This window comes from Pradoshia sp. D12 (assembly GCF_008935075.1).
Classification (GTDB): Bacteria; Bacillota; Bacilli; order Bacillales; family Pradoshiaceae; genus Pradoshia.
Map to the genome: position 1 here is coordinate 625,858 of NZ_CP044545.1, position 115,343 is coordinate 741,200.

The 115,343-nt window shown below is 37.8% G+C and carries 87 protein-coding genes, 16 tRNA genes, 3 rRNA genes, 2 pseudogenes and 1 riboswitch (2 of these 109 only partly in view); of the genes and pseudogenes, 77 read left to right on the top strand and 31 right to left on the bottom strand.

From position 1 onward, the window contains the following. Together F7984_RS03075 and F7984_RS03080 are read left to right on the top strand one after the other, a co-directional pair. A protein-coding gene (locus F7984_RS03075; RefSeq protein WP_066107906.1) for a nucleoside tri-diphosphate phosphatase crosses the window boundary here: on the top strand, window positions 1-476 show its 3' portion. Its footprint begins 55 nt before the window's first position; 476 of the gene's 531 nt are visible here — the last part of the coding sequence; the start codon falls outside the window, past its left edge; its stop codon occupies window positions 474-476. A gap of 56 nt (window positions 477-532) precedes the next feature. Beyond that, window positions 533-2,281, top strand: coding sequence for an ABC transporter ATP-binding protein (locus tag F7984_RS03080; RefSeq protein WP_140462198.1), 1,749 nt, complete (start codon window positions 533-535; stop codon window positions 2,279-2,281). Window positions 2,282-2,611: 330 nt separating this feature from the next. Here the strand turns inward: F7984_RS03080 and F7984_RS03085 are convergent, their stop codons facing one another. The 3 genes from F7984_RS03085 to F7984_RS03095 form a co-directional block, all read right to left on the bottom strand. Further along, the gene (locus F7984_RS03085) at window positions 2,612-3,694 is read right to left on the bottom strand and encodes an FUSC family protein (protein ID WP_139892660.1); all 1,083 of its coding nucleotides are present in this window, start codon (window positions 3,692-3,694) and stop codon (window positions 2,612-2,614) included. Between the two features lie 539 nt (window positions 3,695-4,233). Next, window positions 4,234-8,712 carry a glutamate synthase-related protein gene (locus F7984_RS03090; protein ID WP_140462199.1) on the bottom strand — a complete coding sequence of 1,493 codons (4,479 nt, stop codon included), beginning with the start codon at window positions 8,710-8,712 and terminating at the stop codon, window positions 4,234-4,236. 326 nt (window positions 8,713-9,038) lie between these two features. Next, a complete protein-coding gene (locus F7984_RS03095) occupies window positions 9,039-10,331 on the bottom strand; it encodes a glutamate-1-semialdehyde 2,1-aminomutase (RefSeq protein WP_140462200.1) in 1,293 nt (430 codons plus the stop codon). A gap of 164 nt (window positions 10,332-10,495) precedes the next feature. On the opposite strand from F7984_RS03095, the gene F7984_RS03100 reads away from it, so the two are divergent. From F7984_RS03100 to perR, 6 genes are all read left to right on the top strand, one after another. Beyond that, the gene (locus F7984_RS03100; protein ID WP_140462201.1) at window positions 10,496-10,918 is read left to right on the top strand and encodes a potassium channel family protein; all 423 of its coding nucleotides are present in this window, start codon (window positions 10,496-10,498) and stop codon (window positions 10,916-10,918) included. 61 nt (window positions 10,919-10,979) lie between these two features. Beyond that, window positions 10,980-11,450, top strand: a complete 471-nt coding sequence (gene bcp / locus F7984_RS03105; RefSeq protein WP_140462202.1) for a thioredoxin-dependent thiol peroxidase — start codon at window positions 10,980-10,982, stop codon at window positions 11,448-11,450. A gap of 119 nt (window positions 11,451-11,569) precedes the next feature. Next, the gene (locus F7984_RS03110; RefSeq protein ID WP_140462203.1) at window positions 11,570-12,679 is read left to right on the top strand and encodes an aminopeptidase; all 1,110 of its coding nucleotides are present in this window, start codon (window positions 11,570-11,572) and stop codon (window positions 12,677-12,679) included. A 456-nt stretch (window positions 12,680-13,135) separates the two neighbouring features. Further along, window positions 13,136-14,092, top strand: coding sequence for a D-2-hydroxyacid dehydrogenase (locus F7984_RS03115; RefSeq protein WP_066107885.1), 957 nt, complete (start codon window positions 13,136-13,138; stop codon window positions 14,090-14,092). A gap of 1 nt (window position 14,093) precedes the next feature. Further along, window positions 14,094-14,645, top strand: coding sequence for a cob(I)yrinic acid a,c-diamide adenosyltransferase (locus tag F7984_RS03120; RefSeq protein WP_066107883.1), 552 nt, complete (start codon window positions 14,094-14,096; stop codon window positions 14,643-14,645). Window positions 14,646-14,774: 129 nt separating this feature from the next. Next, complete coding sequence (gene perR / locus F7984_RS03125) at window positions 14,775-15,218, top strand: peroxide-responsive transcriptional repressor PerR (RefSeq protein ID WP_066107879.1); 444 nt, start codon at window positions 14,775-14,777, stop codon at window positions 15,216-15,218. A gap of 57 nt (window positions 15,219-15,275) precedes the next feature. On the opposite strand, the gene F7984_RS03130 is transcribed toward perR, so the two are convergent. Further along, window positions 15,276-15,632, bottom strand: a complete 357-nt coding sequence (locus F7984_RS03130) for a YgzB family protein (RefSeq protein ID WP_066107876.1) — start codon at window positions 15,630-15,632, stop codon at window positions 15,276-15,278. A 141-nt stretch (window positions 15,633-15,773) separates the two neighbouring features. On the opposite strand from F7984_RS03130, the gene F7984_RS03135 reads away from it, so the two are divergent. The 34 genes from F7984_RS03135 to F7984_RS03300 all read left to right on the top strand — a co-directional run bounded on the left by F7984_RS03135 (window position 15,774) and on the right by F7984_RS03300 (window position 41,518). Beyond that, complete coding sequence (locus tag F7984_RS03135; RefSeq protein ID WP_066107873.1) at window positions 15,774-16,655, top strand: nucleotidyltransferase-like protein; 882 nt, start codon at window positions 15,774-15,776, stop codon at window positions 16,653-16,655. 346 nt (window positions 16,656-17,001) lie between these two features. Further along, window positions 17,002-18,554, top strand: a 16S ribosomal RNA gene (locus F7984_RS03140). A gap of 145 nt (window positions 18,555-18,699) precedes the next feature. Then, window positions 18,700-21,632 (top strand): 23S ribosomal RNA (locus F7984_RS03145). A 132-nt stretch (window positions 21,633-21,764) separates the two neighbouring features. Continuing rightward, a 5S ribosomal RNA gene (rrf, locus tag F7984_RS03150) occupies window positions 21,765-21,881 on the top strand. Together the 16S, 23S and 5S rRNA genes with 15 tRNA genes alongside form the textbook arrangement of a ribosomal RNA operon. An 11-nt stretch (window positions 21,882-21,892) precedes the next feature. Then, window positions 21,893-21,967: transfer RNA gene (locus F7984_RS03155), tRNA-Asn, on the top strand. A gap of 5 nt (window positions 21,968-21,972) precedes the next feature. After that, window positions 21,973-22,064, top strand: a tRNA-Ser gene (locus tag F7984_RS03160). A gap of 18 nt (window positions 22,065-22,082) precedes the next feature. Further along, window positions 22,083-22,157, top strand: a tRNA-Glu gene (locus tag F7984_RS03165). 8 nt (window positions 22,158-22,165) lie between these two features. Continuing rightward, window positions 22,166-22,241: transfer RNA gene (locus tag F7984_RS03170), tRNA-Val, on the top strand. Window positions 22,242-22,268: 27 nt separating this feature from the next. Next, window positions 22,269-22,342: transfer RNA gene (locus F7984_RS03175), tRNA-Met, on the top strand. A 5-nt stretch (window positions 22,343-22,347) separates the two neighbouring features. Further along, window positions 22,348-22,424, top strand: a tRNA-Asp gene (locus F7984_RS03180). A 16-nt stretch (window positions 22,425-22,440) separates the two neighbouring features. Beyond that, a tRNA-Phe gene (locus F7984_RS03185) sits at window positions 22,441-22,516 on the top strand. Between the two features lie 45 nt (window positions 22,517-22,561). Next, window positions 22,562-22,634 (top strand) — tRNA-Thr (locus tag F7984_RS03190). An 11-nt stretch (window positions 22,635-22,645) separates the two neighbouring features. Continuing rightward, a tRNA-Tyr gene (locus tag F7984_RS03195) sits at window positions 22,646-22,729 on the top strand. A gap of 8 nt (window positions 22,730-22,737) precedes the next feature. Further along, window positions 22,738-22,811: transfer RNA gene (locus tag F7984_RS03200), tRNA-Trp, on the top strand. A 9-nt stretch (window positions 22,812-22,820) separates the two neighbouring features. After that, a tRNA-His gene (locus F7984_RS03205) sits at window positions 22,821-22,896 on the top strand. 52 nt (window positions 22,897-22,948) lie between these two features. Continuing rightward, window positions 22,949-23,023, top strand: a tRNA-Gln gene (locus F7984_RS03210). Window positions 23,024-23,030: 7 nt separating this feature from the next. Further along, window positions 23,031-23,105 (top strand) — tRNA-Gly (locus tag F7984_RS03215). Between the two features lie 8 nt (window positions 23,106-23,113). Then, window positions 23,114-23,187 (top strand) — tRNA-Cys (locus F7984_RS03220). A gap of 7 nt (window positions 23,188-23,194) precedes the next feature. Further along, window positions 23,195-23,276 (top strand) — tRNA-Leu (locus F7984_RS03225). A gap of 383 nt (window positions 23,277-23,659) precedes the next feature. Beyond that, on the top strand, window positions 23,660-24,934 hold the full coding sequence (gene codB, locus F7984_RS03230) for a cytosine permease (RefSeq protein WP_140462301.1): 1,275 nt from the start codon (window positions 23,660-23,662) through the stop codon (window positions 24,932-24,934). Continuing rightward, window positions 24,918-26,183: a cytosine deaminase gene (gene codA, locus F7984_RS03235; RefSeq protein ID WP_140462302.1), complete on the top strand. Its 1,266-nt coding sequence runs from the start codon at window positions 24,918-24,920 to the stop codon at window positions 26,181-26,183. The genes codB and codA overlap by 17 nt, the downstream gene beginning before the upstream one ends. Window positions 26,184-27,286: 1,103 nt before the next feature. Continuing rightward, window positions 27,287-28,630, top strand: coding sequence for an ABC transporter substrate-binding protein (locus F7984_RS03240; protein ID WP_140462303.1), 1,344 nt, complete (start codon window positions 27,287-27,289; stop codon window positions 28,628-28,630). 92 nt (window positions 28,631-28,722) lie between these two features. After that, window positions 28,723-29,664: a carbohydrate ABC transporter permease gene (locus F7984_RS03245; protein WP_225983650.1), complete on the top strand. Its 942-nt coding sequence runs from the start codon at window positions 28,723-28,725 to the stop codon at window positions 29,662-29,664. After that, window positions 29,664-30,506: a carbohydrate ABC transporter permease gene (locus F7984_RS03250; RefSeq protein ID WP_066102847.1), complete on the top strand. Its 843-nt coding sequence runs from the start codon at window positions 29,664-29,666 to the stop codon at window positions 30,504-30,506. Before F7984_RS03245 ends, F7984_RS03250 begins: the two co-directional genes overlap by 1 nt. 27 nt (window positions 30,507-30,533) lie before the next feature. Next, window positions 30,534-31,193, top strand: a complete 660-nt coding sequence (locus F7984_RS03255; protein ID WP_066102844.1) for a DUF624 domain-containing protein — start codon at window positions 30,534-30,536, stop codon at window positions 31,191-31,193. Between the two features lie 245 nt (window positions 31,194-31,438). Continuing rightward, a complete protein-coding gene (locus F7984_RS03260; RefSeq protein WP_066102841.1) occupies window positions 31,439-31,696 on the top strand; it encodes a hypothetical protein in 258 nt (85 codons plus the stop codon). A 59-nt stretch (window positions 31,697-31,755) separates the two neighbouring features. Then, complete coding sequence (locus tag F7984_RS03265; RefSeq protein WP_066102838.1) at window positions 31,756-33,267, top strand: arabinosylfuranosidase ArfA; 1,512 nt, start codon at window positions 31,756-31,758, stop codon at window positions 33,265-33,267. Between the two features lie 329 nt (window positions 33,268-33,596). After that, on the top strand, window positions 33,597-34,928 hold the full coding sequence (gene xylA, locus F7984_RS03270) for a xylose isomerase (RefSeq protein WP_066102834.1): 1,332 nt from the start codon (window positions 33,597-33,599) through the stop codon (window positions 34,926-34,928). Window positions 34,929-34,994: 66 nt separating this feature from the next. Continuing rightward, window positions 34,995-36,494, top strand: a complete 1,500-nt coding sequence (xylB, locus tag F7984_RS03275) for a xylulokinase (RefSeq protein ID WP_066102831.1) — start codon at window positions 34,995-34,997, stop codon at window positions 36,492-36,494. 300 nt (window positions 36,495-36,794) lie between these two features. Beyond that, on the top strand, window positions 36,795-38,417 hold the full coding sequence (gene aspD / locus F7984_RS03280) for an aspartate 4-decarboxylase (RefSeq protein WP_140462304.1): 1,623 nt from the start codon (window positions 36,795-36,797) through the stop codon (window positions 38,415-38,417). 292 nt (window positions 38,418-38,709) lie between these two features. Then, entirely contained in the window at window positions 38,710-39,402 is a 693-nt protein-coding gene (locus F7984_RS03285; RefSeq protein ID WP_066102823.1) for a DUF969 domain-containing protein, read from the top strand. Continuing rightward, window positions 39,402-40,331: a DUF979 domain-containing protein gene (locus F7984_RS03290; protein WP_066102819.1), complete on the top strand. Its 930-nt coding sequence runs from the start codon at window positions 39,402-39,404 to the stop codon at window positions 40,329-40,331. Before F7984_RS03285 ends, F7984_RS03290 begins: the two co-directional genes overlap by 1 nt. Before the next feature lie 30 nt (window positions 40,332-40,361). Continuing rightward, window positions 40,362-41,003: a pyroglutamyl-peptidase I gene (gene pcp / locus F7984_RS03295; RefSeq protein WP_066102816.1), complete on the top strand. Its 642-nt coding sequence runs from the start codon at window positions 40,362-40,364 to the stop codon at window positions 41,001-41,003. Then, the gene (locus tag F7984_RS03300; protein ID WP_077247998.1) at window positions 41,003-41,518 is read left to right on the top strand and encodes a gamma-glutamylcyclotransferase family protein; all 516 of its coding nucleotides are present in this window, start codon (window positions 41,003-41,005) and stop codon (window positions 41,516-41,518) included. Before pcp ends, F7984_RS03300 begins: the two co-directional genes overlap by 1 nt. Window positions 41,519-41,657: 139 nt before the next feature. Here the strand turns inward: F7984_RS03300 and F7984_RS03305 are convergent, their stop codons facing one another. The 6 genes from F7984_RS03305 to F7984_RS18885 form a co-directional block, all read right to left on the bottom strand. Next, the gene (locus F7984_RS03305; protein ID WP_140462305.1) at window positions 41,658-42,344 is read right to left on the bottom strand and encodes a YoaK family protein; all 687 of its coding nucleotides are present in this window, start codon (window positions 42,342-42,344) and stop codon (window positions 41,658-41,660) included. A 316-nt stretch (window positions 42,345-42,660) separates the two neighbouring features. Further along, entirely contained in the window at window positions 42,661-44,139 is a 1,479-nt protein-coding gene (locus F7984_RS03310) for an amino acid permease (RefSeq protein WP_140462306.1), read from the bottom strand. A gap of 211 nt (window positions 44,140-44,350) precedes the next feature. Beyond that, complete coding sequence (locus tag F7984_RS03315; RefSeq protein ID WP_066102807.1) at window positions 44,351-45,028, bottom strand: ABC transporter ATP-binding protein; 678 nt, start codon at window positions 45,026-45,028, stop codon at window positions 44,351-44,353. Between the two features lie 4 nt (window positions 45,029-45,032). After that, complete coding sequence (locus tag F7984_RS03320) at window positions 45,033-46,100, bottom strand: ABC transporter permease (RefSeq protein ID WP_140462307.1); 1,068 nt, start codon at window positions 46,098-46,100, stop codon at window positions 45,033-45,035. 153 nt (window positions 46,101-46,253) lie between these two features. After that, window positions 46,254-47,147, bottom strand: a complete 894-nt coding sequence (locus F7984_RS03325) for a MerR family transcriptional regulator (RefSeq protein ID WP_140462308.1) — start codon at window positions 47,145-47,147, stop codon at window positions 46,254-46,256. A 417-nt stretch (window positions 47,148-47,564) separates the two neighbouring features. Beyond that, the gene (locus tag F7984_RS18885) at window positions 47,565-47,711 is read right to left on the bottom strand and encodes a hypothetical protein (RefSeq protein WP_175354247.1); all 147 of its coding nucleotides are present in this window, start codon (window positions 47,709-47,711) and stop codon (window positions 47,565-47,567) included. A gap of 268 nt (window positions 47,712-47,979) precedes the next feature. Here F7984_RS18885 and F7984_RS03330 point away from each other — a divergent pair, with 268 nt between their 5' ends. The 6 genes from F7984_RS03330 (at window position 47,980) to F7984_RS03355 (ending at window position 54,699) form a co-directional block, all read left to right on the top strand. Next, the gene (locus F7984_RS03330; RefSeq protein WP_140462309.1) at window positions 47,980-49,155 is read left to right on the top strand and encodes an ABC transporter substrate-binding protein; all 1,176 of its coding nucleotides are present in this window, start codon (window positions 47,980-47,982) and stop codon (window positions 49,153-49,155) included. Window positions 49,156-49,226: 71 nt separating this feature from the next. Next, window positions 49,227-50,105, top strand: a complete 879-nt coding sequence (locus F7984_RS03335; RefSeq protein ID WP_066102795.1) for a branched-chain amino acid ABC transporter permease — start codon at window positions 49,227-49,229, stop codon at window positions 50,103-50,105. 13 nt (window positions 50,106-50,118) lie between these two features. Beyond that, on the top strand, window positions 50,119-51,087 hold the full coding sequence (locus F7984_RS03340) for a branched-chain amino acid ABC transporter permease (RefSeq protein ID WP_066102793.1): 969 nt from the start codon (window positions 50,119-50,121) through the stop codon (window positions 51,085-51,087). Continuing rightward, the gene (locus tag F7984_RS03345; RefSeq protein WP_066102791.1) at window positions 51,062-51,841 is read left to right on the top strand and encodes an ABC transporter ATP-binding protein; all 780 of its coding nucleotides are present in this window, start codon (window positions 51,062-51,064) and stop codon (window positions 51,839-51,841) included. Before F7984_RS03340 ends, F7984_RS03345 begins: the two co-directional genes overlap by 26 nt. Continuing rightward, window positions 51,841-52,548: an ABC transporter ATP-binding protein gene (locus F7984_RS03350; protein WP_066102789.1), complete on the top strand. Its 708-nt coding sequence runs from the start codon at window positions 51,841-51,843 to the stop codon at window positions 52,546-52,548. Before F7984_RS03345 ends, F7984_RS03350 begins: the two co-directional genes overlap by 1 nt. A gap of 243 nt (window positions 52,549-52,791) precedes the next feature. Next, window positions 52,792-52,972: riboswitch (Lysine riboswitch) on the top strand. A 146-nt stretch (window positions 52,973-53,118) separates the two neighbouring features. Continuing rightward, window positions 53,119-54,699, top strand: coding sequence for a Na+/H+ antiporter NhaC family protein (locus tag F7984_RS03355; RefSeq protein ID WP_140462310.1), 1,581 nt, complete (start codon window positions 53,119-53,121; stop codon window positions 54,697-54,699). Window positions 54,700-55,191: 492 nt separating this feature from the next. Here the strand turns inward: F7984_RS03355 and F7984_RS03360 are convergent, their stop codons facing one another. Next, entirely contained in the window at window positions 55,192-55,455 is a 264-nt protein-coding gene (locus F7984_RS03360; RefSeq protein WP_066102780.1) for a hypothetical protein, read from the bottom strand. A 218-nt stretch (window positions 55,456-55,673) separates the two neighbouring features. On the opposite strand from F7984_RS03360, the gene F7984_RS03365 reads away from it, so the two are divergent. Continuing rightward, a complete protein-coding gene (locus F7984_RS03365) occupies window positions 55,674-56,459 on the top strand; it encodes a glycosyltransferase family 2 protein (RefSeq protein ID WP_151675507.1) in 786 nt (261 codons plus the stop codon). Window positions 56,460-56,580: 121 nt separating this feature from the next. Next, window positions 56,581-56,651, top strand: a tRNA-Gly gene (locus F7984_RS03370). 57 nt (window positions 56,652-56,708) lie between these two features. Here F7984_RS03370 and F7984_RS03375 read toward each other — a convergent pair. Next, window positions 56,709-57,398 (bottom strand): B3/B4 domain-containing protein, encoded by a 690-nt coding sequence (locus F7984_RS03375; protein WP_140462311.1) that lies wholly within the window; start codon window positions 57,396-57,398, stop codon window positions 56,709-56,711. Between the two features lie 82 nt (window positions 57,399-57,480). Here F7984_RS03375 and queG point away from each other — a divergent pair, with 82 nt between their 5' ends. From queG to yhbH, 7 genes are all read left to right on the top strand, one after another. After that, window positions 57,481-58,620 (top strand): tRNA epoxyqueuosine(34) reductase QueG, encoded by a 1,140-nt coding sequence (queG, locus tag F7984_RS03380; protein WP_066102774.1) that lies wholly within the window; start codon window positions 57,481-57,483, stop codon window positions 58,618-58,620. Window positions 58,621-58,691: 71 nt separating this feature from the next. After that, complete coding sequence (locus tag F7984_RS03385) at window positions 58,692-59,558, top strand: amidase domain-containing protein (protein ID WP_066102773.1); 867 nt, start codon at window positions 58,692-58,694, stop codon at window positions 59,556-59,558. Between the two features lie 72 nt (window positions 59,559-59,630). Further along, window positions 59,631-60,107 carry a tRNA (uridine(34)/cytosine(34)/5-carboxymethylaminomethyluridine(34)-2'-O)-methyltransferase TrmL gene (trmL, locus tag F7984_RS03390; protein ID WP_066102772.1) on the top strand — a complete coding sequence of 159 codons (477 nt, stop codon included), beginning with the start codon at window positions 59,631-59,633 and terminating at the stop codon, window positions 60,105-60,107. A gap of 107 nt (window positions 60,108-60,214) precedes the next feature. Then, window positions 60,215-60,952: an oxygen-insensitive NADPH nitroreductase gene (nfsA, locus tag F7984_RS03395; RefSeq protein ID WP_140462312.1), complete on the top strand. Its 738-nt coding sequence runs from the start codon at window positions 60,215-60,217 to the stop codon at window positions 60,950-60,952. 827 nt (window positions 60,953-61,779) lie between these two features. Next, window positions 61,780-63,675, top strand: coding sequence for a PrkA family serine protein kinase (locus tag F7984_RS03400; RefSeq protein ID WP_066102762.1), 1,896 nt, complete (start codon window positions 61,780-61,782; stop codon window positions 63,673-63,675). A 310-nt stretch (window positions 63,676-63,985) separates the two neighbouring features. Beyond that, window positions 63,986-64,180 (top strand): hypothetical protein, encoded by a 195-nt coding sequence (locus F7984_RS03405; RefSeq protein WP_066102759.1) that lies wholly within the window; start codon window positions 63,986-63,988, stop codon window positions 64,178-64,180. Window positions 64,181-64,701: 521 nt separating this feature from the next. Beyond that, window positions 64,702-65,865, top strand: coding sequence for a sporulation protein YhbH (yhbH, locus tag F7984_RS03410; protein ID WP_066102758.1), 1,164 nt, complete (start codon window positions 64,702-64,704; stop codon window positions 65,863-65,865). Between the two features lie 82 nt (window positions 65,866-65,947). Here the strand turns inward: yhbH and F7984_RS03415 are convergent, their stop codons facing one another. Genes F7984_RS03415 through efeO form a run of 3 tightly spaced genes read right to left on the bottom strand, consistent with a single transcriptional unit; the run spans window position 65,948 to window position 69,794 of the window. Next, on the bottom strand, window positions 65,948-67,675 hold the full coding sequence (locus F7984_RS03415) for an FTR1 family iron permease (protein WP_140462313.1): 1,728 nt from the start codon (window positions 67,673-67,675) through the stop codon (window positions 65,948-65,950). Beyond that, the gene (gene efeB, locus F7984_RS03420) at window positions 67,650-68,882 is read right to left on the bottom strand and encodes an iron uptake transporter deferrochelatase/peroxidase subunit (RefSeq protein WP_066102869.1); all 1,233 of its coding nucleotides are present in this window, start codon (window positions 68,880-68,882) and stop codon (window positions 67,650-67,652) included. Before efeB ends, F7984_RS03415 begins: the two co-directional genes overlap by 26 nt. Window positions 68,883-68,909: 27 nt before the next feature. Next, window positions 68,910-69,794, bottom strand: coding sequence for an iron uptake system protein EfeO (gene efeO, locus F7984_RS03425; protein WP_175354246.1), 885 nt, complete (start codon window positions 69,792-69,794; stop codon window positions 68,910-68,912). A gap of 573 nt (window positions 69,795-70,367) precedes the next feature. On the opposite strand from efeO, the gene F7984_RS03430 reads away from it, so the two are divergent. Continuing rightward, window positions 70,368-75,146 carry a S8 family peptidase gene (locus F7984_RS03430; protein ID WP_140462314.1) on the top strand — a complete coding sequence of 1,593 codons (4,779 nt, stop codon included), beginning with the start codon at window positions 70,368-70,370 and terminating at the stop codon, window positions 75,144-75,146. Window positions 75,147-75,336: 190 nt separating this feature from the next. On the opposite strand, the gene F7984_RS03435 is transcribed toward F7984_RS03430, so the two are convergent. After that, window positions 75,337-76,716, bottom strand: coding sequence for a peptide MFS transporter (locus F7984_RS03435; RefSeq protein ID WP_077247996.1), 1,380 nt, complete (start codon window positions 76,714-76,716; stop codon window positions 75,337-75,339). Window positions 76,717-77,133: 417 nt separating this feature from the next. Here F7984_RS03435 and arcA point away from each other — a divergent pair, with 417 nt between their 5' ends. After that, complete coding sequence (gene arcA, locus F7984_RS03440; protein WP_066102748.1) at window positions 77,134-78,366, top strand: arginine deiminase; 1,233 nt, start codon at window positions 77,134-77,136, stop codon at window positions 78,364-78,366. Between the two features lie 57 nt (window positions 78,367-78,423). On the opposite strand, the gene ald is transcribed toward arcA, so the two are convergent. The 5 genes from ald to F7984_RS03465 form a co-directional block, all read right to left on the bottom strand. After that, window positions 78,424-79,563, bottom strand: a complete 1,140-nt coding sequence (ald, locus tag F7984_RS03445; protein WP_066102745.1) for an alanine dehydrogenase — start codon at window positions 79,561-79,563, stop codon at window positions 78,424-78,426. A 149-nt stretch (window positions 79,564-79,712) separates the two neighbouring features. Further along, a complete protein-coding gene (locus tag F7984_RS03450) occupies window positions 79,713-80,948 on the bottom strand; it encodes a PucR family transcriptional regulator (RefSeq protein ID WP_140462315.1) in 1,236 nt (411 codons plus the stop codon). Between the two features lie 149 nt (window positions 80,949-81,097). Further along, on the bottom strand, window positions 81,098-82,096 hold the full coding sequence (locus tag F7984_RS03455) for an inorganic phosphate transporter (protein ID WP_066102739.1): 999 nt from the start codon (window positions 82,094-82,096) through the stop codon (window positions 81,098-81,100). Window positions 82,097-82,116: 20 nt separating this feature from the next. Beyond that, window positions 82,117-82,737 carry a DUF47 domain-containing protein gene (locus F7984_RS03460; protein ID WP_066102736.1) on the bottom strand — a complete coding sequence of 207 codons (621 nt, stop codon included), beginning with the start codon at window positions 82,735-82,737 and terminating at the stop codon, window positions 82,117-82,119. 473 nt (window positions 82,738-83,210) lie between these two features. Next, a complete protein-coding gene (locus F7984_RS03465; protein ID WP_066102731.1) occupies window positions 83,211-85,193 on the bottom strand; it encodes a lipoteichoic acid synthase in 1,983 nt (660 codons plus the stop codon). A gap of 1,157 nt (window positions 85,194-86,350) precedes the next feature. Here F7984_RS03465 and F7984_RS03470 point away from each other — a divergent pair. Beyond that, window positions 86,351-86,605 carry a GlsB/YeaQ/YmgE family stress response membrane protein gene (locus F7984_RS03470; protein WP_066102728.1) on the top strand — a complete coding sequence of 85 codons (255 nt, stop codon included), beginning with the start codon at window positions 86,351-86,353 and terminating at the stop codon, window positions 86,603-86,605. Window positions 86,606-86,714: 109 nt separating this feature from the next. On the opposite strand, the gene F7984_RS03475 is transcribed toward F7984_RS03470, so the two are convergent. Next, window positions 86,715-87,599: an RluA family pseudouridine synthase gene (locus tag F7984_RS03475; RefSeq protein ID WP_066102726.1), complete on the bottom strand. Its 885-nt coding sequence runs from the start codon at window positions 87,597-87,599 to the stop codon at window positions 86,715-86,717. 107 nt (window positions 87,600-87,706) lie between these two features. Between F7984_RS03475 and F7984_RS03480 the strand changes: the two genes are divergently transcribed. Beyond that, entirely contained in the window at window positions 87,707-88,099 is a 393-nt protein-coding gene (locus F7984_RS03480) for a DUF5365 family protein (protein ID WP_066102723.1), read from the top strand. A gap of 32 nt (window positions 88,100-88,131) precedes the next feature. Here F7984_RS03480 and F7984_RS03485 read toward each other — a convergent pair whose 3' ends face one another. Both F7984_RS03485 and F7984_RS03490 read right to left on the bottom strand, forming a co-directional pair. Beyond that, on the bottom strand, window positions 88,132-88,596 hold the full coding sequence (locus F7984_RS03485) for a thioredoxin family protein (protein WP_066102720.1): 465 nt from the start codon (window positions 88,594-88,596) through the stop codon (window positions 88,132-88,134). Further along, window positions 88,593-89,030: a disulfide oxidoreductase gene (locus F7984_RS03490; protein WP_066102716.1), complete on the bottom strand. Its 438-nt coding sequence runs from the start codon at window positions 89,028-89,030 to the stop codon at window positions 88,593-88,595. The genes F7984_RS03485 and F7984_RS03490 overlap by 4 nt, the downstream gene beginning before the upstream one ends. Before the next feature lie 186 nt (window positions 89,031-89,216). On the opposite strand from F7984_RS03490, the gene F7984_RS03495 reads away from it, so the two are divergent. From F7984_RS03495 to F7984_RS03505, 3 genes are all read left to right on the top strand, one after another. Next, window positions 89,217-90,905 carry a glycoside hydrolase family 13 protein gene (locus tag F7984_RS03495; protein ID WP_140462316.1) on the top strand — a complete coding sequence of 563 codons (1,689 nt, stop codon included), beginning with the start codon at window positions 89,217-89,219 and terminating at the stop codon, window positions 90,903-90,905. Between the two features lie 164 nt (window positions 90,906-91,069). Then, window positions 91,070-92,614, top strand: a complete 1,545-nt coding sequence (locus F7984_RS03500; RefSeq protein WP_140462317.1) for a bifunctional GNAT family N-acetyltransferase/carbon-nitrogen hydrolase family protein — start codon at window positions 91,070-91,072, stop codon at window positions 92,612-92,614. A gap of 105 nt (window positions 92,615-92,719) precedes the next feature. Beyond that, window positions 92,720-94,447 (top strand): phospho-sugar mutase, encoded by a 1,728-nt coding sequence (locus F7984_RS03505; protein ID WP_140462318.1) that lies wholly within the window; start codon window positions 92,720-92,722, stop codon window positions 94,445-94,447. Window positions 94,448-94,558: 111 nt separating this feature from the next. Here the strand turns inward: F7984_RS03505 and F7984_RS03510 are convergent, their stop codons facing one another. Further along, the gene (locus tag F7984_RS03510) at window positions 94,559-94,810 is read right to left on the bottom strand and encodes a YhdB family protein (RefSeq protein ID WP_066102706.1); all 252 of its coding nucleotides are present in this window, start codon (window positions 94,808-94,810) and stop codon (window positions 94,559-94,561) included. Between the two features lie 398 nt (window positions 94,811-95,208). On the opposite strand from F7984_RS03510, the gene F7984_RS03515 reads away from it, so the two are divergent. Next, entirely contained in the window at window positions 95,209-96,621 is a 1,413-nt protein-coding gene (locus F7984_RS03515) for a SpoVR family protein (RefSeq protein ID WP_140462319.1), read from the top strand. Window positions 96,622-96,769: 148 nt separating this feature from the next. Here the strand turns inward: F7984_RS03515 and F7984_RS03520 are convergent, their stop codons facing one another. Continuing rightward, the gene (locus tag F7984_RS03520) at window positions 96,770-97,633 is read right to left on the bottom strand and encodes a bacteriochlorophyll 4-vinyl reductase (protein WP_140462320.1); all 864 of its coding nucleotides are present in this window, start codon (window positions 97,631-97,633) and stop codon (window positions 96,770-96,772) included. Between the two features lie 356 nt (window positions 97,634-97,989). On the opposite strand from F7984_RS03520, the gene F7984_RS03525 reads away from it, so the two are divergent. After that, window positions 97,990-98,271 carry a hypothetical protein gene (locus F7984_RS03525; protein ID WP_140462321.1) on the top strand — a complete coding sequence of 94 codons (282 nt, stop codon included), beginning with the start codon at window positions 97,990-97,992 and terminating at the stop codon, window positions 98,269-98,271. Between the two features lie 26 nt (window positions 98,272-98,297). After that, window positions 98,298-98,507 (top strand): hypothetical protein, encoded by a 210-nt coding sequence (locus F7984_RS03530; protein ID WP_140462322.1) that lies wholly within the window; start codon window positions 98,298-98,300, stop codon window positions 98,505-98,507. Window positions 98,508-98,896: 389 nt separating this feature from the next. Here F7984_RS03530 and F7984_RS03535 read toward each other — a convergent pair whose 3' ends face one another. Continuing rightward, complete coding sequence (locus tag F7984_RS03535; protein ID WP_140462323.1) at window positions 98,897-99,622, bottom strand: CBS domain-containing protein; 726 nt, start codon at window positions 99,620-99,622, stop codon at window positions 98,897-98,899. A 584-nt stretch (window positions 99,623-100,206) separates the two neighbouring features. Here F7984_RS03535 and F7984_RS03540 point away from each other — a divergent pair. From F7984_RS03540 to F7984_RS03550, 3 genes and pseudogenes are all read left to right on the top strand, one after another. Further along, on the top strand, window positions 100,207-101,409 hold the full coding sequence (locus F7984_RS03540; RefSeq protein WP_151675508.1) for an IS110 family RNA-guided transposase: 1,203 nt from the start codon (window positions 100,207-100,209) through the stop codon (window positions 101,407-101,409). 843 nt (window positions 101,410-102,252) lie between these two features. Continuing rightward, the gene (locus F7984_RS03545; RefSeq protein WP_151675509.1) at window positions 102,253-103,479 is read left to right on the top strand and encodes a hypothetical protein; all 1,227 of its coding nucleotides are present in this window, start codon (window positions 102,253-102,255) and stop codon (window positions 103,477-103,479) included. A gap of 529 nt (window positions 103,480-104,008) precedes the next feature. Beyond that, window positions 104,009-104,644, top strand: a pseudogene (locus tag F7984_RS03550) (SpoVR family protein); the annotation flags it as partial. A 790-nt stretch (window positions 104,645-105,434) separates the two neighbouring features. Here F7984_RS03550 and F7984_RS03555 read toward each other — a convergent pair. Beyond that, complete coding sequence (locus F7984_RS03555) at window positions 105,435-105,665, bottom strand: hypothetical protein (protein ID WP_066102700.1); 231 nt, start codon at window positions 105,663-105,665, stop codon at window positions 105,435-105,437. A 372-nt stretch (window positions 105,666-106,037) separates the two neighbouring features. Here F7984_RS03555 and corA point away from each other — a divergent pair, with 372 nt between their 5' ends. From corA to F7984_RS03575, 4 genes are all read left to right on the top strand, one after another. Beyond that, entirely contained in the window at window positions 106,038-106,979 is a 942-nt protein-coding gene (gene corA / locus F7984_RS03560; protein WP_066102697.1) for a magnesium/cobalt transporter CorA, read from the top strand. A 227-nt stretch (window positions 106,980-107,206) separates the two neighbouring features. Beyond that, a complete protein-coding gene (locus F7984_RS19670) occupies window positions 107,207-107,602 on the top strand; it encodes a DUF3021 family protein (RefSeq protein WP_151675510.1) in 396 nt (131 codons plus the stop codon). A 146-nt stretch (window positions 107,603-107,748) separates the two neighbouring features. Beyond that, window positions 107,749-108,183, top strand: coding sequence for an SMI1/KNR4 family protein (locus tag F7984_RS03570; RefSeq protein ID WP_148631155.1), 435 nt, complete (start codon window positions 107,749-107,751; stop codon window positions 108,181-108,183). Between the two features lie 530 nt (window positions 108,184-108,713). Then, entirely contained in the window at window positions 108,714-109,451 is a 738-nt protein-coding gene (locus F7984_RS03575; RefSeq protein WP_151675546.1) for an AAA family ATPase, read from the top strand. Window positions 109,452-109,732: 281 nt separating this feature from the next. Here F7984_RS03575 and F7984_RS03580 read toward each other — a convergent pair whose 3' ends face one another. After that, window positions 109,733-110,392, bottom strand: a complete 660-nt coding sequence (locus F7984_RS03580) for a nucleotidyltransferase domain-containing protein (protein ID WP_192796829.1) — start codon at window positions 110,390-110,392, stop codon at window positions 109,733-109,735. A gap of 489 nt (window positions 110,393-110,881) precedes the next feature. Between F7984_RS03580 and F7984_RS03585 the strand changes: the two are divergent. Together F7984_RS03585 and F7984_RS03590 are read left to right on the top strand one after the other, a co-directional pair. Further along, window positions 110,882-111,517, top strand: a pseudogene (locus F7984_RS03585) (SpoVR family protein); the annotation flags it as partial. 303 nt (window positions 111,518-111,820) lie between these two features. Further along, window positions 111,821-112,378 carry an Ltp family lipoprotein gene (locus F7984_RS03590; RefSeq protein ID WP_066102175.1) on the top strand — a complete coding sequence of 186 codons (558 nt, stop codon included), beginning with the start codon at window positions 111,821-111,823 and terminating at the stop codon, window positions 112,376-112,378. 524 nt (window positions 112,379-112,902) lie between these two features. Here F7984_RS03590 and F7984_RS03595 read toward each other — a convergent pair. Together F7984_RS03595 and F7984_RS03600 are read right to left on the bottom strand one after the other, a co-directional pair. Further along, window positions 112,903-113,388 carry a hypothetical protein gene (locus F7984_RS03595; RefSeq protein WP_151675512.1) on the bottom strand — a complete coding sequence of 162 codons (486 nt, stop codon included), beginning with the start codon at window positions 113,386-113,388 and terminating at the stop codon, window positions 112,903-112,905. Between the two features lie 265 nt (window positions 113,389-113,653). Next, window positions 113,654-114,091, bottom strand: coding sequence for a hypothetical protein (locus F7984_RS03600; RefSeq protein WP_151675513.1), 438 nt, complete (start codon window positions 114,089-114,091; stop codon window positions 113,654-113,656). A 578-nt stretch (window positions 114,092-114,669) separates the two neighbouring features. On the opposite strand from F7984_RS03600, the gene F7984_RS03605 reads away from it, so the two are divergent. Then, window positions 114,670-115,343, top strand: partial view of a DNA/RNA non-specific endonuclease gene (locus tag F7984_RS03605; protein ID WP_066102169.1) — the 5' portion only. It continues 331 nt past the right edge of the window; 674 of the gene's 1,005 nt are visible here — the first part of the coding sequence; its start codon is at window positions 114,670-114,672; the stop codon falls past the right edge of the window.

Here is a 115,343-nt window from a genome sequence, read left to right on the forward strand (position 1 = left end):
GACATATACACCGGGTTTGGCAAGAGACGACCATATTAAAGGGTACCCAATTTATTGTAATTGGTTGCAATGATCGGACTCTTGTAACCGAATCTGATGGTAGGACATGGCTCACAAGAGAGCCAGCTATTACCTACTTTCACTCACAGTATTGGTTTAATATCATCGGCATGCTTCGTGATGACGGTATTTACTACTACTGTAATTTAAGTTCTCCATTTGTATTTGATGGGGAAGCGGTTAAATATATCGATTATGATCTTGATATAAAGGTATATCCCGATATGACATATAACCTGTTAGATGAAGATGAGTACGAAGAGCATAAACTTCAAATGGGTTATCCGAATGTCATTGACCATATTCTCAGGAGAAATGTGGAAAAGCTGATTAGTATGATTCGAGCGAAAAAAGGGCCGTTTTCTCAGGAGTTCGTTCATAATTGGTATAACCGATATTTAACAATTAAAAGTTGAAAAGAAGCCTGTCTCTTTTATGGACAGGTTTTTATGCTTGATGGGAGAGACATTTGATGAATAGTATAAAAAGATATATGAGGTTTGTAAGGCCTTATAAGTGGCAAATCATTGTGACAATCCTAATCGGGATAGTTAAATTTGCGATTCCTTTGCTGACTCCTGCCTTATTGGCATATGTGATTGATGATATAATCGGTGCCAATGCTTTGCAAAAAGGAGAGCAATTAAGGAAGCTCTATATGTTAATGGCAATCATGTTTTTCATTTTTGTGGTAGTTCGGCCTCCAGTAGAATATTACCGTCAATATTTTGCCCAATGGACAGCAAGTAAAATCTTATTTGATATCCGCGATAAAATGTTCAGTCATATACAAAAGTTAAGCTTTAAATATTACTCTAATGCAAAAGCAGGAGAAATTATCTCCAGAGTGATTAATGATGTTGAAGAAACTAAGAATTTTGTTATAACCGGCCTTATGAATGTTTGGTTGGATCTAGTTACAATTTTAATAGCAGTTGGAATTATGCTTACCTTTGACGTAAAATTGACCATTGTATCGTTGCTTCTGTTACCGCTCTACTCATTCTCCATTAAATATTTCTTTGGTAAATTAAGAGAATTAACCCGAGATAGATCACAGGCGCTTGCTCAAGTACAGGGCTATTTGCATGAACGTGTACAAGGGATGGCCGTGATTAAGAGCTTTGCGATTGAAGATCATGAGCAAAAGCAATTTAATAAAGTGAATGGAAACTTCTTAAAAAAAGCGTTAGCTCACACAAGCTGGAACGCTAAATCGTTTGCAGCAGTCAATACAATTACAGATATTGCTCCTCTAGTTGTCATCCTATTTGCCGGATACCAGGTCATTAATGGGAATATGACATTAGGGACTATGGTTGCCTTTGTCGGCTATATCGATTTATTGTATGGACCTTTGCGTAGATTGATGAACTCATCTACCACATTAACGCAATCACTGGCATCAATGGACCGTGTGTTTGAATTTTTGGATGTTCCGTATGATATTGAGGACAAGCCTGATGCACGTCCATGTAAAGATGTACAAGGGACCATTACGTTTGATCATGTATCATTCTCTTATGGAGAAGATGAGACTCAGGCACTGAAGGATATTAATCTTGAAGTGAAAAGGGGAGAAACAATTGCGCTTGTCGGGATGAGCGGAGGAGGTAAATCTACTCTGGTTAGCTTGATTCCACGATTTTATGATGTGACACAAGGGCGTATACTATTGGACGGAGTGGATATCCGAGATGTTCAGGTACGCTCACTTCGGGACAATATTGGAATGGTGATGCAAGACAGTATTTTATTTAGTGAATCGGTTCGTGAAAATATTTTACTGGGTAGGCCAGATGCGACAGATAAAGAAATCTATGAAGCTGCCAAAGCAGCAAATGCTCATGATTTTATCTGCAAATTACCAAGTGGATATGAGACAAAAGTAGGCGAGAGGGGCGTCAAATTATCAGGAGGTCAAAAGCAGCGTATTTCTATTGCACGTGTGTTTTTGAAGAATCCATCCATTATTGTGTTGGATGAAGCAACCTCTGCTCTTGATTTGGAAAGTGAGCATCTTATTCAGGAAGCACTTGAAAAGCTCTCCCGTGACCGTACTACATTTATAGTGGCTCACAGATTATCTACCATTACACATGCTGATCGAATTGTTATGGTTGAACATGGCTGTATAATAGAAGTGGGAACACACCAAGAATTAATGGCTAAACAAGGAGCTTATTATAGACTCTTTCAGGTTCAACAGTTGGATGCCTAACGGCTCGTTGGAAACTGATCGCTTGCGGGCTAACGAAATTGGACAAAAATATATTTACAGGTTACACAGGAGGTTTCTTCAATCGAGGAACCTCCTTTTTGAATTTCATGTAAGGTGCTGTCATCAAGAATGCAAGAACAAATAAGCTTTTATGAGAGAAGTGATTAGTGGATAGATGAAAAGTGATCTAGTAAGGTTTTATAGAAGGAGAGGAAATGGGAGAAATGAAGAATGTAGGTGAAATAAAGATTAACAAGCAGGTTTTTACTTAATAAGAAAGGGCATCCTAAAGCCTTTTTACTGGCTTTAGAATACCCTTTAAACGATTTTTTATAATTGATCATCATCATTTATCTTGATCGATTTGTTCTCTGATTTGTGATAAGAGTGAAAACTGTTAACAAGCATTTCTAGATGCTCTAAGTAGTCACCATATTCAAGCATAGATGAAATTAGTGTAACCATATGGTAGTGGACGGGAGAATCCTCGTCTGTATTTAATCGAAAACCTTTAACAATATCAATCAGCAATTGTTTGTTATAAGTGTCCGTAGATTCCTCAAGCATTAGTCCCGGCTTTACTTTACCTATAAATTTCAGATGAATATGTTCATGTTTTCTCAACAACAAATCCAGTTGATGATGAACCTGGATTTGAAAATCCTCAGGCATTTGATGGAATTCGTTTTCAAAGCGATGTAATCTTTTTAAGATATCCAATGATCGTTTGTTTGTTGCTATCATATAACGGTAGATTACGAGTTTACGGGATTTGGCAACCGTATTTTTCCTGAAAGTTTCACGCTCTTCTTTATATAGAGCGTACAAGCTATCGGCCTTTGTGACATTCTCTTTAATACGATTAATGTCCTTTTTCATCATAATATGTTCAGTTGAGCTTCTAGAACCAATTCTGATCCATTGTAGAATATCGTCTGTGGTTGTGCTAATTCGTTTATAAAGCTTTGTCTCATACTTTGGAGGAAGAAAGACAAGGTTAACAATAAACGCTGATAGAATACCGATTAAAATGGCAGCAACTCTCCAAAAGGCGAATTCAGTAAAATTACCGTCTTGTTGCTCCATAATCAAGATTAAAGTTACAAGCGAAATTGTCAGTTGATTTTCATTTTTCAGCTGTAAGTTGATTACAATTGTTATAATGGCTGCCAAACCAATTAATAAGGGATCATTACCAAATAATAATACAAACGATATCGCGATTAGAAATCCGATAATATTCGCTTGTATTTGATCAATTAATGTCCTGTACGAACGGTATATGGTAGGCTGAACGGCAAATACAGCCGAAATCCCGGCTAGTACGGGAGCCGGTATATTAAATGCTGTCGCAACATAGATGGCTATCACAATGGCTATTCCCGTTTTAAAGACTCGGGCACCAACCTTCATAAATAATACCTCTTCCTTTTATTCATAGTTGTTTACGAATATTTATCTATTTTTATCTCGAACATGACTGTACTATACAGGGTTTCGTCTTCATGTTCAAGATATACAGGCAAAATACTTCTTTTGTTTACTTTCCCCTTTAGACTAAAAGGCATGCATTGAATACGATTTTTTCAAGATTCATCAGGTATACGCTATATGGAGAGAAGGAATATATAGATTTTTCAATGAAAGGTTTATGTGTTCATAAAATATAAAAAAGAATTGAGAACGGCTTAATAGAAAGTTAAGAAATGAAAAGAAAAGAGGCCGCCGCTTTAATAAAGCGAAACGGTCTCTTGAGGTTCGAAAATAATGTATCATCCTGATATAAATTGATATATGGCCCATAACTGACCACCAGTCGCCTCAGCTTTACTCGTGTATTCTAGCTTCAACTCCTAGCCCCTCGAGTCATAAGGAATAGTCACTACGGGAGAAAAGCACTCCCTACGTGCCTCTTCTCTTATGCTTGTCGGGTCTGGGCAGTCGTTTCAGCCTTATTCTGTAGATACAGATGGGTCGGCTTGGGTTTTAACTGGGACGATTTGGAGGAAGTGCTGGCTTGGGTTGCCTAGCAATTGGGCCAGTTCTTCCGCTTCAGCCTGTTGACCATTTTCTCTAAGAATAGTTGTATAGCGTGTAAGTAGTTCAGTTACATCATTTATACCTGTTTCATTTAATTTTTCAACAGAGACGAGGGCTCCTTTTGCAATTCTGCGTTGGAGCGCATCTTTTGTAAGGCCTCGTTCAGGCAAATGACGTTGATAAATGACACCGCCTGTCATTCCTGCGCAAATCCATGGACCTGGGTCTCCAAGAACAAGTCCTCGGCCGTTTGTCATATATTCGAAGGCAAAGCCCTTAATATTTGAATAAACGCCAATGTTTCCATGTTCTTGTACAGGAATATCCCGTTTTAAAGAACCTCCGACAATCATGTCAGCACCAGACAGACGGATACCTGCGCGCGCATCAGCGTCACCCTGAGCAATTAATAGACCTTTTTGTGCACCATATCCAAAGCCTTTTCCGACGGAACCATTATAGAATTTGTCATCCTTGCCGATTCCTTTAAGAATTGCAATTGTTCCTCCAAATGAGGTTTTGCCGGTGCCATCCTGAGAACCGCCATCAACTGTTATCGTAATGCCTTCTGTATTGTATGCACCAAGTCCATTTCCAGGTATGGAACCTTTATAGGTTAGATTAACAGGATCCATTTTGACATAGGAACCATCTAATCTGCCTCTTACCCGGTGGCAGGAAACACGGCTTCCAAGTACGCGCTGAATAGAATTGATATTTTTAAATTGTCTGGATTGAAGCAGATCATTTACACTTGCATCCAGATATTCTGCACCGACTGCGGCCATTTGGACGATTAATTCGTCCTTTGTAGCAGCAGCTTCGAGATGTGTGATTTGGCCAAGCTCAATCGTTTTAAGTAAGTATTTTAAATCCAGCATTTCTTTTCCTTTTGTTTGTACTAATAAATCGGAACGCCCGACAGCTTCCTGGAGATTTGTGATTCCAAGTTCAGCCGCAAGTGTTTTTAATTCATTGCCAAAAGCACTGAATAGGTTGATGATTCCCTGGACGGCTAAATCAAATTGTCTAGGAACAAATCTCCTTAGCCCATGTTCCTTTGCTTCCACTTCAGAATCAATTTGAGTAGCAATCCCTACATGGCATGTATCCAGGTGGCAGCCTCGACATGTTGTACAGCCAATAGCAATCATAGAGAGGGTTCCAAAACCTACACGGTTTGCTCCAAGTAGCATAACCTTCAGTACATCCTTTGCACTTTTGAGGCCACCGTCAGCCCAAAGCTCAACATCCTGTCTTAGACCGGCTTCAAGCAAGGCATTATGAGCAGCTTTAACACCAATCTCCACTGGTAATCCAACGTTTTGAAGGGCATGGATACGAGCGGCTCCGGTACCGCCGTCAAATCCACTTAGCGTGATAATATCAGCACCAGCTTTTGCTATCCCGACAGAAATTGTCCCAATATTTGGAACAACAGGTACTTTAACAGCCACCCTTGCCTGATCATTGGCTGTCTTTAACTCATGGATCATTTGAGCTAAATCTTCAATAGAATAAATATCATGGTTGTTTGAAGGTGATATTAAATCGGATCCAATCGTTGCATTACGTGCTTCGGCAATTTTTGATGTTACTTTGGATCCAGGAAGATGACCGCCTTCACCCGGTTTAGCGCCCTGTCCGATTTTGATTTCAAGTAAATTAGAGGAATTCAGCAATTCCGCATTTACACCAAAACGACCGGAGGCAATTTGCTGACCGCGAGTTCGCGGGTATTTACCAAGCATATCTTTAATTTCTCCGCCTTCACCATTCATGCTAATCATATTAAGGCGATCGGCACCTTCTGCATATGCGCGAAAGGCTGTTTCATTTTGTGAGCCGAACGACATTGATGCAATTACAAATGGTAGACTGTGATCGCCAACACCAATATTCACTGTTTCTGGATCAACTTTTTGTTCGGTTTTCTTGAAATCTGTTAAATGGCGAATAGTTGTGGGATTTTGTTCTTCCTGTTCAGAGATTTTTTCTCCAAAGGCCTGATAATCTCCAGTTGAAGCCACCTCACCAATTGCTTTCCAGATTCGCGGGAACAGATGAAAGGTCTTGCCGACACGTTCTTTTTCATTGGCATAATCAATTGCACGCTGTTTCGCATCTTCCTTCAATTTATCAAAATTATAGATTAATTGATTGGATCCAAAGAAGTTCACGATTTGAAGGATGTCTGCTATTTCTTCCTGTAGTCCAATCGAAGAGAATAGTCGTCCATATCCGCGAAGTTCATGAATTCCAAGTGTTGAAATGACCTTTTCTAATCCTTTAGATAAAGAGTTATATAAATTAATTACTGGTTTCGACTGCTCATCTGATACGGTACGGAACATATAATATGGATTAATCAAATTAGCTCCTAATCCGTAAATCACCACAATGTCATGCAAGTTACGAATGGCAGCAGAGCGAACTAAAATGGAACAGTCTCTTCGTTTTTCTGCTTTTACTAATGCTCTATCGACTGCTGCGACTACAAGGGCAGGATCCAACCATAATTGCTCAGCCTGATGGGATAGTTCATCATCTAGGCAAAGTAATCCACAGCCGTCAGTAACAAAGGTAAGAGCCTCTTTACTGATACGATCTAGAGCTTCCTTAATCGTTTCACCCTCCGTGAATGTCATGGATATCGTTTTCAATTCTTCTGTATCCATAAATAATTGGTGAATTTGTTCATAAGAAGGTTGTTTTGCAAACTGTGCACAAGTGTGTCCAGCTTTTCCTTCAGCTAATAGAGGCGTTAATAGCTCAATCACTGTGTTTACAGATTTTTCATCTGTAAACAGAGAAGGGCGTTTACCGATAATGGTTCGGGTCGAAAAATGTTCCATTTCTCGGTCGCGATCTATCGCAGGGTTTGTAACAACTGCAACACTTTCTTTAATAAAGTCTGCAATATTCTTACGCTCAGGATTGAGTGCTGCCAGTGGAGCATCGTGACCAAGTGAACGGATTGGTTCTGCACCTTTTTCAGCCATTTGTTCAATTAGTTGAATATGGTCACGTTCCCATCCGAAAGCTTTATATTGTCCGTTTTGGATTTTGTCCTCTTCCTGTGCAAAAGTATGCTCTTTTACATCAGGAGGATTTAAGCGATTACGAGATTCTGTAAAGTTAAGTCTCTTGTTAAATCTTTTGAATACTTCTTCCTGATAAGTGATATATTCATATAGTTCTATTGAATCGCCATTCCACTTTAATCCGACCTTTTCTCCTGGACCAATTGGTTTAGGATTGGCTACATATTCTGTTGGTGAAATAACACCTGGTTCAGAGCCAAACAAATAAGAGGTTGAAGTTTCCATCATCCATAAAGGACGTAGACCAAGTGCATCTACAGAGAAAGCAGCTTCATTGCCGTGGCGGGAAATGATTCCTGCCGGACCTTGAGCGAAATGGCCCCAGCTTTCACGCAAATACGTATATAGATCCTGAAGATGATCGGGATATTCCTTCATTTCATTAATGATTGGAGGGAAGACAATATCAAGTGCTTCAAATAGAGAATACCCCTCACGGTAGATGAATGTTTCCAATGTACGACTTAAATCCTGTGAGTCACTGCCGCCGTTTACTAATGGAACACCAACCATTTGCGCTTCATCGCGTAATTTGGCGATTGTATTGATTTCACCATTATGTCCAAGGACGCTAAATGGTTGTACGCGAAAAAAGCTGGATAGTGTATTAGTGCAATAGCGGTTATGTCCAAGTGTCATCGTTGATGCGACGAGTGGACTTGCAAGGTCTGGATAGTACTTAGGTAGAATATCGCCGGCTCCCATCACTTTGTAGATGGCATGATATTGGCTAAGCGAAGATACGTGGATGTGGTCATTTTTCTCAATTGTAATTGTGAGATCAAATAACAGAGATGAAAGGTCAGTTTGTTTTAAATCTTCTTTTGCTATAAAAGCAACTTGAAGAAATACAGGGTTTTCCTGTAATGCTATTGGTCCCAATGCATCGGTGGAATAAGCTTCATCAGATACATAAATTTCTTTTAAGTCTTTTTCGTTTGCCAGTTTGATTATTTCCTCAATAGTTTGTTGTTTCTCAGCCTCACGTTTAATAAAAAAGTGGCCCACTACAAAATGGTTATGATCCGCAAGGTCTGTATCAGCACCAGAGTTCTTTAGCTTCTCCTTCCATAATTGACGGGGGATATCTATGTGAATGCCGACACCATCGCCTTCGCCGTTAATAAAACCGGCCCGATGGTTCATGGTAACCAGGGCATCAATACACGCAAAAATATTATCACGGGTATGTATTTTTTTCTTTTCAATACATGCAATAATTCCGCAAGCATCATGTTCTGATTCGTGGTAATTCATAAACGTACTAGGATTCCATCTTTTGTTCATACGTTGGGCAACTATAAGCTTGCGCCTATTCGATGCCGGTTCACCTCCTGCTTTAAACTTGTGGTTTTTTAGATTACTTTGGAAAACGAACGAGGAAGGAAATACAGTTTTGAGGGTAATAAATAATCAATACTAGTATGATTTATATTATCATTAGAATTTTCAGAAATCAATTAAATATACATTTTAGTTTTTTTGGAAAATAAACATTATCTGGTTATTAAAATCAAAATATCTTAATGTAAACGCTTTCAACAACGTTAAAACATCAATTCTACCGTGATTAGTAGAATTGATGATATGCATAAATATTCAAAAATTTGTATTTATAATAATTTGAATGCTTGATTTACAGCTTTAATAGTAGTTTCTATGTCTTCTTCTGTATGGGCTGTCGTTAAGAACCAGGCTTCATATTTTGATGGAGCCAAGTTAATCCCTTGTTCCAGCATAAGCTTAAAGAATCGGCCGAACACTTCGCCATTCGTAGCTTCAGCTTGAGCATAGTTACTGATATCTTCCTTAGCATCAGTAAAATAAACCGTTAATGCACCTTTTAATCGATTTACTTTAATAGAAACATGATGGTCTTCCGCTGCCTGAAGGATACCTTGTTCCAGCATCGCCCCAAGTTGATCTAGTCGTTCATATACTCCTTCTTCCTTCAATACTTCAAGGCAAGCAATACCAGCTAGCATGGAAGCGGGATTTCCGGCCATCGTCCCTGCTTGATAGGCTGGGCCGAGGGGTGCGACTGTTTCCATAACCTCTTTTTTGCCACCGTAAGCACCAATCGGTAAGCCGCCGCCGATGATTTTTCCGAGCGCCGTCATATCAGGCTCAACACCAAGAAGGTTTTGTGCACCACCGTACATAAAACGGAAGGCTGTAATTACCTCATCATAGATAACAAGTGCCCCTGCTGCATGAGTAATGTCATTAATTGCTTCAAGAAAACCAGGGTTTGGTTCAACAATCCCGAAATTACCGACAATCGGTTCAACTAAAACGGCCGCGATTTCATTTCCCCATTTATTGATTGCTTCCTTATAGGCATCTATATCATTGAACGGCACTGTAATGACTTCCTGAGCAATGCTTTTTGGTACACCGGCGGAATCGGGAGTTCCAAGTGTGGAAGGGCCTGATCCGGCAGCGACTAAAACAAGATCGGAATGTCCGTGATAACAGCCAGCGAACTTAATAATTTTATCCCGTCCTGTATACGCTCGTGCTACACGAATCGTGGTCATAACCGATTCAGTTCCGGAATTTGTAAACCGTACTTTGTCCATGGATGGGATGGCTTCCTTAAGCATCTTGGCAAATTTAACTTCAAAAGGAGTAGGTGTTCCATAAAGAACGCCGTTTTCAGCTGCCTTTGTAATTGCTTTGGTAATATGCGGATGGGCATGCCCGGTAATTATAGGTCCGTAAGCGGCAAGATAATCAATATATCGATTGCCGTCAACATCCCAAAAATACGCGCCTTTTGCTCTTTCCATTGCAACTGGAGAACCCCCTCCAACGGCTTTGTATGATCTAGATGGTGAATTGACACCGCCGACGATGTGCTGCATAGCTTCAGCATGCAAACTTTCAGATTGAGCGTGGTTCATTTTATTTCTCCTCCTTCGTATGTAACTGCTTCATTTTAGCACTGGAATTCTTTGTTTGTACAACATGGTCACCTAAGCAATGGATTCGTGTACAAGCAATCATAGGTATGCCTGTAAGAGCGTATATATTACAAATGCGGTTGTAATAAAAAGGGGTGTTACCTTTGTTTTATATTATCCTTGCTGCGGTTGTTATCACGTTACTAATGAGTTTGAGAGGATTATTGATGCCAACAGACCCAACCCGGGCTGAACGGATATCACTCGATTATCTTTATTGGATCATTACGGTGTACTTCACTTTTTTAATAGGTTTCGGAATCCTATACGTATTGGTTGAAATGAAATTTGGAACGGTTATTCATTTGAATGGTTTACCTATTGAGGGAGGTTTGTTTCAAAAGCTTGCCTCTTCCTTCTATTTCAGTACTATGACTCTTCTCTCGGTAGGGTATGGAGATATGGTACCTGTAGGATTTGGCAGATGGATTGCATCAATGGAAGCTTTAATTGGATATGCGTTACCGGCAGCTTTTGTCGTAAGGACTGCCATAGACTTTGAACATGCAAAAACAACCCGAAATTAGGTATAGTAATAATAGAACGAGCTGTTCTTAATTATTTTTATCTAACAGGGGAGTGAGCTTTATGAGTAGTATAGTTGGTGAGAAGGCGCAGGATTTTAAGCTTCAGGCAAGTAATGGAAAAGAGGTTACATTAGCTGATTTTAAGGGGAAAAATGTAGTTCTCTATTTTTATCCAAAGGATATGACACCGGGATGCACGACTGAAGCATGTGACTTCAAGGAAAATTACACATCATTTGCAGAATTGGATACAATTATTGTTGGCGTTAGTCCAGATCCGGTTGAAAAGCATGAAAAATTTAAAACGAAATATGATCTTCCTTTTATCTTGTTGTCAGACCCAGAACATACATTGTCAAAAGCGTATGGAGTATGGGTATTAAAAAACAATTTTGGAAATGAATATATGGGTACGGAACGTTCTACATTCGTTATCAACAAAGAGGGTATAGTGGTAAAAGAGTGGCGTAAGGTGAGAGTGAAAGGGCATGTGGAAGATGCCTTAGCATTTATTAAAAATGAATTATCATAATTTAGATTGTGAGCAGGCATGAAATAATGCCTGCTTTCTTTATAAATAAAAAGCTCTCCGGAGGAAAAATATGTATATTGATAGTAGGTGTTTAATAAAGAGAACAGGGGAGATGACGTATGAAAGATCCACGAATTAAAAAAATGGCAAGACAACTGCTAACCCATTCTGTACGGTTAGAGAAGGGGCAAAAAGTGTTGATTGAAGGTCACTACATAACGAAACCTTTGTTGGTAGAACTTGTCAATCAAACGTATGAGCTAGGAGCATACCCATTTGTACAAATGCTCGATGATGAGATTCAAAAATATATGGCAAAAGGGTATAGTCGGGAACAGTTGGAAATCATGGCTAATTGGGATTTGAAAAAATTTGAAGACATGGATGCTGTCATTATTGTGATCGGAGAAGAGAATGATGCGGAATTTGCTGAGATTCCGTCAGAGAAATTTCAGCTGAGCGGAGAAGTAATGAAGCCAGTCGTTGATTACTATATTAATAATTGCCGTTGGGTATTATTGAACTATCCGACTAAATCACTTGCTCAAAAAGCAGGGATGAGCACAAGTCAATTTGAAGATTTTCTGCTTGATGTTTGTACAATTGATTATGCCAAAGTGCAGAAGGCAATGGAGCCATTGAAATCTCTAATGGAGCAAACAGATCAGGTCAGAATCACGTCACCGGGAACAGATCTTTCTTTTTCTATAAAGGGAATTCCGGCAGTGATGTGTTTCGGAGAAAGAAATTTACCTGATGGAGAAGTATATACAGCCCCCGTTAAAAATAGTGTAAACGGAACGATTACCTTTAATACGCCTTGTCCTTATCAAGGGACTACCTTCAGAGATGTCAGTTTAACGTTTAAAGATGGAAAAATAATTGATGCAAGAGCAGATCAAGCGGATAAAATCAATAAAATATTTGATATAGATGAAGGTGCCCGTTATATTGGAGAATTTGCCTTAGGCGTAAACCCGTTAATAACAAATCCAATGGGAGATATTTTATTCGATGAGAAAATCTGTGGAAGCCTGCATTTCACACCGGGATTAGCCTATAAAGCAGCCGACAATGGAAATATATCTTCTATTCACTGGGACATGGTGCTTATCCAGCGAACTGAATTTGGCGGAGGAGAAATCTATTTTGATGGTCAATTGATTCGAAAGGATGGATTATTTGTACTACCGGAGTTAAAAGGATTAAATCCTGAATCACTTTTATAGTGATTGTTTTTAAAATCTATGGCAAAAGACCAAGCATAACAAGCTATTTTGAATAAGATAGAATCAGGGAATACCTCCTCATACAACTATTAGAAGGACAGCCGGAACTGGCTGTCCGTTTTTTTATTTAGTTTCTGATTTTATGTGAGCTAGCTTAAAACGCTCGAGACATAAGTGGAGTTGCTGCGGATGCCAACAGGATGTAGGTCACAAAGGCGTTGTCACAGGACGTGGCGAATTTAGTCTTCGTTCATTGAACTAAACCGTTTCAGCTTTTTATGTAATCCGGCTTCGACTCCTAGCTCCTCGAGACATAAGTGTAGGCATTACGAGAGGAAAGAACGCCTCCCTTCTTGCCTCCTCTTATGCTTTTCGAAGCTGAACAGTCGTCTCAGCACTTTATACTGGTAAAAGATGTTATTATGTTAGTGATGTGTGGATGAAGGGGGTATTTGGATGAAGGTTGTTTCTGCAATTTATCCTCCGGGGGAAATTAGGAAACGTTTGATTGAGTCATACAAAGAGCATGAGTTTCATTTTTGTAAAGGTATCAAAAATGCAGGTTCTGTTATTAAGGATATGGATGTGCTCATAACATATGGAGAAGATGTGGATGAGGAAACAATCGACCAGGCGTTACGCTTGAAATGGATTAGTGTAATGTCAGCTGGGATTGAAAAATTGCCTTTCGAAAAAATTAGAGAAAGAAATATCCTGGTAACAAATGCGAGAGGGATTCATGCGATACCTATGGCAGAGTACGCCATGGGGATGATGCTTTCATATATAAAGCAATTCCCGATCATGGCAGAGAATAAAGATAAACGTATATGGGACAAGAGGCTACCTTTCGGTGAGCTGAATGGGAAAAATCTTCTTATATTAGGTACTGGCGCAATTGGAGAAGAGATAGCTAGATTAGGAAAAGCCTTTCGGATGAAAACGATTGGGATGAATCGCAGCGGGGTTTCCGCCAGTTCATATTTTGATGATATTATTACGATGTCTCAAATTGAGGATGCTCTCCCGAATGCAGATTTTATTATATCTGTACTACCTAGTACATCAGAAACTAAGGACCTCTTGAAATACAAACATTTTGAAATGATGAAAAATATAGCTATGTTTATCAATATTGGTCGTGGAGATTTAATTAAAGAAGACACGATACATGAGGTGTTAGAAAATCAAGTTATAGGTCATATGGTGCTTGATGTTTTTCCGAATGAACCGTTAAATGAAGATAATAAGCTATGGTTATATCCTAATTTGACTATCACACCGCATATTTCTAGCGTTTCAAAAAATTACTTGCCACGCGCATTTGATATATTTGAGCAGAATTTTCAGCGGTTTGTTAATCATAAGGATGATAACTATGTGAATAAAATTGATGTAGGAAAGGGGTATTAGAATGAAAATTTATACAAAAACCGGAGATAAGGGTCAAACCTCTCTTGTTTATGGTACGCGTGTATCCAAAACTGACCAACGTGTAGAGGCGTATGGAACATGTGATGAAGGGAATTCTATGATTGGACTTGGGATAAGCTATTTAAATGATGTAGAGTTCTCAGGGAAAGATAAGTTATTAGAGGAGTTCCATAAAATACAAACTGATTTATTTCACGTTGGTGCAGAACTAGCTACTCCATACGGCAAAAAAGTTGGCTGGGTTATAAAAGAAGAGTCGATTGATGAATTGGAAGCCTATATTGATGAACTTAATGAGGAATTACCTCCATTCAAGAATTTTATACTTCCAGGTGGACACCCAGCTGGAGCAGCTTTTCATGTGGCGAGAACAGTGATACGTAGAGCTGAACGAAATTCAGTTGCTCTCGGAGAAGAGGTAAATCCTTTAGTTATAAAATATTTGAATAGGTTATCCGATTTCTTGTTTATTGTTGCCAGATATGTAAACTATAAATTAGGAAAAATGGAACCAACTTTACATAATTCTTGAGACAAGAGTTTCCAACACCCTGGATATAATATATCTGAATGAGGTGCTGGAAATATTGACAACTCAACCAATCATCAAGTAAACTTATTGTAACAATTACAAAGTGAGAATAATATAAAAAAGGAGTGCATGACGGTGTCTCAACCACAACTTAAAGAAGCGTTAGATACTTTGAAACAAACTGGTGTCCGCATGACTCCGCAACGTCATGCCATACTCGAGTATATAATAACTGCCCATGCGCATCCAACAGCTGATGATATATATAAGGCGTTGGAAGGCAAGTTTCCTAATATGAGCGTAGCGACAGTATATAATAATTTACGTGTGTTTAAAGAGGTTGGCTTAGTAAAAGAGTTGACGTACGGAGACTCATCCAGTCGATTTGATTTTGTGTCATCAGATCACTATCATATAATTTGTGAAAAGTGCGGAAAAATAGTTGATTTTCATTATCCAGGTCTTGATGAAGTGGAACATCTTGCATCGCATGTTGCGGGATTTAAAGTAACACATCACCGAATGGAGATTTATGGTGATTGTCCGGAATGTTCTGCTAAAGAAGTTCATTAAACCAGATAGGGAAGTTAAATAAAAAGAAAAAGCTGGACGTTTGCCAGCTTTTTCTTTTTATTTATTTTTTAACTTTTTCTTATTGTAATCCTCGTTAAATTCTTTACCTTCCAAGTCTTTATCAAGTGTTAATGGTTCTTTACAGTACATACACATATCCACTCTGCCTAATATTTTTGTATATTTATTACAATTTGGACAAACAACTTGAACAGCTTTTGTGGAGAGCATACCTATCCAGAAATAGACGGCCATACTTGCAAAAATAGCTAATAGCCCGAGTACCATAAAAATAGTCATAACCAGTGGTGAGTTTCTAAAGAAAATACCTCCGTACATTATGATAAAGCCTATAAAAATTAAGCTGAGTGCAAATGTTCGTATTTTATTTATCTTACTTGAATACTTTGCCACCGTTTTTCCCCCTTTTATCTTCTATAATATACCATAATATCCAAAGAATTTAATAACAATAGATATTAAAATAGTGGCAGGAGTCTGTCGAATATTGTTGAATAGATAAGGAGAGCGAATTAAATTGTGGAGGAATGGAACATGGAGGATATCCTAAGACCCGTTTATCAAGAAAGAGCCAGCAACCCGGATACAAAAGGAGTTTTATTAATTGAGAAGAACTCTCCTGAGAGTTCAATTACAGATACATTTGATTACATTTTATTAATCATTACAGATAGTAAGGATAAGCAACCGGTCTTTATTAAACATTATGCTTACGAAAATAAAAAATCAGCACTCCACATCGTAACAGATGAAAAGTTAAACGAGTGGAGGTTATTAGGATCCAATAAAAAAATTATTGATTGGATATACCATGGGAAAATTGTTTTTGACCGTAATGATTATCTTGCCTCATTAAAAAGAGAATTAAATGAATTCCCTTTCTATGGAAGGAAAGTAAAAAAAGGTATAGAGTTTGCGCGTTTAATTAGAAGTTATATGGAAGGTAAAGAATTGTTTGATCAAGGGAACTCTCTAGATGCGTATAATCAAATAATCCATGCACTCCACCACCTTGCAAGATTAGAGATCATTGAAAAAGGGTTTCACCCAGAAGTAACTGTATGGAATCAGGTGAAGCAAATTGGTCCTGATATTTATAAATTATATGAAGAGCTGGTTTTTAGCGAAGAAAGTCTTAATCAAAGACTAGAACTTCTTTTCCTTGTTAGTGACTTTTTTATTCATACAAGAACAGAATCCGGGTCTGGGCATATATTAGAAATTATAGGTGAAAGAGGAGAAGAGTACTGGTCATTTGATGAGCTGTATGGACATCAAGAGTTATGCTATTACGGAGAGGACTTAAGGATATTAATTGAGTACTTGATTGATCGTGGCTATATTGATGTTGTACTAGAAAACACTAAGGGAGCAAAGCTTTTTCATAGGTTTTATAAAATTCATAAAGAAATTTAAAAAATTATATTGACCAAATGATTTTAGGGTGGTATATTAATAAACGTCGCCGCTGAGGTAAACAAAACGAAGCGAGACGGCAAAGAAAAAATGAAAAAAGTTGTTGACTTACGATTCTAACGATGATAAGATAAGAAAGTCGCTCTTTTACAAACGAGCTTGAAATGTTAGTAAATTACATTAAAAGAAATGCTTGACAACAAAAAGTTATCTTGATATAATGTAAAAGTCGCTAACACGACAGATTGTTCTTTGAAAACTAAACAAAACGAAACGCCAAGCAAGTCTAAAAAAGAGATTTTTAAAATCTCGTCAATTTGCTTTAAAATTTAGCTAGATCAAACATCTTTCGGAGAGTTTGATCCTGGCTCAGGACGAACGCTGGCGGCGTGCCTAATACATGCAAGTCGAGCGAATCTGAGGGAGCTTGCTCCCGAAGATTAGCGGCGGACGGGTGAGTAACACGTGGGCAACCTGCCCCTAAGATTGGGATAACTCCGGGAAACCGGTGCTAATACCGAATAGTTTCTAACACCTCATGGTGTTAGAAGGAAAGTTGGCTTCGGCTAACACTTAGGGATGGGCCCGCGGCGCATTAGCTAGTTGGTGAGGTAACGGCTCACCAAGGCAACGATGCGTAGCCGACCTGAGAGGGTGATCGGCCACACTGGGACTGAGACACGGCCCAGACTCCTACGGGAGGCAGCAGTAGGGAATCTTCCGCAATGGACGAAAGTCTGACGGAGCAACGCCGCGTGAGCGAAGAAGGCCTTCGGGTCGTAAAGCTCTGTTGTCAGGGAAGAACAAGTACCGTTCGAATAGGGCGGTACCTTGACGGTACCTGACCAGAAAGCCACGGCTAACTACGTGCCAGCAGCCGCGGTAATACGTAGGTGGCAAGCGTTGTCCGGAATTATTGGGCGTAAAGCGCGCGCAGGCGGTCCTTTAAGTCTGATGTGAAAGCCCACGGCTCAACCGTGGAGGGTCATTGGAAACTGGGGGACTTGAGTGCAGAAGAGAAGAGTGGAATTCCACGTGTAGCGGTGAAATGCGTAGAGATGTGGAGGAACACCAGTGGCGAAGGCGACTCTTTGGTCTGTAACTGACGCTGAGGCGCGAAAGCGTGGGGAGCAAACAGGATTAGATACCCTGGTAGTCCACGCCGTAAACGATGAGTGCTAAGTGTTAGGGGGTTTCCGCCCCTTAGTGCTGCAGCTAACGCATTAAGCACTCCGCCTGGGGAGTACGACCGCAAGGTTGAAACTCAAAGGAATTGACGGGGGCCCGCACAAGCGGTGGAGCATGTGGTTTAATTCGAAGCAACGCGAAGAACCTTACCAGGTCTTGACATCCTCTGATAACTCTGGAGACAGAGCGTTCCCCTTCGGGGGACAGAGTGACAGGTGGTGCATGGTTGTCGTCAGCTCGTGTCGTGAGATGTTGGGTTAAGTCCCGCAACGAGCGCAACCCTTGATCTTAGTTGCCAGCATTCAGTTGGGCACTCTAAGGTGACTGCCGGTGACAAACCGGAGGAAGGTGGGGATGACGTCAAATCATCATGCCCCTTATGACCTGGGCTACACACGTGCTACAATGGGTGGTACAAAGGGCTGCAAAACCGCGAGGTCGAGCAAATCCCATAAAACCACTCTCAGTTCGGATTGCAGGCTGCAACTCGCCTGCATGAAGCTGGAATCGCTAGTAATCGCGGATCAGCATGCCGCGGTGAATACGTTCCCGGGCCTTGTACACACCGCCCGTCACACCACGAGAGTTTGTAACACCCGAAGTCGGTGGGGTAACCCTTACGGGAGCCAGCCGCCGAAGGTGGGACAGATGATTGGGGTGAAGTCGTAACAAGGTAGCCGTATCGGAAGGTGCGGCTGGATCACCTCCTTTCTAAGGAAAATAGACTTATTGGCCAGTAGTTTTGTTTAGTTTTGAAGGAGCAATCCTTCGCAATAATCGTTCTTTGAAAACTGGATAATGTAATGTAAGGCAAAGTAAATGCGTTTTAATAAAAACCGAGTAAGAGTTTTTTAACGGTTAAGTTAATAAGGGCGCACGGTGGATGCCTTGGCACTAGGAGCCGATGAAGGACGGGACTAACACCGATATGCTTCGGGGAGCTGTAAGTAAGCTTTGATCCGGAGATTTCCGAATGGGGAAACCCACTGCCCGTAATGGGGCAGTATCTTACACTGAATTCATAGGTGTATGAAGGCACACCCGGGGAACTGAAACATCTAAGTACCCGGAGGAAGAGAAAGCAAATGCGATTTCCTGAGTAGCGGCGAGCGAAACGGAATCAGCCCAAACCAGATGGCTTGCCATCTGGGGTTGTAGGACACTCATTGTGGAGTTACAAAGGAACGGGGTAGATGAAGCGACCTGGAAAGGTCCGTCAGAGAAGGTAACAACCCTGTAGTCGAAACTTCGTTCCCTCCCGAGTGGATCCTGAGTACGGCGGGACACGAGGAATCCCGTCGGAATCCGGGAGGACCATCTCCCAAGGCTAAATACTCCCTAGTGACCGATAGTGAACCAGTACCGTGAGGGAAAGGTGAAAAGCACCCCGGAAGGGGAGTGAAAGAGATCCTGAAACCGTGTGCCTACAAGTAGTCAGAGCCCTTTTATGGGTGATGGCGTGCCTTTTGTAGAATGAACCGGCGAGTTACGATCCCATGCAAGGTTAAGTTGATGAGACGGAGCCGCAGCGAAAGCGAGTCTGAATAGGGCGTTTGCAGTATGTGGTCGTAGACCCGAAACCAGGTGATCTACCCATGTCCAGGATGAAGTCCAGGTAACACTGGATGGAGGTCCGAACCCACGCACGTTGAAAAGTGCGGGGATGAGGTGTGGGTAGCGGAGAAATTCCAATCGAACCTGGAGATAGCTGGTTCTCTCCGAAATAGCTTTAGGGCTAGCCTCGAGTTTAGAGTCTTGGAGGTAGAGCACTGTTTGGACTAGGGGCCCTCATCGGGTTACCGAATTCAGACAAACTCCGAATGCCAAAGACTTATACTCGGGAGTCAGACTGCGAGTGATAAGATCCGTAGTCAAAAGGGAAACAGCCCAGACCACCAGCTAAGGTCCCAAAGTATACGTTAAGTGGAAAAGGATGTGGAGTTGCCCAGACAACCAGATGTTGGCTTAGAGCAGCCACATTTAAAGAGTGCGTAATAGCTCACTGGTCGAGTGACTCTGCGCCGAAAATGTACCGGGGCTAAACGTATCACCGAAGCTGTGGATGCATACCGTATGGTATGCGTGGTAGGAGAGCGTTCTAAGGGCTGTGAAGCATGACCGGAAGGACATGTGGAGCGCTTAGAAGTGAGAATGCCGGTATGAGTAGCGAAAGAAGGGTGAGAATCCCTTCCACCGAATGCCTAAGGTTTCCTGAGGAAGGCTCGTCCGCTCAGGGTTAGTCGGGACCTAAGCCGAGGCCGAAAGGCGTAGGCGATGGACAACAGGTTGATATTCCTGTACCACCTCTCTTCCATTTGAGTGATGGGGGGACGCAGTAGGATAGGGTAAGCGCGCTGTTGGATATGCGCGTCCAAGCAGTTAGGCCGATGAGCAGGCAAATCCGCTCATCACATAAGGCTGAGCTGTGATGGCGAGGGAACTAGAGTACCGAAGTTCCTGATTCCACACTGCCAAGAAAAGCCTCTAGCGAGGAAGAAGGTGCCCGTACCGCAAACCGACACAGGTAGGCGAGGAGAGAATCCTAAGGTGATCGAGAGAACTCTCGTTAAGGAACTCGGCAAAATGACCCCGTAACTTCGGGAGAAGGGGTGCTCATTAGAGGTTTATAGCCTCGAAGAGCCGCAGTGAAAAGGCCCAGGCGACTGTTTAGCAAAAACACAGGTCTCTGCGAAGCCGCAAGGCGAAGTATAGGGGCTGACGCCTGCCCGGTGCTGGAAGGTTAAGAGGAGCGCTTAGCGCAAGCGAAGGTGCGAATTGAAGCCCCAGTAAACGGCGGCCGTAACTATAACGGTCCTAAGGTAGCGAAATTCCTTGTCGGGTAAGTTCCGACCCGCACGAAAGGCGTAACGATCTGGGCACTGTCTCAACGAGAGACTCGGTGAAATTATAGTACCTGTGAAGATGCAGGTTACCCGCGACAGGACGGAAAGACCCCGTGGAGCTTTACTGCAGCCTGATATTGAATTTTGGTACAGCTTGTACAGGATAGGTAGGAGCCTTTGAAGCCGGAGCGCCAGCTTCGGTGGAGGCATCGGTGGGATACTACCCTGGCTGTATTGACATTCTAACCCGCACCCCTGATCGGGGTGGGAGACAGTGTCAGGTGGGCAGTTTGACTGGGGCGGTCGCCTCCTAAAGAGTAACGGAGGCGCCCAAAGGTTCCCTCAGAATGGTTGGAAATCATTCGCAGAGTGTAAAGGCACAAGGGAGCTTGACTGCGAGACCTACAAGTCGAGCAGGGACGAAAGTCGGGCTTAGTGATCCGGTGGTTCCGCATGGAAGGGCCATCGCTCAACGGATAAAAGCTACCCCGGGGATAACAGGCTTATCTCCCCCAAGAGTCCACATCGACGGGGAGGTTTGGCACCTCGATGTCGGCTCATCGCATCCTGGGGCTGTAGTCGGTCCCAAGGGTTGGGCTGTTCGCCCATTAAAGCGGTACGCGAGCTGGGTTCAGAACGTCGTGAGACAGTTCGGTCCCTATCCGTCGTGGGCGCAGGAAATTTGAGAGGAGCTGTCCTTAGTACGAGAGGACCGGGATGGACGCACCGCTGGTGTACCAGTTGTTCTGCCAAGAGCATAGCTGGGTAGCTACGTGCGGACGGGATAAGTGCTGAAAGCATCTAAGCATGAAGCCCCCCTCGAGATGAGATTTCCCATAGCGCAAGCTAGTAAGAACCCTGAAAGATGATCAGGTTGATAGGTCCGAGGTGGAAGTGTGGTGACACATGGAGCTGACGGATACTAATCGTTCGAGGACTTAACCAAATGAATCAAGCATACTTGCCAAACTTACATTATCCAGTTTTGAGAGAACGAAAAAAAGATAAAATTTCTTTAAAATTTCTCTTGAAAAATGTCAGAAATACGATATAATAATAAATGTCGCTGACAAAATCGTCTGGTGACGATGGCGAAGAGGCCACACCCGTTCCCATTCCGAACACGGAAGTTAAGCTCTTCAGCGCCGATGGTAGTTGGGACGCGAGTCCCTGTGAGAGTAGGACGTCGCCAGGCATTATAATTATTCCGCAGTAGCTCAGTGGTAGAGCATTCGGCTGTTAACCGAACGGTCGTAGGTTCGAATCCTACCTGCGGAGCCATAAATGGAGAGCTGTCCGAGAGGTCGAAGGAGCACGATTGGAAATCGTGTAGACGGTCAACGCTGTCTCAAGGGTTCGAATCCCTTGCTCTCCGCCATAATAACTCACAATAATTGGCCCCTTGGTCAAGCGGTTAAGACACCGCCCTTTCACGGCGGTAACACGGGTTCGAATCCCGTAGGGGTCACCATTTAATGTGGAGGATTAGCTCAGCTGGGAGAGCATCTGCCTTACAAGCAGAGGGTCGGCGGTTCGATCCCGTCATCCTCCACCATAAAAACTAGTATCACACTCACATTGGCGCGGGGTGGAGCAGTCTGGTAGCTCGTCGGGCTCATAACCCGAAGGTCGCAGGTTCAAATCCTGTCCCCGCAATAAATGGTCCGGTAGTTCAGTTGGTTAGAATGCCTGCCTGTCACGCAGGAGGTCGCGGGTTCGAGTCCCGTCCGGACCGCCATTTACATAATGAAGTTGGCTCAGTAGCTCAGTCGGTAGAGCAAAGGACTGAAAATCCTTGTGTCGGCGGTTCGATTCCGTCCTGAGCCACCATTATTAATTAAAATTTAACAGATAATGATTTTTCCTAAATATTATGCCGGTGTAGCTCAATTGGTAGAGCAACTGACTTGTAATCAGTAGGTTGGGGGTTCAAGTCCTCTTGCCGGCACTCTTAATATCGGAGGGGTAGCGAAGTGGCTAAACGCGGCGGACTGTAAATCCGCTCCTTCGGGTTCGGCAGTTCGAATCTGCCCCCCTCCACCATTCATTATAGGGGCATAGTTTAAAGGTAGAACAGAGGTCTCCAAAACCTCCAGTGTGGGTTCAATTCCTACTGCCCCTGCCAATAAATATGGCGATTGTGGCGAAGTGGTTAACGCATCGGATTGTGGTTCCGACATTCGTGGGTTCGATTCCCATCAGTCGCCCCATTTTTAGATTAAACTCGAATAATAGCTTATACTAACTAATAAATTTAATTGTTGGGCTATAGCCAAGTGGTAAGGCAACGGACTTTGACTCCGTCATTCGTAGGTTCGAATCCTGCTAGCCCAGCCAACTTAATGCGGAAGTAGTTCAGTGGTAGAACATCACCTTGCCAAGGTGAGGGTCGCGGGTTCGAGCCCCGTCTTCCGCTCCAACAAATTTGGCGGCATAGCCAAGTGGTAAGGCAGAGGTCTGCAAAACCTTTATCACCGGTTCAAATCCGGTTGCCGCCTCCAAAATCTTGCCGGTGTGGCGGAATTGGCAGACGCGCACGACTCAAAATCGTGTTCCGTGAGGAGTGTCGGTTCGACCCCGACCACCGGTATCATCAGATTAATTCTTGCCAAGATTAATCATTAAAAAGACTCCCAAATGTTGAATTAAAACATTTGGGAGTCTTTTTTTGTATAAGAGTAGCAAATCGAAATAGATACCGGAATCTTTATACATTCCCTTCAAATCCCTCCATCTATTACCATTGGACTATCTGAGATAATCTGTTAATATAGATTTAATTTAAATTGAGAACCTTTAAGAGCAGTCCAGAGAGGCTGACAAGGTGGGCGATACTTTGTTTGGAGAACGTATTTATACACATAATATATTATTGTGTGAATAATACGGTTATTTCTGACACCTTCCACTTGTCACTTTATGGCAAGTGGTTTTTTTTTGCTCACCAAGACTAATAACTTGGGAGGAAACAAAATGCAATTAAAAGACAAAGATTTTTCATTTCAATCAGTACCTGAAGCAAAACGTAACAGCTTTCTGAAAATGCTTGTTGTTATGCTTGGTTTCACATTCTATTCAGCAAGTATGTGGGCTGGTGGATCATTAGGTGAAGGATTAACATTTATGCAGTTGATTGGTGTCATCTTATTAGGAAACCTTATATTAGGAGCATTTACCGGTGCATTAAGTTATATTGCAGCAAAAACAGGATTATCGACTCACTTACTGGCACAATATAGTTTTGGTGAAAAAGGAGCATATATCTCTTCATTCATGTTATCTGCAACCCAAGTCGGATGGTTTGGTGTAGGGCTAGGAATGTTTGCCTATCCGGTTTCTAAATTAACTGGCCTCCCACTGGTACCGATTGTCATCATTACAGGGATTTTAATGACAGCAACTGCTTATTTCGGTATGAAAGCTTTAACAATCTTAAGTTTTATCGCTGTACCGGCTATTGCGATTTTTGGATCAACGAGTGCAGGAATGGCCATTTCAGATATGGGAGGAATGGAAGCGCTCATTGCTTATAAACCTGAAACTTCATTAACATTAGCAGCAGCTTTAACGATTACAATCGGTTCATTCATTAGTGGTGGTACATTAACACCCGACTTTGCACGCTATGCAAAATCAGGAAAACATGCTGTAACAACAACTGTCATTGCCTTTTTCTTAGGAAATACATTAATGTTCCTATTTGGTGCGATTGGTGTAATAGCAACTGGTCACAATGATATTTCAGATGTAATGATTTCACAAGGCTTACTATTGCCGGCTGTTTTAGTGCTCGGATTAAACATTTGGACAACAAACGATAACTCCCTGTACGCATCTGGACTTGGTTTTGCAACCATGTTCAAGAAGCCAAAGGTATTTATGGTTATGATGAACGGTACGATTGGTACGGTATTTGCCATCGTACTTTATAACAATTTCACAAGCTGGCTGACATTCCTAGGATCCACTCTGCCGGCTATTGGATCAATTATTATTGTGGATTTCTTCTTTATCCAAAAAAGACAATATATTCAGTATGAGCAGGCAAACATTGCAAAAGTACATGTTCCAGCCATCATTGCATGGGCTGTTGGTGTCATCTCGGGGTTAACATTGCCGGGAATCGCTTCACTAAACACATTATTGATTACAGGAATTGTTTATGTAGTTGCTGTTAAGCTAATGAAAACAACAGTTGTTACGGTAAGGGAAGAGGAGGTAGGATGCTATTATGAAAAAGTGGGCTAATGCTGCAATCTTTGGAAGAGAAGGCCTTTGGGATTTACTAATAGAAAATGGTTCATTTTTAAAGATTGTTGAGGCAGGTACAGGTGAATTTGACAGCTGTGAAACAATTGATCTAAGTGGAAAGCTGGTTTGTGCGCCATTTATTGAACCTCATATTCATCTAGATACTACTTTAACGGCAGGCCAACCACGTTGGAATGAAAGTGGGACTTTATTTGAAGGTATTCAATGTTGGTCTGAACGCAAAGATTCCTTAATAAAAGAGGATGTAAAAGAGCGTGCAAAGAAAGCCCTTAGCTGGCAAATTGCTAACGGAATAGGTGCTGTGCGTACACATGTCGATACAACGGATCCTTCTTTAGTAGCATTAGAAGCTATGCTTGAAGTGAAAGCAGAAATGAAAGACTTTGTTGATTTACAAATTGTCGCTTTCCCGCAGGAAGGTCTAATATCTTATCCAAATGGGTTGGAGCTAGTAGAGGAAGCCTTAAAAATGGGTGCTGATATTGTTGGGGGAATCCCTCACTTTGAATTTACGCGTGAAGACGGAGTTCAATCGGTTCGCGAGATTTTTAAATTGGCCATGAAATATGACAAGCCGATTGATATTCATTGTGATGAAATTGATGATGAGCAGTCTCGCCATGTGGAAGTTGTAGCACGTGAAACGATTATGAATGATTACCAAGGTCGTGTTACAGCAAGTCATACGACGGCAATGGGATCTTACAATGATGCCTACGCATATAAATTAATGCGTGTACTTAGACTTGCCGAATTGAATTTCGTAGCAAATCCATTAGTGAATATTCATCTGCAGGGGCGTTTTGACACGTATCCAAAACGTCGTGGCTTAACACGCGTAAAAGAGCTTGATCAAAACGGATTAAATGTTTGCTTCGGTCATGATGATATTATGGATCCTTGGTATCCAATCGGAAACGGGAATATGCTTCAAGTATTGCATATGGGCTTACATGCTTCACAGTTAATGGGCTATAGTGATATTGCAAACAGTTTACGTTTTGTGACTGGTAATAGTGCTAAAGCATTGAACCTTAAAAATTACGGTATTGCAGAAGGAAATCCAGCAAACTTCGTTGTGCTGAATGCGGAAGATGGTTACCATGCCCTTCGCCTGCAAGCAGAGATTCTATACTCTGTTCGAAACGGTAAAGTGATTGCTGAAACGAAGCCTCGCGAGACGAACATTTTTCTGCAAGGTCAAAAGAACATTACCTTTATGTAAGTAAAAGTGAAGACTATCATCAGTTAATGAACTGCCCCTGAAACGGTAGACACGGATTTACCTCTTCAGGGGATTTTTTGAGTGAATGTATATGATGAACAACGTATTGAAGCGGTTAAAAGATACATAAATGGCTCTGAAACATAAGAGAAAGTTCGAAAATGAAATTAAACACGGGAGTTATCAAAAAACGAAATTTATATATGAAACGTAGTGCCATCTTCCGGATTGTGGAAAATTCTCGAAGCAGGTAGGTTAATCTTAATGAAATATAAAAAAGCCAAGGGCAAATTCTTAGCTTTTTTTCCGATTATTGAGTGGGATGGATGGCTGAGAATTCTTTTTTGATTTGTATGATTGCTTTAGTTTTTTCTCCTTTTGTTACCTCGGATGATAAAGAACCAGGGCCTCCACTACGTTCATAATAGACTTTCCCATCAACCTCTCTCTTTTTCTGATTATCCTCAAAATATATTTCAAATTTAACCTCATCATTTTCTGGTAATGTATTTTCATAATAGTAAATATATAATTCTTTTGCTTAGTTCGCTTTCAATTTCTATAAAAGCAACTACAGTGGGATATCCACCACTTCCTGTAGGTCCATAGGGGAAAAAGACTCCATAATCAAAATTCTTATCGATGATCTTAGTAATTTTCTTTCTAATTGAGATTGATTCATAGAAGTTATGTTTTTCATATCTTCCTTAATGAACGATTTTATAATTATATTTTATCAAAATGAAGGATTCTCTCGCATTAGAAAATGGAAAATAATAGTTTTAATGATGTTCGTAACTGAATTCAGATTAATTGACGATGAGTAAGGTATATGAATGTTGGACATTTACTCACTATTCGCATGATTAGTAGTAATCGAATGGAACGTTATTCACCGAGTTGTTTGTATAATATTCAAAATATTAAAAAAGTAAGTTGACTTGTACAAACGAGTGGAATATGATGGTAAAAAATGAATACGCTTACAATAATAGAGCTTGTTTTAAAAGAGTAGAAGACTAAAGGAGGTTATAAATAGCTTGTAATTTAAAGGATTGACTAGGTTCAAATGAGTATAAACCATAAAAATTGAGGTGTATAGAATGAGCGTGTTAAGTGCTGGTAAACGTAAGATAATGACTCTTGTTTTGGCATTAATACTGGTTTTGTCCTTTTCATTGGCTGGCTGTAGTTCAGGTGACTCCCCTTCTGATGCTAAAACAAAAGATGGAAAAGCTCAATATACCATGTGGACATTTGTACAAGTACATGCTGATTATTGGAAAGATGCAGCTGAAACCTGGAATAAAAATCATCCTGATGAACAAATTAATTTGAAAATAAATGTTCTTCCTTTTGATCAGATGAATCAAAAGTTACAGGTAGCATTAAATTCTGGTAATGGTGCTCCAGATATCGCGGACGTAGAAATTGGACAATTCGCTAAATATACAAAAACAAACAAGCCTCCATTTGAAGATATTACAAATGAAGTAGAACCATATAATGAAAACTTAGTAAAAGGACGCACAGATAATTATACGGTAGATGGCAAAGTCTATGGTCTGGATTATCATGTAGGGACAACTCTTGTTTATTACAATATGGATATCATGAAAAAAGCGGGGGTAGATCCATCCACTATTAAAACTTGGGATGACTATGTGGAAGCAGGGAAAGTGGTTAAAGAAAAGTCGGGTATATATATGACTTCTGTAGAAACAAGTTCCCAATTTGTATATACGGCAATGGTTGCTCAACAGAAAGCAGATATGGTAAGAGATGATAAGTCTATTTTATCCGAGGAAGCCAGTGTAACTGCTGTACAAACTCTTCAAGATATGGTCTACAAACATAAAATTGCTAAAACGGCAGAAGGCGGCCATCAAGATGTTGAAGAATATTATGCAGCCTTTAATAAAGGTAAGTATGCTTCAGTGGTCATGCCAGCGTGGTATATGAGTCGTATGGTAAGCTTTATGCCTAAATTAAGCGGAAAAATAAAAATCCAGGGTTTACCAATATTTAAAGAGGGAGATCTCCGTTCGGCGGGACTTGGAGGAACAGCTACAGTTGTCACAAATCAAGCGCATGATAAAGATTTACTTAAGAAATTTGTAGTTGAATCCAAGGCCAGTGAAGAAGGATCTATTAAGACTTGGACAATACTTGGTTTTGATCCAATTCGATCAGATGTATGGCTGAGTCCTGAAATGGAAAAACCGAACAAATACACAGATTATTTCGGAACTGATATTTTTAAACAAATGGCAGTATTGAAGGATGAGGTAGGAACATTAAGTTTTACCCATAATAGTTATCCGATTATTATTGATGAGTTACTCACGAATGGTATGCCAAAAATGATGACTAAACAGGCGGACGTACAAAAAACTTTGGATGCTGTTGATAAATCTGCCAATAAACGAATTAAAGCAGGTAAATAATGTTTGCAATCTAACAAATTAAGGAGGGAACATTCTCTTCTTAATTTGTTGGATAACATTTTGGTATGAAGAGGGATAAGGGGGGAATGAAGATGACGAACGATATTACGGCACAAATAAGTCCAAAGAGCAAAAGTCCATTAAAAAGAGAAAAAAAGAAAATAAATATGCAGAAGATAGCTCCATATCTATTTGTCTCCCCGTTTATTATTGTATTTTTAGTGTTTTCTTTATACCCTTTTATAAATTCGATTATTATGAGTTTCCAAAGAATTTCAGGTTTCGATGAAACGACATTTATAGGTTTAGAGAATTATAAGCGGTTGTTTGCAGATCCTGTATTCTATAAAGCTTTATGGAACGTTACCAGGTATACATTTTGGACTATTTTAATTTTAATCCCATTACCACTCTTGCTGGCTTTAGTGATGAATAATAAAAATACTAAATATAAATATTTTTTTAGATCAATTTTCTTTATACCAGTATTAACATCTACGGTAATTGTAGGGCTGGTGTTTAAATTTGCTTTCAGCAAAGAACCTACTGGAGTATTCAACAGTTGGCTTAGTTACCTTAACATAGGTCCGATTGATTGGCTTAATAATTCAGGGACAGCTATGTTTGCACTTGTAATAGTATGTGTGTGGAGGTGGCTTGGTGTAAATATGATTTATTTTTTATCTGGGTTACAAAATATCCCACGGGAGTTGTATGAATGCGCTGAAATTGATGGCGCAAGTAAATGGGATAAATTTAAAAGTATAACATTGCCAATGATTAAACCAATTACTACTTATGTTTTAACTATATCTATACTCGCAGGCTTTTCATTATTTAATGAAACTTATGTGTATTGGGGAGCACAGTCTCCAGATAATATTGGAACAACTTTCTTAACATATATTTACAAAACAGCCTTTAGCGATGGGGATTTCGGGTATGCATGTACGCTTGGAGTAATAATGTTTGTGATTGTGGTTGCAATAAATTTGATTCAAGTTTCAGTAAGAGGCTTATTTAAGGAGGATTAATGATGAAGGCCAAAAAAAGAGTATCAACCTTGATCACAACCCTAATACTTAGTGTTATCGGATTTATTATACTGATTCCTTTTTGGTTTATGTTAGTCTCCTCCTTTAAAGAATCCTCAGATATTTTTGCACAGGGTTTAAATATACATATAGATTTATCCAGTATCAACTTTAGTAACTATGGAAAATTGTTTACTAATAATAATGGTATATTTCTATCCTGGTTTAAAAATAGTGCACTAATAACAATTATACAAACAGTTTTAGTACTGATTTTTTGTTCAATGGTAGGTTATGGTTTGGCGCAATATCGTTTTAGAGGCCGAAATTTTATTTTTATGCTTGTCTTGATTATGTTGATGGTTCCGGGTGATATTTTATTAATTCCGTTATATAAGCTAGTTACAAATTTAGGCTTAATGGATACTTACGCAGGGGTGATATTACCAGGAATAGTTCCGCCTGCTACAGTGTTTTTCTTTAGGCAATATGCAATTGGGATTCCAAATGATTATGCTGAGGCCGCTAGAATAGATGGGGCGGGAGAATTTCGTATTTTCTCGCAAATATATGTACCGATGATGAAACCGGCTTTTGGAGCAATGACTATTATGACTTCCATGGGAGCTTGGAATAATTTTCTTTGGCCATTGATTGTTATGAGGTCAGATGAGAATTTGGTTATACCTGCAGGGTTATTAACTGCAATGACACCATATGGTAATAACTATGATATCGTCTTTTCGGGCTCGATCATGTCTATTATTCCTATACTTATATTATTCTTATTCAATCAAAAATCTTTTATATCAGGAATGACTGTTGGTGGGGTAAAAGGTTGATAGTGTCAGTAAATGAGGTGTTTTTTGATGGCAAATAAAAGCTTTTTAATCAAAACTACAAATATTGTCTGGAGTTTATTTGTGGTAGGTATTTGTGCTTTGTTAACGAGTGGTATTCTGATTTTTTTATTGCTATTTGTAAAATTCCACTTAATTACACTTCCCTTATATTTAATTGCTTTTTTGTTAATTGGCCCAACAATGGGGGCGATATTCCAAACTATTTTTAAAATGCTTTTTGAAACTGAAATTAGGGTCGTGAGAAAATATTTCTATTACTATAAGAAAGATTTCAAAGATTCCTTAAAACTATGGATTCCATACAGTGTATTAATACTGATTTTGTGTGCAGATATTGATTTTCTGGCCTCCAACGAAAAAGGCGCATATTTGTTACCTATGTTATTTTTAATCCTTCTTTTATCAATGATTAGTTATGTCTATTCACTCATTCTATATAGCCGCTTCATTATCAGGATGAGAGACATTATAAAATACTCCCTTTATTTAGTCATCAATCGCCCGGTACAATCTTTATCTATTGTTATATTAATCTTTATCCTGTATCAATCGTTTAAATATTTTGGCAACTTTGCGATATTTTGGGGAGTCCCGATGTTTGCAGCGTGTACTGTCTTGTTAGTGAGAAATGTGTTACTACAGATTGAAATGAAATATGTTCAATAAATAGATTGAAGAATACTATCATGCATATTACAGAAATCTGTTGAAGAAATATGGCTCTTAGTGAGGGATTCGGCAATTTATGAATGTGAGTTAAAAGTGAAATGATCCGATCTATCGTTTAAAACCAGAAAGCATTTAGAAATTGGAGGAGGATTGAGCGAATACGAAAATTATCACAACTGACATTTCATGTCGATCGTTACGGTAGAGATTGAAAGAGGTGAAAGAATGAATAGGAGAAATATTTGAAAAGCTGTTCAGGAAGTATCAAAGTCAGTGAAGATCATATTCAATCTTTAATTAAGGAAGCAGATTTAAATAAGTTCAATATTGTATCCGATGAATTATATAAAGCAAGGGTAGAAATATGCAAACAATGTTCTTCTTTTCAATATGGGACAACCTGTTCTTACAGCCGGTCAATCATTCATTATCAAGCGAAATTTAAAAGTCAGACTTGTCCGTACCCAAGGGAATCAAAATGGGCAATGATAACGATCTGATTTGAACATATTGTACTTATATAAGTTAGGCTAGTACAAACAAAATGGAGGGATTGTAAATGGCAGCCAATAAAGCAAAAATGATTCTAGAGAAAGATTTTAAAATCGCTGAAATTGATAATCGTATATATGGTTCATTTATTGAACATTTAGGCAGAGCTGTATATGGAGGTATTTATGAGCCTACTCATCCTCAGGCAGATGAAAATGGCTTTAGAAAGGATGTTCTAGAATTAGTAAAAGAACTAAAAGTGCCGTTAGTCCGATATCCTGGAGGGAATTTTGTCTCCGGCTATAATTGGGAGGATGGTGTGGGTCCTAAAGAAAAACGCCCAAACCGCTTAGATCTTGCATGGAGTACTACAGAAACAAATGAAATGGGTACCAATGAATTTATGAAATGGGCTAAATTGGTGAATGCAGATGTAAATATGGCTGTTAATTTAGGTACGAGGGGAATTGATGCAGCTAGAAATTTAGTGGAATATTGCAATCATCCTGGAGGCTCTTATTATAGTGATTTGCGCATCTCGCATGGTGTAAAAGAACCCTATAATATAAAGACATGGTGTCTTGGCAATGAAATGGATGGTCCTTGGCAAATTGGACATAAGACCGCTGCTGAATATGGAAGAATAGCTCAGGAAGCAGCAAAGGTGATGAAGTGGGTAGATCCAAGCATCGAATTGGTAGCATGTGGAAGTTCGCATAGAGCGATGCCTACATTTGCTGATTGGGAAGCAACGGTATTAGATTATACATATGACCATGTTGATTTCATCTCTCTTCATCAGTATTATGGGAATCGAGACAATGACCTATCCAATTATTTAGCTTTATCTTTAGAAATGGATGATTTCATAAAATCAGTTGTCGCCATTGCTGATTATATTAAGGCGAAAAAACGTGGTAAGAAAACTATAAATCTATCTTTTGACGAATGGAACGTTTGGTATCACAGTAATGAGCAGGATAAACAGATTGAACCTTGGAGTATTGCGCCTCCTCAATTAGAGGATATATATACTTTTGAAGATGCGCTCTTAGTTGGATGCATGTTGATTACGTTGCTGAAGCATGCGGATCGAGTTAAAATTGCCTGTCTTGCGCAGTTAGTGAATGTCATTGCGCCGATTATGACAGAAAATAACGGACCTGCTTGGAAGCAAACTATATTCTATCCTTATATGCATACTTCCGTTTATGGACGGGGTATTTCGTTAAATCCGATTATTACTAGTGATAAATACGATAGTAAAGATTTTACGGACGTTCCATATTTAGAGTCTACAGCGGTTTATAATGATGAGGAAGATACATTAACTATTTTTGCGGTTAATCGTCATCTTGAAGAAGTTTTGGAGCTAGAGGTAGATATACGTAATTTTAATGAATATGAAGTAATCGAGCATATTGTTCTAGAAAATGAAAATATTAAACAAACCAATTCAGCACATAAAGAGACAGTAAAACCACATTCCAATGGGAATGCAAAATGTGAGAATGGTAAGGTAATAACCATTCTGCCGAACTTGTCATGGAACGTAATTCGTTTAGCAAAACAGAGATAATTATAAGTATGGCATATTTTTTTAATATAATAGAAAATATGCCTGCTTATCTAGTATTATTTGAAGCAAGTAAGTACTTTATAGCTGTTCACCAATTGAGTGAGAGTTGTGGATTTAAAACAAGATCGATAGAAGAAAGAAGTATTTCTACATTTTCTCAATTAGACAGCTAATTTTGTTGTATACTTTGTTTATCTATTAGACAAACAAAGTATAAAGTGCTACAATGCTAATTAATACAGGTTGCAGATTAAGAATTTAGAGACTCATATTTTGTAAGCATTTACATAAACGATCTGAAACCTAAAAAATTTGGGAGGCATGCCACAATGGCTTATTTCGAAACTGTTAATAAAATCCAATATGAAGGCGCTTCATCTAAAAATCCTTTAGCATTTAAGTATTATAATCCAGAAGAAATGATAAATGGAAAAACAATGGAAGATATTCTCCGATTCTCAGTTACCTATTGGCACACGTTCACAGCAGATGGAACAGATCCATTTGGTGTTGGTACAGCGATTCGCCCATGGAATAATCTCAAAGGTTTAGATTTAGCAAAAGCCCGTGTGGAAGCGGCATTTGAACTCTTTGAAAAATTAAATGTTCCTTATTTTGCTTTCCATGATGTAGATATCGCTCCAGAAGGAAGCACATTAAAAGAAACAAATGAAAATCAGGATATTATCGTAGCAATGATTCAGGAATACATGAAAACAAGTAAAACAAAGTTGCTTTGGAATACAGCAAATATGTTCACAAATCCTCGTTATGTACATGGTGCTGCCACTTCTCCAAATGCTGATGTATTTGCCTATTCAGCTGCGAAAGTAAAAAAAGGCTTAGAAGTAGCGAAGGAACTTGGCGCTGAAAACTATGTGTTTTGGGGCGGTCGTGAAGGCTACGAAACACTCCTAAATACGGACATGAAGCTTGAACAAGATAACTTGGCTCGCTTCTTCCATATGGCAGTTGACTATGCGAAAGAAATCGGTTTGAATGTTCCTTTCTTGATTGAGCCAAAACCTAAAGAACCTACAAAACACCAATATGATTTTGATGTGGCGACTAGTATGGCTTTCTTGCAAAAATATGATCTGACAGATTATTTCAAGTTCAATATTGAAGCTAACCATGCAACTCTTGCTGGCCATACATTTGAGCATGAGTTAAGAACAGCTCGTATCAATGGAATGCTTGGATCAGTGGATGCAAACCAGGGGGATACACTCCTTGGATGGGATACAGATGAATTTCCGACTGATCTTTATTCTAATACATTAGCAATGTATGAAATATTGAAAAATGGAGGTTTAGGCAAAGGTGGTTTAAACTTCGATGCAAAAGTACGACGGGGTTCATTTGAGCCAGAGGATCTTTTTCATGCCCACATCGCTGGTATGGATGCATTTGCTATTGGATTAAAAGTAGCAAACAGGCTTATTGAAGATAAAGCTTTAGATAGCTTTGTTGAAGAACGCTATAGCAGCTATCAAGAAGGGATTGGCTTAGATATCGTTGAGGGCAGAACCAACTTCCGTGAATTAGAAAAGTACGCTCTTCAATTAACTGAAATTAAGAACACATCTGGAAGAACAGAGCGCCTTAAAGCTATCATCAACCAATATTTATTAGAAACACTATCAAGTGTACACGTTTAATCTATTAATCATACAAAGTGCTGGAAGCCTTTCCTCCAGCACTTTTTTTAGAAAAGGATGATAAGGATGAAATATGTTATTGGTGTAGACCTCGGAACAAGTGCAGTGAAAATCTTACTAGTGAATCAGCATGGAGACGTATGTATGGAAGTAGCAAAGTCATATCCGCTTATTATTGAAAAATCTAGTTACAGTGAACAAAACCCAGAAGAATGGGTTGAAAAAACGACAGCAGGAATAGCGGAATTAATTCACCAGTTCGATGGGGATATAAATGATATAGAGGGGATCAGTTTCTCGGGTCAGATGCATGGTTTAGTTTTACTAGATGAAGATAATCAAGTCTTAAGAAATGCGATTTTATGGAATGACACGAGAACGACAAGGCAATGCCAGGAAATATGCGATGTTATGGGAAGTAAACGTTTATTAGAAGTAACGAAAAACCCTGCGTTAGAGGGCTTTACCTTGCCTAAAATCCTCTGGGTAAAAGAAAATGAACCAGATATTTTCAAGCGTGCAAGATTGTTTGTGCTCCCAAAGGATTATTTACGCTACCGCCTAACCGGAAACATTCATATGGACTACTCTGATGCTGCAGGAACGCTATTACTAAATGTGGCGGAACGGGAATGGAGCAAGGAAGTATTGGCGGCATTTGGTCTATCCTCTGATTTTTGCCCGCCATTAGTGGAATCACATGATTTTGTAGGTACAGTAACAGCTGAATTTGCCCAAAAAACAGGATTGACTGAAGCGGTAAAAGTGTTTGCAGGCGGAGCTGATAATGCATGCGGTGCGATTGGTTCCGGAATTTTAACACCAGGAAAAACGTTAGCAAGCATTGGTACCTCTGGTGTCGTACTATCTTATGAAGAAAGAAATGACCTAGATTTTAATGGGAAAGTTCATTATTTTAATCATGGTGAAGAAAATGCTTACTATACAATGGGTGTGACGCTTGCGGCTGGCTATAGCTTAAGCTGGTTTAAGGAAACGTTCGCGAAGCAAGAAGATTTTGATCAAGTTTTGGCTGGAGTGGAAGAAGTACCTGCAGGCAGCAATGGTCTATTATTTACCCCATATATTGTCGGTGAAAGAACACCACATGCAGATTCCACTATTCGCGGTAGCTTTATTGGCATTGATGCATCTCTTGATCGGAAATATTTTGCCCGCGCGGTTCTGGAAGGGATAACGTTCTCTCTAAACGAATCAATTGAAATTTTCAGGGAAAATGGTAAGACAATTAATTCAATAATCTCTATTGGCGGCGGTGCCAAAAATGACACATGGCTGCAGATGCAAGCGGATATTTTTAATACGAAAATTGAAAGACTGACAAGCGAGCAAGGTCCAGGAATGGGAGCGGCGATGCTTGCAGCGTATGGATGCGGTTGGTTTGCTTCATTAAACGAATGTGCCAATCATTTTATTCAAGTTGCAAAATCCTATGATCCGATTCAAGAAAATGTCGAGACGTATAAGCGATTATTTAAGGTATATCAACAGGTATATACTCAAACGAAGGGGCTTAATGAGCAACTTGAAGAATATAGAAAATAATTAATGGTAATGGTGTTATTTGGGTTTTGAAGTGCCAAAGGTGATGTTGTAATCCTTTTCTAACTGCTAGTAAAAAGTAAATAATATTCGTAAAATAAGTCGGACTATTAAATCTGACTTATTTTTTTGATTAATAGGTCAGATTTTTTTGTAATGAGAGAGAAAGTTCTAACCGTTATTAAATTTTTATAGGTCCCTCAATATTCTGTTAATGAGAGAAATAAATGAGTTCGATTATATTCCACGTGTACTTGTGGAATACTTTTTATATGGTTTTAGCAGTTTATTAGGAGGATCTTGATGGATGAACTAAAAAAGGAAAGTCATCAATTGGAGAAAATAAGTCCGTTTGAGTTAAAAGATAAGCTCATTGATCTTGCAAAAGGAAAAATGAGAATCACTAGAACTATGCTGGATGCAGGACGGGGGAATCCTAATTGGATTGCAGCGACACCTCGAGAAGCGTTTTTTGCTTTAGGGCAATTCGCTGTTACAGAATCGAGGCAAGTATGGGATGATGGCAATTTAGCGGGGATGCCAAGTCGGATAGGAATTGCAGAACGTTTTAATAAATATGTTGAGGCCAATCAGCAAGTTCCAGGAATTCATTTGCTGAAAGAAATTATTCAATACGGTATCAAAAATAAACAGTTTGAGCCAGATACATGGGTCTATGAATTAGTAGATGGAATTATTGGTGATAATTACCCGATTCCGGATCGAATGCTTGTTAGAACTGAACAGGTTGTACATGATTTTTTAATTAAAGAGCTATGTAATGGTGATTCGTCGGCTGGTCCGTTTGATTTATTTGCTGTTGAAGGAGCAACGGCAGCGATGTGTTATATATTTGATACGTTATTTAAAAATTATTTGCTGCCCAAAGGATCTAAGATTGCGGTGATGGTTCCAATTTTTCCGCCTTATATAGAGATTCCAGAGCTTCCTAACAATGATTACGAACTTGTGAAAATTGAAGCAACCGAATTAAACAATGAAGGACAGCATACATGGCAATACCCTGATGAAGAAATAGAAAAATTAAAAGATACGGACATTGTAGCACTTTTTTTAGTAAATCCGAGCAATCCGCCTTCAGTTTCTTTGGAAAAGAAATCCACAGAAAAAATCATACAAATCGTGAAACAAGATAATCCAAATCTTATGATAATTTCAGATGATGTATATGGTACTTTTGTTGAAGGGTTCCGTTCCTTAATGGTGGATTTACCATTCAATACAATTGGGGTCTATTCATTTTCTAAATATTTTGGTGTGACAGGCTGGCGATTAGGGACGATTTCCATAAATCGATCCAATGTCTTTGATAAATTAGTCGATGATTTACCAGAAGAAACGAAGGAGGTTCTACATAAAAGATACGCTTCGCTTACACGGAATCCAGAAAGTCTTACGTTTATCGATCGAATAGTTGCAGATAGCAGAGCCGTTGCGATGAATCACACAGCTGGATTATCGACACCGCAACAAGTACAAATGGCTTTATTTTCAATTTTTGCAATGCTCGATACCAATAATGAATACAAGAAAAAAACAATAGACATTTTACATCGGAGGATGAATTTATTATACAAAGGTCTTGGTTTACCTAAGAAACATTTGCCCAATGATGCAGATTATTATACAGAAATCGATTTGGAAATCTGGTGTAATCATCATTTTGATAAAGGGTTCACCGATTACCTGAAAAAGAATTATAACCCGGTTGATATTTTATATCGCCTTGCAGAAAACTCATCGATAGTATTATTAAGCGGCGAAGGATTTTCAGCACCAGTATGGTCCATTCGTGTATCTCTTGCTAATCTAAATGATGAAGACTACTTACAAATTGGCCAAGAACTAAAAAATGTACTAGAAAATTATGTGATGGAATGGAAAAAGAAAATGGGTCATATTTAAATTTAAGTGCCTAAATCTCAGGGATTTCAGGTTCCATTAGCTGGAATTTAATTATTCCTATATAATAACAGTCAAAGCCTTGCTACGATATTTATGTAGCAAGGCTTTTTAAGTTCTTTATTATACTGTTATCTCATAGCTTATCTCCTCTATTGATAATAACCATATTTTACTCCTTTACCAGATTAAAATGTTGAAGTATAGTTGTACGTGTTATTTACAATGTTAAAAGATGACTATATAATTAGAAATTATTGTAGAATAACTAAAATGTTAGAATAGGAGAGTAGTAATGGAACTATTAGGGATCTTGATTATAATAATAGGATTTGCACTAAAGTTAGATACCATTGCAGTAGTTGTTGTAGCAGGTATTTCGACTGGACTTGTGGCAAACATGAATATCGTAGATATACTTAATACACTTGGAGAAGCATTTGTATCAAATAGAGTAACTTGTTTATTTTTGATTACCATTCCTGTTATAGGGTTGAGTGAAAGATACGGATTAAAAGCCAAGGCAGTTATGCTTATTAAAAAAGCAAGCAGTTTATCAGTAGGAAAATTACTGAGTGGTTATACGTTTATAAGAGAAGTAACGATTGGTATGGGCGTAACACTTGGTGGACACCCACAATTTGTTAGACCTTTAGTAAGCCCAATGGCAGAAGGTGCAGCCGTTGCTAAATACGGAGATAAGGTCGACGAAAAAGATATTGAAAAAATAAAATCATACTCAGCAGCATCTGATAATATCGGTAATTTCTTTGCGCAAAATGTATTCATCGCAAATTCTGGTGTACTTTTAATTGCATCTACACTGGAAGGGCTAGGCATGCAGGTAGATACACTTGAAGTAGCGAAAGTTTCAGTACCAGTTGCCGTTATTGCATTCATATTCTGGACTGCTCAAAATTTATTATTCGATAGAAAAATGACGCAAAAATATTCTAGTAAAAATGGAGAAGGACGAGGTGAACAATAATGGATATAACACAAATCTCTAATCTTTTATTAGAACTCTTTTATATTATAATCGGTTTATTCATGGGAGTTACCATGGTATTTACTTTAAAGGATAAAAACCACAAAACAAGAATCGGTACAGCTATGTTTTGGGGAATACTAGCCGTAATTTTCATACTTGGAAACTATATTCCAAGTACGATAGTAGGTATTTTAGTAGTTGTTATCGCTGTATTATCGGCAACTAAGCAAATAAATATTGGAACGTTAAAACAATTAGATGAGACATTCGCTAACTTAAAAGCAGAAAAATTAGGCTTGAAAATTTTCATCCCATCACTGTCTATCGCAGTTATAGCCATGCTTGTGGCTCAATTTACAAGTTTCCCTGGAACGGTAGCGATTGGCATAGCATCAACAATAGCATTAGTATTAACGTTTATATTAACTAAAGCTACTTCTAAAGAGCTATTAGAGGATACAAATAGAATGTATCAATCAATTGGAGCATTTGCGATTCTGCCTCAATTATTAGCTTCATTAGGCGTATTATTTACGACAGCGGGTGTAGGCGATAAGATTGCATCGATTATTTCGAATGTGATCCCAACAGGTAATGCATTGGTAGGTGTAGCAACTTATTGTGTAGGTATGGCTTTATTTACAGCTATCATGGGTAATGCATTTGCCGCATTTGCTGTAATAACGGCTGGAATCGGTGTTCCGTTTGTATTTGCTATAGGCGGAGACCCCCTTATCTGTGGAACTCTGGCATTAACAGCTGGATACTGTGGAACATTAATTACACCTATGGCTGCAAACTTCAATATGTTACCAGCTGCATTGCTTGAACTAAAAGATAAGAATTCAGTCATAAAGGCACAAGCTCCAATCGCTTTAACATTATTAGTTGTTCATATATTTATGATGTATATTTGGGGATTTTAAGATAAAAAACTTACAATAGGAGAATAAATTATGAAAGTATTAATAACTGGATTTGATGCATTCGGAGGAGAGCCAGTAAACCCAGCTGAAGAAGCTGTTAAAATGGTAAACAACAAAATCGCAGGAGCAGAGGTTATTAAGGTCATTATACCGACAGTTCAAAATAAATCTGTTGAAGCAATAGAGAATGCAATAGAACAGCACAAGCCGGATATTGTCATATCAGTAGGGCAGGCAGGAGGAAGATTTGATATAACTCCTGAAAGAGTTGCTATTAACCTGGATGATTATAGAATTAAAGATAACGAAGGTAATCAACCAATTGATGCAGTTATCCAACCGGATGGTCAACCTGCTTATTTCTCAAACTTACCAGTAAAAGCTATGGTTAAACATATGAGTGAAAATGGAATCCCGGCAACGTTATCAAATACAGCCGGAACATTTGTATGTAACCATGTAATGTACGGAATTCTTTACATGATTGATAAGAAGTATCCAAATATAAAAGGTGGATTTATTCACATCCCTTATATGACTTCTCAAGTGATGGATAAGAAAAATACTCCGTTTATGTCGTTAAATGATATTGTAAAGGGCTTGGAACTGGCTATTGAAGCTTGTGTTATCTATGACGAAGATATAAAAGCAATCGGCGGAGAGATTTGTTAATGAGTCGGATCAATCTTTTTGTTTATGGAAGCTTACGGGAAGGGTTTTTCAATTATAATAAGTATTTAGCTAATAAGGTCATTGAGAAAAAAGAAGCCAAATTAGAAAATATGAAATTATATCATATGCCGTATAAAGGTTATCCTGCTATTACATTTGGTGAAGATGTAGTATGGGGAGAAATCATGGTCATAAAAGAAGATTGTTACGAGGATACAATGAAGGCAATGGATGAGATGGAGGGATACATTAGTGAAAATAATCCCGAAAATGAATACCATAAAGTAGTGCTGGAAGTAGAAAATCTTCATACCCATCAAAAAGAAAAATGTTTTGTTTATTTCTATAACAAAGACAAAGATTCAATTTTTGAGAGTAGTACCATTTATATTCCGCATGGTGATTGGAAAGAATACATGATAAGTGGAAATTTACAAAAAGAGCTTTCTCCAAATAAGAATATTTTAATCGGGATGGCTAAAGAAGAAATGCGAGAAAGCTATGTTTATAGCTGAGCTTTCTAATGAAATCCGAGTATTAAACAGCTGTGTAAAAGCAGCTGTTTTTCTTTTTTTGTTTTTTGATCTGGAATTAAAGAATTTCACCTAACCCTATCTCTTGGTAAGGTGTTGAAAACTAGCATTTTTCATTAGGTCAGGAGGTATTATTGTCCTCCATAAATCCTTTATTTTTATGATATAAAATAACGGTGAGCAGGATAATACTGGCTGCTATCCAGATGGCTGTGTTCCCCATATGAATACTGGAATAGGTCCCAACTAATGCACCAAAAATAAAGGAGAGTATAATGGCGGAAAACCCTTTAAATTTTCTTTTTGATTCTGAATCACGATCTATAAAGGCGCCGTAAAAAGCTGAAGAGGCAGTTCGCAGATTTCCGGTTGTGATGGTTGAATTGTAGCTCCAATTTTCCAATTTGTTAAAGGTAGCGATTTGCAGGGAGGATACAAAGGCAATGCTCATAGTGACAATCATATTCGGTACACTTCCTGGTAACCAACCGACAATAAATAAAATGACACACTCCAGTATTAAAACTGCTCGTCTATGCATATCGTGTTTGTCTTTGATGTATTCGGCTGTTAACACGCCGGCAATAAAAGCTAAAAAAGGCGGTACATTCTGAATGGCTGCACCGTATTTTGTGCTGGCTGCTCTCACCGCAAATAAAACGGTATTTCCTGTTTGTGCAGTTGCAAAAACTCCGTCCCTTGTAACGTATGTATAAGCATCTAAAAACCCACCTACTAATGCCAGGATCATTCCCATAACTAAGGAATTAGCTGATAATGAAAGAAAATTTCTTATTCTATGTTCCATATATATCTCCTTACGACCAGCCCATTTTTAGCAAAAAGGAAGAGAACGTGGCTTTTATGAAAATGATTCCACATACCTACTTAGATTATTCAAAAAATCTTGAATGTCATTATCCGAAAAATAAGTGGATGAGGAAACGGATGCGATTTTTTTGCATTTTAGATGGACGGAGAAGCTAACTGCTACTAAAGAATGTAAATGATTTATTACGCACTATTAGACCGTTTGCTCGAGGAAGAGGGGAGATGAAATAGAGGGAGTTATCTTTGCAAAGAATGAAGAACCTCCATTAGTAACTAGAGGTTCTTCATTCTTTTTAGGCTTTAATTTTCTTTACATTCATTTCTTTTAGAGAAACAACTTTTGTTTTCTTACTATATTTATATCCAAACCACAAAATTAGAAATAGCGGAAGACTGATATAGGATACTAATAAACCGTACCAATCTATAGTACCGCCAAATAAGGCATCGGTATTTTGGCCAAGTATGATCAGGGTACATAGTGTGGCAGCAGCGAGCGGTGCGAACGGGAACCATTTTGCTTTATAAGGAAGATCATTTACATCATATCCCTGAGCCACATATGCTCTGCGAAAACGATAGTGGCTAATGGCGATGCCAAGCCAGGCAATAAACCCAGATAAACCGGCTGCATTAATGAGCCAGACATAAACCACACCATCTCCAAAAAATGAACTTAAAAATGCCAGACAGCCAACCAGGCCAGTAGCAATTAAGGCATTGATGGGTACACCTTTTTTGCTCAATTTTCCAAGGAATTTTGGAGCATGTCCTCTTTCTGCTAAGTTCCATAGCATTCGGGCTGCTGCATACATTCCTGAGTTACCTGCTGAAAGAATGGCGGTCAGGATGATTGCGTTCATAACAGATGCAGCAAAGGCAATGCCAGCGCGCTCAAATAGAAGAGTGAAAGGACTTTTTACGACACTATCGGTAGCAGCAAGGTCCGGAGTAGTATAGGGAATCACTAAACCGATGATTAAGATAGAAAGAATAAAGAAAATTAAAATCCTCCAAAAAACTGAATTTACAGCTTTAGGAATAGTTTTTGCTGGTTCCTTACTTTCTCCGGCCGTAATCCCAATAAGCTCTGTCCCTTGAAATGAAAAACCAACGACCATAAAGACTCCTAATATAGCCATGATTCCTCCATTAAAAGGTGCATCATCAACTGTGAAATTCTTGAATCCAATGGCTTCTCCGCCCATAATTCCAAATATCATCAAGACACCTGTACCAATAAAAACAATAATGGCAATTACTTTTATTAATGAGAACCAATATTCTGACTCTCCGAAGCTTTTAACAGAGAGAGCGTTTAGTAGAAAAATAATGAGAAGAAATAATCCACTCCATAATGCTGAAGGGCTATCAGGAAACCAAAACTTCATTATTAACACAATCGCTGATAGCTCTGCTGCAATCGTGACTGCCCAACTATACCAGTAATTCCAGCCAAGTGCGAAGCCAAAGGCAGGATCGACGAACTTTTCTCCATAGATACTGAATGATCCCGCAACGGGCATATGTGCGGCCATCTCTCCCAGACTTGTCATTAAAAAATATACCATTATACCAACAATTGCGAAGGCAACAAGGGCACCGCCAGGACCGGCAGCATGAACTGTATTTCCACTAGCCAGAAATAATCCCGTACCAATCGTTCCGCCGAGAGAAATCATTGTTAAATGCCTGGTTTTTAAATCTCTTTTTAATTTTCTTTTCTTTTTACGTTTATATATAGGTGATGTTTCTTTAATGGCAGGTTCCATTATTATGCCTCTTTCCTTCTTTATGTCATTTATTAATTAGTAGTGTTATATACCAATTTAGCAAGCAAGCTTAAACATTTTTGTTAACAATCTAATATTTTAGAAAAAACAGTAAATTTATAATTTGGGAATAATAAAAATAGCGTGGGCAATGAGAAAAGAGCCTCTCTTCTTTACAGAGAAAGGCTCATTAAAACAGAGGGTAAGCTATTTATTTATGAGATTCGAGGTTTAGCGTTCCATCAATAATTTTATAAACTTTATCACAATAATCTATTAGTCTTGTATCGTGTGTGACCACAATGGTTGTTTTACCATGATTGGTAGTTGCATTTTTCAACATTTCCATTACCTCAAAGGCGCGGTCAGAATCAAGGGAGGCGGTTGGTTCATCAGCAAGAATGATACTAGGATCTGTATATAATGCTTTTGCTAATGCAACACGTTGGCGCTCACCACCCGATAAATCTGATGGGAAACTGGTAAGCAAATCCTCAATTCCAAGTGCCCTGTAAAGGCTTTGAATTTGAGTATTATCCATATTATCCTTCTTTACTTTATCCAGTAAATGCATTTGCTGATTTACTGTAAGAAAGGGTACAAGGTTAGAGGCTTGCAAAACAAAGCCTATTTCTTTTAAACGAATGGATGCTCGTTCTTTTTCCTTTAGGTTAGTCAGGTTTTGATCATTTACAATCACTTCACCGTTGCTTGGTGCTTGAAGACCGCCCGCAATGGTTAGAAAAGTACTTTTTCCAGAACCGGAAGGACCGATAACGGCAATTAATTCTCCTGAATCTGCCGAAAAGTTAGTAGTTTTTAATGCTTCGATTTCTGTACGGCCGGACATGAAAACTTTGTTGACCTCTTTTAATTCAAGTAATGCCATTATGTTAACCTCCTATCGCGTCTAAAGGATCGATTTTGACAATAGTCTGTACAGAGAATAGCGCTCCAAGTATAGATACAATAACCAGGACAGCAGCGTATATCAGCATATCCATATAGTTAAAGGCAACAGGAACAGCTGCTGGTAAGAAATATCCGGTTATAAGAGTTAGGGTGAAACCAACAATAACTCCTGCTAAGGATAGGATAAATGTTTGGGCAATCACTGATTTGGACAAATAGCTGTTGGAAATTCCCTGTGCTTTCATAACTCCGAAAATACTGATTTTTTGAATGGTTAATACATAAAGGAATATCGCCAGGATGACGGCAGATATGATAAATAGAAAATAGATCATAAAGGTTAATGTCAAGTTTTGTTCGGAATATCCGGGCATGTTTTCAATAAATGTTTGTGTTGAAACCACACTAAGTGAATCGTCGACAGCGACGCTTTCTAAGTTATCTGTACGAATGACATAACCATTAATTTGATCATCTTTTTGCTCTGCTGCATCACCAAAACGAACTTCCTGTATCGTTTCCAGTGATCCATACAATACTGGTGCAGCATTAAATTTTGCATCCTCAGTGAATCCGGTAATCGTAAGAGTGATGTCCGTAGAAGAAAGACTCAATTCATCGCCAATTTTAAACCCTTCATCTTTGAGAGAATCATCGGCTATTACATCACCCATTTTACTAAAAGCCTTCCCTTCACTTACATCAGGCATAATAAATTCATCTTCATTGATACCGAAAAGTGAGACATTTGTTTTTATATCATCTGTTTTTGCGATGGAGTTTACTTGAGACAAAATGGCGTATTCATCTGTACCGTCCCCCTCAAAATCGCCGATTGCCAAAGTTGATTGCGGGAGATTTATATCTGATTCATCCGTCAGTATGACTCCATCTGCCTCCCATTTATCAACGGCTTCTTTATTTAGGTTTTCAAGCCCATTAGCTAATCCGGATAAAAAGAATACTAGGTAGGAAACGAGTGTTAAAACACCGACAATTAATAAAAAGCGAAGTTTATTATTCTTTATTTCATTCCAGGCTAAAAACATGTACCCCATCCTCACATTATTTGTATTTAAAATATAATTAATATATAGATAATGTATAAGAAAAATATAATAATAGCAAATAATTGAATTTGAGGTAACTTTAATTATGAAAAGAAAAATGCCCCAACAGGAATTGGGGCATGAAGTAAGTATTTAATTTTTATAATCATTAATCTGACTCATGATGTTCAGCCAGTCTTTGTCAAACGGAGATACATCCCAGCGAGGTTCTTGTTTTTTGCTTTCTTTAATTCCTAAACCGCCGATGATGAATTTTAACTTAGGATTTTGCTTATAAAGAATATCTATATATTTTTGGGCCTTCAGTTCGTGTTCATCACTGGAGATAGAAATGGCCACTATCTCAATATCTTTTTCCTTAATCAACTCATCCAACCCATCAAGTGGTGTATCGGCGCCTATATAATAGACTGGATAATGCTGCTCTTTTAAAAAGAGAGTAAAGAGGATTAATCCAAGTTGATGATGCTCCCCTTCCGGACAAATGGCAATCACTTTGGGTAGAATGGGGGATGAATGGAAAATCGTAAAAAAATTAATGGCACGCTGAAGCACAATATTACTGATCATATGCTCCTTAATAACAGACAACTCTCCCTTTTCCCAAGCATCTCCAACTTTATACATAAGTGGGACGACAATTGAATAAAAGACCGTTTTATAATGAAATTGAGAAAAATATAAATCAAAGAGCTGATTGCATCTCTCGGAATCAAAATGTAGCGTTGCTTCAAATAATTCATTAATTTGCGCTTCAAATGAATGATTAATCGTGTTGTCGATTAATTGCTCCTTTTCAATTTCACCTTTGTGGATTTTCAGAAGCTGAACTGCCTGGCTGACGCTCATCTTATGATCCTGAACCTGTTTTTTGAGCCATTTTAAATCATTTACATTTTCTTCTGTATATACTCTATGACCCGATTCAGTACGTTTCGGAGTAATAGCATGATAACGGGTTTCCCATGATCGAATAGTAACAGTTGGCATATCTAATAATTTAGAAACAGCATTAATCTTATACATAAAATAACCTTTCTTTTACAAGTACTATAAATTCTCTATATTTTAACTGTATATTAAGTTTATAAAAGAATGCAATTCCTGGGTTACTATTTAGTTTTGGATTTTGTTAGGTTTAGGAAAAAAGAGTTACTTTAGTGGGGTAGTTTTTTTAAATGGAAGAGTTATGGATTGAGGTAATTCAATATTATAATAGAGGTAGTGTTGAAATTAATAGAAAACATACAAAGATAGTTCAGCCATTCCTTTATAACATAATCCCTGAACATTTTTTTAAGAGATGAACTACCAATAATATATGCACTCTAAAAAGAAAATTATGATTTGTGGATGATTTTAAGGAATATTAAAAAAAGTAGGCATTTCATACATAAAAGAGAACCCAGTCAAGAGACTGGGTTTCTTCAGTTTTAATATAATTTAAGGCAGTCTAGTTTCTTGGTTCTTTAGGCGATTTTGTTGATCCGGTTTACGGCCTTTATCAATTGCGTTTTCTGGCTTCTTCTGACTGTTTTGAACTTTTCTTTCGAGTTCTCGTAATCCTTCAGTGTTATTTTTGTCTGTCATATTGTCGCCTCCTAACGTGTTGGTTATATTTTTCATTCCTGTATTCTTGAGCTGAAAACATCTTTATCCAGCTAGCGTATTTAATATTTTACTGATTATCCCTATAGATTTAAGTGAATTTATAGGATAACAGTTAGCAGATTTTAAAATAAAAAAATATATGTACATATTTTCCAGTAGGGGTTAAACTATATTCAGAATATTTTAATCTTTCAATCAAATCACCGTTTCATATCTTTATCTATAAGAAAAATAGGGGGCATGTGTAATGAAAAAGAAGAAACTAGCTGGTATTATTCTTTCATTATCATTAGGTATGGGTGTTTTGGCCGGCTGCGGTGGAGAGAAATCAGGCGGCGGAGAAAAAGGAGATACGATTAAAATTGGAGCCAACCTTGAGTTAACTGGCGGTGGGGCATCCTATGGTCAATCCATTGTGGAAGGGATGGATCTGGCACTTGAAGAAATAAACAAAGAAGGTGTCGGTGGCAAAAAACTGAAAATAGTAAAATATGATAACAAGTCAGATGCAGCAGAAGCAACGACCGGAGCAATCAAGCTTGCCAGCCAGGATAAGGTGGATGTCATGATTGGTGCGGCGACAAGTACAAATACATTGGCGCAGGTCCAGGTTGCCAATGATAACAAAGTTCCATTAATTACACCTACAGGGACGAACGAAACGATTACTTCGAAGGATGGCAAGGTTAATGAATATGTTTTTAGAACGTGTTTCATTGATCCGTTCCAGGGAACAGTTGCAGCGAATTTTGCTCAGCAGGAATTAGGGGCAAAAACAGCCGCTATTTATGTTGATAGCTCAAGCGACTATTCTAAAGGTCTTGCTGCAGCTTTCAAAGATGCATTTACAAAAGCGGGTGGGCAAATTGTAGCAGAAGAAGCGTTTCTGCAAAAAGACACAGATTTCCAATCAACGTTGACCAGAATCAAAAAAGCGAATCCAGACTTTGTTTTTGTTCCGGCATTTTATGAAGAAGTTGGTTTAATTTTAAAACAAGCACGTGAGTCAGGAATTGATGTTCCGGTTATGGGAGGAGACGGTTGGGATTCTCCTAAGTTAATAGAAATTGCCGGTAAAGAAGCGCTAAATAATACCTTTATTACGAACCACTATTCTGCGGGAGATCCAGATAAAAAAATTCAGGATTTTGTATCGGCATTTAAAAAGAAATATAAAGATAAATCACCTGATGCCTTTGCGGCGCTTGGTTATGACACAGCTTACTTCATTGCAGATTCGATAAAACGCGCAGGTGATGACGCGACACCTGAAAAAATTAAAGACGCTCTGGCCAGTACAAAGGATTTACAGCTTGTATCAGGTAATTTAACGATAGATGAAAATCATAATCCAGTTAAGTCAGCGGCTATTTTAAAGTATGAAAATGGTGAGCAAGTTTTTGAAACAAAGGTAAATCCATAAGAATGAGGAATAGGAAGCTTTGTGATAAAGCTTCCTATTTTTGAAATAATGACCGAGGGGAGTCTAAGGTTATGGAATTTATTCAGCAACTTGTAAATGGGATATCACTTGGCAGTATTTACGCGTTAATAGCGCTCGGTTATACGATGGTGTATGGAATTGTAAAATTGATTAATTTTGCACATGGCGATGTATTTATGGTTGGAGCCTTCATCGGCTTTTATGCGATTACGTTTATGGAATTATCTTTTTTTCCCGCACTGCTTCTTGCCATGGTTGCCTGTGCTATCTTTGGAGTTTTGATTGAACGGATTGCGTACAAGCCTCTGCGTAATGCGACTCGTATTGCGGCACTCATTACGGCCATTGGGGTTTCCTTATTAATCGAAAACGGGATGATCCAAATCAGGGGAGCGCAGCCTGAAGCATATCCAAATAATGTTCTGCCAGCAGATTCAATAGATATCTTTGGTGTTACGATAAAAAGTCAATCGCTGATGATTTTGGGTGTTTCACTCTTCTTGATGATCGTTCTGCAATTTGTTGTTCATAAAACTAAAATTGGCCGGGCGATGCGTGCAGTTTCATTTGATGCAGATGCTGCTAAATTAATGGGAATCAGCGTAAACAATACAATTTCTGCTACGTTCGCAATCGGATCAGCACTTGCGGGAGCAGCGGGTGTTATATTTGGGACCTACTATACAAAAATAGAGCCATTAATGGGAGTAATGCCGGGACTTAAGGCTTTCGTCGCCGCGGTCCTTGGAGGGATTGGCATTATTCCAGGTGCCATGGTAGGCGGTCTGTTGCTTGGTGTAGTAGAGGGGTTGGTAAGTGCCTCCGGTTTATCCTTATGGAGGGATGCAGCTGCATTTGTTGTCCTCATCTTGATATTAATTTTTATGCCGCAGGGCTTGTTCGGAAAAAACAGAAGAGAAAAAGTGTAAGGGAGACATGGCGATGGCAATTCTTAAGAAGGTTAAAGGTTTTTGGCTCTCTATTTTACTCTCATTCGTCTTGTTTATCGTGGTACAGGTTCTTATTTCAGGCGGATATTTAAATGCTTTTAATACTAATCTTATTGTGACAATTGGAATTAATATTATTCTGGCAGTTAGTTTGCATCTAATTATTGGAATTACGGGCCAGTTCTCGATTGGACATGCTGGCTTTCTGGCAATTGGGGCATATGCTTCTGCTGTCATGTCTATGATGCTAGAGGTCTCATTCTTATCTGCCTTATTAATGGGAGGGATTGCAGCGGCCTTGGTAGGCATGCTTATCGGGATCCCGAGCTTGCGTTTAAAGGGAGATTATTTGGCGATTGCCACTCTTGGGTTTGGAGAAATAGTTCGTATTGTTTTTCTTAATATGGACTCCGTTGGTGGGGCAAGAGGGATGATGGTCACGCAAATGACAACCTGGCCTTGGGTTTTTGCCTGCTTACTAGTGACCATTATCGTCATTCGGAATTTCACTAATTCTACTCACGGTCGTGCTTGTATATCTGTGAGGGAAGATGAAACAGCAGCTGATTCCATGGGTATTAACACAACCTATTATAAGGTGGCTGCCTTTGTCATTGGTGCCTTTTTTGCTGGGATTGCCGGTGGGTTATATGCTCATAACTTTTATATTATTAATCCGTCAACCTTTGGTTTCCTTCGGTCGTTTGATATTTTAATATTCGTCGTGCTTGGGGGATTGGGCAGTATGTCAGGTTCTGTGATTGCAGCAATTCTCCTTACATTAATTTCTTCCTTCCTATCAGATTATTCTGATACGCGGATGATTCTTTACAGTATTATCCTAATTGTGACAATGCTGTACAGACCGCAGGGATTGATGGGTACAAAGGAAATTACCTCATTTTTCAAAAGGAAGACAAAAGGAGGCATGAAGGATGCAAACCACCAAACCACTGCTTAAGGTTGACCAAATTGGAATTCATTTCGGAGGGTTAAAGGCTGTAGCAGATGTATCTATGGAGCTGTATCCCGGTGAACTGTGCGGCTTAATAGGACCGAATGGAGCAGGGAAAACCACCTTTTTCAACCTTTTAACTGGTGTGTACGTACCATCAGAAGGAACCATTCATTTAAACGACGATAAGCTTAACAAATTACCGCCTTATAAAATTACAAGAAAGGGAATTAGCAGGACATTCCAAAATATTCGCTTGTTTGGAGATTTATCTGTCATAGATAATGTCAAAGTTGCTTATCATTCACAGGCTAAACATTCTATGCTCAGTTCAATTATACGAATGCCTAATCATTTTTCGGGAGAATTGGAAATGGACCAAAAGGCTGTAGATTTCCTGAAAATATTTAATCTGGATTCTTATCGTGATGAAAAGGCCAAGAATCTTCCATATGGAATGCAACGCAGACTTGAAATAGCCAGAGCCCTAGCAACGGGTCCGCGGTTACTGCTGCTGGATGAACCGGCAGCGGGTATGAATCCGAAGGAAACAAGTCAGCTGATGGAGTTAATCAGCTTAATACGTGAAAAATTTGATTTAACTGTACTTTTGATTGAGCATGATATGCAGCTTGTGATGGGGGTATGTGAACGTATTTATGTACTTGATCATGGACAATTAATCGCACACGGTACACCGGATGAAGTCCGCAATAATCCTAAGGTTATAGAGGCTTATCTTGGCGAGGAGGTTTCCTGATGCTGAAGGTTGAAGATATTAACGTTTACTATGGAAATATTCAGGCATTAAAAGGTGTCTCTTTTCATATTGACGAAGGGGAAATTGTTACCTTAATCGGTGCAAATGGGGCTGGAAAAAGTACACTACTTAAAACTGTTTCAGGTTTACTTAAACCGAAGCAGGGTCAAATCATGTATCAGGGTAAATCCATAGGTGGAAAAGCAGCTCAAGTGATTGTAAAGCAGGGAATCTCACATGTACCAGAAGGACGGCGGGTTTTTGCCAATATGACAGTGGAAGAAAATTTACAGCTTGGTGCTTATTTACGTAGGGATCGAGCTGGGATTAAAGAGGATATGGAGAAGGTATTTGATCTTTTTCCAAGGATGAACGAACGTCTTAAACAGCCGGCAGGAACATTGTCAGGTGGAGAACAACAAATGCTCGCAATGGGAAGGGCATTAATGGCTAAGCCCAAATTGCTTTTACTCGATGAACCTTCCATGGGATTGGCTCCACTACTGGTTAAAACAATTTTCCGCATAATTGAAGAAATAAATAATGCGGGAACAACTATTCTTTTAGTTGAACAAAATGCTAATTTGGCACTATCGATTGCCAACCGTGCCTATGTAGTGGAGACCGGCAAAATCGTCCTCTCGGGTTCGGCAGATGAGTTAACCTCAAGTGAAAAAGTAAAGATGGCCTATCTTGGCGGACATTAAAGGTGAATCACTCCTCTGTAAACTTTTACAGGGGAGTTTTAGTTTTGTGTGGGTTACAGGAACGAGAGGATTGGATTAATTAGCCTAACATGTTGTCGATCGGGTTACTCGTTAAGCAATTGAGTCAGGCTTCATCCTAATAATTAATCAGATAATTGTAAAAAAATACGCATCTATTCCACATTGTGAACAGGAACGTAATCTGTTATATTAGAATAACAATTAGATAGTACCTTATCATTCCGATGGGGTAGAGGCGCAGGATTCAAGAGTAAGCTATGTGAGGATGACAACAGAGAGCATAGCCGAAAGGGGAAACTGCCGAAGCAAGTTGATTAGTCAGAAATGAATTTGCTGGGGTTGTTTTAAATAAAAGCAACACTGTCATTATAAGAGGTTCTTATAATGAGGAGCTACAGGTCGTGATGGAGAAAGAAAAGCTGATACAGGGCTGCGGTAGATATTTCTCTATTGCAGCCCTTCTTTATTTTCTTTTGCATAAAAGGTAAGAGCGCAAGGGTCAGCACTCACGACGAGTTCCCCTTATTTATTTGGAGGAGGAAAAAAGGAATGGAGTCGACAGTTTATACGCTTATTCCCCCACTATTGGCAATTCTAATGGTGGCTGTAACAAGGAAGGTTTTGCTTTCACTTGGTGCGGGGATTGTAGCATCAGCTTTAATGCTTACTGATTTTAATATTAGTAATACGTGTATCCTTATATGGGATGCGGTAAAAGGAATCTTTATATCAGATGGATCACTGAATGTATCCAATATATATATTATTTTATTCTTGCTCATCCTTGGCATCATTACGGCTTTCATTTCCATTTCCGGTGGGAGCCGTGCCTTTGGTGAATGGGCGATGAAGCATGTTAAAACCAGAGTTGGAGCTCAGCTGGTAGCTGCATTACTTGGGATACTCATTTTCATTGATGATTATTTCAATGCTTTGGCGGTTGGCCAGGTAGCACGTCCGATTACAGATAGACATCAAATACCGAGAGCTAAGCTTGCCTATTTGATTGACTCTACCTCAGCGCCTATCTGTGTAATTATGCCTGTATCCAGCTGGGGGGCTTATATTATTGCACTGATAGGAGGAATTTTTATCACTCATGAGGTGACAGAATACAGTTCCATATCAGCGTTCATTCAAATGATCCCAATGAATTTTTATGCGATTGCAGCGTTGGCGATGGTATTCATTGTGATCTATCGAAATTGGAATATTGGTTCGATGAAAGTACATGAGGATAGAGCGGTAAAAGAAGGTATTCTTTATAATCCATCCAAGACAGTTCCAGGTGAATTAAAAGAAGATTTACCGAGAAGTACAACTGGCAGGGTTGGAGATTTGGTAATCCCCATTGTAACTCTTATTGTAGGCACAGTGGCTGCGATGCTTTGGACAGGTTATCAGGCAGTTGCTGGACATGCAACACTTCTAACCATTTTTGAAAATACTAATGTCACTAAATCATTGGTTCTGGGTGGTACAATCGGAATTATAGTAACAATCATTATGTTTTTACGACAAGTCTTTGTTTTGCATGGAATATCTGTAAAGGTATTCACAGTAGGAGTAAAACACGGAATAGGGTCCATGCTGCCAGCGGTTTATATTTTATTGTTTGCCTGGACAATCGTTGATTTAATCGGAAGGCTAGGAACTGGCCAGTATTTGGCTGGACTTGTACAGGATTTAAACTTAAATGTATCCTTCCTTCCATTACTTTTATTTTTAATAGCAGGATTGATGTCATTTGCAACGGGTACTTCATGGGGATCATTTGGTATCCTGCTTCCGATTGCAGGAGAAATTACGGCTGTAACAGATATTACGATGATATTGCCGGCGATGGCGGCTGTATTGGCTGGTGCGGTATTTGGTGACCATTGCTCACCGATTTCCGATACAACCATTCTTTCTTCTACCGGTGCCTGTGCGAATCATATTGATCACGTGATGACGCAAATCCCATATGCTTTAATCAGTGCGGGTATAGCTATGGTAGGGTATATTGTCCTTGGATTTACAGGAAGTACGCCGATGGGATTGATCACGGTCGTTATCTTGCTGGCATCTTTTGTATGGGTATCTAAGCCCAAAAAGCAGGAGCAATTAGAAAACAGTATTATTCATTAATAGATAGGATGGCTGGATACCGGCCATCCTTTTCTTTTTGTCTCTTTAACTAATAATGTGATGTTTGAACCATAAAATGCTCTACTTAAATTTTTGTTGAAAAGGGTTAAAATTGTATTTCTCCTGTTATAAGACCTATATAAATAATTGCAATAAAAATGGCTAATATGGAAAGGGATATTTTATAAAATAAAGAAATAGATTTCAGACGTTTTTTTAACTTATCAGAAAGATGTAAAGTAAGGATTAGTATAGAAATTCCAATTATTATTGCTAGTAAATCCGTGTAAGTAAATGGCTTACTAATATAACTGTCTAAATAAAAATTAGTCAGGATAATCATGCCAATTAGTAGACATTGTATACCTAAATATTTAATAAGGTTCATTTTTATACTCTCTTCTTTGTAAAAAATTAGCTAAGATAAAAAATTGAAAAAGCTCCCATGATAATTGTGGGTTTCCCCCTTTCACTATCATGTAAAGAATTGATTTATTTTATCCGCACAAATTTCCTAATAGTAGTAATGATTATTCCGCATATCAAGGCAACGGCGATGAAGGTAATTAGAAAAAACAAAGGAGAACCAACTGTTCCAAAAGCCACTTCACTTTGTAGCATTTTTACATTTTCCCATTCATCTTTAATATCGGGTTTATAAGTCTTTATAGTTATATAGCCTACGATTAGGGATCCACCAATATAGATTATATGAATCACAAATGAAACAACCAATGATTGAATAATAGTTTTCAATTAAACACACCCTTAAGCACCTTGTATTTCCATTATAATCCATGTTGGTTATTTCAGTAAATAGGACATGTATAAAGTCTGGATAGAGTCTGAAAAACCCATCTGAAGTGTTTAATACATGAATAAAACGGATAAATATTATTATATTTATATAATAATTTACTATTCGGAGAGTTTTATAACTTTTAGGATAAATTTTATCAGGAGGGTGAGGAATCGTGAGAAGCAGTATTCCATTTAGGTCATTGGTATCTATTATCATGCCAAGCTATAATTCAAAGGTTTTTATTCGTCAAACCATAGAATCAGTTAAAAAACAAACCTATGAAAACTGGGAATTAATTATTGTTGATGATGCTTCGACTGACAATAGCAAGGATATGATAAAAGAGTATCTAATGGATGATTCCAGAATTAAATTAATTACCCTGCAGGAAAATGTCGGTCCGGGCAAAGCCAGAAACATGGCTATTCAGGCAGCCAAAGGACATTATATTGCCTTTCTAAACAGCAAAGATTTATGGGCACCGAATAAATTGGAAAAGCAGCTTGAATTCATGGAAGCGCATAACTTGGCATTTAGTTACACTGATTATCAGTTTATTGATGAGGAGAACCAAGCATATGAACCTGTTATTGAGATGCCGGTTCATCTTACATATCAAGATTTGTTAAGAGATACAACAGCTATTGGCTGCTCGACTGTCATGATTGATAAATATAAGGTTGGGAAAATTCAATTAGTACATAACCGAGATATTCCTGAAGACTTCGCCCTTTGGCTTTCTATATTGAAAAGAGGATTTAAAGCGAAGAGACTAAAAAATGTCTATGTTTATCTTAGAAAAAGCAATGATGTTTTGGAAAAAAACAATTACCAAACGGCATCAAGAATCTGGTCGTTATATCGCCAAGTAGAGAAATTAGGTGTTTTTGAATCTGCTTTCTGTTTTGTAAATTATGCAAAACACGAGACGAAAAGAAATCGAAGCTTAAAAGAATAAGGGAAAAGTGACGCCTACTAAATAAGGGCGTCACTTTTTAAGTAAATAAAAAAATGCGATTTTTGTCGAAAAAAGGTTGAAATCAGGTGAACTTTCTGCTAGTATAATATTTATCTTCTTTGCGGGTGTAGTTTAGTGGTAAAACCTCAGCCTTCCAAGCTGATGATGAGGGTTCGATTCCCTTCACCCGCTCTTGAATTGTTAACAACGCAGTGTTTCGTAACTTAGGAGTACGAAGCATTGCGTTTTTTATATTTTGATAGTATTGCATTCTTGGCTCAGTAGATGGATGGCAGATTCCCCTCCATGGACTTGAATGAACATCTTGGATATCGCGCCCATCATTTGCTGTGCTTGTTCAATGGTGATTTCGGGATAAAAATAAATGATATGCAGTGCATCTGAAGTATGGTCATCCACACTTGTGCGTACAGAATCAACATACGGGCTACCAAAAGGGCCTATTTGATCAAAAGAACCTATAATACCCTCCGATTTATTTACACGGCCATTTAATCCCTCATAGGTATCCTCAGCAACACCAATTCGAAATTCTACATCACCTTTCACAGCTGATAAATCATATATTCCTAATGGACAAGTATATTGCAGGGAGAAAAAATTATTGAGAGCAATCGCTGAGTTGCCTGACGGCGTGTATGCTTCTTTTTTGACGCGTCTAAGTAAGGATTCTACTGAGGGACGGTAACGAGATGGATCACTTCCAGTTTGTTTAAATACTTTCCTCCATGATACAATCCCTTCGTATGCATTCAAGGATTTACTCTCTAGTTCAGTATGTAAATGTTCAATATAGAGCTGAAGGCGTCCTACTAGCATCGGGGGAATGGCATCAGCAACAATTCCTTGATAGCGGATAATACCGATTTTTACATCGCCGGCCTTTGCGAATAGCTGGCGATCTACATGAATTTGCATAAATTTACACCTCCAAAATGATTGGATATAGTTTACCATACATATAAAAGTTATTCATTTTCCAGAGAAAGGAGAGGCTAAGATGGATTTTCAAATACTCAAAGATGAGCTTATCGAATATAGCAAGACAATAGGGATTGATCAAATTGGATTTACATCAGCTGATCCTTTCCAGGTTTTAAAGAAACGACTGATTGATCAACAGAACCTCAATTTTGCATCGGGTTTTGAAGAGCCAGATTTAGATAAGAGGACTAATCCAAGAAGGCTAATGCCAGAAGCACAATCTATTATAGCTATTGCTGTAGCTTATCCATCTAAACTCAAAGATGCACCTAAAAGTAAAGTGGGGGATAGACGTGGCATTTTTAGCCGCTCTTCTTGGGGGCAAGATTATCACTATGTGGTGAAAGATCGCCTGAAGAAGCTTGAAGCTTTTATTTTAGAGCGCATGCCGAATTCTTATTTATCCTCTATGGTAGATACAGGTGAGCTGGTTGATCGGGCCGTAGCAGAGCGGGCTGGTATAGGCTGGAGCGGCAAAAATTGTTCGATTTTAAACGAAGAATTTGGTTCATATATGTACCTTGGCGAAATGATTACAAGCATTCCATTTCCTCCGGATACTCCAATGGAGGATTTGTGCGGAACATGTACAAAATGTTTGGATGCCTGTCCTACCGGTGCGTTGGTTCAAGGAGGACAGATTAATGCAAAGAGATGTATATCCTTTCTGACTCAAACGAAGGATATGATTCCTTATGAATTCAGAGATAAAATGGGTAACAGAGTATATGGATGTGATTCCTGTCAGACATCATGTCCTTATAATCGCCGTATAGATTTTCATAATCACCCTGAATGTGAGTCTGATCCTGAGTTGGCAAAACCTCAGCTGGTCTCCCTTTTAAGCTTGAGCAACCGCCAGTTTAAAGAGAAGTTTGGCAGTGTTTCAGGTTCTTGGCGTGGGAAGATGCCCATTCAAAGAAATGCGATTATCGCATTGGCACATTTTAAGGATTCAGAAAGTGTTGCTTCAATTAAAGAATTGCTGCAAAAGGATCCTAGGCCTGTTATCAGAGGTACAGCAGCATGGGCGCTTGGAAAAATAGGTACCGAGGAAGCAATGGCTGTATTAAAGGATTGTTTAAAAGAAGAGACCGATCAGATGGTAGTGGCTGAAATAAATAATGCCTTAGAACGTCTTATGTTACCGGAGTAGCTTTTCACTCCGGTTTTTTGTATGTATTTTAGTCATTCATCATACTTTTTAGAGAAGGAGTGGATGAATGGATGAAAGAGAAACTGCAAAAACTGGTCGAGGAGAGGATACAAAAACTCAAAGAGAATACATCCTCAAATAAGACAGATAATATGGAAACCTTATTGAAGAAGCAGGAAGGCATGCGTAAACGCAATGGAGAAATAGTGAAGGTCATGGCAAAAGGGCATGTGAAAAAAATCAAGGAGCGGGAAGATGTCGTCGATGCTATATATGAGACTCATTGGAAGCTTGTAATGAAGCAAGGGACACAATTTTACATGGAAGAACATGTGGAGCTTCGTAAAGCTTCCTTTAAAGAAACTAAACTCTTGATAGATCAGAAATTAAATGTTAAGCCTCAAATAATGGAACAAGACCTCCTGAGGAGTTTAGATCTTACTTCCTCGCGTGCCAAGATTGCCTATAATCGGTTAAAGGCGGTTCAATACGCCGAGAGATGGTGGAATTCCTTTAATCCCACCTATCCACAATTCACCGATGATTGTACGAATTTTATATCTCAATGTTTATATGCCGGTGGTATACCGATGTGGGGTAAACCTAATCGTTCAAAGGGGTGGTGGATAGAAGGAAAAAGCAATTGGAGCTTTAGTTGGACAGTGGCACATGCTTTTATGCTCATGTTAAAGGCAGCTTCTTGGACGAAGGAAGTAAAGAATCCTTCCCAATTAATGATTGGAGATATTATTTGTTATGATTTTGAAGGGGATGGCAGGTTTAATCATAATACGATTGTGACCGGAAAGGATGAATATGGCTACCCTTTGGTGAATGCTCATACAACGAACAGCCGTATGAGATACTGGAATTATGAAGATTCTACTGCCTATACGCCTAATATCCAATATAAATATTTTCATATAATAACGAATTAGGTCTTCCATTTTTGGAAAAAGAGAAATAGTGTTATAATGAAGGCTGCTTATACTAACCAGAGGTGAGGAAAAGTGTCTTTACATATTGTTTTATACCAACCATTAATCCCGGCAAATACGGGGAATATTGCCCGTACATGTGCAGCTACAGATACAACCCTGCATTTAATCCGTCCTTTGGGCTTTTCCACTGACGATAAAGCTTTAAAGCGTGCCGGCCTTGATTATTGGGAGCATGTAACTATTATTTATTATGATTCAATTGAAGATTTTTTTGAAAAGAACAGTGGTGGGGAGTTCTTTTATATCACAAAATTTGCGAAGAATTATCATAGTGATATCTCATATGAAGATACCAATAAAGATTACTACTTTATCTTCGGCCGAGAAACGACAGGTCTGCCAAAGCATTTATTAGAGGAACATCCTGAAAGAGGATTGCGTTTACCTATGAATGATACTCATGTTCGTTCGCTTAATTTATCGAATACAGCAGCAATTGTTATCTATGAAGCTTTACGCCAACAAAATTATATTCATTTGACATAACTTCTCTTTCTAGAGAAGTTTTTGTTTTATAAAGAGTTAAACAAAATTTTAGATAACACTTCTATAATTTGTTATATTTGTACTACGTTATAAAGGAGCTGAGTCCAGTGAATGAAACGATTAACCTATTAAATAATCACCGATCGATTCGTAAATTTAAAGAAAAATCTCTCTCAAGGGAGCAGGTTGAAACAATTATAAGTGCAGCCCAGTCTGCATCCACATCGAGTTTTGTTCAAGCTTATTCAATCATTGGGGTCAGTGATCAAAGTAAGAAGACACAATTAGCGGAGCTGGCAGGTGGACAATCGTATGTTGAACACAATGGATATTTTCTAATGTTTTGCGCCGATTATCATCGCCATAAGTTGGCTGCTGATATGGAAGGTATGAATATGGATCACAATCTGGAAAGCATGGAAACATTCATGATTGCGTTAATTGATACAGCCTTGGCTGCACAAAATGCTGCTATTGCAGCTGAGTCTATGGATCTTGGTATTTGTTACATCGGTGGTATACGGAACAATATCGAAAAGGTATCTGAGCTTTTAAAATTGCCTGATCGTGTTATTCCACTCTTTGGAATGGCTATTGGCTATCCAGATCATGAATCTGATCTTAAACCGCGCTTACCGCTGAAAGCAGTCTTTCATGAGAATGAATACGAGGACAAGCAAGCAGAACTCGAAGAATACAACGAAATTATTTCTGCTTACTATAATGAGCGTACAAACGGATTGAGAAAAGATAAATGGACAGAGCAAGTCGTTGGTATGTTAACTAGTAAACAACGTGAATTTATGATGGATTTTGTTAAATCTAAACACTTTGCGCTCAAATAAATAAAAACACAAAATACCCCTCACTTTTATCTCAAAGTGAAGGGTATTTTGTGTTTTGTTGCTATGGGACATGATTATTTTAGTCTTTGTTCCTTAATGCAGTCGTTTCAGCTTTTTAGTTAATCCAGCTTCGACGGCTAGAAGCTCAGGACATAAGCATGGTCTCTGCAGGAGGAAGAACACCTCCTTCCGAGCCCCTGTCTTATGCTCCTCGCGGGCCTACACGATGTAGGTCATGAAGACGTTGCCACAGGACGTGGCGTATTTAGTCTTCGTTCCTTAATATAGCCGTTTTAGCTTTTTAGTTAATCTAGCTTCAACTCCTAATCCCTCGAGTCATAAGGATAGCCGCTGCGGGAGGGAAAAGCGCCTCCCTACGTGCCTATCCTTATGCTTGTCAGGCCTGACAAGTCGTCTCAGCCTTTTAGTTAATCTAGCTTCAGGGCCTAGCCGCTCGAGACATAAGTGTGGCTGCTACGGGAGATAAAAGCGCTCTCCCTACGCACCTCATCTTATGCTTGTCGGCTGATCAAGGCCCTTCAGCTTTTTAGTTAGTTTTATCATTGTAGCCGCCGGTGAAGATGGCTGCGAGGAATGCTAGGGATACGGCAATAATAATGGCAAGTTTCATTGGATGATCCTCCTTGTATGAATGCTTTGGAAAAAGTATACCATATAAGTTAATTTTTTCTCCACTAAGAATATTTTAGAAAATTATAAATTGGTAATTCATTATGGATTCTTAAGGGGCTTACACATGTTTGACTATATACGTGCATACAGTATTAGTAGCAGCTGAATCACAGCTAGGGGAGGATTAATACTGAATGGATATCATTAAAAAAATAGAACAATTTAGAGAAGAAGAGGAAAAGCTGAAGTGGGAAGGGACATTCGGTGATTATTTGCAATTATTAAAGAAAACACCCTTAGTAGCTCAATCAGCTCATTCCAGGGTTTACAACATGATTAAGGATGCAGGTGTAGAAATTGTTGATGGGAAGAAAAAATACAGCTTTTTTAAAGATGAATTATTTGGCCTCGAGGAGTCACTTGAGCGCCTTGTAGAGGAATATTTTCATCCAGCTGCTAAACGATTAGATGTGCGAAAACGTATTTTGCTACTAATGGGGCCTGTGAGTGGTGGTAAATCGACCTTAGTAACGCTTTTGAAACGCGGATTAGAACGATATTCACGGACGGATCGGGGAGCGATTTATGCGATAAAGGGTTGCCCGATGCATGAAGATCCATTGCATTTAATACCGGCACATTTACGTAATGATTTCTTTGAGGAGTATGGAATCAGGATTGAAGGTAATCTTTCACCTCTAAATTTGATGAGGTTGGAACAGGAATATGGTGGCCGTATTGAAGATATGCTGGTAGAAAGGATATTCCTCTCAGAAGATAAGCGGATTGGAGTAGGGACATTTAGTCCATCTGATCCGAAATCACAGGACATTGCAGATTTAACTGGAAGCATCGACTTTTCTACGATTGCTACGTATGGGTCTGAGTCCGATCCGCGCGCCTATCGATTTGATGGTGAATTAAACAAAGCGAACCGCGGGATGATGGAATTCCAGGAGATGCTGAAGTGTGATGAAAAATTCCTGTGGCACCTGCTTTCTTTGACTCAGGAGGGTAATTTTAAAGCTGGCCGATTTGCGTTGATTAGTGCCGATGAATTAATTATAGCGCACACGAATGAAACGGAATATCGCTCCTTTATTTCCAATAAAAAGAATGAAGCCCTGCATTCTAGGATTATCGTAATGCCAGTCCCTTATAACCTGAAAGTATCCGAGGAAGAAAAAATCTATGAAAAAATGATTCATGACAGTGATGTATCGAATGTTCATATTGCTCCGCATACTTTAAGGGTTGCAGCCATGTTTACTACTCTTAGCAGATTAAAAGATCCAAAAAAAGGCGATATTGATCTTGTTAAGAAAATGAGGCTATATGATGGAGAAAACGTGGAAGGCTTTAATTCTGCAGATGTAGAAGAATTGAAGAAGGAACATTCGGATGAAGGGATGGGCGGCATCGATCCGCGTTATGTCATTAACCGAATATCTTCAACTATTATTAGAAAAGAAACACCTTCCATTAATGCACTGGATGTATTGCGTTCCCTAAAAGAAGGATTGGATCAGCATGCTTCAATTACAGCCGAGTTGAAAGAACGGTATATGAATTATATCTCACTTGCACGAAAAGAATATGATGATATCGCGAAGAAGGAAGTACAGAAGGCATTCGTTTATTCCTATGAGGAATCAGCCAAAACCTTGATGAATAATTATTTGGATAATGTGGAGGCATTCTGCAATAAGTCAAAACTTCGTGATGTCCTAACAGGTGAGGAAATCAATCCTGATGAAAAATTAATGCGATCTATTGAAGAGCAAATTGGAATTTCTGAGAATGCTAAGAAAGCGTTTAGGGAAGAAATTTTAATTCGAATTTCTGCATATGCCCGTAAAGGAAAGCGGTTCGATTATAATTCTCATGACCGTTTACGGGAAGCAATACAGAAGAAACTGTTCGCTGACTTGAAGGATGTCGTTAAAATTACAACCTCCTCTAAAACTCCAGATGAAAGTCAATTGAAGAAAGTAAACGAGGTAGTTGCCAGATTAATAGATGAACATGGATATAATTCTACCTCGGCAAATGAGCTTCTGCGTTATGTAGGCAGCTTGTTGAACAGATAAGTATTGACGAAGGAGAGCTATCTTACATGTCGAGGTATTCGACTTGTGGATAGTTCTTTTTAGGTTGCTTTCTGAAGATTAATGAGGGCACCTATCTTAGGTTAGCTGAAATATCGAGGGTATCGGCTGGATAAAAGACTAGTTTGGCTGGATTATGACGTGAATCGGCTGCATAAAGGCTAGGATTGGCCGGATACAAAGTTAAAACGGCTGAACGAAGGCTCAGTCTAAGTATTCTCTATGGCTTTAGAATGGGAAAAAATGTTTATTAGGTTGATAGGATGGGAATAGGTCTTATGAGGTGATAGTGATGAAAAAAGACGAAAAGGCAGATACAATCGCTGAAAGTCTTGCTGAAAATGGCTCGATGGCACCGGATCTTGAAGAAATGAAAAACCTTGGAAAACAGATGGAGCACCTAAGGACAAATAAAGAATTATCCAAAGAATATAATAAGCAGCCTGATCCTGTTCAACATGAGGAAGAAGAGGCAGAAAATAAATAAATAGTAGTAGTTTTACAAAACGCTTGGTAAATGGCATCTCCCATTGTATATTCTGTTTGACAGTAGGGGAGATTACTAAGCGTTTTTTTCTTTTGATTAGATATATAGCCTAACACCAAATCGTTGGTTCGGTACATAGAGGTGAAGGGAATCTGGATACTTGGTCAATTTTTAAGATAAATTACTCTTTGCGTTCAGCTTCCATATTTAGCACTTCTCCATAATATTCAGGATAGTAATTTCCCTTTTAATAACTCTCAATGGCTTTATCTGAACCTTAATCTCATAATCTATATTACATTTGTTAATACTTACTAAACTATTCTCAGTAATAAGGATGGTTATAGATTCTATAATTCCAAATGACAAGGGGATAAGCAAAACTTTGTCTTATTTTAAGAATATTTTGGCAATAAATTGTAGTTTACGCATAGGATAGAGTAATCAAACATTAAATTCTAAAAAAGACTATTTAACATCTAGAGTATTATGATAAATGTGTTATAGGAGGGGGAAAAACGATGTCGGATAAGAACAATAGCCATCAGTTCGCCATTTCAAAGGAAGATTGGGCCCTCCATCGAAAAGGTTTTGATGATCAGCAAAGACATCAGGAGAAAGTACAGGAAGCGATACGTAATAATCTACCTGATCTAATAACAGAGGAAAGCATTATTATGTCCAATGGAAAGAATGTTGTAAAAATCCCGATACGCTCTCTTGATGAATATAAGATTCGTTATAATTATGATAAAAACAAGCATGTTGGTCAGGGAGATGGAGATTCCCAGGTTGGAGATGTAGTAGCAAGAGATGGAAGTGGACAAAAGGCGCCAGGAAAAGGAGGAGAAGCTGGAGATCAGGCAGGAGAGGATTATGTTGAGTCTGAAGTTTCTTTATTGGAAATAGAGGAAGCCTTATTTGCAAAATTGGAATTACCGAACTTAAAAGAAAAGGAACAGGGAGATCATACCATTGAGCATTACGAATTCAATGATATTCGTAAAACAGGTTTAATGGGAAATGTGGATAAGAAGCGAACGATGATTAGTGCATTTAAAAGAAATGCACTGGGTGGCAATCCTGGATTTACACCTATTTATCAAGATGATCTTAAGTTTAAAACATGGAATTCAGTTGTGAAGCCAGAATCTAAAGCAGTCGTTTTGGCTATGATGGATACTTCTGGAAGTATGGGGCTTTGGGAAAAATATATGGCACGTAGCTTTTTCTTTTGGATGACACGTTTCTTGAGAACGAAATATGAAACAGTTGACATCGAATTTATTGCTCATCATACAGAAGCAAAGGTGGTAGACGAAGAGGATTTCTTTTCTAAAGGTGAAAGCGGTGGGACGATTTGTTCATCAGCCTATCGGAAAGCATTAGAAATAATTGAACAAAAGTATCCGATGGAACGCTATAATATTTATCCTTTTCATTTTTCGGATGGTGATAACTTAACTTCAGATAATCCTCGTTGCATAAAACTTGTGGAAGAATTGATGGAAGTATCTAATATGTTTGGGTATGGTGAAGTTAATCAATACAATCGTAATTCCACATTAATGTCCGCATATAAAAATATTAAAGATGAAAAGTTTCAACACTATATATTGAAGCAAAAGGCAGATGTCTTTCATGCTTTGCAGTCATTCTTTAAACCAGAAAGTATGATTCATTAAAGTATGTTTCTCTTTAAGGAGTAAATAATTAAATTGCTTAGTATAAAGACGCTAGGGTATTTATCCTCTAGCGTCTTCTGATTTAACTGGACTTCTTGGTATTACTATTTTTTGTTTTATTATAAATTGCTATTGTCACATAAATAAGGATCAAAATGAGTTGACCGGCCATGGTTTCAACTGTTGGATAAAAACCAATTTGATTGAACACGGGTAATTGGTGAATGACGGTCGTCGGCAATATATTGGTGAGCTGTAATGTATGAATGCTTGAACCGATGATTTTAAATGCCAATACATAGATGAAAATGGTGGCTACAAAGAAAAATTTATGCACTTGGATTCGTACACTCATTTTGAATAATATAAAGGCAACAAGAGCCAGAATGGCTAATGCAATGATAATACCGAGGGTAAAATCAAACATCGGCATGTTGGGGGCAATACCCACGTAAAAAATAATAGTTTCCGCTCCTTCACGGAAAACAGATAAAAACGATACAGTAGCCATGGCAAACACAGATTGTTTTGAGATGGCCTGTCCCATTTGCTTCGATAAATAAGAGTTCCAGGATGCAACATTAGATTTGTTATGAAGCCATCCCCCGACCCCAATCATCATGGCAGCGGCAATTAGTCCGACATAGCCCTCCAAGATTTCGCGGCTCGTATTAACGGTCAATGAATTAAAGATGAACGATAATGCCACAGCGGCTACTGCAGATACAAGGACCCCTAAAAGAGCACCCATATAAATCCATCGAGCCATGTGCTCCTGATTCGATTTCTTCAGGAATGATACGAGTACCATAATAATAAGAAGTGCTTCCAAACCTTCACGTAATAAGATCAATGCAGAATCCCAAAAAGTATAATCGCTATCTTCCTGCAATAATTGGATTTCTGTTTTGAAATTAGATAATTGGTTAGTGATCGAATCTGTATCTATAGTATCCTTCGTTAATTCACTGACCAGAATTGGTAAATCACTTTCCAAGTTTGTATATAAGGAACTGTTGCGGGTAGAAACCTCCATTTCAATGTTCGGCCAAACAATAATGAATTCCGTCAAAGCATCACTGGCCTCGTCAAACTTTTCCATATCAATTGCCTGCAAGGCATCATCAATATGATTAATTAACGTTTGGAGTGAGTAACTTCCTTCTTCAACAGCAATATCTTCACCTGCCAAAAATTGTTCAATGGACGCTTTAAACGCTGCATATTGACTTGCTACAAGGGGTAAGTCTGGGTCTTCGCTTGCCAATGTGATGCGGATAAAAGCTAACTGTGTTTCAATTTGTCCATACATACCTACACTTTGATCACGTACAGGCTGTTCGTATTGATTCCATTTTCCATTAAGAACATTGTATGCTGGTAGAATCTTTTCATAGTCGTCCGTGGCTAATGCTTCTTCAAATTGCCTCATAAAAGGTGTATACTTCGTTTCAAACTCTTTCCGTTCTGCTTCCTCATCAACTGGATTTTCAAGTTTTTCTAATTGAGAAAGAGTTGTTGATAGCTGCATGATTGTCTTAACCCGTTCTTCTTGTGTTGAAGATTCAAGTACCGCGTTTAGTGCATCATCAACAGCTCTTTTTGCTTCCTTCTGTTCGGAAGTCACCGATGCCCAATTTTCTGCAAACTTATCTATAGCTTTTTGGGTTTGTTCGTCATTTCCTTGCTTTGCATTAATTAATGCATCACTAATTGATATGTAAAAAGAGCTGTAGGATGTAGCAGCTGAAGCTGGCAAGGCTACAAGCATACAAACTAGAAAACTACAAATTTGTAAAAAGCGCTTCACCTAAATAACTCCCTTTTTCAACACCAGGGAAGCAGGCAAAAATGGCGCTGCCTCGATGTGTAATATATTCATTTAATTTATCGTTACGGCCTAAACTATTTTGAATGTCGATAAATTGTTGCGGATGTTTTTGGAACGAGATAAACAGTAAGCCAGCATCATAAGCCCCGGTGTTTGACATAATGCCTGAAGAATAAGAAAAAGAACGGCGGAGAATCTTTTGCTTTGCTAATCGTGCAAGATGGACATGGGATGTTTCCGGAACAATGTAGTTGCCATTTGCATCTTTCTCTAATTCATTAAAATCGTCAAATTCATCTTTCTTACCGAATGCCGCTCCGCTTTCACGATAGCGGCCAAATGTTGCCTCCTGCTGATGTAAGCTGGTCCGATCCCATGTTTCCAAATGCATTTGAATGCGACGATAAACCAAATATGTTCCATTTACCAGCCAACTTTTCGATTCACCGGATTGAATCCATACAGAATCATTATATTCACTGTTTTTGGCAGGATTAACCGTACCATCTTTAAATGCAAATAAGTTGCGCGGTGTACTTCCATCGCGTGGAATGGCATTAAAACCAGATTGAGACCATTTGCTTCTGACCTTCCCGTTTGCCGCACGAACCAAATTCCGTACGGCGTGAAATGCTATTTGAGGATCATTGGCACATGCTTGTATGCAAATATCTCCGCCATTGTATGCTTCATCTAATTGATCTTTTGGGAAATGCGGCAAATCCATCAATTCTTTCGGCCTTAAATGCTGAATGTTAAGATTTTTATTATCGAATAGAGAAGGACCAACCCCAAACGTTATAGTTAAGTTAGAAGCATCGATTCCCATGGCTTCACCAGTATCAGTGGGAGGGATGTGACCGTTAGTGGAAGGTTCGACGATTTGTTCACCATTCATTAACCGAACAGTAAGAGATGTCCACAATTTAAATAATTGGCGCAATTCCTCTTTTGATTCTACTAAAACGTCCAATGCGGCAAAGTATATATGGCCTTGTAAAGGGCTTGTGATACCGGATTGATGGCGTCCATAAAATGCAATTTTGTTTTTTACAGACTGGTTATCATCCAAGGAAGGTTGCAACTCATAGCCTAAAGCATTCATCGTGGAACCCAATCCGCTTGCACCGATAACCATTCCTGTTGCTCCGATGCTAGTTAATTTCAACATCTCGCGTCTTGTCATTTTGTTAGTAGACAACGATACTCACCCTTATTCTAAAATGATCCCCATTTGGCTCAATGGTTCACCTAGTTGATTGACGGCTGTGGCTAATGCATTTGTATCTTTTTTCGTCAATTCATTGTATGATACATAGCCGCCATCAGCTGTTTCATATTTTGATAATAATTCATCGAGCTTAGCGAATTTCTCTTCTAGTGTAGTGACCAAGGCTTCATCTTTTGCTTCGATTTTATCATGTAAAATCTCGAAGATTTTTTCTGCCCCTTCAATATTTGCTTTAAAGTCATAAAGGTCTGTATGTGAGTAAATTTCTTCTTCACCTGTAATTTTTGAAGTGGATACTTCGTTCAATAAATCAACAGCACCAGTAATCATTAAATCCGGTTCTACTTCGACTGTTTGTACTAATGCATGCAATTCCTTTGTATCAGCTAATAATTGATTCGCGACTTCTTCATAACCCTTAGTTGTGTTTTCAATCCATAATGCATACTCAAGTTTATGGTAGCCAGTCCATTCTTCTTCGCCTTTGCCTTCTTCCTGGATATCAGCCAGACGGCCATCAATGCGTGGATCTAAGTCACCGAAGCTTTCCGCGATTGGCTCAGAGCGTTCAAAAAACATGCGCGCTTCAGGATATAATGCTTTCGCGGTTTCGATATCTCCATCCAGGAACGTAGTAACAAATTTTTCAGTTTCGACTAGAAAAGAATCCATTTGTTCCAAAGCGAATGTTTTATAAGTATCCGTTTCGGTTTTCAAGTCGGCAACAGTTGTTTTAGTCGATGTTGTTTGGTCTGCCGGTGTTGCAGTGGAAGCTGTTTCTTCTTCTGTACCGCATCCAGCTAATAGTAGGGAGGCTGATAAAACAGCTGCTGACATCATATTGAATTTTATAGACTTAAATTTCATAATTTGTAACCTTCTCTCTAGAAATTGTTATTGTAGAGATAATAAAATCCTTCTTAGTGTCCTACCCAGCCAATTTTTGAAGTAATGAATAATTGATATACATATTAGATTGATTAGACCGAGTTATTAATAATACTTTTTTATCTATTCAAAAATTAAATGTGATAGATAAGTAGGAGAATAAGGATGATTGTCATTATCTGCTAGTATACAAACTATATGATATTGATAATCATTATCAATTGTCAATTCAAAGTTTAAAAATAGGACTTTATACATGTCATAAAAATATTTTCGACAAACGTCATTAAAAAATATATTAGAAAATTATCGAACTGAGAATCATTATCATTGACAATGATTCTCAGTATTGCTAATATTTAAACCGCAAATGACTGATATATGGTTATTTATGTATTGAGTGATGTACATGTCATCAGGTTGATTAGGAATTTTAGGGAGTAAGATCGAAGAAGTAAAAGGAGGAAGATATCTAGTTTCAAGAAAAATTTTCTGAAAATACTTAAAATTTTGTGACTTAAGATCTATTTACACGAAAAGAGGAGTTTAAAGATGGGGAAAAAGTTATTCAAAGGATTAACAGCAGCTACAGTGGCGTTCACATTTGCTATGCCGCTTGGGACAGTTTCAGCTAAAACAGTGCAAAAGACCCAAGTTGAGGTGCCTGCTATCGGCACTGCCAACAATGGCCAATTGATAGAATCAGAGGGGAATACAGCAACGAATGTATCTTATGGTGGGAAAGCTAGTGAAGAACAAATAATCGTGAAATATAAAGATGAAAAAAGTTCTGCCAAATCCGTGGAGAAAGTTGAACAATTGGGTGGAGAAGTGGTAGAGACTACGGATGAAATGGCTCTTTATAAAGTGTCGGAAGAAAATGTTGAAACTTCGATCGAAAAGCTAGAAGAAATGGATAATGTGGAATTTGTTGAAAAAAACACAATTTATTCAATTGAGGGTACAGTTAATGATACATACTTTGACAGTCAGTGGAACTTAGAAGCAATCAATGCTCCAAAAGCTTGGGAAGCAGTAGAGAACACAGATAGAGATGACGTAGTAGTGGCTGTCTTGGATACAGGTGTCCAAAGCTCTCATGAAGACTTGGAAGGCCGTGTGTCGGAAGAAGCTGCCACTTTCGTTGATGGATATGAAGAAACATTCGCAGGGGACGATAATGGCCATGGAACCTTTGTTTCCGGCATTGTTGCAGCAAATTCCAATAATGAGAAGGGGATTGCTGGGGCAGCAGGCAACAACAACGTTAAAATTTTACCGGTTAAAGTCATGAGTAAATCGGGTGTTGGTGATGCTTATAATATTGCGAGAGGAATCCAGTATGCAATAGAGAAAAAGGTAGACGTCATCAACTTAAGTTTTAGCGGAGAATATAGCGAATCGGTCGATAAAGCTATACAGCAAGCCCATGAAGCGGGAATTGTTGTTGTAGCTGCTTCAGGTAACGGAGGCGGAAATGCAGATGTTTCGTATCCTGCAGCATTACCGAACGTTATTTCAGTTGGTGCCATTGCCGCCAAAGACCAAGTGTATGCGGGTTCTAACTATGGTAGTACATTGGATCTTGTGGCTCCTGGTGTAAGTGTTTTGAGTACATCGATTTCAGGGGATTTAGGCGATGAAAATGGTTATTACAAAACAGGTACCGGTACTTCTTATGCAGCGCCGCATGTAGCAGCAGTAGCGGCACTATATAAATTGGAAAATCCAGAAGCCACTGCAACGGCAGTAGAAGAAGCTTTAACAACGACAGCCGTTGATATGAATGTGGAAGGATTTGATGAAAAAACAGGCTATGGAAAAGTCGATGCACTAGCTGCTTTATCTGATGATGTAACGATCTCTCCCTTATCCTTTACCTTGCCAAAAGCGAATGCAATTGTTATTGGTAAAACAGCTATTCAAGCAGAATTAAATAATGTAACAGACGTTGTAAGTACAAGGTTTTATATCGATACAACGGATGAAACTAACTTGATCGGCACTGTCTCCGATACAGGCTCAACTACTGTTTCTGTAGAATGGGATACAACGCAGGTTGCCGATGGTGAACATAAAATCATAGCTGTTACATATGATGAGAATGGAAATAAGATTACTCAAGCTGAGCGTTCTGTAAAGGTTCTTAACGAAGCGCAATCCGGTTATATGTTCAGTGTGAAAACACCGAATGATACTGTCGCGAAAGGCGCGGCCGTTCAGTTGTACGAAAAAGTGAAAGCGAAGGATGGCGAGTATTCTTATTCATCACTTTGGTCCGGTGCAACAGACTCTGAGGGAGTTGTTCGTGTACCTAGTCATGTCGGTACAGATTTAAAAAAACTTACAGTTGTCGTTCAAGGAAAATTTGATTCCGAAGAGGGTAATGCATGGTTCATGTATTCACGTGAAGTAAACAGCAGCGGCACAGTGGAATTGTCCAGTGATAAAACGCAAGCGGTATCATTGAGAACACTTGGTGTAAATGGTGAAAACGTTGAAGAGGCACAATACTTCATTAAGATGAAAGATGAAGAAGGATTGGATATTACTGCCGATACAGCAATCAATGAAGAAAATGCAACAAAGTCCCCTGTTGTGTATTTGGATAAAGGTGCATACAGTCTTTACTCTTATTATAAACAAGATGGAGACACGTACTTTTTAACAAACTCTGATGCTTCGATTACGAGTAAAACATCGTCATTGGTCTTTGATAGTCGTGAAACCGGTGAAATCGCTATCGATAATTCAGACGGAAAGCTTGTAAATGCAGTACTTTACTTGGATAACGAAGATGTGTCTGAAATTTTTGGTACATCTGAAGTATTAACAGGCCAAAAATTTTTCGTAACAGCTGGTGAATATGATTATATTGTCGATGCAGAGGTCAAAGATCCTGATGGCGGTGAAAATTGGATTTATGTTTTAACGAATGATGACCAAACCGCTGTGGTTGAAAAAGGCGGAAAAACATCCATTAAAGCTGGTGGATCGCTTGAAATCAGTGAATTCCTACCGGATCAAGAGTCATTAAAACGGTATTATGCACAACGCGGATTGACATATATTGAGCGTACAAGTCCATATACGGCTTATAAGTTAGATGGTGCGATTTATACTAAGCAAGTATTCTCTGATGAATACGGAAATATGTTAGTCGGGATGTACCGTGGTTCGGTAGACCCAACAAACGCATTGTACAAGAAGAATGTTGAAACTGGCGAAACGGTCATTATGGATGAGGAAAATACCGTAGCTGCTATAAACTTTGGTGACCTTTATCCAGTTTATCAAGTAAAGAGGGTTTCGGATGGCGAAATCATGTTAAATAGTTATACGAAAAACCCTACAAACCCAGCTAATCGTAGTTATTATTTTTATTCCTTCTGGGTACCGAATAGTTCAAAAGTGACAAACGGTGAGTATGAGCTTTCATTAACATTGGATTCAAGCCCGCTTGCACCGAATGGTTTGAATAAGGCAATGACCATCGACATGCAAGATTCAGGTGTCAATGTAACATTAAAAGATGATCAAGATCAAAATAAAGCAACATACGTGACAATCAATCGAGTGGAAAAAGACGAACATGGCGAATATCAGTGGGTACAGGCATTTGGACGGAATTCAGATTCTACAACGAAGGTATTATCCGTTCCTTCAAATCTTGAATTGAGTCAAGAGGAAAATGGAAACGTTGCAATCATCCGGTACACAACATCGACTGGTGAGTTTGCGTATTTGTTCCGTCAATTTACTGATCTTGAGGAACTTTCTGTTCCGATAACCATCCCTGACAATATGCAAAAAGTCTCCATCTCTGCAATGGATGGCAGTGAAAAACTGGATAATGTTTCTTCGAAGCTTTGGATGATTAAAAAGCCTGTTGAAGTAGATGGCGTAACCGTATATCCCACAGCAAACAACTTGCAAAGTTACAAAAAAGAAGCGGTTTACTTAGAGCCAGGTTCATTTGTCATCGAAGGCAGCTATGTTACCCTGCCAAATGCGGATGGTGAAAAATCAAACTATTATTTCTTAGAAAACGATGTAGAAATCAAAGCTGACGATGAAAATCAAGTTATCTTCAATACGGAAGAATTAGCGGAAATTAAAATCGATGCAAATACTGAAGACTTCAAAGATGTTCGTGGAGCTATATTGTATCCATACAATCAATATAGCTCGGCATTTACAAAAACATTGCGAGTTGGCCATAAATTCTATGTGCCAGCTGATATGGAAATGGACTTGCAGGTACAGCTTGGTTATGGAGATCCAGAATCAACTGATTATATCTGGAATTACTTCTTATATAAAGGTACACAAACATTCAGCGCTGATGAAAAGGTAAACTGGAAGGTAGGCGGCCAATTCAAGGCTTCCATTGCTTTAAAGGATAACAAACTGAAGCAAGGTGAACCTTTATCTGCCGATACATCCATTCAAGATGAATATGGAAATACCATTAGTTCGGTAATTGTGAATAAGACGTCTGATTATAGCATCGCGGAAAATCAGGAGATTGTTTATGAACGTTTGGCGAATGGGCAAATCGTCGAAAAAGTGGGGACAACAGACAGTGGGAAATACCAGATAACTCATAGTGGTGTAACTGAAGCCAGTTCGGAAAGTGTAAAACCATTACTGCGTATATATAATAAAAAAGGTGAAATAGTAGTGGAACAATCCAATCTGGATTTCTATCAATCTGTTGAAGACTTACCATTATCATTGAATACAGGCAGATATCGAGCTGAATTAGCGATGGCAGCAAGCCCCATGGGACCAATAACATCAAGTGAGAAGGAGGGATTATTTAAGGTTACAAAGAAAAAATATCCTCCAACCACTAAACCAAACGGGAACTGGTCAAGTGAAGATTTAACAGCCACTATGACTAAGAAGAAAAATGGTTTCTCGTTTACTTTTACAGAAGAGCAGTTGAATACAATCAAGGCATCGGATGTGGGAAAGGTAACATTAGTCACAAATACCGGTGTAAAGATTCAGGTTGATACAAGTGAGTTTAAAGAAAAATATGCAAATACTTTAACAATGAGTCTTTCATTGAAAAAAAACCGACTGATCTTTGGAGCTTCTACAAATGGTAAGAGCATTCACTTCTCGAACTATGTATTCATTAGTCTGCCTAAAGAAGAGCTTTCCGCTCCTCTTGAGAAAATAGTCATTTTACGTGAAGGACGAAAAGGAATTGAAGTGGTTCCTCACATTGTGACCGATGAAGGCATCGTGCTAAAAGTAAAACAGGGTGGACAATTCAAAATAAGCACAAACAAAAAAACTTTTCATAATAAACGTTCATAAAGAGTATATTGAAGGAAGCGATTGATCTTAGGTCAGTTTTAACATTTTTGTTTGAAACAAAAGGCTGAATTTCATGTAAAGAGAAGTTTCTTTAAAAAAGAGATGGAGAGTATAGGTTTGATATAATAAAAAAGACTGACGTTATGGCAGATGAAAATCGTGCCTTGCGTCAGTCTTTTTTATAAGTTAATTATTTTATTTCCATCATTGCAACAAGTTTCTTGGATAGTGCTAAAAGAATTAGACCGAAGAAAATTGCTACACCGCCGATAAGGGCGAATACTTCAAAATATCCAAGTGATTGTGTTACAGCAGCTAATTGTCCAGCAATAATGTTAGCGACACCAGAAGAAGCTAACCATACACCCATTAGCAAGGACGCTAATTTAACTGGAGCAATTCTACTTACAAGGGAAAGTCCTACTGGAGATAAGAACAATTCACCCATTGTATGAAGGAAGTATGTTACCACGATGAACATGATACTTGCTTTTTGTTGAATGCTTGCAGCATCATTACCTGTTTTGAAAATTGCAAATAACAATACGATATAACCTAAACCTAGCGTAATCATACCCATTGCCATTTTAGTTGGAACTGGGATGTCACCACGTTTGGAACTTGCAAGTTTAACCCATAATGCAGATACAATTGGTGCCAAGAGTACGATGAATAATGGGTTAAGTGATTGGAACCAGGATACTGGCACTGTCCAACCGAATACTTCACGATCTACAAAGTCTTTTGTATATAGAGTTAACGAACTTCCAGCTTGTTCAAAACCAGCCCAGAAGAAAACAACAAAGCAAGTAATGATAATGATTACCCATGTACGTTGTTTCTCACTGCGTGTTAATGGAGCATTGGATTTTTCTTTAGATTCTTTTGTTGCAGAAACTGCTGGGCGTTTACCAGCATCACCTAAATATTTGTTAGCCAATAAGTTAAATAGTAATTGACCAATGATCATACCAATTGCTGAAATTAAGAAACCATATTTGTAGCCATAGGTCATAACACCGTCAATTGTCTTAGTAAATAAGTCTTCCGAAACAAAACCGATGACTAATGGAGCAAAGAAAGCACCAACATTTATACCCATATAGAAAATTGTATAACCTGCGTCACGGCGAGATTCATTGCCTTCATATAATTGGCCAAGCAATGTGGAAATATTTGGTTTGAAGAAACCATTACCAGCGATTAATAGAGCTAAGCCAATGTATAAGAATGTTTGGCTTTGATGGGCGAACAACGCGATATTACCTAAAGCCATCAAGACCCCACCAATCGTGATGGACAGACGGTGACCTAAATAGCGGTCTGCTAACCATCCACCGACAAGCGGCGTGAAGTAAACAGCACCAGTGTAGAATCCATAGATACTGAGAGCTGTTTTATTATCAATCCCTAATCCGCCACTGACTAATTCAGTAGTTAAATAGAGGATTAAAATGGCACGCATGCCGTAATAACTAAATCTTTCCCACATTTCTGTTAGGAATAAAAGATATAATCCAGGAGGATGCTTTTTCTTGCCAAGCTCCTGAGCTTGAGTGTTAACTGACATCTTTATTTCCTCTCCTTATTTCATTTCGCATAAACATTATTTTAAAAAAATTTTAACTAAATAACAATAGTTTTTTTAACGCTTTAGCGAAGTAAAAAGATTCATAAATATTCAATAATTATTAATTTTTAAATAATGTTTTTACACATAGTAAGCTGAAGATATGAATATGAGAATAACTTTTTTGTATATAAATACATTGGTTTGTAAATCTATATTAACATAAATAACTATATTAAAAAAGTGTTTAATCGGATTCAGGAAAATAAAACTATTGGAAATAAATTTACAAATAAAGTATTATTAGGGAAATGGATGTGTGATATAAATAATTTGGTGTAATAGGATTACGTTTTCCTATAAAAGGGGAAATATCTAGATAAAATATAATATGGTATTTCAAAGGGGATTGGTGGAGTGTTTAAAACAGAAAACAAATTACATATTTCATCTGAAATAGGCCAACTTAAAAAAGTACTATTACATAGGCCGGGTAAAGAAATTGAGCATGTAATTCCTTCAAATATGGAGAGATTGCTATTTGATGATATTCCCTTCCTTCCCAGGATGCAATTGGAGCATGATCAATTTGCAACTGAGCTGGAAAAACGAAATGTTGAGGTCATCTATTTGGAAAGTTTGGTTAAAGAGTCATTTACTTCTCCAGAAATCAAGTTGCAGTTAATAGATACTTTTTTACGCGAAAGTAAACATCATCTTGTTGGAAGCTATGAAATGGTTAAAGAATACCTTGAATCCTTAACAGATACAGAGTTAGTCAGAAAATTAATGGAGGGTGTATTAAAAAAAGAACTGGATGATCGTAAAAAAGTTCATCTGGATGATTTTCTATCAACCTATTATCCTTTTTATATTGATCCCCTTCCAAATCTGTACTTTACAAGAGACCCTGCAGCAATCATAGGGGATGGAATGACCATTCATAAAATGTCTACAGCGGCCAGGAAAAGGGAATCTCTATTTTGGGAATTTATTATGAAACATCATCCTGATTATCAAAAACAGGATTATAAACACTGGTCCGATCGTTCCGAGCCTTTTGCAATTGAAGGAGGGGACATTCTAGTATTAAGTGATGAGGTTGTGGCCATTGGTGTAAGTGAGCGCACATCAGCACGGGCAATTGAAAGGATGGCCTTTAATCTGCTTAGTAGTTCTATGACCTATAAAAAAGTACTGGCTGTTGAGATTCCAAAAAAGCGTGCATTTATGCATTTAGATACAGTGTTTACTATGGTTGATTATGATAAGTTCACTATTCATCCGGAAATTGAAGGGACAAATGGGCAGATGAATATCTTCATTTTGGAGCTGGTAAATGAGTCTGGTATCCAAATATCAAGAAGATATAATTTAGTAGATACCTTGAAGGAAGTATTGAACTTATCGGAACTGGCCTTAATTCCATGTGGTGGGGGAGATGATATCGTTTCACCGAGAGAACAATGGAATGATGGATCCAATACACTGGCAATAGCGCCGGGAGTTGTAATTACGTATGATCGCAATCAAGTAACAAATAAGCTACTTCAAGATTTTGGAGTGGAAGTTATCGAAATCCCAAGTTCAGAGCTGTCACGTGGCAGGGGAGGTCCTCGTTGTATGAGTATGCCCCTTTTACGAACCTAACAAAAAAACAGATGTAACGGTTAAAACCGTTACATCTGTTTTTTATTATCCAGTTTCTTAGTTGAGGCTTTCTTCGGCTGTCAGATTCATAGCATCTTTAATCGCCTTATAAGTGTATCCAAGATCTGTGGCTACCGCTTCATAGGTAACATAACCGTTAAGCGTGTTAACCCCCTTAGCTAAGCCAGCATTATCCGTAATAGCTTGGATTGCTCCTTTATTTGCAATCTCAAGGGCATATGGAATAGTTACATTTGTTAAAGCTATCGTAGAGGTTCTTGGTACTGCACCTGGTATATTGGCTACGGCATAATGAATCACGCCATGTTTTGTATATGTTGGACAATCATGTGTGGTAATATGGTCGACTGTTTCAAAAATGCCGCCTTGATCGATTGCCACGTCTATAATCACTGAACCAGGAGTCATAGCTTGTACCATTGAATCTGTCACAAGCTTTGGCGCCTTAGCACCTGGTATAAGAACAGCACCAATTACCAAATCAGATTCAGCAACAGCATCAGCAATATTAAATGGATTAGAGATAATGGTAGTCACTTGGTTGCCGAAAATATCATCAAGCTCCCTTAAACGATCAGGGCTTAAATCGATAATGGTAACTTCTGCTCCTAAGCCGATGGCAATTTTGGCAGCATTCGTACCAACTACACCACCGCCAATAATGGTTACTTTTCCTCTTTTAACCCCTGGAACACCGCCTAATAAGATTCCTTTGCCGCCCTCTGGCTTTTCTAAATATTGCGCACCGAGCTGAACAGCCATCCTGCCGGCTACCTCACTCATTGGAGTTAATAAAGGCAATGATTTTCCAGATGAAACTGTTTCATAAGCGATGGAAAAAACCTCAGAATCAACTAATGCTTTTGTTAATTCTGGACAAGCAGCTAAGTGAAGGTAAGTGAATAAAATCAAACCAGGACGAAAATAAGTGTATTCCTCAGGTAGTGGTTCTTTAACTTTCATAATCATGTCTGCTTTTGTCCAAACCTCTGCTGCTGTTGGGTATATTATAGCTCCTGCAGACTCATAATCTGAATCTGTAAAGCCACTGCCCATTCCAGCTGAGGATTCAATCATGACTTTATGTCCGGCAGATACCAAAGTCAAAACGCCTGCTGGAGTTATGGCAACACGATTTTCGTTGTTTTTAATTTCTTTTGGGATTCCTATCAGCATGTTTTATCCTCCAGTCTTATCTAATGTACAATTATTATAATCCGTATTTTATCTGAATAGTATGTTAAAAACAGAAAATTTAAAAATAACGTTTTGTGATAATTCACAAAACGTTCAAAAAATTTTTGGTTATGAACTTATATATATGATTAATATTTAGCTAATTTCATTTCGATTAAGAGATGAGAGGTTATTTTATGATCCTTTAAATCATATTGGCTGATTTCTGTTATTCTTTTTAAACGGTAAGAAAGAGTATTAGGGTGTATATGCAGAGTGTTGGCAGTAAAAGCAGGATTAGAATTATTTGTTAAATAGATTTCTAACGTTTCATATAGCTGTGTTTGATGTTGTTCATCATATTTTTTTAGGATATTCAGACCGGTAGGGAGTTGTTTTGGTTGGCTGCTTCGTTTTTCACTGATTATATGGAGGTATTGATAAAGACCAAGTTCATCGTACCATTGAACATTAGTTAATTCAGCTGTATATCTTTTTTTTAAACTAATAACCTCAAGAGCTTCTAAATAGCTCTTACTGGTATCAATATAGTCAGAATATACATTTCCGCAGCCTTCCGAACAAATGGTAACGTTAAAACGTTCCTTCATATCAGCCTTAAAGGATCGAATAAAGAATGATATCAAATCCTTAGATTGATTCTTACTGGTATTCAGTAAAAGAATAAGTTTATTTTGATCTATCGTATGAAAGATAATAGATACTTTTTGTGTTGTACTGATTAAATAGACGATTTGTTTATCCAAGTCAATATCAATAGAGGATGTGAACTCAAATACAAGAATCGTATAATGTTTCGATAATGTAAATGGGAATTTAACCGAATCTGCGAGTATTTCCTTTTCAGTAGGATAATGTCCGGTTAAAAGTTTCCAAAAGAATTCCTGATAGTTGTCTTCCTGACTTTTTAAGCGCGACTGAAGAAGTAAGAGCTGATTTTTTGCTTCCTTTGCTGCAAATGCCAGTATGGATAGTTTTTCATCCGTGATGGCAGTATCCGATTCAAGAGCCCAAATAAACCCCAGAATCTCATCATTTTTACGTATTGAAACAGCAATTCTTTTACCAAGTCCCACATCATCAAGGGGGTCAACAATAATAGGCTTATCATTTTGAAGTAGGAAGGGAATTATTCCTTTTTTCCACAGAGCATTAATTACTTTTTCAGGTACACGTCTGCCCATAATGGTTAGAATACGGGCTTGATCGGTAACATTGGTATGAGCACTATATGCCAGCAATCGATGATTGGCATCCTCGATGGTGATTGGATAGTTGATTAAAGAACTGATTCGATCAGCAAATTCATGCAGGCTACCATATAATCCTTTAAAAAAATCCTTGGAATAGTACTGATTCTCCATTGAAAGACTCCTTACCGAAAATGGTTGTTGCTTCCATTATACAAGAAATATCCATATGATATGATGATTCAATACAAAACAAAAAAGAGATTGGAGGGGATTACGAACGTAATACTCTCCAATCTCTTTCTATATTAATAAATTTCTATTTAAAAAAAGAAATTTAAACTAAGATAAATCAAACCAGCTAATGCTGCCGAAATAGGCATCGTAATAACCCAGGTTATGACCATTTTCTTGGCTGTACTCCATTTAACACCTTTTACACGGTGGGAAGCACCTACACCCATAATAGATGATGAAATAACATGAGTGGTACTTACAGGAAGATGAATAAAGGTAGCTCCAAAGATAATAGCTGCAGAGGTTATGTCAGCTGCTACACCGTTAACAGGACGAATCTTCATAATGTTTCCGCCGACTGTTTTAATAATTCTCCAACCGCCTATAGACGTTCCAAGCCCCATTGCGGCAGCACAGGATATCTGTACCCATAATGGAATGTCAGTAGATGACGTAAAGCCATTTGCGATTAAAGCAAGGGTGATAATCCCCATTGCCTTTTGGGCATCATTTGTTCCGTGAGAGTATGCCTGCAAAGCAGCAGTACCAATTTGAATGAAACGGAAATTCTTATTGGTCTTTGTTAAATTATTATTTTTAAAAATTACTTTAAAGATACTGTAAACAATATAACCAGCAACAAAGGCAATAACTGGCGAGAATAATAAAGCATAGATAATTTTTAGGAATCCGTCGAAGTGTATCGCACCAAATCCAGCTGCTGCAATTGCAGCCCCGGCAATAGAACCGATAATGGCATGTGATGAACTACTCGGAATACCGTAATACCAAGTGATTAAATTCCAGGCAATCGCTGAGATTAAAGCTGCCATAATAACAATTGAACCATTTTCCAGTGTAAATGGGTCAACAATATCCTTCGTGATTGTTTTTGCCACACCAGTAAAAGTCATGGCTCCAACAAAGTTCATAATGGCTGCCATTAAAATGGCATGCCTAGGTTTTAATGCTTTTGTTGACACAGCTGTTGCGATTGCATTGGCTGTGTCATGAAACCCATTGATGAAATCAAAGGATAGGGCCAATATTACAATCAATACTGTAATTAAAAGTAATGTATCCATAATTGTTTAAGAACCTTTCATCAAGCGTTTTTCATAACGATTGTTTCTAATGTATTCGCCACAGACTGACAATAATCCGCAATTTCTTCTAGGTTCTCGTAGATTTCTTTATATTGAATAATACGGATTGGATCTTTTTCCACAAGGAAAAGATGTTTAACAGATTGACGATGCAGAGTATCACAATCAGATTCATGTTCTTTTATTTTAATTGCAATAGGACGAATGTCATTTAATTTTTTAGTCATTAGTAATTCTACAGCGCGGTCAATTTCATGAGCGGCATTGCGAATTTCATCGACAAATTTCAACATATATTCATTTGCATTGACAATAGAGTACATTTCAAAGAGCGCAGAACAATGCTCAAGACCATCGAGAACATCATCCATTGTCATGGCAAGCATCAATATATCTTCACGCTCAATCGGTGTGATAAAAGCATTATTAAGCTCTTTGATCACTTCATGTACATAATCATCTCCAGTTGTTTCATATTGCTTCATTGTGTCGGAGAAGATTTTTAAATCGCTGATATTTTTTAATTTATAATCTGCGAAGTAATCAGAGCTTTCTTTTAAATTCGACGAAATATTTAAAAGCATAACCGCAAATTTATCTTTCTTTGATTTGAATACCATAGTGACCTCCACTTTCGGAAAATAATAATAATAATTAAGATTAACAATGCAAAATTAATTCTAAACCTTTTATTTAGACATGAAAAGAAAAAACCTTTCTTTAGAGGTAATATTTACATAAAAGCGTATACAACTTATTTAATATTTACGTTATATTTACAAAGCTGTAATATTTAGAAATAGAATTTACAAAATAATAACAAGCAGAATGATTTCAGTTCTGAATTACTTTCCGATTTAACTAACTCATTGTAGGGGGAAAAGGCTGGTATTATTGACAATTCAGTTGGAATAAAAGATAAGTTATATCACCTTGGACTTTAAGGAGATATGAGTGTATAGTACCCAAATTAGGGACATTTAAGTTATTCAGATATGTAGTCTGTAAGCGTGGTCTGCGAAACAAGATATACATTGTAAGATTTAATTAAAAAAGAAAGCCCCCAATTCTTTAGGAATTGGAGGCTTTTAGCTTACTCTTCGCTCTTCGTTGATGTAGTTTCACCATCAGCAGCGTTAATATTATAGTTGTATTTTGATGGGTCTACAGGTTTGAAACCTTCTGGAGTATAGAATCTGAGTAAATCTCCGTAAATAATTTTATCGGACATAGCGAGCATGGTTGAGGCATATTCGCCCATTTGAGCATACTCTTCAGTTTCTTCAATAAGTGTTCCAGTGGAATCATAGTACTTGCCATCAATATATTTTACATTCGGACTCATAAAGTTACCATTTCTAAAAGGTACTATTTCAGTATGGTCTTCTGATAGTAAATCAGTTCCAAGTTGAATGTAATTCTTTGAATCAACACCTAGTAAGTGTAAAAGTGTAGGAAGTAAATCGATCTGCCCACCATACTGATGTTGGACGCCGCCTTCCATACCAGGAACTCGAATAATTAATGGTACTTCTTGAAGTTCGGCTGAGTCATACTTAGTAATTTCCTCTTTATTGAGTACTTGTGCCATCGCTTCATTATGGTTATCAGATATACCATAGTGATCGCCATAAAATACAAGGACAGAACGATCATAAAGACCTGTTTCTTTTAAATAATTCACGAATTCTTCCACTGATTCATCCAAATAACGAGCCGTTTGGAAATAACGGTCTACAGATCCATCACCTGTAGTTGCTGCTTCAATAGTAGCATCCTCTTCAGAAATTGGATAAGGGAAGTGGTGAGATACTGTTATGAACTTTGTATAGAACGGTTCTGGTAAGGATTCAAGTAAAGGCTTAGACTGCTCGAAGAACGGTTTGTCTTTTAAGCCATAGTTTAATACATCTTCATCCTTCATGTCATAATAGCTGGCGTCAAAGAAGTTTTGAACACCCCAATGTTTATAAACTTCATCACGGTTCCAGAATGATTTATAGTTACCGTGGAATACAGCAGAGGAATACCCTTTTTCTTGTTCAAGGATAGAAGCAGCTGACTGATACGTATTATTACCATTTGTAGTCATTGCTGAACCTTGAGATAGGCCAAACAAGGAGTTTTCTAGCAGCATCTCTGAGTCAGATGTTTTTCCTTGCCCTGTTTGGTGATAAAAATTATCAAAGTAAAGTGTATTCTTATCTTTTGTAAGCGAGTTGATAAAAGGTGTTACTTCTTCTCCATGCAGCTTGTAATCAATCAGGAAGTTTTGGAAGGATTCTAAATGAATATAAATCACATTCATTCCTTCAGCCGCTCCAAAGTACTTTTTATTTGGTTCTGCATAGTTTGCCTGTACAAAGTTTTGAACCTCTGTTAGGTCACTGGAATCAGCTGACGCTTTTTGGGCATTCACCTTCATCGTTTTTAATCCATCATAAATTGTGTAATTGTAGGTTCCCAGATATTTGACCAAGTAGTTACGGTCGAATGTTCTAGTTAATAACTGAGGACGGTCAATCTCGGCTAATACAACATTTAATACAAGCATTCCTACACCAAATGCGAAAACTGCCCCTGTTTTACGGAATTTCAAGCGGCCTTCACTTGGTTGGAATTTCTTATAAACGATGAATAAAATAAGAATGATTGTATCAAGGAAATACAGTGGATCATAAATGCGTAAAAGCTCCATTACACTTCCGAGCAATCCACCGCCATCGCCCACATTGAGATTTTCTGTCTGCTTTAATGTTTGCCATGTAATAAAGTCGTTAAAGAATCGATAATAAACGATATTGGCATACTGTACAAAGGATAGAATAATGTTTATAAAAACTAACCATTTAAATGCACGTTTGCCCTTTGCTAATAAAGCAAGACTGAAGAAAATAACGGCTGAACTGATTGGATTAATGAAAAGTAAAAATTCTTGCATCGTATTCGTGATACCAAGATCAAATTCTACTATATAACTTGTATAGATTTTAATCCAAAAGAGAACAACAGCGACTATAAGGAAACCAACAGGTCCACTTAAGCTCTTCTTCGCTTTGCTCGTAAATGCACTCATTGTTTCACCTCAATATTTAATTTTAGATTTATTAGTAGTTTCAAATTTTTATGCTTATTTTTTGTCTGACTCCAAAAGGGATAACAATATTGAATTATAAACTGAATCTGGAAAAAGTCAAATGGAATCCTTTCGACAAAATACCAATGAATCCCTGATATATAAGGATTTTATATTTTGATTCAGGCTAAGTTTTTATATGGTTTTATTGACAATTCGAGGTGAGCTTAATCAACTGTTTCTAGTCAGAGGTGTGTCTATATAAAAATGGAAAAGTATTCTATGATTTAGATATTTTCAAATGGCGGGTTAATAGCCAGTTCTGTATTGTATGCTCTAGGTCTGGAACGAGAACAAGCTATGCAAAACAAATTTATATAGACATTTTCTTTTAAAGATTGGAGTCATAAATAATTTGCAAAGTGGATTCTTTCATCTAAAGGTAATTACTCGGATTACTTAAATACAAAAGAAGTTTACATCCATTATATATCGAAAATATTATCAAAACCATTTGTATGATCCTCTTATCTATATAGTAAGGTTAACCATACTAAACCAAAAATATTATTACAGCAGATTTATCTATCTAAATTAAAAATTAAATCTCTATTGGAAGATAAACCCTATAATGATCCATTATATAGTATAAAAATCTTTATAAACAGATTCTTTGGACTTGTTTTCCTATCTTATTAGCGGATTTAAATATGCTCATAATCAGACCCAATACAAGATTTAAACCGTTTAATCAACTTTTCTATAGTATTTGTTAGTTATTGATTAGTACGCAATAAAAAGCAAGAATTATTATTACCCTTAGTAACGAACGTTTAATCGTCTAAATTAAATTTAATATAAATAATGGACATAGATGTTTATTATAAAAATGAACGGGAATGTATAGAGTATTAACGGCGCCGTTGAATAAAACAAAACAGTCCATAATTGGTCTGAATAAGAAATTATTTGTGAGTAACCACAGATCTTGTTAAGTAAACATCTGAATAAACTTTTTTTCAATCAGATTAGGGATAAACTTGAGTCTGTTGGCTACTCTATATATTGAAATATGTTTTGAAGTTATAACGCAATTATCCCTAATCAGGTAACTGACATAGTCAGGCCAATTGAACAAATAAAAGGAGGAAAATAACATGAGTTTTATTATATCATTAATCGTAGGTGGAATTTTAGGTTGGGTTGCAAGTTTAATCGTAGGTAAAGATGTACCAGGTGGTATTATCGGTAACATTATTGCAGGTATTATTGGTTCTTGGTTAGGTACAGCTATTTTTGGAGATATGGGACCAACAGTTGCAGGATATGCAATTATACCGGCATTAATCGGTGCGATTATTTTAATCTTCATCGTAAGCATGATTATGAAAGCTGTAAGAAAAACAGCCTAACTATCAATTGAAAATCTTACTATAGCTTAAAAAGTAAAAGACAAATCCTTTCTGCCATAGGTAGTAAAGGATTTGTCTTTTTTTGCATTATTATTTCGAAGGAAATCTTCTATATAAATGGAATTTCGCTTTCGACCGATAATTCTTCTCCTGTAAGCGGCTGTATAAACTCTAATTTGTATGCATGAAGGGCCTGTCTATTGAGAGAGGCACTTTTTGTTCCTCCATATAAGGTATCACCAATAAGCGGATGGCCAATAGAGCTCATATGGACTCGTATTTGATGAGTACGGCCAGTTTCCAATATACAGGCTACAAGAGATTGATTTTTAGATTTAAATCTTTGTAAAACTTTATATTTTGTTACTGCATGTTTACCGGAAGTGGATACTCGCATTCTCCCTGATGTATGCCGGTCTCTGGCAATCGGAGCATTTATGGTACCTTGCTCTTTTTTTACGATTCCCTGAACTAGGGCTGCATAAGTTCTTTTTATTTTCCCTTGACTCAAAGCCTGATCCAGTATCGCTCCTGCATAAGCATGCTTAGCAAAGAGAATGGCACCCGAAGTATCCTTATCTAAGCGATGGATATGGCGAGGCTTAATTTTATTATTATCAATATATGCGGTGACAGCATTCATTAAGGAATGGTTATCATTTTCTGAGATTGGATGTGTATTAAGAAATGGTGGTTTGTTCACGACCATAATATCATCATCCTCATAAAGGATATCTAATTTCATTTTTAATGGTACTAACACATTTAAATCTTCTGCATAAATGGGTATATACATAATAGAAGAAGATTCTATTTTAGTTGACCAGGAAATCACCTCACCATTTAATAAAACGATTTTTTCCATTCGCCATTGATGTAACATTTTCTTTGGTATATGCAGGTGATCTCTTAAAATAATTTCTACTGATTTTCCTATCCAGTCAGGAGGGCAGGTAATTAGAGCATATGGACCTGATTTAATTACGTTTAACATGTAAATACCTCGTTTTTAGCAAAGTTAATTAGTATTATCAATACATTATCATGTGCTATCCTATAAATGCCAATAGAGGAAGATTGCAGAAAGTGAGGGTGATCAATATGAAAATTGTAGAAGGCTCTCTTCATTTACAGGATATAGAAATAGATAAGGCTGTAGAGAAATTTTATTTAGAACTGTTCCCAATGTACTTTACTAAAGAACAAATTGATTTGTTCACTTTAAATGAAGTACTGTCTGTACCAGGTTCAAATTCTCATATCGGTACGTTAAAAGGTGCCTTTCAAGCATTATCCTGTATACAAACCTTGATGATCATTCTAGAAAATCGAAGTGAAGATTCCAAGGCTGTTGAATTATTTAATCACAATGCACGGCTCTTGAATGAACTTGGTATCTTTTTTCCTTTTGAGCATAAACACTTTTTTAGTGAGGATAGACAGATTGAGCTTCCATTGTACCAAACAAAAGCAGCAAACACCTATTTAATTTAAAGAAACACGCCGAGCAGTGCCCGGCGTGTTTTTTATAAATTGTCAAACCACTGTTTAAATTCTTCAGCGGTATGTTCTCCCGAAATACGGCTTGTTTCTTTACCATTTTTATAATGGATAAGAGTCGGTGTCCCTGATCCTTCAATTTCGTCCCAGCCTTGCTCAAACTCCAGCACATTATATTGATAAATATGCTCGTCCAATTCTTCTGCTACGGGCATTAGAATTGGAGTGGTTTTTACACAATGTGAACATTCAGGACTGAAATAATAAACAGTCATCGCTTCTTCTTTTTCAAGCTTTTCATCTAATTCATCCGGTGTAATGATGTTTTGATACAGTGGATCATCTAATTGATCAACAGTGGCAGGTCTTAAATTTTCTTTTCCATATGGATTAATACCTGACGTTTTTTCTGTTTGCTGTTTATTAGATAAATACGCTATTGCGGCAAAAATTAAAACAACCGCTGCGACGAAAATAATGACTTTCTTCATTTTGTTTCCCCCTTTGTCACTTTAAATATATACAAGCTGCATACAAATATGATGATAAAAGCAATTAATGCAAGCATTGGTATAGTTATGAAGCCAAGCCAGTTAATATAGTCGCCTGTACACGGAATTCGGCCGCATGTAACAGCACGATCCGTAAAAAACGGTACCTTCTGAATAAGCACGTGATAGGTTGAAATGCACGCTCCGATGGCAGATAAAATCATTGTATAAAAAGCAATATGATAATCTTTTTTCCAGATTGCCAGCACAAGGATTACAGTAAAAGGATACATCACAATTCGCTGATACCAACATAAAACACATGGCTCATAGCCTTTTATTTCTGAAAAATACAGACTGCCGGCCATCGCTATAAAGGCTGCAGCAAATGCCAGAAAAAGGGCGTTGTCACGATTTATAATTTTCTTTTGCATGAAAATTCCCCCTTTTCATTTTATTACCTACATTAAAATTATAGTATGTTATCATAATATTGTAAAAAGAAATCGCTTACCAACACATAATTGGAGTATATTGGCTTTAAGGCTCATAGCAGAGCAGTAGGGATTAGATTTTTAGTATTCATACCAATGTACACATCGTTAGGAAGGTGCTGAATAATGAAGAAACAGTGGTGGAAAGAAGCAGTTGTTTATCAAATTTACCCACGAAGCTTTATGGATTCCAATGGAGATGGAGTGGGTGATATTCAGGGAATCGTCTCACGCCTGGACTATTTAAAAGAGCTTGGTATAGATGTAGTCTGGCTTTCTCCGGTATATAAGTCACCAAATGATGATAACGGTTACGATATTAGTGATTATCGCGATATTATGAATGAGTTTGGAACCATGCAGGATTGGGAAATGATGCTTGAGGAAATGCATAAAAGAGGCATAAGGCTTGTGATGGACCTTGTCGTCAATCATTCATCTGATGAACATGCATGGTTTATGGAGTCGGAAAAATCTAAAGACAATCCCTATAGAGATTATTACATATGGCGTCCAGGTAAAGATGGAAAAGAGCCGAATAACTGGGAATCCTTTTTTAGTGGATCAGCTTGGCAATATAATGAAGAAACTGATGATTATTACTTACATTTATTCTCTAAAAAACAGCCGGATCTTAACTGGGAAAATGAAAAGGTTCGTAAAGAAGTATATGATCTCATGAAGTTTTGGCTTGATAAAGGGGTAGATGGATTCCGAATGGATGTAATCAATCTAATTTCCAAGGACCCTTCTCTTCCTGATGGTCCGGTTGTGGAAGGCAAAGATTATGCATCTGGTGCGGATTATTATATGAACGGCCCTAAAATACATGAGTATTTACAGGAAATGAATAAAGAGATGCTTTCGCATTACGATGTCATGTCTGTTGGAGAAACCCCTGGTGTAACACCAAATGAAGGTATTTTATATACGGGTGAAGATCGTCATGAGTTAGATATGATTTTTCAATTTGAACATATGGACGTAGATTCCGGTCCATCAGGAAAATGGGACGTTAAGCCCCTGGACTTGGTGAAATTAAAAAAAATCTTATCAAAATGGCAAACAGAACTCCATGGAAAAGGGTGGAATAGCCTTTATTGGAATAATCATGACCAGCCAAGAATCGTTTCCCGTTTTGGAGATGATGGCACATATCGTATAGAATCTGCCAAAATGTTGGGTACATGTTTGCATTTCCTGCAGGGTACTCCTTATATATATCAAGGTGAGGAAATCGGAATGACAAATGTACAATTTCCTGATATTGAGTATTACCGGGATATCGAGAGTATAAATATGTACAATGAAAAAATAGAAAAAGGCATGGAGCCAGAGCAGATCATGAAGGGTATTTTTGCAAAAGGCCGTGACAATGCACGTACCCCAATGCAGTGGGATAACTCTGAGCAAGCTGGTTTTTCAACCGGGAAACCGTGGATTAACGTAAATCCAAACTATGTGGATATAAACGCTAAGAATGCATTAAAGGATTCCGATTCGATTTTCTACTATTATAAGAAGCTAATCGCCCTGCGTAAGGAAATGCGGATTATAGTAGAAGGAAGTTTTGAATTGATTGAAGCAGAACACGAATATGTCTTTGCCTATATGAGACATCTTGATAATCAAACATTGCTTGTGTTAACCAACTTTACAGGTGGGGAACAATCAGTAGCTTGGCCGGATAGTGTAAAAGATTATCCAGGACAAAAGGTAATAAGTAATTACCCTGATCGTAGTACTAAGCAAGAAGCTGCTGCTGAGACAATTTTGAGACCATGGGAAGCTATTGTTTATTTAATAGAAAGATAAAGCACTAATGAGCTGTTAGAGATAAAGCCAACAGCTTTTCTTTATGTGACGGCAGCTGTATCGAGTTTTCTTTCCATTTGGTCTTGACTATTGTTTAAAAAAACAGATAAATGGGAAAAAACAGAGGATAGAGAGAATGGGTATGAAAAAGGAGTGTCGTGTCCGTGACAGAGGAATTGGATTTAACTAAATATGAACATAAAATGGAAATTAGGCGAATGGAGATCCGCGATATAGATGATATTATGGAGCTTCAAAAGCTTTGTTTTCCCGGGATGGATCCGTGGAAACGCGAGCATTTGGAAAGCCATTTATCCATTTTTCCGGAAGGACAATTTGTAGCAGAATTAAATGATGAAGTGATTGGTTCATGCTCTAGTTTAATCATTAATTTTGATGAATATGATGATCGTCATACTTGGTCTGAAATAACAGATGACGGATATATCACCAACCATAATCCTGATGGTTTAAATCTTTATGGTATAGAAGTTATGGTCCATCCTAAGTATAGAAAAATGAAGGTTGGGCATCGTTTGTATGAGGAACGTAAGGAATTAGCCCGTAAATTAAATCTAAAAAGTATTATTATCGGTGGAAGGATTCCAAACTACCATAAATATGCAGATCAAATGACTGCACGTGAATATGTGGAAGAAGTACGCTTACATAAAATATATGATCCGGTCTTATCCTTCCAATTTCTGAATGAATTTACGCTCACACGTATTAATCAAAACTATTTGGAGGATGACCGAGCATCAGGAAAATATGCAACACTGATGGAATGGAATAATGTAGATTATCGTCCTAAATCTAAACGGTATTATAAAACCGCATATCCTGTAAGAATATGTGTTGTGCAATATATGATGAGAAAGATCAACTCATTCGAGGATTTCGCGAATCAAGTTGAATACTTTGTTGATGTGGCAGCGGATGCAGATTCTGATTTTGTGGTATTTCCAGAAATTTTAACCTCTCAATTGATGTCCTTTTTAGATGAAAAGGTTCCAAGTAAGGCAGTGCGAAAAGTGACAGATTTTACAGAGCAATATATTGAGTTGTTTACAAACTTGGCGGTCCGCTATAATGTAAATATTATTGGCGGTTCCCATTTTGTGAAAGAAGAGGATGATAATATTTATAATATTGCTTATCTCTTTAGGAGAGATGGAACAATCGAGAAGCAATATAAACTCCATATTACACCGAATGAGAAAAAGTGGTGGGGGATTAATGAAGGTGATGAGGTAAATGTATTCGATACAGATTGCGGAAAAATCTCCATGCTGATTTGCTACGATATAGAGTTTCCTGAATTATCCAGGATTGCAACAGATAAAGGAGCAAATATTATTTTCACTCCATTCTGTACAGAAGATCGACAGGGATATTTAAGGGTTAGATACTGTGCTCAGGCACGTGCAGTCGAAAATCAGGTATACACCGTCATATCTGGAACAGTAGGCAATTTGCCGCAAACAGAAAATATGGACATTCAATATGCGCAATCGGCGATCTTTACCCCCTCTGATTTTGAATATCCGCGTGATGGCATTGTGGGAGAAACGAATGCTAATATAGAAATGGTGCTGATTGGAGATGTCGACCTTGAAATTTTGCGACGTCAAAGATTATCCGGGACCGTACGCCAACTAAAGGATCGGAGAAGGGATTTATATGAACTTCATTACAAAAAGTATTGATTGGTAAATATTTCTCTAAATGAAAATATTCAAGAAATATTAAATATTTAGTAAAATAAAGAAGATCTTATTTAGTTAGCAATTTATTTAGGAGGAATAAAATAAATGGATTGGAAAACAACTTTTAATAAATGGAATGATCACTTAACGCTTGAACCAGAGCTTCATGAGAAACTGACTTCTCTTGTGGATGATGAAGTTGCGTTAGAAGATTGTTTCTATAAGAATTTAGAATTCGGTACAGGCGGTATGCGTGGAGAAATTGGTGTAGGAACAAACCGCATGAATGTTTATACAATCCGTAAAGCAACACAAGGCTTTGCATCCTATATTGAGAAATTAGGAGAAGAAGCAAAACAGCGTGGAGTTGTTATTGCTTATGATTCCAGACATAAATCACCTGAGTTTGCGATGGAAGCAGCAAAAACACTGGCAACCAACGGAATTCAAGCTTATGTATTTGATAGCCTTCGTCCAACTCCGGAGCTTTCTTTTGCAGTTCGATACTTACGTGCAATCGGTGGTATTGTAATTACAGCAAGCCATAATCCTCCAGAATATAATGGATATAAAGTGTATAACGAAGATGGTGGACAACTGCCTCCTGCTGATGCAGATGTTCTGATTGAGATGGTTAATGCTATTGAAAATGAACTTGAAATTAAAGTGGAAGAAGAGTCTGTATTACGTGATAAAGGATTAATTAAAATCATCGGTAAAGAAGTGGACGATGCATACAATGAAAAAGTCCTTACTATTTCTGAACAGCCTAATTTAGCAAAAGAAGTAGATGTAAAAGTCGTTTTCACACCGCTTCATGGTACAGCTAATCTTTCTGTTCGCCGAGCATTGAAGGATTTAGGTTATGAACATGTAGAAGTTGTAAAAGAACAAGAATTACCTGATCCTGAATTCTCAACTGTAAAATCTCCTAACCCAGAAGAGCATGCTGCATTTGAATTGGCAATCGCTAAAGGCAAAGAGATCGGTGCGGATATTTTAATTGGTACAGATCCAGATGCTGACCGTGTAGGTATTGCTGTTAAGAATGCAGAGGGAGAATATACGGTTTTAACAGGTAACCAAACAGGTGCGTTATTCTTAGACTATATTCTGTCTCAGAAGAAGGAAAAAGGAACAATGCCTAAAAATGGAATAATGTTCAAAACAATCGTAACATCAGAATTTGGACGTTCCATTGCCTCCAGTTATGGAGTAGAAACAGAAGATGTTCTGACTGGGTTTAAATTTATCGGGGAAAAAATCAAGCAGTATGAAGAGTCTGGAGAGTATTCTTTCCTATTTGGATATGAAGAAAGCTATGGTTCATTAATTAAAGATTTTGCCCGTGATAAAGATGCGGTTCAAGCTGCAGTAATGGCGGTAGAAATTTGTGCCCATTACAAACGCCTTGGAAAAACCTTATATCAGGCATTAGAGGATTTATATGAGAAGCATGGTTATTACTTAGAAGGAATGCGTTCCCTGACTTTAAAAGGAAAAGAAGGAGCTGCTCAAATCCAGCAAATTCTTGCTACATTCCGTAAGGAGCCGCTAGCCTCTCTTGCAGGTGTAAAAGTAGTGGCTGTTGAAGATTATAAAGAAAGCACACGAATGGATTTACTTACGAATGAAGAGGAAGCAATTCATTTACCAAAATCCAATGTTCTTAAATATTTCTTTGAAGATGAGTCTTGGGTTTGTTTAAGACCATCCGGAACTGAGCCTAAAATTAAGTTCTACTTTGCCGTTAAGGATAGCCAAAAACAAGCAAGTGAACAAAAGCTTCAGTCCTTCATGAATGAAATGATGCAAAAAGTATCAGAAATATAAAATACAAAACAGAGAGCTGACTAAAAGTCAGCTCTCTGTTTGTTTACACCCTTGGTTTCGCTGTTTGCATTTAGCCGTATATTTTTCCCACCACAGAAAAAAATAAAGATATTAAAAAGTCTGCATCGCCCATCCTTCTTCCTGATCATAAGGCAGGAATGTTGCATGGTCTATATATTGAAGAAGGGCATTTAGGGTCTTTTCAACGGACGCATTATCCTTAGAGAAATGATAGGCGTGCAGAAAATGTTCAATTTTTTTGGACAAAAAGTGGTCTTTTGTCCTTACCATCAGAAGTAGGAGGTTATCCCATTCTGAACGATGCGTGTAGTACAAAGCACGATCATAATCAACCTTATCCATTTGCTTCACTCTCCTTCTAGTGAGGAGTTAAAATTAGTTTGTTCAAAGTCATCATTTTATCACCCTGTAAAAGTTGGTCAGTTTGTAAATAGTAAAAATGAAACTTTCCATGGCTTAATTGTTAGAGGAACGGTTATCCTAATATCCGTATTTGACGTTTCTATTCTATATTTAATGTACTCAGTGACGAGTATGTGTAAGATATGGGCTAGATTTTAGGGGAGACTATTACATAAAGGCAGTTAAGGAAGTAAGTAAATATAAATCAAGGGCAGGTCGAATAATTATTCTGTTTCTAACCCATTTTTCAGGTTGTTTTTAGACTCATTTGAGGACTTTTATACATGATTTTCCTATCCCTTCATATTAATGAGGTAAGAGAATGAGGGGGTGAATGGGTGAGAGCAGACGAGCAAAAAGACTTGGAGTATGCCATTGATGAAATAACGGAAATCGCTGTTGGATTTGGGCTCGATTTTTACCCAATGAGATATGAGATCTGCCCAAGCGAAATAATATATACTTTTGGAGCATATGGAATGCCAACTCGATATTCTCATTGGAGTTTCGGAAAACAATTTCACAAGATGAAGCTTCAGTATGACGTTGGATTAAGCAAAATTTACGAGCTGGTTATTAATTCTGATCCTTGCTATGCTTTTTTATTAGATTCCAATTCCTTGATTCAAAACAAATTAATTGTGGCTCATGTACTGGCACATTGTGATTTCTTTAAGAATAATGTTCGTTTTAAAAATACGAAGCGAGATATGGTGGAAAGTATGTCTGCCACTGCGGAAAGAGTTAGGCAATACGAGATTGAGCATGGGAAGCTGGAGGTTGAGAAGTTTCTTGATTCGGTCTTGGCGATTGAGGAACATATTGACCCATCGCTTATTCGTCCACAATTGAATTGGTCCATGGATGAAGAGGAGATAGAGGATGATTCTCCGCAATTTACTACACCGTACGATGATTTATGGAACTTGGAAAGCAAGGAAAAGGGGCAAAAGAAAAAAACAAAGGTCAAGAAATTTCCCCCTCGTCCAGAAAAGGATATTCTTTTATTCATTGAACAGTATAGCCGTAACCTAGAGGATTGGCAGCGAGACATACTGACGATGATGCGTGAAGAGATGCTCTACTTTTGGCCGCAGCTTGAAACTAAAATCATGAACGAAGGCTGGGCGAGTTACTGGCACCAACGCATCCTACGTGAACTTGATTTAACCAGCGGTGAGTCAATCGAATTTGCAAAACTAAATGCAGGTGTGGTGCAGCCGTCAAGAACAGGCATTAATCCATATTACTTAGGCATCAAGATGTTTGAGGATATCGAAGAAAGATATAACAATCCAGACGAAGAGATGAGAAGGCGCGGGGTTAAACCAAATTCAGGCCGTGAGAAAATGTTTGAAGTGCGGGAGATAGAGTCGGATATTTCTTTCCTACGCAACTACCTCACCAGGGATTTGGTCATGCGTGAGGATATGTATCTGTTCCAAAAGAAAGGCCGCGATTATAAGATTGTCGATAAGCAATGGAAAGCGGTACGGGATCAGCTTGTCGGCATGCGGGTCAATGGAGGGTTCCCGTATATTACGGTGAATGACGGGGACTATTTAAAAAATGGGGAACTTTACCTGAAGCATTGGTTTGAGGATATTGAGCTGGATGTAAAATACCTAGAGAAAGTTTTGCCGCATATGCATTATTTATGGGGACGAACGGTTCATATGGAAACGGTGTTGGAAGGTAAGGGAATTTTGTTTAGTTATGATGGGAAGAGTATAAGTCGGAAGTATGTATAAGGGATGAGAACAAGCACAAAAACCAACCTAGCGAAAGGTTGGTTTTTTAGCCTAATATTAAGACTATTAAATCAGTACAGATAGATGCTTTGAACGAAACCTGTCTTTTTCTCCTGTGTGATATAGAAGATAACGCTCATTTGGAACATCACTGGTAAATATGTTCTTTATCTTCATTAAATTCATCTATGATATCCTTTTCTAATTCAATAAAATCTGCATCAATGATATCTTGCATTTCCTTTTTAACCTCATCTAAATCTTTCTTCCAATCGTTAACTGAGTAATCTACAACAGAATCATAAAGAGCATTTTTTAACCGAATACCCATTGTTTTTATTGTAGTCCAAGTAATTGTACCCGCGACAATACCACCTAATATAGGGACACCTTTGGCTACGCCTTTTGCGAACGTATCCTTTGTGATTTTTACTCCAATCATTTGGGCACTCTTCTTGATTATTGGATAGTAAAATGTTTTCGTTAATGCTTTTCGTGGCAACTTCTTCATAATCTGTTCTGCAATTTTCGAACTCAAAACTTTCATGGCAGAAGATGCCCCGCTAACTCCGAACATTACCCCTATATAAATAATAAGTTCCCCTTGGACGAGTTCTGTATCGAGCTCATTATCACTCCATAAATCCTTATAACCAAAGAGATACCTTAATTCCTGTGCCAATCTTAGGTTCAACGCATAAAACTGAAGTGTATCGGCTGGTATGGTGGTTGCAATAGCTAAACCCCCAGGAAAACCAGCTATCGCAGAGATGCTAGCGGATTCCAGTTTTCTTTTATTTACCAACCTTTTCGCCATGGTGTCGAGTTTGGTAATTGGTATACCTGCTTTGACTGGACCTTTTTCAAGGATAAGTGACAGTTGTTTGGAATCCACTTTTTCAGAAAAAAGATTGGTTAAAAATTCAACACGATCTACTTTTACACCAGGCATTTTTAAAGCATCAATAATAATGGATCTAAATTTATCATTTCCTTCTGTTAAATTTGTCATAATCTCCACTTCCTCTGGTCCTTCACGCTGGCAAACGTGATGAGTTCTTGTATGTTATTTCTTCCTCTGCTGCTGCTTTGGATGGATCTGCTTTTCATTTTTTCCATAATGAAGGCAAAAAACAGGCATGATTTCCAAAAATCGTTTCATTGATTCTTCAATTGTATTTGTTCTTCTTTACCCTGATTTAAATGGAAGGAAGATAGTATATAAATCCAACTTTGTAGAAGGATACCATCGAAACGGTTCCTCAGTATTCGGTATCCGATTCTTTGTTTATTCAATCTAGAATCATGTTATAGGGTAATAAAACCCGATTTTCAAATTAAATCCATAAAAATAGAGGAGGAACACGGATGAAGAGATGGATGGTCATAGGTTTCTTGTTTTTGCTGGTTGGGATAACAGCTTGTTCAGACACGTCCCATGAGTCGAAACAAAAAGATTCTCAAACGAATGAGAGCGTAACTGATGAGAAAGAGAAACCAGCCGTTTCGTACGAAAAGGCTGAGGACGTAGTGAACCTATTGAAAGAAAATGAAGAGTTGCCAATTGGTGAAATTAACGTATATACAGCTGACAATGATCCGAATGAATTATTGGGTCACCCTGGCGATATACCAGCAAAGCGGAAGTAAAACAATCCATTCGGGAGTCATTTGGAGTGGAAAACGGTGGAAGTGTAGAAGTGTTCGAAATTAATGAAGATGCTGAGAAACGTAAAGAATATATTGAAACTGTAACGAAAGAAATGGGCGGACTTCTGACGGAATATTCGTATGTGGAGAAAAACGTTCTTCTTCGATTATCTAAAAGTTTAACCCCTGACCAGGCGGCTGACTATGAAACGGCTTTAAAAGAAACTTTCAAATGAGTTTAGGAAAAAACATCGCTTTTTTTAGCGGTGTTTTTATTTACTTACGCATACACAAAAACGTATACATATCCATTTTAATGTTATTTGAATTGTAAAATGATTTGAATAAGTGATAAACTATTTCTGTTAATTCGATTAAAGAATATGGTGAGAACTATCTCAGGAAATGTAATTCGTGCAACATCTTAAAAGTTGAAAATTTTATAGAATTATCCTTTTTTTAACTCTATATCAATCCATTCTAAAAAGAAGAACTCAAGGATTAATATCTCTGAGTCTTCCTTTCAGGTTTTAAAAGCTTGTAAAATGAAGCTCTCGGAGAATACGCTGGTGTCAATAACTTATCCAGCCTGTTCCGACAAGGCAATTGTTTAATAAAGCCTATATTACATCTCGATGCCGACAATATCCCAAGCCGTGATGATACCCAAAGCTTTTTCATGGGGTTTACCGTGTTCAGTGACAATAATAGCTTGAAGATTCAATTGATTGTTGGATATACGGTTTTCGAAAATCTCTTTAACCTTAAATACACTGTCGTGTCTACCAACAAAAGCGACATTTCTTGGATTTTCGTATTGAATAACTTCTTGGACGCTCATATTTTCCATCAACAGGCCGTCATCATTGAAAGCGTGCGCTATCCAACGAGAGATGCCGCCGTCTGTCAAAAGCGCTACGAAGCGGTTCTCATCATAAATAGGAATTTGTGAATATTCGCCTTTGCCTTCGTTCTTCATCAAGTCCAAAGCTGTTTTAATGTTGTCCGCAGAATGAATGATCGCCATTTCTTTCGTGCAGATTGATTCTGCCGAACGAGGACTTTCCAATTCTTCAGCAAACTTCTCGATTTCTTCCACTATGCTGGAGTGCGGTGTCGCAATATATTCTAATCCATTATTGCCTTTTTCATGGACCAGGACATTGCGCAACTCATGGAATTTCAATAAGCGCGAGTTATTACGCATATTTTTGATGACTGGATTGGTGCTTCTTCGTAGTAAGGTTTTGAAATCTGCGAATCCTTTGTCGTTTTGATATTTAGGGTCTTTATCTTTCATATAATTATGTATTCTGTTGTAAGCCGCTACAAACCTATCTGCATTATTCATGTTTATACCCCCAGTGTATTTGAATATGTCTGTTGCTCCTATTGCAACCAATGGCACCAACGCGACATTGGTACCAACATTGAACAGAACGATGCCAATTGTGCATTAGATTGTTTTGAAGCCTTCCTTCAAAAGGTTCTAAGTTCTATAACCTCCTTTTAGACTATTTTTTTATGTAAAAGTTAGATTCAATATTTTATATTCTCTCTTTTTTAATCAATAAAACTGGGTGTATATTCCAACGTCGGAAACAACTTACCATTCTTCTCTCAACAACATTACTTTAATAAATGTTGTTGCATTATTAAATAATACAGCACTGATACGAAGGGGCAGGTTCGTATTATATAGTTCAGCCAGAACTTTCTGGTTGAACTTTTTTCATATGAATTTAATCTATCAGTAGCCAGGGTAGAACGTAAGGGGCAGTGGGACAAATGATCCCGTCCGCTAAACTGTTCACCCCCTACTTGTAGAAATATGTTTGAGGCTGGTTGGGACTGAGATCTCGTATAACAAGCGAAGCTATAATACTACTTGGAGGAAATAGGGGTACTGGTGAATTTATCAGAGGAGGAGAAAGAATGAACCCAGTTGTGGGTATAGATATAGCCAAAGAAGAAAGTGAAGTACAGGCTTTTTTAGATAAAGGAAAGCCATATGGAACAAGTTTTTCGATTAAGCATAACCGTGAAGAGTTGGAGGAGTTTATCTATTTCTTAGGAGAGATGAAGGCAAAGACTGGGCAGATGCCTGTCATTATATTGGAATCAACAGGACATTATCATACACCCGTTGTGCAATGCTTAGAAGAGAATGACATACTTTATATCTTATTGAATCCAATCATTTCTCATCAAGCGAAGAAGGCCAGTTTAAGAAAGGTGAAAACTGACGCATATGATGCATATCAACTGTGTGTTCTCTATTATAAAGAAGAGTTTGAACCTCAAAAGAGGAGAGGAATTCAGCTCTTAAATCTTCGAAATCTATCGAGACAACAAGAAATAATGACGAATATGTATGTGGAGGCAAAATTGCATTTTCATACGATTTTAGATCAGGTTTTCCCTGAATACAGAAAGGTTTTTGGAGATCTTTTTTCGAAAGTATCTTTATCGGTATTAAAGGAATATCCTACCTCGGAGAAGGTTCTAAAGGCTGGCAAGGAAGAACTAGAAGATAAAATACGAGAACATTGTCCAAGTCGGTCTGTACAGTGGGCTAAAGAAAAAGCAAGAAAGTTAATTCATTCAGCTTCTCAGAATCCTTTTCAGAAAGTGCAATATGAAAGCCATCTTATCAATCTTAGTATGTATATCGATATTTTATTTCACTACCAAGGACACCTAACGGATTTAGAGAGCCAAATGGTATCCCTGGCAAATGAAATAGAAGAATATAAGATTATCCAATCGATTCCTGGTATCGGTGAAAAGATTGCGGCAACAATTATTTCAGAGATTGGGGAAATTGATCGGTTTAATCACCCTAAGAAGCTAGTGGCCTTCGCTGGAGTCGATCCTAGTGTCCATTCATCTGGAAAGTTTACTGCGAACATAAATCGCATAACCAAACGAGGTTCCAGTAGGCTAAGGCGTAGCTTATATTTAGCTGTTTTATGCGGAATTAGAAGATCTAGAAATAAAAAGCTTAAAGAGTTCTATGATAGAAAACGTTCAGAAGGAGAACCTTCGAAAGTTGCCATTGTAGCTTGTATCAATAAGCTGCTTCATTGGATTTATGCTTTATTGAAAAAGAACCAGAATTTCCTAGATATAGCTTAGGAAATGGTATTTATCCAACATAAGAAAAACCTTCCAAAAAGAAACTGGAGGGTTATTTGGCATACCCAAAAACAGTATAGCATATAAAAAAATGAAATATACAGAGAGATATTGACAACCTATTAGCTGGTTTAGTTGCAGAATCCAAAGAGGGTGTGTGTGAAATCGCAGCAATAGGTTTCATCTTTTTGAAATTTAATCGGATAAAATCGTTCGATACAAGCCTAAGTCCGATGCCTGAGACCCTGAATTTTTACTATATGTTGGTGGAGGAAGGATTCATCGAGTTTACATCTTCCCATTCCCACAATGAGGTTCCAGTCTAGATAGCTGCTCCATTTTTCAATCGTCACCATCCTCAGTTTGCAACGAAACCTCTTTCCACTTGATTTTGCTTTTGTGCTTGTCGATGAACGAATCCGAATAGTTTTCGAACTTTTGGTGAATGGAGAATTCCTCCCACATGATTTGATCCGTACAGGCTAGTAGGACATGCTAGGGAACATCCTGATTGGACAGGAGCCATCTTCACACAATTTGTTCTTTATACTCTATGATGGAATCAGAATCTAAGTTTCCACTGGATGAAAGTTTTCGCTAATCTGCATACTTTGCTAATTCCTTTGTGATTTGCATGCGAACAACCCTTTTTTTTCCTTATTGTCTTCATTATATCCCCTATTCCACGAATTGGATGAATTTGTTTATCATTTTGGGGCATCAACCTTATGCCGTAGCAAAGTTACGAAAAAACTCATAAATGACATAGAAATATTTCCTATAACGGCTCCTTCGCCCTGTATAATAAAGGAAACAAATCAATCACGATGAGAGGTGGAAACGATGGGAGAAGTGAGTGAAACTAATAAAAAAAAGAAATTGAATAGGCACATCAAAAAAGAAATGTTACGAAAAAACGAAAGACTTTTGTTAACAGCTTCGGCCGTAATAAAAGGTAAGCCTGACACGGTCTTAGCGGTAACTGAAAAATATTGGTATATGTATTCATACAACGATAATTTAACCGAAAAAATGGAACTCATCGAACAGCATGCGTTCGATGGAATTAATGAAGTAGTGGTGGATCATTACTTCGTTAAGAGCGTGTTTCTTTTTAAAACAAACACGAATGAATTCAAAATTATTGTGACGGAAAAAGGCAAGGATTTAGAGAGCCTATTGAAAAACCAACTCAATCTGAAGGTCACTGTTCTAGAGCGAAAGTTCTCCCGTAAAATTGTAGGATACCGTTCTCAATCGAAACCAAAAATGGTTGTTTCAAGTTTTCTATATGGATTAGTTGTACTCATGTTCATCGCGGTCATCGTTGTAAATCTACAAGCAGAAGATGAAGCCGCACAGCATGTTGAAAAAGCTGAAAAATTGATGAAAGAAGAAAAATATGAAGAATCGTTACAGGAATTAAATCAATCCATCGAACTGAACGGTGCCGAGAATAATCCAGCGAGAGAATTGATGAAAAAAGTAAACAAATCCATGGCTGAAGAACATTACAAGAACGCTCTTTCGCTCGTGAACCAAAATAAAATCGATGAAGCCATCAAAGAAATCAACCAATCAAAAACATTGCACGATGACCAGAAAGAGAACAAAGCCTATGCGCTGGAAAAAGAGATCAATAAATCCAAGTCAACAAAACGGGCAAAAGAGACACTTGTTAAAATGACGGATAAGGAGTTCGAACTCCTGCAAGCAAACAAACTGGAAAAATCATATATGGATAATGAAACGCTTAATCAAAAATTCATCAAATTATTGGTTAAGAACAAAGGTGAACGAGAAAAACACCTGGCGGCGGAAAGAAAAAGTTTAATTGAAAAGCAGTTCAGCAGTTGGGATGGATCGCATAAAAATGTAACGAAATATATCAAGAGCCAAATGAATGATGAGGATAGTTACGAACATGTGGAAACGGTCTACTGGGACATGAAAGATCATTTGGTCGTGCGCACAACCTTCCGAGGCAACAATGCATTTGGAGCAAAAGTCAAAAACAGTGTAAAAGCCAAAGTATCCTTAGAAGGAGAAATTACCGAAATTATCGAGTAGTGCTATCTTCGAAAAGGATTCCTGTTTAAGAAAATAGAATAAGCAACTAAATGTCAGCTGCTTTTTTTGCTTAGTTCTGTCTTATACTGTGAAAGTCTCTGCATCACATATCCAAATGCGTAACCCGACGATTTGCCTCCTTTCTTTGATGTATTTCGTTTCGATATAGTGTAATTGATGCTTGTTCATCGCCTTTTTTACGGCTGTTTTGTCTTTGCCTTGTTTCAAGTCTTGTTTAGAAAAGGTACCCACTAACACCATTATTCATTGCTTCAGATGAGGCGATATTTATCACTGGTGGAGAACTTATCATTTAATCAAAGAAGCTATCCACGATTAAGAGGGTAGCTTCTTTTTATGCTACAAAAGGGGTAGCAGCATTCCTACATTCAATGAAATGTGTGGGAAAGTTTGTGAAAAGATGTTCTTAAACAAATAGGGGCGTTAACGGAATAACGAAGCTGAAAAGTGCCCTCTTTTTTTAGCGATACTGTTTATGAATAGCGCAATTAATAAAGATCCTTAGAAGAACGAAGGCTGGGCGAGTTATTGGCACCAGCGCATCCTACGCGAGCTTGATTTAACCAGCGGAGAATCAATCGAATTTGCAAAACTTAATGCAGGTGTGGTGCAGCCGTCAAGAACAGGCATTAACCCTTATTACTTAGGCATCAAAATGTTTGAGGATATTGAAGAGCGGTATAACAACCCAGACGAAGAGATGAAAAGGCGCGGGGTTAAACCAAATTCAGGTCGTGAAAAAATGTTTGAAGTGCGGGAAATCGAATCGGATATCTCCTTCCTCCGCAATTACCTCACAAAGGATTTGGTTATGCGTGAGGATATGTATCTATTCCAGAAAAAAGGACGCGACTATAAGATTGTCGATAAGCAATGGAAAGCGGTACGAGATCAGCTTGTCGGCATGCGGGTCAATGGAGGGTTCCCGTATATTACGGTGAATGACGGGGACTATTTAAAAAATGGGGAGCTTTACCTGAAGCATTGGTTTGAGGATATTGAGCTGGATGTAAAATACCTAGAGAAAGTTTTGCCGCATATGCATTATTTATGGGGACGAACGGTTCATATGGAAACGGTGTTGGAAGGTAAGGGAATTTTGTTTAGTTATGATGGGAAGAGTGTGAGTCGGAAGTATGTATGAGTAATGTGAAGAAGCCAATCAGGGATTGGCTTCTTTTATTTGAGAAGTGTTACTTTTTGAATATAAGGTCGTGCTCGATAATTGAAGAACGGGAATATAATTTGGTTACCAATTTTCTAAATTCCTCTGTCCACAAACAAATGGAAGCAATAGCAGAAGATCAAGATTGTCAAATGGATGGTATCTTTTTATGCTGCTAACGGGGGCACCATTCCTGCAATAAATGAACAGTGTGGTTAAATATGTGAAACAACGTAATTTAAACTATCAATGGCAATAGCAGAATCATCTATAAACACCTTGAGAGGCATCGCATAAGATAAAAAATACCGCCATTGACGGTATTCAATCTTCTACTTTTAAAATTGGGAGTGGAACAATGGTTGAAACTAATTGACACTATTATTCTTCCTGATTTCGTCACGAATGTCCTTTAGATAATCATTTTTTTGTTTCATTAACTTTATGAAAGTACTTGTAACATAAATAGCAAAAATGAGAATTCCTAAATATATTATGATAGGAATAATCCCTAAGAAATCTAATATTTCCATAAATTAACCCCTCCAAACTATATTTTATAATCATATTATCATATTTTTCACAAATTAATCGTTAATAAACTTATACTCTCAGGGTAGATTGCAAAATGAGGGCAATCGCTTTTTTATTAAAGGGGAAGGTTAACGGAAAAAGACAAACGGCATCGATTATATCTGTTTTTACTTTACGTAAACTCGAACTTTTCGCTTTGTATGAATTGATGAATTCACAACGATTAACAGATACCCTAGTTTTTCAAAATACTGTACAACAGGCACATAATGCCAGTAGACTCTAAAACTATGGGAGGTCTTGTTTCTGTTAATTCTTCTACCTCTTTAATAAATGTATGAAGTTCATCTAAGCCATCCAGTGTATGTGCGACTTTAAAGCTCTTTTTGTAAGGCTTCTTTTTCTCCAAGAATGCTTGAACCTGACTTTCACCTTTTGCGACATCCAGACCAATGACTGGATTCATGAGTATCTCCTCCTCATCAATGAATTAGCTGGTAACCCCTAAATGGCTCCTTATAGTGTCATAGCTTCGCTTGTTATGCGAGATCTGGGTCCCAACCAGCTTCATTCATGTTTCTATAAGTGGGGGGGAACGGTTTAGTTGTCGGGATTAACTTTCCCACGGGGGGCTTTCGTTCTACCCCAGCTACCTCTAGTATTCTAGACCTCAAAGAAAAAGGTCAACCAATTAACTTGGTCAACCTAATAATACGAAGGGCAGGATAGTTGCATAAGGAGTTATAATATATTAGACCCATTCTTTATGTTATTAATAATTTGTATCTGACACAAAGTGGTAGTGTTTAATTTACAAATAAAAGAGGAAGCGATACATATGATTCATACTTTTGCCGTAACAAACGATTTAAAACTAATAACTGATATACCATTAAAACGTTTAGATGATTCTGATATTAAATGGTTTTGGGTAGATTTCGATACACCTAGTGATAGAGAAGCACTCCTTTTACAAACTCATTTTGATTTGCATCCACTTGCAATTGAAGACTGCTTACATTCTCTACAACGTCCAAAACTTGATTATTATGATGGGTATAATTTTTTTGTTCTACACACTTTAAACCAATACTCCCTTGTACCTGAAGAATTAGATATATTTGTCGGACACAATTTTATAGTTACTTTCCATTCATCACCTTTAAGTGAAATAGGAATGGTTCGAAAAAGGGTAATGGAGGATAAAAATACTATTAATAAAGGGGTTCTCCACATTTTTTATTCAATAATGGATAAAATTGTAGATGAGTATTTTCCAAGTATTTATAAATGTGAAGATAAATTGAATGAAATAGAAATGAATAAAACAAATCAAGATTTAATTGAAAATGTTTATGAAATAAGAAACCAGTTACTTAAGTTAAGACGCACAATTTTTCCGATGAGAGAATTGCTGTATAGAATTTTAAATTCGGAGAGAGTGATAGTCCCAAAAGATGATCGAGTCTATTTTATGGATATATACGACCATTTATTGAGACTTTCTGAAATGATTGAGTCTAATCGAGAAATGACGGCAGATATACGAGACAATTATATTTCACTAAATTCAAACCGAATGAACAGAATTATGAAAACACTAACTGTTATGACATCAGTTTTCATTCCCTTAACGTTTATTGCCAGTATATATGGGATGAATTTTAAATATATGCCAGAACTTACCTTGCAATGGGGATATTTTGGAGTGCTGGGAGTTATGGTATCAGTTGGCTCTGTAATGTTGTTATGGTTTTGGCGTAAGGGTTGGTTTAAATGATTAAAAATAAAAAGCCGATGCAAAAAACGGGCACGATTGTTTAAAAAGGTTCACTTTTCCTTATAGAAATAACGGGGGCGTTGATCCAAGAAGGATTAATGCCTTTTTGTGTTGAATTTCTTATTGTAAAAACGGGGTAGGTTAGCGGAACGAAAAATTTTCTGAAACTTCAAACTAGTATCCATCGTATATAATTAATAACAGGAAATACCAGGAAAGGGGATTTTATGTTGCAGTTGTTTTTAAAGGGATTATATAGAGGGTCTATCTCATTTGGTATCTTACTAATAATTTCACTGTCGTATAAGTTGCAAGGGCAATCAGATGATTCGAGTGTTTATTTTTTTTATGGCCTTATAGCCTTTTTCCTTGGGGTGACAAGCGTCATATATCAAATTGAACAATGGAGTTTTTTAAAGCAAATTTTTGCTCATTATATGGCGATGCTGATTACTGTTTTTCCAACGTTGCTATTAAGTGGTTTTTATCCGTTAGATTCATTTAAAGATGTATTTGATGTGTATCTCCAATTTAATAAAGTGGGGATTATCTTATTTTTGACTTCATATTTTATTTCATATTTTTTTTCACGTAAAAATTCTAATAATAGCACATCAATATGATTGAGGTATACGACTGACGGTGGGCATTGATCTAAGAAGGATTAATCCCTTTTGTGTTGAAACTCTTATGGAAGTAACGGAGCAGGTTAGCCGAAGAAGGAATATTACATAGATAAGTTGAATCTATATATATCGGTGGGAATGAAATGTGGAAAGAATTTATCAATTCAATTACGAAAGAACAACACTTTAAAGATCCTGCTACAAAGAGCGAGATTGAAGAAATTCAACGAAAACTAGATGTTGTATTACCAGATGAGTTAGCTGCCCTTTTAACGGAAACAAATGGTGTGTCTGACGATTATGGATCATTGATTTGGCCTACATCTGTGATTATTAAGGATAATTTATTTTTTAGAAACTTTGAAGATTATAGAGATAATTATATGCCATTAGATAACCTTTTCTTTTTTTCAGACGCAGGTAATGGTGATTTATTTTGTTATGCAATATTAAAAAACGGAAAGATTGAAAAAAGCGATATTTACGTCTGGAATCACGAAGATGATAGTCGAACCTGGGTTGCCGCTTCATTAAAAGACTTTATTAAAGGTTGGTTAACTGGTGAAATTAGTGTTTAATTGTTTGAAAAAAGTAGAATTTGTGAAGACTGCCACTTAAAGTAAAGGGGCAGGTTAGTTCAATAGGCTTTAATGTAGTTGGCTAAATATAAGTATTATTTAGTTTTATAGTAAAAAAAGAGAGAGTAAATACTCTCTCAAATGTATATTAAGCATCATTATTATTTAGTTTCTCTAGATTGTCAGATATATTTTTAAGAATTTGATTTTTTTCCTGTTGTAATTTGAAAAATTTAGTTACAAACCAAATTACAAATACGATTGGAATTATGTAATATAACAAAGATAAAATTGGTAGAACAGACACCCAGGTTGATGTTGTCAACGTAAAACCTCCATCATTTTTCAAATATTATAACATAGGAATTATTGGTAATTCTTAAAAGATAAATAGTTTTTGAATATTTATCCTGGAATAAAAATAAATAAAGAACACTGCGATTGCTCTTCCTCATTATTGAACTATCGGGACAGGTTGCTTTAGAATTACCTCAATACCCATTAAATTTAAAAGTGGAGTGTAACTAATGTTGTTTTTACGTAGAATTACTTTTTTACGAGAAGAAGTACCTGATTTAAATACATACCCATTCACTGTACCTGCAATTAGAGGAATGAATACATTGGACTTAAAAAGTGAAGTAACATTTTTTGTAGGGGAGAATGGTTCAGGAAAATCTACTTTGCTTGAGGCAATTGCTTACAAATGTGGGTTTAATACAGCAGGCGGAGGAATAAACAATATATACGATGTAGATTCATCCCACGCTGCTTTGGGAAAATACATTCGTTTGTCTTGGTTGCCAAAAATCAATCAAGGTTTCTTTTTAAGGGCTGAAAGTTTTTATCATTTCGCGTCTCATCTGGATCAACTAGCTAAGGAAGACCCGACTATTTATCAAGCATATGGAGGTAAATCATTACACCATCAGTCTCACGGAGAATCCTTTTTATCGCTATTTTTAAACCGTTTTTCGGGTAAGGGCATTTATATATTGGATGAGCCCGAGGCAGCATTATCGCCAGCTCGCCTATTAGCATTTATGAGAGTTATTTATCAATTGGTGAGTAGCGGAAACGCTCAATTTATCATCGCCACACATTCGCCTATTCTTCTGGGGTATCCAAACGCACACATCTTTAGTTTTGATTCCAATGTAATCGAAAGTGTCAGATATGAAGACACAGAACATTATCAAATAACAAAGGGTTTTTTAGATAGAAAGGAAAGGTACTTAGAAGAGTTATTTCTAAATGATGAGGATTAATAAAAATATAGCTTACTCCACTAACAAAGACATTGGTCCAAGAAGGATTAATGCCTTTTTGTGTTGAATTTCTTATGGAAGTAAAGGGGCAGTCTAGCTCAATAAGAGAAAACCACTAGTGAATGTTACCATTACCAAACGACTTTATTATGAATTAAGCAACTATATGTACAAAGATAATAAAGTCGTTTAATTTTAATACAGAAAAATAAAAGCCTTACTACACATAAAATGTAATAAGGCTTTTAAAATTTGTTCAAAAACGCACAATTTTGACTTTATCATTTCATTGCTTGTAACGTTTCCTTTGCCCAATGAAAAATTAACGTTGTATCTTGTTGTAAATGAACAGGCATACCTTGTTGAATCTCTAAAAAACGGCTTAATACTTGTCGATCAAGCTCTTCTGCATTTAGAATAAGCTCCCCTATATCTGATTGAAATATTTCTGATTTTAAAAATTGCTTTCCTTGTATTACGAAACGTGCATTTTTAAATATAGCTTTAATTGCCTCTACTGATTTTGTGTGCAAATAATTGTGCAAAGTCATATGATAACTATTTCCTGCACCTGTTCGAACAAATCGCTTGATATCTTCCGGTTGAATATGTTTCTTTAAAAATTCCAAGCTACCGTAAACTGCTTTTGTATCATAGACAAAGGTAAATAAATCCGATTTATCCCAAGCTTGGAGTTCGTCTACACCCGAAATAAAACCACAAAGTAAATGACGGTTTGGCATCGTATGGGTAACGACTTCATACGATAATAATCGATCAATCGTCAGTTCTTTAAAAATGACCACTACATCAATATCACTGTCTAGCTTTGCCTCTTCCCTCGCTCTACTTCCTTGCAATCCTATAAAGACAATCTCCTCGCCAAATTGTTGAATAAGTTTTTGACTAAATTGCTCAAGCCAATCGTTCATTTCAATCATATGCATTACCATCCTTATTTAATTTTGCCGCGGTAAATGCAGTAGCGTAAATAATTCTATTTTAAAACTGTAACTGTAGTCAATCGACTTATTTCTTGTAGTTTTTTATTATAACTGTACACGATAAATGGTAGGCGGGACAGTTTCATTTTTAAATAACTCTATTATCATTAAACATTTCAATCATCTTTTATTAAATTAACGAGTGCATTAATTGAAGAAGGAATAACACTATTCTTGTTTAAGTAATTGTTATCTGGGACCAATAAGTTATTTAGAAAGTAAGATTATGTTTGTTTTGGCGAATGTCTCATTGTGATTAAGGATTATACCGCCAAAGAGCAGCATTCCAGAAATAATAAAAAGCTTGTGAACAAGTACACTTAAACTATAGGGGGCGTTAGTGGAATAACAGAGACAGTTTAAAAGCACCTTCTTTTATTAGAAATAATGTTTATAAATAGCGCCATTAATGAAGATCCTTAGGAGAACGAAGGCTGGGCGAGCTACTGGCACCAACGCATTCTCCGTGAACTTGATTTAACAAGCGGGGAATCGATCGAATTTGCGAAGCTCAATGCAGGTGTGGTGCAGCCGTCAAGAACAGGCATTAACCCTTATTACTTGGGCATCAAGATGTTTGAGGATATTGAAGAGAGGTATAACAACCCAGACGAAGAGATGAAAAGGCGAGGGGTTAAACCAAATTCAGGCCGTGAGAAAATGTTTGAAGTGCGGGAGATTGAATCGGATATCTCCTTTCTCCGTAATTACCTCACAAAGGATTTAGTCATGCGCGAGGATATGTATCTATTTCAGAAAAAAGGGCGCGACTATAAGATTGTCGATAAGCAATGGAAAGCGGTACGAGATCAGCTTGTCGGCATGCGGGTCAATGGAGGGTTCCCGTATATTACGGTGAATGACGGGGACTATTTAAAAAATGGGGAACTTTACCTGAAGCATTGGTTTGAGGATATTGAGCTGGATGTAAAATATCTAGAGAAAGTTTTGCCGCATATGCATTATTTATGGGGACGAACGGTTCATATGGAAACGGTGTTGGAAGGTAAGGGAATTTTGTTTAGTTATGATGGGAAGAGTGTGAGTCGGAAGTATGTGTGAGTGATGAGAAGAAGCCAATCCAAGATTGGCTTTTTTTGCAGTTAGGGATAACCAGTATTTCTCTTTCCTAATTTTGCTTTATTTAAAAATATTCATTCACAGCCATAAACTTTTTCATATTATTTTTCTTTTAATATAGGAGTGCTGCTCTCCATTTGTGACATAAGAAAGCTTGTATTCCAGTACGCCACCATACTTGTGATAAAACAAATGGATAAATTGTGAAAAATAGCACAAACATCGGTAAATAAAGTAAAAATATGCTAAAGTGGTTTATATAGAAAGTATAAAGGAGTGTATATAGTGGGGGCAGTAGAAAAGAAGAAAAAGCCATTTTATAAAAAATGGTGGGTTTGGTTAATTGCGATCATATTGATTATAGCAGTGGGTACTTCTGAAGAAAATGAGGAGAGTAAGGCCGTTGATTCTTCTGATGTAAAAGAAACAAGTGTAGTTAATGACACTAAAAACAAAGAACAAGAAAAAGAAGAAACAACTACTAAAGAAGTAGCAAAAGAAGAACCGAAAGAAGAAGCAAAAACTGAAAAAGTAAGTGTTTCAAGAGAATTTAGTTCTGCATTGAAAAAAGCAGAACAGTATGCTGAGAGCATGCATATGTCAAAGAACGCTATATATGACCAATTAGTTTCTGAATATGGAGAACAGTTCCCTGCTGATGCTGCTCAATATGCTATTAATAATCTTGAATTTGATTGGAATGCAAATGCATTAAAGAAAGCAAACTCTTATGCTGATGATATGGATATGTCAAAAAGCGCTATATATGACCAATTAGTTTCTGAATATGGAGAAAAATTCACTCCAGAAGAAGCTCAATATGCAATAGATAATCTAGAGTAATAGAATAATTTTTTTGACTAGAGTAGCAGTTTTGCTACTCTTTTTGTTAGGTGTTACAGGCATTATCCATCCATAGCAGAAGATGATTTGCATAAGATTATGAAACTAATTATAGATAAAGTGTGAAAAATAAAAGGTGAAAACTTCATTTCTGTTAATTTTATGGATAATGTTTGCTACGAATGATCCTGTATTGCAGGTTTGGCCGGTAAACCCGACTATGAGGAGCGGGGTGAGGTGAACCTGGATATGGTACGCCATTGATCAAACAGGGAAAAACCAGTTCATGGTCAAAGCAGACTCGGTGGGTTCTGCGTGACCTGGTTCCAATTCGCCAGGTAGATCACGAAAAAAACGATGCCGTTTCATGAGAGTAATTTCTAGTGTTCATATGTGTGTTAAAGTAGAAGCCAATCAGCGATTGGCTTCCTTTTTATTGTTAAGTATAATATTTCGAAATTGAATGAGTTATCTAATGGTAATAAAACGATTTTTTGACCTTTTAACTTAAATGGTTTCGGTATCTATTTTTTTATTTCGACATATCCGACATACTGAGCCTTATTTGATGAGTTTCTGGTAATTAATTCCATTACGAAGGTTCCTTCGGTATTAGGGAAGGTGAATTCCCCGTCTTCATTCACATCGAGATCGGTATCTTCCCCATTTTTCCACAATGTGACGGCAATGGAGTTTGGCCAGCTGGCCCCACTGCTTCCGCTATTTTCCTCATTTTCAATAATGTCAATCCTGGCTTCCTGGTTGGGATGTGCAAATATTTTATTCTGATTAGGACCGAATTCTTCAATATCTAACACAACGTTCTTTACTTCGCCACTCGACGAGCTCCAGCTGATATTGGCTTCGGTTAACGGGTATGCTAGGAGGCCATCCATCTCGCCTACTTCTAAACGAGCGCTTGGAAGCCCCACATCATAATCCTCTGCAAAACACCCTGAAACGGTAAAAATCAATAAGATTCCGATAATCCATTTCAACCATTTGTTCATCAACATTTCCCCCTACATGGTTAATGCTAAACCTTACAGGTTTCACATCATATTAAAATCTACTGCTCTGTTTGGTCATCAAGGAAGTTAATCCGCTTAGAGGATATTTCTTTACATTTAATATCTCCTTCTTCTTGGTGAGATTGTGGCTGTATCAATTAAGCAAGGAAGATTCTTAGAAGAAGGGAGACTGGAGTTGTTTTGTCTAAAGATTTCAATGGAACATTACAGGAGGGTTGAGCAAGTAAAACCAGCTATTGCTGGTTTATCTTCGTTTCCTTCGCCAAATCCACACGTTTGACAAGAGAAGTAATCCTGCAATGGTACCAGCAATTCTTTGATCGCGGCTTCGGGTATATTCTAAAAAGTCATCTGCATCATAATCTGCCAGTTCCCCGTTTGTAAACTTTTCCACGTCCGTTGTCAGCTTCGGCCATTCATCTGTTCGTCCGCACGGATCAACCTCAATGTGTAATCCTTTTTTATGTCCGTAGATGAGGTAGTTTCCGCCTTCTTTGAGGGTTTCTTGTAACCAATCTCCAATCATGTCTTTCACTTTAGCCCTTGGTTTCAGGTCCCCTTTATAGACCATGTCCACTTGAATAATGTAACTGTCTCCTTTTTGCTCCTTTACCATCCCTTTAAATACGAAATCGGCGTTCTTGAAAGCTTTTTCCGCACGTTCAGGTTTCGCGCAGCTCAAAGCCTCTCCCGTAGTGGGAAAGGACAGGCTCCCTAGCAGAAGGAACAGAACCAATCCAAATCCTTTAGCCAACTGTTCATACTGCTCATCCTCCTCTTATAATCCACATAACTTTAATTCAACTGGTATTTCGAAATAACCTTACCGTAAATTTGTTATTTATAAAGAATATTATTTAAAATTTTGAGGTGGTTGTTTTTATATTGCTTTATTTCAAGCAGGCTTTATAATTATTTTAATAGATAAATCTGGAAAATGGAGCTGCATTCTTAAAAATGCCATTCAATAGGAAGAGATAGATGAAGAACATTTTGTTAATTGGACTTCTCTTGCTGGGATTACTCGTGAGCCACATATTAGTAAATATCCAGCCAAAACGCACAATATTTCGCATATGAAATCTGCGTGCGTTTTTTTGTTGTGATTTATTTTTCTTTATTTAATTTATATGCAGCGAATCCTAAATCAAAAATCGTGGAAATGAAAGGCAAATGAAAACGAAAGTAAAAATAGAATAGTATTATGTGATAAAATATTTACTTACATGTTATTAACGTTAATTATAGGGGAGTCCTAGAATGAAAAAGAAAATAAACTATATAATCTCACTTTTAACGATTATCTTTTTGGTGAGTTGTTCGAATGCTGATGATACATCTATTACAGATGTAGAAAAAGAATCACAAGAAGTAACCACAGTTAATACAGAAGAAAATAGTCAAAAAGAAGAAAAAGAAGAAACTACCCCTACGGTTAGTGATGAACCAGCAGTAGAGGAACAAGTAGTTGATGAACCGGTAATAGAGGAAACAAAAAACCAATCAAAGGATGAACGGTTCTCAGGATACAAACGGATTGAAGTTGATGGTGGCGATTTGTCTGGATATCGTGAAGCTAACGTTGTCGTTGACATTGGCTTTGGGGATCGTGAATATTGGGCATTTACGAATGAATACGGCCAATTAGTGCGGGTCATTGCTGACGAAATTATTCTGCAAGATGATCGTAGCGAACCTGTAACATCATCTGGAAGATACTACTCTGATGAGGCGAAAGTTCCTGGTGTTGAGAGTGATAATTTAGATGAAGGACATATCATCGCTGATTCTCTCGGCGGGGTATCGAATGCTTATAATATTACCCCGCAGGATAGTACACTCAACCGACATGGTGACCAAGCTTATATGGAAGATGCGATTCGTCGTGCGGGTGGAGCTACTAATTTCGAAGCAATTATCACCTATCCGAATAC

Coding starts and splice junctions, on each gene's coding strand:
- F7984_RS03510 (WP_066102706.1), bottom strand. CDS start 94,810: ATGGATAAGGTTGATTATGATCGTGCTTTGTACTACACGCATCGTTCA.
- F7984_RS03285 (WP_066102823.1), top strand. CDS start 38,710: ATGGAACTATTAGGGATCTTGATTATAATAATAGGATTTGCACTAAAG.
- efeB (WP_066102869.1), bottom strand. CDS start 68,882: ATGACAAGACGCGAGATGTTGAAATTAACTAGCATCGGAGCAACAGGA.
- corA (WP_066102697.1), top strand. CDS start 106,038: ATGATTCATACTTTTGCCGTAACAAACGATTTAAAACTAATAACTGAT.
- F7984_RS03255 (WP_066102844.1), top strand. CDS start 30,534: ATGGCAAATAAAAGCTTTTTAATCAAAACTACAAATATTGTCTGGAGT.
- F7984_RS03430 (WP_140462314.1), top strand. CDS start 70,368: ATGGGGAAAAAGTTATTCAAAGGATTAACAGCAGCTACAGTGGCGTTC.
- F7984_RS03330 (WP_140462309.1), top strand. CDS start 47,980: ATGAAAAAGAAGAAACTAGCTGGTATTATTCTTTCATTATCATTAGGT.
- perR (WP_066107879.1), top strand. CDS start 14,775: ATGACGGTGTCTCAACCACAACTTAAAGAAGCGTTAGATACTTTGAAA.
- F7984_RS03320 (WP_140462307.1), bottom strand. CDS start 46,100: ATGTTTTTAGCCTGGAATGAAATAAAGAATAATAAACTTCGCTTTTTA.
- F7984_RS03310 (WP_140462306.1), bottom strand. CDS start 44,139: ATGGAACCTGCCATTAAAGAAACATCACCTATATATAAACGTAAAAAG.
- F7984_RS19670 (WP_151675510.1), top strand. CDS start 107,207: ATGTTGCAGTTGTTTTTAAAGGGATTATATAGAGGGTCTATCTCATTT.
- F7984_RS03325 (WP_140462308.1), bottom strand. CDS start 47,147: ATGTATAAGATTAATGCTGTTTCTAAATTATTAGATATGCCAACTGTT.
- F7984_RS03475 (WP_066102726.1), bottom strand. CDS start 87,599: ATGTTAAACGTAATTAAATCAGGTCCATATGCTCTAATTACCTGCCCT.
- xylA (WP_066102834.1), top strand. CDS start 33,597: ATGGCTTATTTCGAAACTGTTAATAAAATCCAATATGAAGGCGCTTCA.
- F7984_RS03085 (WP_139892660.1), bottom strand. CDS start 3,694: ATGAAGGTTGGTGCCCGAGTCTTTAAAACGGGAATAGCCATTGTGATA.
- F7984_RS03090 (WP_140462199.1), bottom strand. CDS start 8,712: ATGAACAAAAGATGGAATCCTAGTACGTTTATGAATTACCACGAATCA.
- F7984_RS03120 (WP_066107883.1), top strand. CDS start 14,094: ATGAAAATTTATACAAAAACCGGAGATAAGGGTCAAACCTCTCTTGTT.
- F7984_RS03375 (WP_140462311.1), bottom strand. CDS start 57,398: ATGCAAATTCATGTAGATCGCCAGCTATTCGCAAAGGCCGGCGATGTA.
- aspD (WP_140462304.1), top strand. CDS start 36,795: ATGGATGAACTAAAAAAGGAAAGTCATCAATTGGAGAAAATAAGTCCG.
- F7984_RS03595 (WP_151675512.1), bottom strand. CDS start 113,388: ATGAACAAATGGTTGAAATGGATTATCGGAATCTTATTGATTTTTACC.
- F7984_RS03345 (WP_066102791.1), top strand. CDS start 51,062: ATGCAAACCACCAAACCACTGCTTAAGGTTGACCAAATTGGAATTCAT.
- F7984_RS03115 (WP_066107885.1), top strand. CDS start 13,136: ATGAAGGTTGTTTCTGCAATTTATCCTCCGGGGGAAATTAGGAAACGT.
- F7984_RS03135 (WP_066107873.1), top strand. CDS start 15,774: ATGGAGGATATCCTAAGACCCGTTTATCAAGAAAGAGCCAGCAACCCG.
- F7984_RS03490 (WP_066102716.1), bottom strand. CDS start 89,030: ATGCAAAAGAAAATTATAAATCGTGACAACGCCCTTTTTCTGGCATTT.
- F7984_RS03465 (WP_066102731.1), bottom strand. CDS start 85,193: ATGAGTGCATTTACGAGCAAAGCGAAGAAGAGCTTAAGTGGACCTGTT.
- queG (WP_066102774.1), top strand. CDS start 57,481: ATGGATTTTCAAATACTCAAAGATGAGCTTATCGAATATAGCAAGACA.
- F7984_RS03545 (WP_151675509.1), top strand. CDS start 102,253: ATGGGAGAAGTGAGTGAAACTAATAAAAAAAAGAAATTGAATAGGCAC.
- F7984_RS03300 (WP_077247998.1), top strand. CDS start 41,003: ATGAGTCGGATCAATCTTTTTGTTTATGGAAGCTTACGGGAAGGGTTT.
- pcp (WP_066102816.1), top strand. CDS start 40,362: ATGAAAGTATTAATAACTGGATTTGATGCATTCGGAGGAGAGCCAGTA.
- F7984_RS03505 (WP_140462318.1), top strand. CDS start 92,720: ATGGATTGGAAAACAACTTTTAATAAATGGAATGATCACTTAACGCTT.
- F7984_RS03535 (WP_140462323.1), bottom strand. CDS start 99,622: ATGAATAATGCAGATAGGTTTGTAGCGGCTTACAACAGAATACATAAT.
- F7984_RS03520 (WP_140462320.1), bottom strand. CDS start 97,633: ATGACAAATTTAACAGAAGGAAATGATAAATTTAGATCCATTATTATT.
- F7984_RS03495 (WP_140462316.1), top strand. CDS start 89,217: ATGAAGAAACAGTGGTGGAAAGAAGCAGTTGTTTATCAAATTTACCCA.
- F7984_RS03455 (WP_066102739.1), bottom strand. CDS start 82,096: ATGGATACATTACTTTTAATTACAGTATTGATTGTAATATTGGCCCTA.
- xylB (WP_066102831.1), top strand. CDS start 34,995: ATGAAATATGTTATTGGTGTAGACCTCGGAACAAGTGCAGTGAAAATC.
- F7984_RS03460 (WP_066102736.1), bottom strand. CDS start 82,737: ATGGTATTCAAATCAAAGAAAGATAAATTTGCGGTTATGCTTTTAAAT.
- F7984_RS03340 (WP_066102793.1), top strand. CDS start 50,119: ATGGCAATTCTTAAGAAGGTTAAAGGTTTTTGGCTCTCTATTTTACTC.
- F7984_RS03400 (WP_066102762.1), top strand. CDS start 61,780: ATGGATATCATTAAAAAAATAGAACAATTTAGAGAAGAAGAGGAAAAG.
- F7984_RS03435 (WP_077247996.1), bottom strand. CDS start 76,716: ATGTCAGTTAACACTCAAGCTCAGGAGCTTGGCAAGAAAAAGCATCCT.
- F7984_RS03525 (WP_140462321.1), top strand. CDS start 97,990: ATGAAGAGATGGATGGTCATAGGTTTCTTGTTTTTGCTGGTTGGGATA.
- ald (WP_066102745.1), bottom strand. CDS start 79,563: ATGCTGATAGGAATCCCAAAAGAAATTAAAAACAACGAAAATCGTGTT.
- F7984_RS03080 (WP_140462198.1), top strand. CDS start 533: ATGAATAGTATAAAAAGATATATGAGGTTTGTAAGGCCTTATAAGTGG.
- F7984_RS03110 (WP_140462203.1), top strand. CDS start 11,570: ATGAAAGATCCACGAATTAAAAAAATGGCAAGACAACTGCTAACCCAT.
- F7984_RS03335 (WP_066102795.1), top strand. CDS start 49,227: ATGGAATTTATTCAGCAACTTGTAAATGGGATATCACTTGGCAGTATT.
- F7984_RS03480 (WP_066102723.1), top strand. CDS start 87,707: ATGAAAATTGTAGAAGGCTCTCTTCATTTACAGGATATAGAAATAGAT.
- F7984_RS03540 (WP_151675508.1), top strand. CDS start 100,207: ATGAACCCAGTTGTGGGTATAGATATAGCCAAAGAAGAAAGTGAAGTA.
- yhbH (WP_066102758.1), top strand. CDS start 64,702: ATGTCGGATAAGAACAATAGCCATCAGTTCGCCATTTCAAAGGAAGAT.
- F7984_RS03580 (WP_192796829.1), bottom strand. CDS start 110,392: ATGATTGAAATGAACGATTGGCTTGAGCAATTTAGTCAAAAACTTATT.
- F7984_RS03570 (WP_148631155.1), top strand. CDS start 107,749: ATGTGGAAAGAATTTATCAATTCAATTACGAAAGAACAACACTTTAAA.
- F7984_RS03355 (WP_140462310.1), top strand. CDS start 53,119: ATGGAGTCGACAGTTTATACGCTTATTCCCCCACTATTGGCAATTCTA.
- F7984_RS03385 (WP_066102773.1), top strand. CDS start 58,692: ATGAAAGAGAAACTGCAAAAACTGGTCGAGGAGAGGATACAAAAACTC.
- codB (WP_140462301.1), top strand. CDS start 23,660: ATGCAATTAAAAGACAAAGATTTTTCATTTCAATCAGTACCTGAAGCA.
- codA (WP_140462302.1), top strand. CDS start 24,918: ATGAAAAAGTGGGCTAATGCTGCAATCTTTGGAAGAGAAGGCCTTTGG.
- efeO (WP_175354246.1), bottom strand. CDS start 69,794: ATGAAATTTAAGTCTATAAAATTCAATATGATGTCAGCAGCTGTTTTA.
- bcp (WP_140462202.1), top strand. CDS start 10,980: ATGAGTAGTATAGTTGGTGAGAAGGCGCAGGATTTTAAGCTTCAGGCA.
- F7984_RS03350 (WP_066102789.1), top strand. CDS start 51,841: ATGCTGAAGGTTGAAGATATTAACGTTTACTATGGAAATATTCAGGCA.
- F7984_RS03250 (WP_066102847.1), top strand. CDS start 29,664: ATGATGAAGGCCAAAAAAAGAGTATCAACCTTGATCACAACCCTAATA.
- F7984_RS03485 (WP_066102720.1), bottom strand. CDS start 88,596: ATGAAGAAAGTCATTATTTTCGTCGCAGCGGTTGTTTTAATTTTTGCC.
- F7984_RS03245 (WP_225983650.1), top strand. CDS start 28,723: ATGACGAACGATATTACGGCACAAATAAGTCCAAAGAGCAAAAGTCCA.
- F7984_RS18885 (WP_175354247.1), bottom strand. CDS start 47,711: ATGACAGACAAAAATAACACTGAAGGATTACGAGAACTCGAAAGAAAA.
- F7984_RS03095 (WP_140462200.1), bottom strand. CDS start 10,331: ATGAACCACGCTCAATCTGAAAGTTTGCATGCTGAAGCTATGCAGCAC.
- F7984_RS03405 (WP_066102759.1), top strand. CDS start 63,986: ATGAAAAAAGACGAAAAGGCAGATACAATCGCTGAAAGTCTTGCTGAA.
- F7984_RS03240 (WP_140462303.1), top strand. CDS start 27,287: ATGAGCGTGTTAAGTGCTGGTAAACGTAAGATAATGACTCTTGTTTTG.
- F7984_RS03450 (WP_140462315.1), bottom strand. CDS start 80,948: ATGGAGAATCAGTACTATTCCAAGGATTTTTTTAAAGGATTATATGGT.
- F7984_RS03315 (WP_066102807.1), bottom strand. CDS start 45,028: ATGGCATTACTTGAATTAAAAGAGGTCAACAAAGTTTTCATGTCCGGC.
- F7984_RS03265 (WP_066102838.1), top strand. CDS start 31,756: ATGGCAGCCAATAAAGCAAAAATGATTCTAGAGAAAGATTTTAAAATC.
- F7984_RS03290 (WP_066102819.1), top strand. CDS start 39,402: ATGGATATAACACAAATCTCTAATCTTTTATTAGAACTCTTTTATATT.
- F7984_RS03470 (WP_066102728.1), top strand. CDS start 86,351: ATGAGTTTTATTATATCATTAATCGTAGGTGGAATTTTAGGTTGGGTT.
- F7984_RS03555 (WP_066102700.1), bottom strand. CDS start 105,665: ATGAATCCAGTCATTGGTCTGGATGTCGCAAAAGGTGAAAGTCAGGTT.
- F7984_RS03305 (WP_140462305.1), bottom strand. CDS start 42,344: ATGGAACATAGAATAAGAAATTTTCTTTCATTATCAGCTAATTCCTTA.